81 protein-coding genes, 5 tRNA genes, 1 pseudogene and 1 riboswitch (1 of these 88 cut by a window edge) are annotated in these 92006 nt (G+C 66.1%); of the genes and pseudogenes, 57 read left to right on the top strand and 30 right to left on the bottom strand.

Annotation, left to right across the window (positions count from 1 at the left end; genetic code table 11):
- The 3 genes from J1902_RS03150 to J1902_RS03160 all read right to left on the bottom strand — a co-directional run.
- Positions 1-209 carry the beginning of a fumarylacetoacetate hydrolase family protein gene (locus J1902_RS03150; protein ID WP_207614798.1) on the bottom strand. It extends 640 nt beyond the left edge of the window, so 209 of the gene's 849 nt are visible here — the first part of the coding sequence; its start codon is at positions 207-209; the stop codon falls past the left edge of the window.
- 90 nt (positions 210-299) lie between these two features.
- A complete protein-coding gene (locus tag J1902_RS03155) occupies positions 300-893 on the bottom strand; it encodes a DM13 domain-containing protein (protein WP_207614799.1) in 594 nt (197 codons plus the stop codon).
- Positions 894-1020: 127 nt separating this feature from the next.
- Positions 1021-1692, bottom strand: a complete 672-nt coding sequence (locus tag J1902_RS03160) for a DUF1684 domain-containing protein (RefSeq protein ID WP_207614800.1) — start codon at positions 1690-1692, stop codon at positions 1021-1023.
- Between the two features lie 235 nt (positions 1693-1927).
- Here J1902_RS03160 and J1902_RS03165 point away from each other — a divergent pair, with 235 nt between their 5' ends.
- Positions 1928-2734 (top strand): transglutaminase-like domain-containing protein, encoded by an 807-nt coding sequence (locus J1902_RS03165; protein ID WP_207614801.1) that lies wholly within the window; start codon positions 1928-1930, stop codon positions 2732-2734.
- Positions 2735-2776: 42 nt separating this feature from the next.
- On the opposite strand, the gene J1902_RS03170 is transcribed toward J1902_RS03165, so the two are convergent.
- From J1902_RS03170 to J1902_RS19640, 11 genes are all read right to left on the bottom strand, one after another.
- The gene (locus tag J1902_RS03170; protein ID WP_207614802.1) at positions 2777-3238 is read right to left on the bottom strand and encodes a MarR family winged helix-turn-helix transcriptional regulator; all 462 of its coding nucleotides are present in this window, start codon (positions 3236-3238) and stop codon (positions 2777-2779) included.
- On the bottom strand, positions 3238-4356 hold the full coding sequence (locus J1902_RS03175) for an LLM class flavin-dependent oxidoreductase (protein ID WP_207614803.1): 1119 nt from the start codon (positions 4354-4356) through the stop codon (positions 3238-3240). Before J1902_RS03175 ends, J1902_RS03170 begins: the two co-directional genes overlap by 1 nt.
- Positions 4357-4479: 123 nt before the next feature.
- Positions 4480-7689: an efflux RND transporter permease subunit gene (locus J1902_RS03180; protein ID WP_207614804.1), complete on the bottom strand. Its 3210-nt coding sequence runs from the start codon at positions 7687-7689 to the stop codon at positions 4480-4482.
- A gap of 69 nt (positions 7690-7758) precedes the next feature.
- Positions 7759-9264, bottom strand: a complete 1506-nt coding sequence (locus J1902_RS03185; RefSeq protein ID WP_207614805.1) for a malate:quinone oxidoreductase — start codon at positions 9262-9264, stop codon at positions 7759-7761.
- Positions 9265-9343: 79 nt separating this feature from the next.
- Complete coding sequence (locus J1902_RS03190; RefSeq protein ID WP_372434332.1) at positions 9344-11008, bottom strand: ABC transporter substrate-binding protein; 1665 nt, start codon at positions 11006-11008, stop codon at positions 9344-9346.
- Positions 11009-11197: 189 nt separating this feature from the next.
- A tRNA-Leu gene (locus tag J1902_RS03195) sits at positions 11198-11279 on the bottom strand.
- Positions 11280-11384: 105 nt separating this feature from the next.
- Positions 11385-11858 carry a thioredoxin-dependent thiol peroxidase gene (gene bcp, locus J1902_RS03200; protein WP_207614806.1) on the bottom strand — a complete coding sequence of 158 codons (474 nt, stop codon included), beginning with the start codon at positions 11856-11858 and terminating at the stop codon, positions 11385-11387.
- Positions 11859-12016: 158 nt separating this feature from the next.
- A tRNA-Lys gene (locus tag J1902_RS03205) sits at positions 12017-12092 on the bottom strand.
- Positions 12093-12313: 221 nt separating this feature from the next.
- A tRNA-Lys gene (locus J1902_RS03210) sits at positions 12314-12389 on the bottom strand.
- Between the two features lie 123 nt (positions 12390-12512).
- On the bottom strand, positions 12513-13661 hold the full coding sequence (locus J1902_RS03215; protein WP_207614807.1) for a PQQ-dependent sugar dehydrogenase: 1149 nt from the start codon (positions 13659-13661) through the stop codon (positions 12513-12515).
- Positions 13662-13710: 49 nt separating this feature from the next.
- Positions 13711-14760: a sunset domain-containing protein gene (locus J1902_RS19640; RefSeq protein ID WP_207614808.1), complete on the bottom strand. Its 1050-nt coding sequence runs from the start codon at positions 14758-14760 to the stop codon at positions 13711-13713.
- Positions 14761-14911: 151 nt separating this feature from the next.
- Between J1902_RS19640 and J1902_RS03225 the strand changes: the two genes are divergently transcribed.
- The 15 genes from J1902_RS03225 (at position 14912) to J1902_RS03295 (ending at position 35733) form a co-directional block, all read left to right on the top strand.
- Positions 14912-15838, top strand: a complete 927-nt coding sequence (locus J1902_RS03225) for a LysR family transcriptional regulator (RefSeq protein WP_207614809.1) — start codon at positions 14912-14914, stop codon at positions 15836-15838.
- Between the two features lie 185 nt (positions 15839-16023).
- Positions 16024-17745 (top strand): dihydroxy-acid dehydratase, encoded by a 1722-nt coding sequence (ilvD, locus tag J1902_RS03230; RefSeq protein ID WP_207614810.1) that lies wholly within the window; start codon positions 16024-16026, stop codon positions 17743-17745.
- A gap of 414 nt (positions 17746-18159) precedes the next feature.
- The gene (locus J1902_RS03235; RefSeq protein ID WP_207614811.1) at positions 18160-20064 is read left to right on the top strand and encodes an acetolactate synthase large subunit; all 1905 of its coding nucleotides are present in this window, start codon (positions 18160-18162) and stop codon (positions 20062-20064) included.
- Between the two features lie 2 nt (positions 20065-20066).
- Entirely contained in the window at positions 20067-20579 is a 513-nt protein-coding gene (gene ilvN / locus J1902_RS03240; RefSeq protein WP_207614812.1) for an acetolactate synthase small subunit, read from the top strand.
- Between the two features lie 81 nt (positions 20580-20660).
- Positions 20661-21686: a ketol-acid reductoisomerase gene (gene ilvC / locus J1902_RS03245; protein ID WP_207614813.1), complete on the top strand. Its 1026-nt coding sequence runs from the start codon at positions 20661-20663 to the stop codon at positions 21684-21686.
- Positions 21687-21961: 275 nt separating this feature from the next.
- Positions 21962-23557 (top strand): phosphoglycerate dehydrogenase, encoded by a 1596-nt coding sequence (gene serA / locus J1902_RS03250; RefSeq protein ID WP_207614814.1) that lies wholly within the window; start codon positions 21962-21964, stop codon positions 23555-23557.
- Positions 23558-23864: 307 nt separating this feature from the next.
- A complete protein-coding gene (locus J1902_RS03255) occupies positions 23865-26675 on the top strand; it encodes an FtsX-like permease family protein (RefSeq protein WP_207614815.1) in 2811 nt (936 codons plus the stop codon).
- On the top strand, positions 26672-27430 hold the full coding sequence (locus J1902_RS03260) for an ABC transporter ATP-binding protein (RefSeq protein WP_207614816.1): 759 nt from the start codon (positions 26672-26674) through the stop codon (positions 27428-27430). Before J1902_RS03255 ends, J1902_RS03260 begins: the two co-directional genes overlap by 4 nt.
- A 17-nt stretch (positions 27431-27447) precedes the next feature.
- Positions 27448-29007, top strand: a complete 1560-nt coding sequence (metG, locus tag J1902_RS03265) for a methionine--tRNA ligase (RefSeq protein WP_207614817.1) — start codon at positions 27448-27450, stop codon at positions 29005-29007.
- 202 nt (positions 29008-29209) lie between these two features.
- The gene (locus tag J1902_RS03270; protein ID WP_207614818.1) at positions 29210-30262 is read left to right on the top strand and encodes a 3-isopropylmalate dehydrogenase; all 1053 of its coding nucleotides are present in this window, start codon (positions 29210-29212) and stop codon (positions 30260-30262) included.
- 134 nt (positions 30263-30396) lie between these two features.
- Positions 30397-31509 carry a branched-chain amino acid aminotransferase gene (locus J1902_RS03275; RefSeq protein ID WP_207614819.1) on the top strand — a complete coding sequence of 371 codons (1113 nt, stop codon included), beginning with the start codon at positions 30397-30399 and terminating at the stop codon, positions 31507-31509.
- 210 nt (positions 31510-31719) lie between these two features.
- Entirely contained in the window at positions 31720-32517 is a 798-nt protein-coding gene (locus tag J1902_RS03280) for an MBL fold metallo-hydrolase (protein WP_307794354.1), read from the top strand.
- Between the two features lie 37 nt (positions 32518-32554).
- Positions 32555-33331 carry a fumarylacetoacetate hydrolase family protein gene (locus J1902_RS03285; protein ID WP_207614820.1) on the top strand — a complete coding sequence of 259 codons (777 nt, stop codon included), beginning with the start codon at positions 32555-32557 and terminating at the stop codon, positions 33329-33331.
- 154 nt (positions 33332-33485) lie between these two features.
- Positions 33486-35000: a glutamate--tRNA ligase gene (gltX, locus tag J1902_RS03290; protein ID WP_207614821.1), complete on the top strand. Its 1515-nt coding sequence runs from the start codon at positions 33486-33488 to the stop codon at positions 34998-35000.
- Between the two features lie 19 nt (positions 35001-35019).
- A complete protein-coding gene (locus J1902_RS03295; protein ID WP_207614822.1) occupies positions 35020-35733 on the top strand; it encodes an HAD family hydrolase in 714 nt (237 codons plus the stop codon).
- Positions 35734-35767: 34 nt separating this feature from the next.
- On the opposite strand, the gene J1902_RS03300 is transcribed toward J1902_RS03295, so the two are convergent.
- Entirely contained in the window at positions 35768-37201 is a 1434-nt protein-coding gene (locus tag J1902_RS03300) for a hypothetical protein (protein WP_207614823.1), read from the bottom strand.
- A 347-nt stretch (positions 37202-37548) separates the two neighbouring features.
- Between J1902_RS03300 and J1902_RS03305 the strand changes: the two genes are divergently transcribed.
- The 4 genes from J1902_RS03305 to J1902_RS03320 all read left to right on the top strand — a co-directional run bounded on the left by J1902_RS03305 (position 37549) and on the right by J1902_RS03320 (position 41335).
- A tRNA-Gln gene (locus J1902_RS03305) sits at positions 37549-37620 on the top strand.
- A 128-nt stretch (positions 37621-37748) separates the two neighbouring features.
- Positions 37749-37821 (top strand) — tRNA-Glu (locus J1902_RS03310).
- 68 nt (positions 37822-37889) lie between these two features.
- Positions 37890-39719: a dynamin family protein gene (locus J1902_RS03315; protein WP_207614824.1), complete on the top strand. Its 1830-nt coding sequence runs from the start codon at positions 37890-37892 to the stop codon at positions 39717-39719.
- Entirely contained in the window at positions 39716-41335 is a 1620-nt protein-coding gene (locus J1902_RS03320; RefSeq protein ID WP_207614825.1) for a GTPase, read from the top strand. Before J1902_RS03315 ends, J1902_RS03320 begins: the two co-directional genes overlap by 4 nt.
- 18 nt (positions 41336-41353) lie before the next feature.
- On the opposite strand, the gene J1902_RS03325 is transcribed toward J1902_RS03320, so the two are convergent.
- Together J1902_RS03325 and J1902_RS03330 are read right to left on the bottom strand one after the other, a co-directional pair.
- Positions 41354-41890 (bottom strand): DUF1697 domain-containing protein, encoded by a 537-nt coding sequence (locus tag J1902_RS03325; protein WP_207614826.1) that lies wholly within the window; start codon positions 41888-41890, stop codon positions 41354-41356.
- A 93-nt stretch (positions 41891-41983) separates the two neighbouring features.
- Entirely contained in the window at positions 41984-42703 is a 720-nt protein-coding gene (locus J1902_RS03330) for an IclR family transcriptional regulator (RefSeq protein WP_207614827.1), read from the bottom strand.
- A 113-nt stretch (positions 42704-42816) separates the two neighbouring features.
- Here J1902_RS03330 and leuC point away from each other — a divergent pair, with 113 nt between their 5' ends.
- Positions 42817-44265: a 3-isopropylmalate dehydratase large subunit gene (leuC, locus tag J1902_RS03335; protein WP_207614828.1), complete on the top strand. Its 1449-nt coding sequence runs from the start codon at positions 42817-42819 to the stop codon at positions 44263-44265.
- Between the two features lie 9 nt (positions 44266-44274).
- On the top strand, positions 44275-44877 hold the full coding sequence (gene leuD / locus J1902_RS03340) for a 3-isopropylmalate dehydratase small subunit (protein WP_207614829.1): 603 nt from the start codon (positions 44275-44277) through the stop codon (positions 44875-44877).
- An 18-nt stretch (positions 44878-44895) separates the two neighbouring features.
- Here the strand turns inward: leuD and J1902_RS03345 are convergent, their stop codons facing one another.
- Positions 44896-45870, bottom strand: coding sequence for a hypothetical protein (locus J1902_RS03345; RefSeq protein WP_207614830.1), 975 nt, complete (start codon positions 45868-45870; stop codon positions 44896-44898).
- Between the two features lie 239 nt (positions 45871-46109).
- Between J1902_RS03345 and murA the strand changes: the two genes are divergently transcribed.
- From murA to J1902_RS03365, 4 genes are read left to right on the top strand one after another with little or no spacing between them, the layout of a single operon-like run.
- Positions 46110-47435: a UDP-N-acetylglucosamine 1-carboxyvinyltransferase gene (gene murA, locus J1902_RS03350; RefSeq protein WP_207614831.1), complete on the top strand. Its 1326-nt coding sequence runs from the start codon at positions 46110-46112 to the stop codon at positions 47433-47435.
- 12 nt (positions 47436-47447) lie between these two features.
- Positions 47448-48257, top strand: a complete 810-nt coding sequence (locus J1902_RS03355) for a lysophospholipid acyltransferase family protein (protein ID WP_207614832.1) — start codon at positions 47448-47450, stop codon at positions 48255-48257.
- Entirely contained in the window at positions 48254-49288 is a 1035-nt protein-coding gene (locus tag J1902_RS03360) for an NAD(P)H-dependent glycerol-3-phosphate dehydrogenase (RefSeq protein ID WP_207614833.1), read from the top strand. The genes J1902_RS03355 and J1902_RS03360 overlap by 4 nt, the downstream gene beginning before the upstream one ends.
- Positions 49285-50427: a D-alanine--D-alanine ligase family protein gene (locus tag J1902_RS03365; RefSeq protein WP_207614890.1), complete on the top strand. Its 1143-nt coding sequence runs from the start codon at positions 49285-49287 to the stop codon at positions 50425-50427. The genes J1902_RS03360 and J1902_RS03365 overlap by 4 nt, the downstream gene beginning before the upstream one ends.
- A gap of 64 nt (positions 50428-50491) precedes the next feature.
- On the opposite strand, the gene J1902_RS03370 is transcribed toward J1902_RS03365, so the two are convergent.
- On the bottom strand, positions 50492-50995 hold the full coding sequence (locus tag J1902_RS03370; protein WP_207614834.1) for a DUF3515 family protein: 504 nt from the start codon (positions 50993-50995) through the stop codon (positions 50492-50494).
- 213 nt (positions 50996-51208) lie between these two features.
- On the opposite strand from J1902_RS03370, the gene thiL reads away from it, so the two are divergent.
- From thiL to rsmD, 4 genes are all read left to right on the top strand, one after another.
- Entirely contained in the window at positions 51209-52222 is a 1014-nt protein-coding gene (gene thiL / locus J1902_RS03375) for a thiamine-phosphate kinase (RefSeq protein WP_207614835.1), read from the top strand.
- Positions 52223-52244: 22 nt separating this feature from the next.
- Positions 52245-53264, top strand: coding sequence for a DAK2 domain-containing protein (locus J1902_RS03380; RefSeq protein ID WP_207614891.1), 1020 nt, complete (start codon positions 52245-52247; stop codon positions 53262-53264).
- Entirely contained in the window at positions 53254-55509 is a 2256-nt protein-coding gene (locus tag J1902_RS03385) for an ATP-dependent DNA helicase RecG (RefSeq protein ID WP_207614836.1), read from the top strand. Before J1902_RS03380 ends, J1902_RS03385 begins: the two co-directional genes overlap by 11 nt.
- Before the next feature lie 75 nt (positions 55510-55584).
- Complete coding sequence (rsmD, locus tag J1902_RS03390; RefSeq protein WP_207614837.1) at positions 55585-56196, top strand: 16S rRNA (guanine(966)-N(2))-methyltransferase RsmD; 612 nt, start codon at positions 55585-55587, stop codon at positions 56194-56196.
- Here rsmD and J1902_RS03395 read toward each other — a convergent pair.
- Both J1902_RS03395 and J1902_RS03400 read right to left on the bottom strand, forming a co-directional pair.
- Complete coding sequence (locus J1902_RS03395; protein ID WP_207614892.1) at positions 56193-56987, bottom strand: spermidine synthase; 795 nt, start codon at positions 56985-56987, stop codon at positions 56193-56195. The genes rsmD and J1902_RS03395 overlap by 4 nt on opposite strands.
- On the bottom strand, positions 56984-58210 hold the full coding sequence (locus J1902_RS03400; protein ID WP_207614838.1) for an aminotransferase class I/II-fold pyridoxal phosphate-dependent enzyme: 1227 nt from the start codon (positions 58208-58210) through the stop codon (positions 56984-56986). The genes J1902_RS03395 and J1902_RS03400 overlap by 4 nt, the downstream gene beginning before the upstream one ends.
- 94 nt (positions 58211-58304) lie before the next feature.
- Between J1902_RS03400 and coaD the strand changes: the two genes are divergently transcribed.
- The 7 genes from coaD (at position 58305) to ftsY (ending at position 66402) form a co-directional block, all read left to right on the top strand.
- Entirely contained in the window at positions 58305-58805 is a 501-nt protein-coding gene (coaD, locus tag J1902_RS03405; RefSeq protein ID WP_207614839.1) for a pantetheine-phosphate adenylyltransferase, read from the top strand.
- Positions 58806-58971: 166 nt separating this feature from the next.
- Positions 58972-59499: a YceD family protein gene (locus J1902_RS03410; protein ID WP_207614840.1), complete on the top strand. Its 528-nt coding sequence runs from the start codon at positions 58972-58974 to the stop codon at positions 59497-59499.
- A 33-nt stretch (positions 59500-59532) separates the two neighbouring features.
- The gene (gene rpmF, locus J1902_RS03415; RefSeq protein ID WP_207614841.1) at positions 59533-59736 is read left to right on the top strand and encodes a 50S ribosomal protein L32; all 204 of its coding nucleotides are present in this window, start codon (positions 59533-59535) and stop codon (positions 59734-59736) included.
- Between the two features lie 23 nt (positions 59737-59759).
- Complete coding sequence (gene rnc / locus J1902_RS03420) at positions 59760-60485, top strand: ribonuclease III (RefSeq protein ID WP_207614842.1); 726 nt, start codon at positions 59760-59762, stop codon at positions 60483-60485.
- A 3-nt stretch (positions 60486-60488) separates the two neighbouring features.
- Positions 60489-61499, top strand: a complete 1011-nt coding sequence (gene mutM / locus J1902_RS03425) for a bifunctional DNA-formamidopyrimidine glycosylase/DNA-(apurinic or apyrimidinic site) lyase (RefSeq protein ID WP_207614843.1) — start codon at positions 60489-60491, stop codon at positions 61497-61499.
- A 57-nt stretch (positions 61500-61556) separates the two neighbouring features.
- Entirely contained in the window at positions 61557-65153 is a 3597-nt protein-coding gene (gene smc / locus J1902_RS03430; protein WP_207614844.1) for a chromosome segregation protein SMC, read from the top strand.
- Positions 65154-65187: 34 nt separating this feature from the next.
- Positions 65188-66402 (top strand): signal recognition particle-docking protein FtsY, encoded by a 1215-nt coding sequence (gene ftsY, locus J1902_RS03435; RefSeq protein WP_207614845.1) that lies wholly within the window; start codon positions 65188-65190, stop codon positions 66400-66402.
- 24 nt (positions 66403-66426) lie between these two features.
- Here ftsY and J1902_RS03440 read toward each other — a convergent pair whose 3' ends face one another.
- Positions 66427-67644: an MFS transporter gene (locus J1902_RS03440; RefSeq protein WP_207614846.1), complete on the bottom strand. Its 1218-nt coding sequence runs from the start codon at positions 67642-67644 to the stop codon at positions 66427-66429.
- A gap of 225 nt (positions 67645-67869) precedes the next feature.
- Here J1902_RS03440 and J1902_RS03445 point away from each other — a divergent pair, with 225 nt between their 5' ends.
- Together J1902_RS03445 and J1902_RS03450 are read left to right on the top strand one after the other, a co-directional pair.
- Positions 67870-69201, top strand: a complete 1332-nt coding sequence (locus tag J1902_RS03445; RefSeq protein WP_207614847.1) for an ammonium transporter — start codon at positions 67870-67872, stop codon at positions 69199-69201.
- On the top strand, positions 69198-69536 hold the full coding sequence (locus J1902_RS03450; protein ID WP_207614848.1) for a P-II family nitrogen regulator: 339 nt from the start codon (positions 69198-69200) through the stop codon (positions 69534-69536). The genes J1902_RS03445 and J1902_RS03450 overlap by 4 nt, the downstream gene beginning before the upstream one ends.
- 84 nt (positions 69537-69620) lie before the next feature.
- On the opposite strand, the gene J1902_RS03455 is transcribed toward J1902_RS03450, so the two are convergent.
- Positions 69621-71021, bottom strand: a complete 1401-nt coding sequence (locus J1902_RS03455) for a glucose-6-phosphate dehydrogenase (RefSeq protein WP_207614849.1) — start codon at positions 71019-71021, stop codon at positions 69621-69623.
- A gap of 150 nt (positions 71022-71171) precedes the next feature.
- Between J1902_RS03455 and ffh the strand changes: the two genes are divergently transcribed.
- Both ffh and J1902_RS03465 read left to right on the top strand, forming a co-directional pair.
- Positions 71172-72740, top strand: coding sequence for a signal recognition particle protein (gene ffh / locus J1902_RS03460; protein ID WP_207614850.1), 1569 nt, complete (start codon positions 71172-71174; stop codon positions 72738-72740).
- A 38-nt stretch (positions 72741-72778) separates the two neighbouring features.
- Complete coding sequence (locus J1902_RS03465) at positions 72779-73504, top strand: alpha/beta fold hydrolase (RefSeq protein ID WP_207614851.1); 726 nt, start codon at positions 72779-72781, stop codon at positions 73502-73504.
- Here the strand turns inward: J1902_RS03465 and thiC are convergent.
- On the bottom strand, positions 73487-75322 hold the full coding sequence (thiC, locus tag J1902_RS03470) for a phosphomethylpyrimidine synthase ThiC (protein WP_207614852.1): 1836 nt from the start codon (positions 75320-75322) through the stop codon (positions 73487-73489). The genes J1902_RS03465 and thiC overlap by 18 nt on opposite strands.
- Positions 75317-75424, bottom strand: a riboswitch (TPP riboswitch). (Overlaps the previous gene by 6 nt.)
- Before the next feature lie 73 nt (positions 75425-75497).
- Here thiC and J1902_RS03475 point away from each other — a divergent pair.
- From J1902_RS03475 to J1902_RS03550, 16 genes and pseudogenes are all read left to right on the top strand, one after another.
- On the top strand, positions 75498-76595 hold the full coding sequence (locus J1902_RS03475; RefSeq protein WP_207614853.1) for an amidohydrolase family protein: 1098 nt from the start codon (positions 75498-75500) through the stop codon (positions 76593-76595).
- Between the two features lie 78 nt (positions 76596-76673).
- Entirely contained in the window at positions 76674-77546 is an 873-nt protein-coding gene (locus J1902_RS03480; protein WP_207614854.1) for a VOC family protein, read from the top strand.
- A gap of 116 nt (positions 77547-77662) precedes the next feature.
- On the top strand, positions 77663-78115 hold the full coding sequence (locus J1902_RS03485; protein ID WP_242701518.1) for a hypothetical protein: 453 nt from the start codon (positions 77663-77665) through the stop codon (positions 78113-78115).
- Between the two features lie 224 nt (positions 78116-78339).
- Complete coding sequence (rpsP, locus tag J1902_RS03490) at positions 78340-78762, top strand: 30S ribosomal protein S16 (RefSeq protein WP_207614855.1); 423 nt, start codon at positions 78340-78342, stop codon at positions 78760-78762.
- Position 78763: 1 nt separating this feature from the next.
- Positions 78764-79006 (top strand): RNA-binding protein, encoded by a 243-nt coding sequence (locus tag J1902_RS03495; protein ID WP_207614856.1) that lies wholly within the window; start codon positions 78764-78766, stop codon positions 79004-79006.
- 148 nt (positions 79007-79154) lie between these two features.
- Positions 79155-79739, top strand: coding sequence for a ribosome maturation factor RimM (gene rimM / locus J1902_RS03500; RefSeq protein WP_207614857.1), 585 nt, complete (start codon positions 79155-79157; stop codon positions 79737-79739).
- Positions 79740-80579, top strand: a complete 840-nt coding sequence (gene trmD, locus J1902_RS03505; protein ID WP_207614858.1) for a tRNA (guanosine(37)-N1)-methyltransferase TrmD — start codon at positions 79740-79742, stop codon at positions 80577-80579. It abuts the gene before it with no gap.
- A gap of 224 nt (positions 80580-80803) precedes the next feature.
- Entirely contained in the window at positions 80804-81163 is a 360-nt protein-coding gene (rplS, locus tag J1902_RS03510) for a 50S ribosomal protein L19 (RefSeq protein ID WP_207614859.1), read from the top strand.
- A gap of 77 nt (positions 81164-81240) precedes the next feature.
- On the top strand, positions 81241-81918 hold the full coding sequence (lepB, locus tag J1902_RS03515) for a signal peptidase I (RefSeq protein WP_207614860.1): 678 nt from the start codon (positions 81241-81243) through the stop codon (positions 81916-81918).
- Positions 81919-82860, top strand: a complete 942-nt coding sequence (gene lepB, locus J1902_RS03520) for a signal peptidase I (RefSeq protein ID WP_242701519.1) — start codon at positions 81919-81921, stop codon at positions 82858-82860.
- Between the two features lie 11 nt (positions 82861-82871).
- Positions 82872-83567: a ribonuclease HII gene (gene rnhB / locus J1902_RS03525; RefSeq protein ID WP_207614895.1), complete on the top strand. Its 696-nt coding sequence runs from the start codon at positions 82872-82874 to the stop codon at positions 83565-83567.
- A 58-nt stretch (positions 83568-83625) separates the two neighbouring features.
- Positions 83626-83970, top strand: coding sequence for a DUF2469 domain-containing protein (locus tag J1902_RS03530; protein WP_207614861.1), 345 nt, complete (start codon positions 83626-83628; stop codon positions 83968-83970).
- Positions 83971-84115: 145 nt separating this feature from the next.
- Positions 84116-84472: a YraN family protein gene (locus J1902_RS03535; RefSeq protein WP_207614862.1), complete on the top strand. Its 357-nt coding sequence runs from the start codon at positions 84116-84118 to the stop codon at positions 84470-84472.
- Positions 84473-85447 (top strand): annotated as a pseudogene (locus J1902_RS03540) (YifB family Mg chelatase-like AAA ATPase); the annotation flags it as partial.
- A gap of 228 nt (positions 85448-85675) precedes the next feature.
- The gene (locus J1902_RS03545) at positions 85676-86584 is read left to right on the top strand and encodes a toll/interleukin-1 receptor domain-containing protein (RefSeq protein ID WP_207614863.1); all 909 of its coding nucleotides are present in this window, start codon (positions 85676-85678) and stop codon (positions 86582-86584) included.
- 222 nt (positions 86585-86806) lie between these two features.
- Complete coding sequence (locus J1902_RS03550) at positions 86807-87115, top strand: hypothetical protein (protein ID WP_207614864.1); 309 nt, start codon at positions 86807-86809, stop codon at positions 87113-87115.
- A 120-nt stretch (positions 87116-87235) separates the two neighbouring features.
- On the opposite strand, the gene J1902_RS03555 is transcribed toward J1902_RS03550, so the two are convergent.
- The 6 genes from J1902_RS03555 to J1902_RS03580 all read right to left on the bottom strand — a co-directional run.
- The gene (locus J1902_RS03555; protein ID WP_207614865.1) at positions 87236-88051 is read right to left on the bottom strand and encodes an ArdC-like ssDNA-binding domain-containing protein; all 816 of its coding nucleotides are present in this window, start codon (positions 88049-88051) and stop codon (positions 87236-87238) included.
- Positions 88052-88056: 5 nt separating this feature from the next.
- On the bottom strand, positions 88057-88548 hold the full coding sequence (locus J1902_RS03560) for a DUF3846 domain-containing protein (RefSeq protein WP_207614866.1): 492 nt from the start codon (positions 88546-88548) through the stop codon (positions 88057-88059).
- A 61-nt stretch (positions 88549-88609) separates the two neighbouring features.
- Positions 88610-88966, bottom strand: coding sequence for an HNH endonuclease signature motif containing protein (locus J1902_RS03565; RefSeq protein WP_207614867.1), 357 nt, complete (start codon positions 88964-88966; stop codon positions 88610-88612).
- Positions 88967-89959: 993 nt separating this feature from the next.
- On the bottom strand, positions 89960-90274 hold the full coding sequence (locus tag J1902_RS03570; protein WP_207614868.1) for a winged helix-turn-helix domain-containing protein: 315 nt from the start codon (positions 90272-90274) through the stop codon (positions 89960-89962).
- 507 nt (positions 90275-90781) lie between these two features.
- The gene (locus J1902_RS03575) at positions 90782-91441 is read right to left on the bottom strand and encodes a recombinase family protein (protein ID WP_207614869.1); all 660 of its coding nucleotides are present in this window, start codon (positions 91439-91441) and stop codon (positions 90782-90784) included.
- Positions 91442-91557: 116 nt separating this feature from the next.
- Positions 91558-92006: hypothetical protein (locus J1902_RS03580; RefSeq protein WP_207614870.1), on the bottom strand; the 449-nt coding region annotated here is incomplete at its 5' end.

The raw sequence follows: 92006 nt of genomic DNA on the forward strand, positions 1-92006 counted from the left end.
TCCACCACGGTGCCGGTCTCCCAGCCAGGCCGGGCCGGGCTGTTGGCGTTCGCGCGGGAGCCTGCGAAGGGGGAGTCGACGACCGTCCAGGCCCGGCCAGCCTCGGAGGCGAAGTCCGGGGCGTCGTTCGCCACGAAGAAGTGCTCATCGGGGGCAGCCGCGGAGAGCGGGCGGACACGGGCAATGCGGCGGGGGGCGCTGGCAGTCATGAAGACATCCTACGTCCTCCGCTGCGTTGTGAGGCCTCCTTTACGTTCCAAGAACCATCCCAAGGACGCAGAGCGGGCCTCACAAGTAGTTCAACGCAGCGCCGCGGAGCCGAACGCCACGCTGAAGCGGTCGCACCAGAGCACCACCGTGGTCAGCCCGGAGAGGTCAGTGCCGGGCGGCACGGCATAGTTCTGGTTGCCGTGCGTCGCCTTGATGAGGCCAAGATCCAGGTAACTGCCTGAGCGGTACTTGAACCAGTCCCCGCCCGCCTCCAGGCTGCTGAGCCAGATCTTCACGTCCGGCCCGTCGCTGCTGGCCAGGTTCTCGAGCCGTACCACGTGGCTGCCGTCGGGCAGCCTGAGCAGGCTCGCCGTGCCAGTGGTTGTGTGTTCCTGGGACTGGAAGGCCCCGCTGGAAAGGACCGTCGGGGTTTGGGCTGGGGTTTGCGTTGGTGCCGCCGCGCCTGGCTCGGGGACTGCTGGGCCGGATGATGCCGGCGCCGGCGCCGACGCCGTCGCGGACACGGCGCTGCCCGGCAAGGCTTCGTCAACCATGCTGCTGGTAAAGATTCTCCATGGCTGGAACAGTGCAGCGCCAACCACGAGTGCAACGAGCAGCAGGACGCCGATCGCCGCGCTGGTGAGCCTGTGCCTGCGGATGGCCGCTCCGATTCGGGACCTCATGGTTCAAGGCTAGGCGCGGGAGGCATCCCGTGGGGGCGTCAAAGATTACCGTCCGCTTACCGTTGCGGGGCCCGCTCTGCGTGCTTGGCATGACCGCATGGACGCAGAGCGGGCCTCACAACGCAAGCTACAACGCGGGGTACAGCTCACCCACGGGGATCTCCGCAGCGAGCCGGTTGTCCGGGCCAGCCAGGGGGCAGGCCCATGCTTCGTTGTAGGCGCAGGACGGGTTGTACGCAAAGTTGAAGTCCAGGATGAACTCCTGGGCGCCGTCGGATCCGCGGACGCCGTGGAAGGCGCCTTTGACGGTGTCCAGCAGGTACCGGCCGGCACCGTAGCTTCCACCCGCCCTACCGGCCGTGGCGTCCCGGAACGGGAGGAAAATGCCGCCGCCGTAACTGCGGAGCCGCCAGACGGCCAGCGGCCCCAGGCCGGGAAGCTCGAACGTGCCCAGCCGGACAAACGGCACCACGCCGTCGGTGCCGGTCTGGACGTTCATTTCCTGCCCGGATCCCTCGGCCGAGAGGACCGCGTGCAGCCTGAACGCCGGATCGTAGTCGGCCGTGCGCAGCCCAGAAAACTCCGCTTTCATGGCCGGTGTCAGGGCGGAGGCAGGATGCGTGGCGAACATGCGGTCCCGCTCCTGGCGCCAGTAAACATGGGCCTCGAAAGGGTCCGTCGCGGCGATCCGGCGGACGGCGTCGTAGAGGGCGAATGTCCGCAGCCGCCAGTCGATAATATCGACGGCGGAGATCCCCGCAACGCTGTACTCGTCCTCATCAAGATGATCGGGAGCCATGCTTCCAGCCTAGTCCCGGAAGCGGGCCGTGCCGGAGTAGGTCTCGGACGGGCAGACGGGTCTCCCGTCAGTGAAGGACGCGTTGGTACTGAGGTACGTCGAACAAAGCCCGGAATTCGCAAACGTCCAGCGGATGCTACTGTCTCTGAAGGTCAATCTGTAGTCAGCGGTTGACCGATCAAGAAGACAATGGCGACATCGGGGGCTGTCGTGCCGCACCACACCCCGGAGATCCATGGAACGCAACGTTTCTGCCAAGCTGCTATTCAAGACCGTCGCCGACACCAAAGTGGCCATGGCCATCGCAGTCGCGAGCAACCCGGGCTACGAATCACTGACTGAGACCCTGTCCATCACGGTGGACGGGCATGACGTTCCCTTCGCGGAACTCACGGACCACCATGGCGGGCGCTTCCAGTACATGGAGTTTGCCGAGCCCAGCGAAGTCACCGTGGACTACCAGGCAACGGTGGTGGGCTTTGGTGCCCCGGACGAATCCTCACGTATGGAACTCATCAGGTACGTGCGCCCCAGCCGCTATGCCGAATCGGACCGGCTGCTGCCCACGTCCTACGCCGAATTCGGCGGGCTGCGCGGCGAAGAGCTGCTCCAGGCAGTCCGCGACTGGGTCAACGGCGAACTCCGGTACGTCAGCGGTTCCTCACGCGGAACCGACGGCGCCGTGGAGACGCTGCTGCACCGCAGAGGCGTTTGCCGCGACTTCGCGCACCTGGCCATCGCGCTGCTGCGCTCCAAGGACGTCCCGGCGCGCCTCACCGCCGTCTACGCTCCCGGGCTGAGCCCCATGGACTTCCACGCCGTGGCCGAGGCACACATCAACGGCGCCTGGCACGTCATCGACCCCACCGGGCTTGCGCCCCGGGAGTCAATGCTCCGCATCACCGCCGGACGCGACTCCTCGGACACCGCCTTCCTGTCCACGGTGGGCGGAAGCCTGTCGCTCAAGACCCTGAAGGTTACCGCCGAGGTGGCCGGCGAACAGCCGGAAGAAGATCCGGCCAAGCTCGTCGTCCTGCACTAAATCCAGTACTGGGCCCGGCGGGCCCCCGCCCCGCCGCCGGCGTCAGTGGCCGCTGACCGAGGCCCGCAGCTTTTCCGTCAGGCGCAGCAATTCGCGCTGCTCGGCGGGCGTCAGGGCCGGCGCCACCAGCTCCGCGATGTCCCGGACGTGCTCGCGGCCGATCGTCTTCTGCAGCTCGAGGCCCGCCTCGGTGAGTTCGAGCAGGACCCCGCGGCCGTCGTCGGGAGCTACTCCCCGGGCCACCAGCCCGCGCTTCTCAAGGCGGTCCATCAGGCGGCTCAGGCTGGACTGGCTCAACAGGACCTTGTCGTTGATCTCGTTGAGGCGCAGCTTGCCGGACGGGCAGCGAGAGAGCGTGAAGAGGACGTCGTACTCCTTGGCCGGCATCTTCTTGAAGGCCGGTGCGGACTGTAGCCGGCGCATTACCGCCACCTGGGAACGGAATAGCGCTTCCCAGGTTTCGGCGGCGAGGCGCACGGTGGAGGAGGACGGCTGGCCGGACATCAGGCGTCACGCCCGGTGGTTTCGACCACGGAATCGACGCGCGCTGCCAGGGCTGCTGCGACGCGCGAGGCGTGCGTGGGGGCATCCGGCACGTGGGCGGGCTTGAGGGCGGCGTATTCCTTGCGCAGCACCGGGAGGACTTCATCGCCGAACAGGTCAAGCTGCTCCAGGACGGTCTTCAGCGGCAGGCCGGCGTGGTCCACCAGGAACAGCTGGCGCTGGTAGTCGCCGAAGTGCTCCCGGAAGGTGAGCGTCTTCTCGATGACTTCCTGGGGGCTGCCCACGGTCAGCGGCGTCTGCGAGGTGAAGTCCTCCAGGGACGGGCCGTGGCCGTAGACGGGCGCGTTGTCGAAGTACGGCCGGAATTCCTTGACGGCATCCTGGGAGTTCTTGCGCATGAAGAACTGCCCGCCCAGGCCCACGATCGCCTGGTCCGCCTTGCCGTGGCCGTAGTGCTCGTAGCGCTCACGGTACAGGCCGATCAGTTGCTGGTAGTGCTCCTTGGGCCAGAAGATGTTGTTGGCGAAGAAGCCGTCGCCGTAGTACGCGGCCAGTTCGGCGATCTGCGGGCTGCGGATGGAGCCGTGCCAGACGAAGGGAGCCACGCCGTCCAGCGGGCGCGGTGTGGAGGTGAAGTTCTGCAGCGGGGTGCGGTACTTGCCGCTCCAGTTGACGGTGTCCTCGTCCCAGAGGCGGCGCAGCAGCGAGTAGTTCTCGACGGCGAGTTCGATCCCGTCCTGGATGTTCTTGCCGAACCAGGGGTACACCGGGGCGGTGTTGCCGCGGCCCATGATGAGGTCCACGCGGCCGTCCGCCAGGTGCTGGAGCATGGCGAAATCCTCGGCGATCTTCACGGGGTCGTTCGTGGTGATCAGCGTGGTGGAGGTGGACAGCGTGATGCGTTCCGTCTGCGCAGCGATGTAGGCCAGGGTGGTGCTGGGGGACGAGGAGAAGAAGGGGCGGTTGTGGTGCTCGCCGATGGCGTAGACATCCATGCCGATCTCTTCGACCTTCTTGGCAATTGCCACGGAGGCCTTGATGCGCTCGTTCTCCGTGGGTGTGTGGCCCGTGGTGGGGTCAGTGGTGATGTCACTGACGCTGAAAATACCGATCTCCATGGTGTGCCTTCCTGCCTGCCCGCTTGTGCCGGGTTCTTCCAACAGTGTATCCCAGATAGATGCATTTGCATGTATCACTGCTTGCAACAGGGCTGCCGGGGGATTTGTTCCCGGTGGTGGCGGCTATTCGGCGGGGGCGGTGGCCGCGCGGCGGCCGGTAACCTTGGGAATCATCCCGGTGGTCCAGTCGAGATACTCTTCGTCCTCGTCGCCGCCGGGCATGACCTCCGGGAGCTCCTTCATCGAGCGCAGCAGGGCCCGCTTCTCGCGCCGGCCCTCCACCAGCTTGTAGAGCACCGGCACCAGCACCAGGGTCAGCGCGGTGGAGGACACCAGCCCGCCGATCACCACGATCGCCAGCGGCTGCGAAATGAAGCCGCCGCTGCCCGTCAGGCCCAGGGCCATGGGCGTCAGGGCAAAGACCGTGGCCAGCGCGGTCATGAGGATGGGCCGCAGGCGCTGGCGGGCGCCGTGCGTGATGGCCTCGGCCACGTCCATACCCGGCCGGCCGCCATGCGGTTTGCGGTACTGGTTGATGAGGTCGATCAGCACGATCGCATTGGTGACCACGATGCCCACCAGCATCAGCATGCCGATCAGCGACGGCAGGCCCAGCGGGATGCCGGTCAGGAGCAGCAGCCCCACGGCCCCGGTCGCCGCGAACGGCACGGACACGAGCAGGATGAGCGGCTGCACCAGGGACTTGAAGGCCGCCACCATGATGACGTACACAATGGCGATAGCAGCCAGCAGGGCGAGCCCCAGCTGCCGGAAGGATTCGGCCTGCTGCGTGGTGGCGCCGCCGATTGCGGCAGTCACGCCCGGTGGAAGCTCCACCGACTTCAGGCGCTCCTGCACGGCGGAGCTGACGGCCCCCAGATTCCCGCCCGACGGCGTCACGGTCACCTTGGCGGTCCGCTGGCCGTTGCTGCTGGTGATGGACACCGGAGTGTCCACCTGTTCGACGGCGGCGATGCTGTCCAGCGCCACCCCGCCGCCCGCCGTCGGGATCTTGAGCCCGCGCACCGCGGCGATGCTGGTGAAACGGGTTCCCTCGCCGATCTGCACGGGGAGATCGTTGGTGCTGATGCGGACGGTCCCGGCCGGGACGGGGCTGACCGTGGCGGCGAGGAATCCGGCCACCTGGTCCTCGCTGAGCCCGGCCGCGACCGCTTTCGCGCGGTCCACGCGGACCTGCACCACGGACTGGCTGGCCGCGAGGTTGCTGGAGACCTCGGTGCTGCCGGGGACGCCCTCCATGGCCTTGACCATGGTGTCGCTGGCGGTCTTCAGGTCCGCGGCGGTGGCGGCGTTGATGGTGATGTCCACGGTGGAGGACGTGCCGAAGCCGCCCTGCTGTGCGCCGACGGTGACCTTCCCGGCGGCGCCTTCCAGCCGGGAACGGACCTCGTCCTGGAGATTTTTCTGCTTGGCCTTCTCGTCCGTGACCACGGTGAAGTTCGAGTTGGAGCTTCCGGTGGACGTGAGCGCGGTGAAGCCGGTCTGGGCGTTGCCCGAGGTCACCTGCACGTTCTGGATGCCGTCGATGCCGCGCAGGATCTCTTCCACCTTGGTGGCCTCGGCGCTGGTGGCCTCCAGGCTGGTGCCGGCCGGCAGGACCTGCCGCACGGTCATGCTGTTCTCGCCCGAGCGGCCCAGCAGATCGGTCGCCAGCAACGGGGACAGGGCGGCCGTGCCGGCCAGGACCAGCGCGGCGGCCGTCAAGGTGATGACGGGGTGCTTCTGGGTGGTGGCGAGGACCGGAAGGTAGCCGCGCTGCAGCAGGCTGCGCTGCTCCGCCTCGTGGGCCTTCGCCTCGGTCTCCTTGGCAGTCTCCTTGGCGCCCTCAGTGGTGCCCGGCGCCGGCGACTTGAGGAACCAGTAGGCCAGGACCGGAACAATCGTCAGGGCAACCAGCAACGAGGACAGCAATGCAATGGTGACGGTCAGCGCGAAGGGTCGGAACAGCTCCCCGGCCAGGTCGCCCACGAAGGCGATGGGCAGGAAGACGGCCACCGTGGTGAGCGTGGAGGCAGTGATGGCGCCGGCCACTTCACGGATCGACGTGAGGATGGCCGTGAGCTTGTGCTCGCCGTAGCTGAGGTGGCGCTTGATGTTTTCGATGACCACGATCGAGTCGTCCACCACGCGGCCGATCGCGATGGTGAGCGCGCCGAGGGTCAGGATGTTGAGCGAATACCCGGTAGCCGAGATCCCGATGAACGTGATCAGCAGCGAGAGGGGGATCGAGACCGCCGTGACCAGGGTGGAGCGGACGGACAGCAGGAAGACCAGGATGACGGCAACGGCGAAGCCCAGGCCCAGGAGGCCCTCCGTGGTGAGGTCCTTGATGGATTTCTCGATGAAGGGGGCCTGGTCGAACACGGGGGTGAAGCGGGCGTTCGAGCCGAGTTCGGCTTCCATCTGCGCCATAGAGTCCTTGACCGCGTGCGAAATCGCCACGGTGTCGCCCTCGGGCTTCTTCGTCACGGACAGGGCAAGGGTGGGCTTGCCGTTGGTCCGGGTGATGGAGGTCTGCGCGTCGTCCTGGAGGCTGACATCGGCCACGGTCCCGATGGTGGCCGCGTCCTTGGCGCCGGCGAGGGGCAGGCCCTTGATGACGTCGAGCGAATCCACCGGGCTGCCCAGCTGCAGGGACAGGGACTTGCCTTGTTCCTTGATGGTGCCCACGGGGACCAGGGCGCCGTTGTTCTTCAGCGCGTTGCCGAGGGACTGAACGGTGGCGCCCTTGGCGGCCATGTCCGCAGGCCGGGGCTTGATGAGGATGTGCTGGCGGGCGCCGCCGGTCACATCGGCTCCCCGCACGCCGTCGATCTTCTGCAGCCGCGGCACGCTGAGGCGCAGCAGGTCCGCGTTCAGCTCGCTGAGCGGCTTGTCCGAGGAGACCGCCAGGAAGACGATCGGGAAGTCGCTGATGTTGCCGGCAATGGATTGGGGCTCGACGCCGGCTGGCAGGACTCGCTTGGCGTTGGAGATGGCCCGGTCAATCTGGTTGCGTGCACGGTCCAGGTTCGAACCGTAGGTAAAGACCATGGTGATCTGCGAAACGCCGCTGCGGGACGTGGACGTAGTGGACTCGAGGCCCTCGACGCCGTTGAGCGCGGTTTCCAGCGGGCGGCCCAGCTGCGCGTCCACCACCTCCGGCGATGCACCGGCCATGGCGGTCACCACGGTGATCTGCGGGAACTCGATCGAAGGGATGAGCTCCTGCTTGAGGGAGCTCATGGTGATCACGCCGAACACCGCCGCAAAGACGGTGATCAGCGCGATCAGGGCCCGGTTTGCCAGCGACAGTCGTGCCAGGCGGAACATTGCATCAGCTCCTGGGATCTATGGAATGTTTCGTATGACGGGAACCGGCCGGCGCCCCGGGAGAAAGGCCTAGCCCTGGACAGCGTCCGCGGTGTCCAGCTGCAGCGAGCGGGCAGTGCTGGCCTCGAGCTCCGCTGCGAGCTCCGGGTTGTCGTTCAGCTTGACGCCGTAGCCCGGCATCATGTCCTTGAGCTTGGACTGCCAGCCCTTGAAGTTCCTGGGGAAGGACTTCTGCAGCAGCTCGATCATGATCGGCACGGCCGTGGAGGCTCCCGGGGAAGCGCCAAGCAGGGCGCCGATGGAGCCGTCGCGGGACGCGATGACCTCGGTGCCGAACTGCAGGATGCCGCCCTTGCGGGGGTCCTTCTTGATGATCTGCACACGCTGGCCGGCCGTGATGAGTTCCCAGTCGCCGCCGGTGGCTTCCGGGTAGTATTCGCGCAGGGCCTCCACCTTGGCTTCGTGGCGCTTGGCTACTTCCTTGATGAGGTAGGCCGTCAGGTCCATGTTGTCCTTGGCGACGGCCAGCATCGGGATGATGTTGCCCGGACGGATGGATAGCGGAAGGTCCAGGTAGCTGGAGGTCTTCAGGAAGTTCGTGGAGAAGCCGGCATACGGGCCGAACAGCAGGGAGCGCTTGCCGTCAACGTAGCGGGTGTCCAGGTGCGGGACGGACATGGGCGGGGCGCCCACGGAGGCCTGGCCGTAGACCTTGGCGCTGTGCTGCGAGGTGATCGTGTCATCCGTGCAGCGGAAGAACTGGCCGGAGACGGGGAAGCCGCCGTAGCCCTTGCTTTCCGGGATGCCGGAGGCCTGCAGCAGGTGCAAGGCACCGCCGCCTGCACCAACGAAGACGAACTTCGCGTGGATGCGGCCGTGCTCGCCGGAAGCGGGATATTTCGTGGTGAGGTCCCAGCCGCCGTCGGCGGAGCGGCTGATGTTGGTGACGTCGTGGCCGTAGTTGATTTCGGCGCCGTTGTCCTGGAGGTAGCCGGTCAGCTCGCGCGTCAGGGCACCGAAGTCGACGTCGGTGCCTTCAGCCGCGCGAGTCGCGGCCACGCGCTGCCTGGCGTCGCGGCCCTTGACGATCAGGGGGGCCCACTTGGCGATCTGCGCCTGGTCCTCGGTGTATTCCATGCTCCGGAACAGTGCGTGCGGCTTGAGGGCCTCGAAGCGGTTTTTGAGGAAGTTCGAGTGGTCATCGCCGAGCACGAAGCTCATGTGCGGGACCGTGTTGATGAAGCCCTTCGGGGAGCCGATCAGCTGGTTGTCAACCAGGTGGGACCAGAACTGGCGGGACAGCTGGAACTGCTCGTTGATGTGGAGGGCCTTGCCCGGGTCCACGGTGCCGTCTTTGGCTGCGGGCGTGTAGTTAAGCTCACACAGGGCTGCGTGCCCCGTGCCGGCGTTGTTCCACGGGCCGGAGCTTTCCAGGCCGGCCTCATCCAGTCGCTCAAACAGCGAAATGGTCCAGGTGGGTTCAAGCTGCTTGATGAAGGCGCCGAGAGTGGCGCTCATGATTCCGCCGCCAATAAGGACGACGTCTGCGTGGGGGGTCTTGGAAATGAAGGTCACGATCAATCTCCGTTAGCGGCGGCACTGGCTGTCACAGAATATCCCCGCAGCATCCCATAACTGAAATTGCCGGGAATCGTCAAGGCTTTAGCCGGACGTTTGTGAAAACTTCGTTCAATACAGGCGAGGCGGGGTAGCTTTCCACCTTGTCGGACAGGGCCAGCGCGGAGATCGGGAAGGCGATCGGTACGGCCGGAACCGCGGCCGCGATCGACGCATTGATGCCTTGGTACTGGGTGCTGCGGGCATCGCCGTCGGGCAGTCCCCGCGCGCGTTCGATCCTGTGGAGGACGTCCGAGTCGGCGTAGCCGAACTCGCCCCGGCTTTCGCCGAACAGCGGCCCCAGGAAGTTGTCGGCGTCGGCGTAGGCGCCGTTCCAGCCGAGCATGTGCAGGGCGTGGTCGCCGGGGGACTGGACCCTCTGGAGGTAGCCGTCCTCCCAGTCAACCGGCACCGGCTTGATGTTCAGGCCCACCGCCACCAGCTGGCGGCTGATCTCGGCGTAGATCTTCTCCGGCGTCGGCATGTACGCGCGGGTGGCGTTGAGAGGGTAGTAGAACTTCAGTTCCTCGCCCTTGTATCCGGCCTTCTCCAGGAGCTCTTTGGCCTTCTTGGGGTCGTAGCCCAGCGCCGGCGCGTTGTTGTTGAAACCGCTCAGCTTGGGCGGCACGAACTGGGAGGCCTGGGCTGTGTTGTCGATGAAGAACTTCCGGATCAGCGTTTCCTTGTCGATGGCCAGCTCGATGGCCTGCCTGACTTCGAGCTTGTCCAGGGGCGCCACGGCCTGGTTGATGCCCACGTACATGACGGAGAACGGGTCCCTCTGGATGATCGGCAGGCCCTTCTTGACCAGTTCGTCGAAGGTGCCCGGGGTTACGAAGTCGTAAGCGTCGATCTTCCCGTCCAACAGCGCCTGCTGCCGGGTCTGGGCAAGGTCGTAGGGGATGAAGTTGATGGTGGCGATCTGCCCGCGGTTGCCCCAGTAGTCCTTGTTGCTGGACAGGATGACCTTGTCCTTGTCCCAGGACGTGAAGACATAGGGGCCGGTGCCCACGGGGTGGCCGGCATAGGCCGACATGGCCTGGCCGTTCCGGGGCTGGTCGAGCACATCGGCATTTTGCGCGGCCATTGCGGTTGGTGAGGACATGGCGAATGCCGGGAGGGTCAGGGCCTGCAGGAGTCCCGTGTACGGGCGGGTGAGGTTGATCCGGACATTGTCCGCCGAGACCACGGTGCAGTCCTTGAAGATCGAAAAGACCGGCTCGTCGGAGTACGCCTTGAAGATGCCCTTGAACGAGATGCCGGGGGCCTGCTGGCGCAGCGCTGCCGGGAAGGTGAACCAGCGGTTGAAGTTGGCGCACACGGCGGCCGCATCGAAGGGCGTGCCGTCGTGGAAGAGGACCTTGCTGCGCAAGGTGAAGTCGTAGTTCAGCCCGTTCTCGCTGTTCTTCCACTCCGTGGCAAGCAAGGGAGTGGGCTGGCCGGTGGAGCCGTCCACGCCTACCAGACCCTCCAGGACCTGGCGAGTAACGCGGTAGGACTCGGAATCGGAGGTCACGGCAGGGTCGAGTCCCAGGGGCATGGACGGTGTGCCGAAGTTGAAGGTGGCAGTTGGTTCGGCCGGTGCCGAGCTGGTGGCGGAAGTGGCGGGCGGATTCTGTGTTCCTGTGCAGGAGGTCAACGCCAGGGCCAGGAGTCCGGCCCCGATTCGCACCGCTGTCCGGCGCATCTTGCTGCTTGCCACTCTCGTCCCCTCAAGACCGTCGGATGGGCTGTGGCCGGCTGCAGCCGGACCGCATTCCAGTGTAGAGGAAGGCCCTGTGTCCTCCGGCGCGGTCCTCCGGCGCGCTCCAGTCCGGGGGGCCCGGCGGGGCCCGGACCCGGGGCCCGGACGCGGAATTGCCCCGGTCCTGGGACCGGGGCAATTCATGTGTGCGCAAGGGGGGACTTGAACCCCCACGCCCGAAGGCACAGGAACCTAAATCCTGCGTGTCTGCCAATTTCACCACTCGCGCATGGCCGGCGTCGGCCGCCGGTCCTTGTCCTGATGGAAAGGGTCCTGCTGGAAGGCCCGGCGCCTTATGCCGCGTCCAGTGTACCTGCTACTGGTCCGGCTTGAGCTACTTGTCCAGCTTGAGATCCCTGCGGAGCTTGGCCACATGGCCTGTCGCGCGGATGTTGTACTGGGCCACGGCCACCTTGCCGTCAGGGTCCACCACGATGGTGGAGCGGATCAGGCCCATGTAGGTCCTGCCGTAGTTCTTCTTCTCTCCCCAGGCGGCGTAGGCGTCAGCCACTGCGTGTCCTTCATCGGAGAGCAAAGGAAACGTCAGGGCCTCTTCCGCCACGAACTTTGCGAGGTCCTTGACCGGATCCGGGGAGATCCCCACCACTTCGTAACCGGCGGCCTGGAGAGATGCCAGTGAATCGCGGAAGTCGCAGGCCTGCTTGGCGCAGGCAGGGGTGGACGCTGCCGGATAGAAATAGACGATGGTGTTGCGTCCCCGGAAGTCGGAGAGGCTGACGTCCTTGCCTTCCGCGTTCTTCAGCGTGAAATCGGGGGCGACGGTTCCGGGGGTAAGGCGTTCAGCCAAAAGTGTGCTCCTTGCGTGCGTTCGCGACTCCCCAGCTTAGTGATGCGCCGGGCTGTTCACGAATCGACAGGCGCCGACGCGGCGGCCGCAGGCTATGCGCGAGATTGTTTAAACTTGGAAGGCCCTGAACGGCGTTTCCGCCATTCAGGGCCTTCCCTTGGTGCACCCCCCGGGACTTGAACCCGGAACCCATTGATTAAGAGTCAATTGCTCTGCCAATTGAGCTAGAGGTGCATCTGTTGAATCCGATCACTCCTGGGAATCAATACTCCCTTGTTGATCTCCGCAACGACAAATAACTCTACACCATGTTTCGGGGCCTTGTGGTCAACGTGGGCGCAACGTGATGGAAGCCATACGCGCAGTCATTCCTGGGCGGAACAGCGCCCCCGGCGGGCGGGAAGGGCGCGCGAAAAAGGCCCTGAATGGCGTTTCCGCCATTCAGGGCCTTTCCTTGGTGCACCCCCCGGGACTTGAACCCGGAACCCATTGATTAAGAGTCAATTGCTCTGCCAATTGAGCTAGAGGTGCATCTGTTGGATCTGATCAGCTCAAGGCTTTTCTTCCCTCGTTGATCTCCGCAACGACATGTAACTCTACACGAGTTCCTGCCAACTGTGAAATCGGCGGATCGGCTCCGGACGGCGCCTGGACTCAGGGGCGCAGAACCAGCGCAAAGTCGGGGTTTCTGTTGTTGCTTAGGACCCACATGGTGCCGTCAGGTGCCCGCGCAACGTCCCGCAGCCGCCCGTATTCGCCTGTGAAATAGGCCACCGGCGTCCCCGCCGAACCGCCTTCCAGCGGCACGGCCCACAGCCGCTGGCCCCGCAGTGCGCCGGCATAGGCAATACCGTCGATGATTTCCAGCCCGCTGGGCGAGGCGTCCGCAGTGGAGGGCCACACCACCTTGGCATCAAGGAATCCGGGCCGGCCCGGAGCCCCGGTGACCTCCGGCCAGCCGTAGTTCCCCCCGGGCTGGATGAGGTTGAGTTCGTCGTCCACGTCCGGGCCGAATTCGCTGGCCCACAGCCTGCCGGCGCTGTCCCACGCCAGCCCCTGCACATTGCGGTGGCCGTAGCTGTAGACGGGGTTGCCGTCGAAAGGATTCCCGGGGGCAGGTTTTCCATCCGGTGTGAGGCGCAGGATCTTGCCGCCCAAGGCGTTGGTGTCCTGGGGTTGCTGCCGTCGCTGCGAGTCTCCGGTCCCTACGTAGAGGAAGCCGTCGGGGCCGAAGCGGATGCGCCCGCCGTTGTGGGTCGAGGCCTTGGATATGCCGGAGAACACGACCTGGGGGGAACCAAGGGCGAGCCCGCCGCCGGCATCCTGGGCAAGGCGCATCCTGGCGATCCGGTTGTCGGTGGCCGAGGTGAAGTAGGCGTACAGCAGACGGTCGTCCGCGAACGTGGGGGAAAGGGCCAGGCCGAGAAGCCCGCCTTCACCGCCGGGCACGACGCCGGGCACCTCGCCCACCGTTGTGGCCTGCCCGTCGTGGATGGCCTTGATCAGCCGGGAGTCGCGCTCGGAAATGATGGCCGTGCCGTCGGCCAGGAAAACCACCGACCAGGGGATCTGCAGCCCGGCGTCGAGCTTGCGGAGCAGCTCGGGCTGGTCGGGTCCACCGCCGGCCGGCTGGCTGGCGGTGCCCGGGCCGGGGGTCGCCGCGGTGCCGGGGAATGAAGGGCTGCCGGTGCACGAGGTGAGCAGCAGGGCGGTGAGCAGCAGGGCGGTGCGCCACAGGGCGGTGAGCAACGGGGCATAGGCGAGGCAGGCCTTCGGGGCCCGTGCCGGCGTCGACCTGCTCATGCCACCCCACCCCCTTCAGTGCCTCTGTTCAGTGCCTCTGTTCAGTGCCTCAGCGCCGGCTCCGGCGCGGGGGCCGGAAGCCGGCGGCCTCCGCATGGGCGGCGGATTCAAACCAGACCCCGGCCGTGACGTCCGCATATTCGGGGCTGTCCTCGTCGTGATAGGTCATGGAACCGGCGTCGCCCTTGACCACATAACCCTCCGGACCGCTTCCATCGGCTGCAGCAGCCGCCGAGCCGGAACCGTACGGGTGTTCGGCGGCCAGATGGCCTCCGGGGGCGCTGGCCTCGGCATCCGGCGTTTCGGCGGCGGGGGCCTCAGCGTCTGGGCTTTCGCTGACAGGAGCCTCGCTGTCCGGGGTTCCAGCGGCCTCGAGTTGTTCCGCCGCGGCCGATTCCGCGCCGGGCAGGGTGGGGGCGTGTGGGCCCGTGTATTCGTTGTGGTGAGCGTGGCTGCTTTCCGGCTGTACCGCTGCGGATTCGGTGTCGGCGGCGGCGGCTGCGGGGGCGGCCAGCGGAGCGCCGGCGGCGTCGGTCCAGGATGCCTCCCATTCGGCCTTGTCGGCAGCCTCGGCTGCGGCTGCCTGGGCTGCGGCGGCGGTTTCAGCCTCGCTTGCTGCTGCCCCGTCGTCCGCCTGCTGGCCCGGTTCGCTGTCTCTTTCAGGCGCCGCGGTGTCGGTCGCCGCAGTGTCAACCGGCGCCGTATCGTCCGCAGCAGGGACCTCTTCCGGCTCTGCCACCTCGCTTGCAGCGGCGGGCGCAGGCGACTCCCAATCATCGACGTCGACGCCGCCGGCCTCGGTGGGCTGAGCCGTTGCGGGCTGATCGGCGTCGGGCGCTGCCGCGGTTGGCGCTGCCGCGGTTGGCGCTGCCGCGGTTGGCGCTGCCGTGGTTTCTGCGGGTGCGGGGGCGGCGGGTTCATCGGGTTCGGGAAGTCTCGCCGCGTGAGGCGCGGATCCGGTGAGTCCAGCTGATTCGGCATCCATGATGCGGGACGATGGCGAGGACGATGCCTGGCCGCCAGTGCCGCCGCGGCTCACGCGCCACCAGACAATCGCAACAACGAGCACGATGACAATGACCCAGAACAACAAGTCCATGGTGAGCCCTTCCGTTCACGCGGCACGGTTAATTGTGTTTCCGACGTTACGTGCCTGTCACGATGGCTGTCCAGCATTGTCAAACGATTCCCGCGTACGGAACAATTCAGGAAATCCCAAGCGATTCCGGCTCATCCCATAGTGTGGCTTCATGGACCTCAAAAGGCTGCGAATCCTCCGCGAGCTGGCCGACCGGCAGACTGTAGGGGCCACCGCCGATGCCATGAACGTGACGGCCTCGGCGGTTTCCCAGCAGCTCAAGACGCTCCAGGAGGAACTCGGCGTCGTCCTGGTGGAGAAGGCCGGCAGGGGAGTACGGCTGACGGAAGCCGGGTACGCCATGGCCGGGGCCGCGGCGGACGTTGCCACGGCCATGGCCAGGGCCGAGTCGACCATCGACACCTATCGCAAGGGCTGGCAGACCCACATCAATGCAGCGTTCTTTCCCAGCGCCGCGGAAATGCTGCTCCCGGGGCTGCTACACCGGGTTGCCGGCATAGCGGGACTTCGTTTTGAGGCACATTTCGAGGACCCGGGAACCGCCCATTTTGCCGGGCTGGCCGCGGACTACGATATCGTGCTGGCCCACAGCGTGGACGGTCCGGACGTGTTCGCCAGGCACGGCCTCGAAGTGTTCCCGCTCCTTGAAGAAGCGCTCGACGTCGCCATGCCGGCTGGCCACGCCTTGGCGGCCAAGGCGCGGCTCACCGCCCAGGACGTGGTCGGTTACCAGTGGATCGGTGTGCCGGAAGGCTTTCCCTTCGACACGGTGCTGCGCCAGATCGAGCTCCATGCCGGGCGCACTGCCGCCCGGAGCCAGCGCTATCCGGACCTGCGCGTCCTGGAAGCGCTCGTCAGCGCCGGCCATGGCATCTGCCTGCTGCCCCGCTACACTGCGCGGGCCAACGCCGGACGGGGACTGGTGCTGCGGCCCCTGGCCGGCGTCAAGGCCAGCCGCAGCATCGTGGCCCTGGCCCGTCCCGAGATCGCGGCCCGGACCACCATCAAGCAAGTGCTAGGCATACTGCAGGACGAGGCGGCGCACATCGCGAACGAGCTCCGGCTCCGCGAGCCATGATTGTACCCGCCCACGGTCCGTGACCCGCCCGGCGCCCGGGTGGGCCTCGGAAGGGCAGTGGCAGAATTCGAGTGCCTCAACATATGAGACGGATGTCCAGTATTTGATCGGAATATTTTCGAATTTCCGCTTAACCCACCCCAAGGGGTCGTGTGGCGCTTCGCTGGACACATAGACTTTGGGTCATGAGTGACCAGACGCAAATTGCGACAGATGCCAGGCCGGACATCAAACCCCGTAGCAGGGTCGTGACTGATGGAATTCATGCGGCTCCCGCGCGAGGCATGTTTCGTGCGGTTGGCATGGGCGATGACGACTTTGCCAAACCGCAGATTGGCGTCGCGAGCTCCTGGAACGAAATTACTCCCTGCAATCTTTCCCTGAACCGCCTGGCCCAGGGCGCCAAAGAAGGCGTCCACGCGGGCGGCGGCTTCCCCATGCAGTTCGGCACCATCTCCGTGTCCGACGGCATCTCCATGGGCCACGAGGGCATGCATTTCTCCCTGGTTTCCCGGGAAGTCATTGCCGATTCCGTGGAGACGGTCATGCAGGCCGAGCGCATCGACGGCTCTGTGCTCCTGGCAGGCTGTGACAAGTCCCTTCCGGGCATGCTCATGGCTGCCGCCCGCCTGGACCTCGCCAGCGTCTTCCTCTACGCCGGCTCCATCATGCCCGGATGGGTCAAGCTCGAGGACGGTTCCGAAAAGGAAGTCACCCTCATTGACGCCTTCGAGGCGGTCGGCGCCTGTGCCGCCGGCAAGATGAGCCTCGGTGACCTGGAGCGCATTGAAAAGGCCATCTGCCCGGGCGAAGGCGCCTGCGGCGGCATGTACACGGCCAACACCATGGCCTGCATCGGCGAGGCCCTGGGTATGTCCCTGCCCGGCTCCGCCGCGCCGCCCTCGGCAGACCGCCGTCGTGATGACTTCGCCCGCAAGTCCGGCGAAGCGGTGGTCAACCTGCTCCGCCTTGGCATCACTGCCCGCGACATCATGACCAAGAAGGCCTTCGAAAACGCCATTGCCGTGACCATGGCCTTCGGCGGCTCTACCAACGCCGTACTGCACCTGCTGGCCATCGCCCGCGAAGCCGAGGTCGAGCTCACGCTGGACGACTTCAACCGCATCGGCGACAAGATCCCGCACCTGGGCGACCTGAAGCCGTTCGGCCGTTATGTCATGACCGACGTCGACAAGATCGGCGGCGTGCCGGTCATCATGCGTGCACTGCTCGACGCCGGCCTGCTGCACGGCGACTGCCTCACCGTCACGGGCAAGACCGTCGCGGAAAACCTCGCGGCCATCAACCCGCCGGACCTCGACGGCAAGATCCTCCGCGCCATGGACAACCCGATCCACAAGACCGGCGGCATCACCATCCTGCACGGTTCCATGGCCCCGGAAGGGGCCGTCGTGAAAAGCGCCGGCTTCGACGCCGACGTGTTCGAAGGCACCGCCCGCGTGTTCGAGCGCGAGCAGGGCGCACTCGATGCCCTGGACAACGGCAAGATCCAGGCCGGCGACGTCGTCGTCATCCGCTACGAAGGCCCCAAGGGCGGTCCCGGCATGCGAGAAATGCTGGCCATCACCGGCGCCATCAAGGGTGCCGGCCTGGGCAAGGACGTCCTGCTGCTGACCGACGGCCGCTTCTCCGGCGGAACCACCGGCCTGTGCATCGGCCACGTTGCCCCGGAAGCCGTCGACGGCGGCCCCATCGCCTTCGTCAAGGACGGCGACCGCATCCGCGTGGACATCGCGGCCCGCTCCTTCGACCTCCTGGTCGACGAAGCCGAGCTCGAGTCCCGCAAGATCGGCTGGGAGCCCCTTCCTGCCAAGTTCACCAAGGGCGTCCTCGCCAAGTACGCCAAGCTGGTCCACAGCGCCTCCACGGGCGCTTATTGCGGCTAATAGAGTAGTACCAAAGCCTCCAGTGGCGGCACGACCGCTGGAGGCGGCAGGGCTTAATAAGGGCTGATCCGAGGGGCCCCGGGCGGACGGCGCTTGCGCCGGAAGCTTGGGGGAGGATCAACCCGGTGTTCAACAGGTGGACCTTAGGGTCCAAATAGTGAGATAGGCTTTGGTGTCGTTTGACACTCGTCTCACTAAGAGGGAACACTGAACGCATGATCACTTTCGTTACCGTCGGCTCCGTCGTCGTCCTTGCCAAGCGCGTGGCGTCTTAGCCCGACTGGTAACGAACCGTCACGCGCAACCCCTCGAAGAGCCGCAAGGCTGAGGGGTTTTTTTATTACCCCGCGACGAAGTGAAGCTTTACCGCACTAGCAATACCCACCTACTGAAGATCCACAAAGGAAGAGTCCGATGAGCAAAGGATCGCCGATCAGCCCCTCGCTGATGGCTGCAAAGTCCGCTGGAGCCACCAAGGCTCCGGAAAAGGTCGACCGTCCGGCTGACGCCGCCGTCGTCGACGCTGCTGCAACTCTCTCTCCTGTACTTGGGCCGAACAACGTTGTACCCCCAACGGTGATGACCGGCTCGCAAGCTATTGTCCGCTCGCTCGAAGAACTCGGCGTCGACGATATTTTCGGTTTGCCCGGTGGCGCGATCCTGCCCACCTATGACCCCTTGATGGCATCCAAGATGAATCACATCCTGGTCCGTCACGAACAGGGAGCCGGCCACGCCGCCCAAGGCTACGCCATGGTTACCGGACGGGTTGGCGTGTGCATCGCCACCTCGGGCCCCGGTGCCACCAATCTCGTCACCCCCATCATGGATGCCCATATGGACTCCGTTCCGATGGTGGCCATCACCGGCCAGGTGTCCAGCGGTGTCATCGGCACTGACGCCTTCCAGGAAGCGGACATTGTCGGCATCACCATGCCGATCACCAAGCACTCTTTCCTGGTGACCGACCCCAACGACATCCCGCACGTCATGGCCGAGGCCTTCCACCTGGCATCCAGCGGCCGTCCCGGCCCGGTGCTGGTGGACATCGCCAAGGACGCCCAGCAGGGCAGCATGACGTTCTCCTGGCCGCCCAAGATCGACCTCCCGGGTTACCGCCCCGTGGTCCGCGGCCACAACAAGCAGGTCCGTGAAGCCGCCAAGCTGATCGCCGCTGCCAGCAAGCCCGTGCTGTACGTGGGCGGTGGCGTCGTGAAGGCGCACGCCGCTGCGGAGCTCATGGCCCTGGCCGAGGCCACCGGCGCACCGGTCGTCACCACCTTGATGGCCCGCGGGGTCTTCCCGGATTCGCACCCGCAGCACGTCGGCATGCCCGGCATGCACGGCACCGTCTCCGCGGTGACCGCGCTGCAGCAGTCCGATCTGCTCATCACCCTCGGCGCACGCTTCGACGACCGCGTCACGGGCGTGCTCAAGACCTTTGCGCCCTTCGCCAAGGTCATCCACGCGGACATCGACCCCGCGGAAATCTCCAAGAACCGCACGGCCGACGTTCCCATCGTGGGCTCGGTCAAGGAGATCATCCCGGAACTGACCGAAGCCGTGAAGGCACAGTTCGAACAGACCGGCACCCCGGACCTGGAGAGCTGGTGGGCGTTCCTTAACAACCTCAAGGAAACCTACCCGCTGGGCTGGACCGAGCCCGAAGACGGCCTCAGCGCACCCCAGCGCGTCATCGAGCGCATCGGCGCACTGACCGGCCCGGAAGGCATCTACGTGGCGGGCGTTGGCCAGCACCAGATGTGGGCCGCGCAGTTCATCAAGTACGAGCGCCCCCACGCCTGGCTCAACTCGGGCGGTGCGGGCACCATGGGTTACGCCGTTCCGGCTGCCATGGGTGCCAAGGTGGGCGAACCGGACCGCGTGGTCTGGGCGATCGACGGCGACGGCTGCTTCCAGATGACCAACCAGGAACTGGCCACCTGCGCCTTGAACAACATCCCCATCAAGGTGGCGATCATCAACAACTCCTCGCTGGGCATGGTGCGCCAGTGGCAGACCCTCTTCTACGAGGGCCGCTACTCCAACACCGACCTGAACACCGGCCACGAAACCGTCCGCATCCCGGACTTCGTCAAGCTGGCAGACGCCTACGGCTGCGCCGCGCTCCGCTGCGAACGCGACGAGGACATCGACGCCACCATCCAGAAGGCCCTGGAAATCAACGACCGCCCCGTGGTCATTGACTTCGTGGTCAGCCCCGACTCGATGGTGTGGCCTATGGTGCCCGCCGGCGTCAGCAACGACCAGATCCAGGTTGCCCGCAACATGACCCCGGAATGGGAAGAGGAGGACTAAGCATGAGCCGCCACACACTGTCCGTTCTGGTGGAAGACAAGCCCGGTGTGCTGACCCGCGTGGCCAGCCTGTTCGCCCGGCGTGCCTTCAACATCAACTCCCTCGCCGTCGGACCCACCGAGGTCCCCGGCATGTCCCGCATGACGGTAGTCGTCGACGCCGACGGCGACCTGATCGAGCAGGTCACCAAGCAGCTCAACAAGCTGATCAACGTGATTAAGATTGTTGAACTGACTTCCGAATCTTCCGTACAGCGTGACCACATCCTGGTCAAGGTACGTGCGGATGCCGCAACACGTCTGCAGGTTACCCAGGCTGCAGACCTGTTCCGCGCCTCAGTGGTCGACGTGTCTACAGACTCGGTGGTCATTGAAGCAACCGGTACCCCCGAGAAGCTCGCTGCATTGCTTTCAGTGCTCGAGCCGTTCGGCATCCGTGAAATTGTGCAGTCCGGCACCTTGGCCGTTGGGCGGGGATCCCGCTCCATGAGTGACAGGGCACTGCGTTCGGCATAGCTCCGGCTGGCAGGACGCGGTTCCCTTTACCGCAGCACCACAGACTACATCTCCAAAAACCACTCAAGAGGAGTTACGCAAGTGACTGAAATGTTCTACGACGACGACGCAGACCTGTCGATCATCCAGGGTCGCAAGGTTGCCATTGTCGGCTACGGTTCCCAGGGCCACGCCCACGCGCTGAACCTGCGCGACTCCGGCGTCGAGGTTGTCATCGCCCTCAAGGAGGGCTCGACGTCGATCGCCAAGGCCGAAGAAGCCGGCTTCAAGGCCCTGAACGTCGCCGACGCCGCCGAATGGGCCGACGTCATCATGATCCTGGCGCCGGACCAGCACCAGCGCTCGATCTACAACGACTCCATCAAGGACAAGCTGACCCCCGGCAAGGCCCTGGCCTTCGCCCACGGCTTCAACATCCGCTTCGGCTACATCGAGGCACCGGAGGGCGTTGACGTCATCCTGGTCGCCCCGAAGGCTCCCGGCCACACCGTGCGCCGCGAATTCGAAGCCGGCCGAGGCATCCCGGACATCATCGCCGTGGAGCAGGACGCCACCGGTGCCGCTTGGGACCTGGCCAAGTCCTACGCCAAGGCCATCGGCGGAACCCGCGCCGGCGTCATCAAGACCACCTTCACCGAAGAGACCGAAACCGACCTCTTCGGCGAGCAGGCTGTCCTCTGCGGCGGCGTGTCCCAGCTGGTCCAGTACGGCTTCGAGACCCTGACCGAAGCCGGCTACCAGCCGCAGATCGCCTACTTCGAGGTGCTCCACGAGCTCAAGCTCATCGTTGACCTCATGTGGGAAGGCGGCATCGCCAAGCAGCGCTGGAGCGTTTCCGACACCGCAGAGTACGGCGACTACGTCTCCGGCCCGCGCGTCATCACCCCCGCCGTCAAGGAAAACATGCAGGCTGTCCTCGCCGACATCCAGTCCGGTGCCTTCGCCAAGCGCTTCATTGACGACCAGGACAACGGCGGCGCCGAGTTCAAGGAGCTGCGTGCCAAGGCAGAGCAGCACCCCATCGAGGCTGTTGGCCGCGAACTGCGCTCCCTGTTCTCTTGGCAGCAGCAGGACCAGGACTACGTAGAAGGCTCCGCAGCCCGCTAGTCCCCACGCCCTCCTGGGCGTGTGGGCCCAGCGGCTCACGTCTTCATGATGCCCGCCCGGCGAATCAGCCGGGCGGGCATCGTCGTCCCACGGCGGTGGGCCGCGCCCGGAACACGTTGTGAATTTCTTCACAACCGGCCTGCGGCCGCCGTAACATCGTCTTTCGGCACGGGAATCCCCGCACGGGGACGATATTCTGGGCTGGTCCCGGCACTGTGTCCGGGCCACGCATCCGCTCCTTGTCCATAGTTCTGTCCAAAGTAAGGTGCCACCCCGTGTCAGCCACCAAACCCGTCGTCCTCCTTGCCGAGGAACTTTCGCCCGCCACTGTTGCGGCCCTTGGCCCGGACTTTGAAATCCGGCAGACCGACGGCGCCGACCGCTCCCAACTGCTCTCCGCCATCGCCGACGTCGACGCAATCCTGGTGCGCTCCGCTACCCAGGTGGACGCAGAGGCCATCGCCGCTGCCAAGAACCTGAAGGTCATCGCCCGCGCAGGCGTGGGCCTGGACAACGTTGACATCAAGGCCGCCACCCAGGCCGGCGTCATGGTGGTCAACGCCCCGACGTCGAACATCGTCTCCGCCGCCGAGCTCACGGTCGGGCACATCCTCAGCCTCGCCCGCCACATTCCGCAGGCCAGTGCCGCGCTGAAGGACGGCGAGTGGAAGCGCTCCAAGTACACGGGCATCGAGCTCTTCGAGAAGAAGATCGGCATCATCGGCCTGGGCCGCATCGGCGCCCTCGTCGCAGCCCGCCTCCAGGGCTTCGAGACCGAGATCCTCGCGTACGACCCGTACATCACGGCTGCCCGCGCAGCGCAGCTCGGCGTCAAGCTGGTCACCCTCGATGAACTGCTGGAAAACGCGGACTTCATCACCATCCACATGCCCAAGACGCCGGAAACCGTCGGCATGCTCGGCGAGGACGCCTTCCGCAAGATGAAGGAGACGGCCTATGTCGTCAACGTCGCCCGCGGTGGCCTGGTGGACGAGGAAGCCCTCTACATCGCACTGAAGGAAGGCCAGATCGCCGGAGCCGGCGTCGACGTCTTCGTCAAGGAACCCAGCACCGACCTGCCGTTCTTCGAACTGGACAACGTCGTAGTGACCCCGCACCTGGGCGCCTCCACCGACGAAGCCCAGGAGAAGGCCGGCGTTTCGGTCGCCAAGTCCGTCCGCCTCGCCCTCGCCGGCGAACTTGTGCCGGATGCCGTGAACGTGGCCGGCGGCGTCATCGCCGAGGACGTGCGACCCGGCATCGCGCTGATCGAGAAGCTGGGCCGCATCTTCACCGCGCTGACGCACGCGTCCCTGACCCAGATCGACGTCGAGGTGGCGGGCGAGATCGCAGCACTGGACGTCAAAGTCCTGGAGCTCGCAGCCCTCAAGGGCGTCTTCGCCGACGTCGTGACCGAGCAGGTCTCCTACGTCAACGCGCCCGTCATTGCCGAGCAGCGCGGCATCAACGTCCGCCTCATCACCACCCCGGAGGCAGAGGACTACCGCAATGTACTGACCCTCCGCGGCGCGCTCAGCGACGGCTCGCAGATCTCGGTTGCCGGTACCCTCACTGGCCCCAAGCAGGTCGAGAAGCTCGTGGGCGTCAACGGCTACGACATTGAAATCCCCATCAGCGAGCACCTCGTTGTGGTGTCCTACGCGGACCGCCCCGGTGTCATCGGCACCATCGGCCACATCCTGGGCATGAACAACATCAACATCGGCGGCATGCAGGTTGCCCGCCAGTCCGAAGGCGGCCAGGTGCTCGCGCTCCTGACCATCGACACCTCCGTGCCGCAGCAGGTCCTGGAAGCCATCAGGGCCGGAATCGGTGCAGACATGGTCCGTGAAGTGGACTTGGAAGACTAACTTGCGAGGGGCCCCAGCCGTGGGCCCACACCGGCGAGGGACCCGAACCGAGCGAAGCGAGGTTTGGGAGCCGGTGGGGACGCAGCGAGGTTGGGGAGCAAGTTAGTCGCTAGGACTGAATAGTGTGTGCGCCGACGGCAAGCTGCGGCGCGTATGATTGGCCGGTCTGCATACAATGGCTGGGTCCGAATTTCGGAACCGGCGGCAGGCCGGCCAATACTTTTGCACACACGCCCAGGGACCCCTTTTGTCGTCATCGGGAACCTGGCGCCCGTGTGCGCCCGCAATCAAGGTCTCAGGGAGCCCAATGAACGCCGTCCAGAGGTTCATCAGAAGCCGTGTGCTGCTGCTGACCGCGGCCATTTTGATCGTCGCCATGTGTTTGTCCGTCCTCGTCCAGAGCCAGTCCCAGGCGGCGCTGAACCGCACCGTGGACGAAAACTCGCGGGGACTCTATGACATCCTGGTCCAGGCCAGGCTGGAGCAGTCCAAGGACGGCGACGGTGGTGCCCTGATCCAGCCGGAAATCGCCACCGGCCAGGGCGGCATCAGCTTCGAGCAGCTCGACAAGATTCGGGCCATGGGGCACACCGGCGTTGCCGCCCCCATCAGCCTCGTCTCCCGGGTCACCCAGAACCTCGAGGCACCCAGGCTCAGCGCCATGGACTACCTCGGCTTCAACTCCGGCCTGGCCGGTACCGTAACGGCCGGGGACCCCTCCGCGCTGGACCCCGCCAAATGGCCGGCCGCCGAATCCGTGCTGTCCGCCGCTCCCAAGAACTACCGACTGACCGCCACCGCAGTCAGCTCCGACGGCGTCAACGAACAGACCCTGTTCAAGACCAGCGCCGAAGGCACCCTGGGCAAGGGCCGCCTTGTGGAGGAACAGACCGCGGGCGGCAAGAGCATCCGCATCGCCGGGGCCGAGGGCGAGACCGGCATCAAGTTCCCGGCACCGGCCGGAGGCTCCGAACACAACCTCTTCAACCTCTCCGTGGCACTGCCCCTGGCGCCCGAAGTGACCGAGTCCGTGGTCGCCGTCGACCCTTCCGCCGAGCGCGCCCTGCTGGGCTCCGCGGGCGACTTCCTGGCCCCGCTGGAGAAGGCCCCGCCGGCTGATGCCCGCGACGCCGGCGCCATCGGCCGCCACTTCGAAAGCCTCTTCACCAACGGCATCGGCATGGACGAGCTCACCGAAGGCCCGGATTTCCTGGGCGTCAAGCTGAAGCACTGGGCACCCCTGATGACCCAGTACCAGCAGGCCAAGCGTGACGGCAAGCTCACCGCCGACTCGCAGGCCATTCCGCTGATCGTGCGCTCGGGCACCTCCCTGGACCTGAAGTACTCGGTCAAGATCGAGGAAATCGACGCCAGCGGCAAGGTGGTCAAGGACGTCGGAACCGTCACCCGCTCGCTGGACAAGGACTACCTTCCCTTCGTCTCCAATTCCCCGTTCGCCCTCGAATGGCCCGGCTCCACCGACCACAGCAAGGTGGTGGGCGCCACCGGAAGCTTCAGCCAGGGCCTCTACAACCCGGCCACCTGGAGTGCTGCCTTCGCCGCGGCACCGCGGTACCAGGACGAGGAAACGGCGGCCAACGGCGCCGTCGGCAAGACTGCTACTCCCGGCGACTGGGTAACCGTCAACCGTCTGCCCGAGAAGTCGGCCCTCGGCGCCCCGGTGGACCAGACGCAGCGCAAGCCCGTGGACGAACGCTCCTACCGCGAGGACCTCGAGACCGGCAAGAAGCCCGCCGCACCACTGCCTATGGTCTACGGCACCTTTGACCCCACCGAGGTCCTGGCTGCCGCCGGCGACGTCAACCGTCTGCCCTTGGGCGGCTACGACCCCGCCCCGCTGACCCTGGGCAAGGACGCCGAAGGCAAGGACACCGACGCCACGGTGCTTAAACCGTCGCTGAGCGCCACGGGACTGGTCAGCCAGTCGGCCGGTGCCATCACCGACTACTACGGCCTTGCCGCAGCCCGCGGCTACGACGCCAACGCCAACGTCATCGACGCCATCCGCGTGCGCGCCAACGCCGCCGGCACCTGGAAGCATGCTCAGCCGGAGGTTGAAAAGCTCGCCGCGGAAATCCGCGAGCTCGGCCTCGAAGCCACCGTGGTGGCCGGTTCCGCCCGCGAGGACACCAGCATCTTCGTCCCCGGCTACTCCAAGGACGACGCCGGCAAGGAAGCCGCGCTGGGCACCGTCCAGCAGTCGTGGGTGCGCCAGGACGCAGCGGACGCCGTTTCCGGATCGCTGACCGGCACTAACGTCACCCTGCTGTTCCTGACCCTGCTGGGCGCCACCCTGCTGACCGGTGCCTCCACCGTGAGCTACATCCGCCAGCGCCGGCGCGAGGCAGGCACCCTGCGAGCCATGGGCTGGACCCAGAAGCGGATCCGCTCCTGGGTGCTTGAGGAATTCGCGGTCGGTGCGGCGGCCCTCGCGGCCGCCGGGATCCTGCTGAGCCTGCTCAGCTGGAACCTTGCCACCGTGATGGTGTCCGTCTCGATGCTGGCGATCTACGCCGGCGCCGCCTACCTTGCGGCCCGCCAACTGCGCCACCGCGTGGTAGTGGACCAGGAGCCGCAGCACGACGACCGTCTGGTCATGGTGGACTCGCCGCTGACCTTCGCCAACCGCCAGCTCACCACGAACCGCTTCAACTCCGCCTCGCTCGCCGTCGCCGTCGGTGTCTTCGGTGCGGCCGTCGGTGCGCTGATCGCGCTGCTGATCGACATCCCGCGGGCCGCCGGGGCAAGTGCCCTCAGCGGCCTGGCCGCCGCAAGCATCACCTTCCCCAGCGTGCTGCTGGCGGTCTTCGGTGTGCTCGTGGGCCTGCTGCTGACCCTGGTCACCGGACGATTCGAGCTGCACGCCAAGCGCGAGTACATCGGCACCCTGCGGGCCATGGGCTGGAACCCGGACATGCTGGGCCAGGTCCGGTTCTTCGAAAACGCACTCGTCGGCACCGTAGCCCTGCCCCTGGGCGTCCTCGGTGCCCTCGGGCTCGGGCTGCTGCTGGCCCCCTATGCCGCACTCTGGGCCGGACTGGCCGGGCTGCTGGCCGTACTTTGCTGGATTCCCATTGCAACGAAAGTGGTCAAATGACTGACAACCTCCACCCCGAGCTGACGGCGACCCCGGAATCCACCGACGAGTCGTTTCAGACGCGCGCCAACACCATCGTGAAGGCCGCCGACCACGCGACCCCGCTCGCACTGAGCCGGATCACCATCCACTACGGCGACGACAGGGCCGGCGGCGCCGAGCCGGTCGACGTCGTCGACGACTTCGACCTGACGCTCCACGCCGGCGAGATGCACTGCATCGCCGGCCGCAGCGGCTCCGGCAAGACCAGCATCCTGACGGTGAGCGCTGGACTGACGCTCCCGACGTCGGGCCGGGTCTTCTGGGAGGGCACCTCGCTGGAGAAGATGGGCGACGACGAGATCGCCGACCGCCGCCGTGCCCTGATCGGTTACGTGGACCAGGGCGGCGCCTTGATCGACGGCATGAGCGCCCTCGAGAACGTCCTGCTGCCGGCCGTGCCCGACGGCGAAGTGGAGCAGCGTACGGAGATGGCCAAGGACCTCCTGGACCTGGTGGGCCTGGGCCGGCGCATGCGACACCGCCCCGCGCAGCTCTCCGGCGGTGAGCGCCAGCGTGTGGCCATCGCCCGGGCGCTGATCCTCGGCACCCGCGTGCTGGTGGTGGACGAACCCACGGCCAGCCTGGACCGTGCCGCTGCCAACCGCATCATCGGCATCCTGAAGGACACCACCAGCGACGGCATCGCCGTGCTGGTGGCCTCGCACGACCACGAGCTCGTCCGGCTCAGCGACACGCTGACCGAACTCAACTAGAAAGGTAACTTCTTAGAGTGACGTCCGCAGAGAAACCCCCGTTCTACATCTCCACTGCCATCAGCTACCCCAACGGGGAGCCGCACATCGGCCACGCCTATGAGTTTGTCGCCGCCGACGCCCTGGCCCGCTTCAAGCGCCTGGACGGCTTCGACGTCTTCTACATGTCCGGCACCGACGAACATGGCTTGAAGGTACAGCAGACGGCGGACAAAGAGGGCTTGACCGCCCAGGAACTCGTGGACCGCAATTCTGCGGCCTTCCGTGAAGTCCATGACCTGGTGGACAGCTCCTACGACCGCTTCATCCGCACCACCGACGCCGACCACTACGCCGCGTGCCAGGCCATCTGGAAGAAGATGGAATCCAACGGCGACATCTACCTCTCCAAGTACGAGGGCTGGTACTCCGTCCGTGACGAGGCCTACTACGGCGAAGACGACACTGTGGTGAAATCGGACGGCGTCCGCTACTCGAAGGAGACAGACACCGAGGTCACCTGGACGGCCGAGGAGAGCTACTTCTTCCGGCTCTCGGCATACCAGGACAAGCTGCTGGCCCTGTACGAAGCCCAGCCGGAGTTCGGCGCACCGCAGTACCGCTTCAACGAGGTCATCAGCTTCGTCAAGCGCGGCCTCGAGGATCTCTCGATCAGCCGCACCACTTTCGACTGGGGCGTACCGGTTCCCGGCGATCCCAAGCACGTCATGTACGTGTGGGTGGATGCACTCACCAACTACCTGACCGGTGCCGGCTACCCCGACGTCGACTCGGAATCGTTCCGGAAGTTCTGGCCGGCCGACGTCCATGTCATCGGCAAGGACATCTCCCGCTTCCACGCCATCTACTGGCCCGCGTTCCTCATGAGCGCCGGCCTGGAACTGCCCAAGCGCGTCATGATCCACGGCTTCCTGCAGAACAACGGCGTGAAAATGTCCAAGTCCCTCGGCAATGTGGTGGCCCCGCGCGACTTCGTGGACCAGTACGGCCTGGACCAGGTGCGCTTCTTCTTCCTGCGTGAAGTGCCCTTCGGTGCGGACGGCAGCTACAACCACGAGGCCATCGTGGGCCGCATGAACGCGGACCTGGCCAACAACTTCGGCAACCTGGCGCAGCGTTCTCTGTCCATGGTGGCCAAGAACTGCGAAGGTCGCGTGCCGGTACCCGGCGCCTTCACCGACGCCGACAAGGCCCTGCTGGCCCAGGCCAACGAACTGCTCGCCACAGCACGCGCCGCGTTCGACAAGCAGGAATTCAGCCGTGCCCTCGAGGCGATCTGGGGCGTGCTGGGCGACACCAACGCCTACTTTGCGGACCAGGCCCCGTGGGTGCTGCGCAAGACCGACGTCGAGCGCATGAACACGGTCCTGTACGTCACCCTCGAGGTGGTCCGCATCGTTGCAATCCTTGCCCAGCCGGTCATGCCGGCGGCCTCCGCCAAGCTGCTCGACGTTCTGGGGCAGCCGGAGGGCGACGCCCGCCAGTTCGCCGCCATCGCGACGCCGATCGTGGCCGGCACCGAGCTGCCCGCCCCGGCACCGGTGTTCCCCCGGTACGAGGAACCCGCCGAAGCCTAGGGCGCCCGGCTCCCGGCTCCGGCCAGACGCTCTCTCACCTTTGGCGGGTTTTTGGCAATCGCTCTCTCACTTCCAATCCGGAGGTGAGAGAGCGTTTGTGTTTGGGGCCCAAAGGTGAGAGAGCGTCTGTGCTCCCTTCCCTCGTGTTCGAATGGTGAGACGTTTTTGACCAACATGTGGATGCCTTGGCTACATTGGATCCATGAGCGCATCGTCCATCAATCTGGCTGTCATCCCCGGTGACGGCATTGGCCCCGAGGTCATCGCCGAAGCCATCAAGGTTCTCGAAAAGGCTGTCGCCGCCGAAGGCGTCACCCTGGAGCAGACCCACTACAGGCTTGGTGCACAGCACTGGCTCGAGACGGGCGAGACCCTCCCGGACGAAGTCCTTGCAGACCTGCGCACGCGCGACGCCATCCTATTCGGCGCCGTCGGGGCAGCCCCGGGCGATACGCGCATCCCCTCCGGCATCATTGAACGCGAGATGCTGCTCAAGCTCCGCTTCAGCCTGGACCACTTCGTCAATCTGCGGCCCTCGCGCCTCTACGGCACGGTCGGCAGCCCGCTGGCCAACCCGGGCACGATCGACTTCATCGTGGTCCGCGAAGGCACCGAAGGCCCGTACGTCGGCAACGGCGGCAGCCTGCGCACCGGCACCCCGCACGAGATCGCCACGGAGGTCTCGCTCAACACGGCCCACGGCGTGGAGCGCGTGGTCCGCGATGCCTTCCGCCGCGCCAGCGAGCGCCCCCGCAAGCACGTCACCCTCGTCCACAAGCACAACGTGCTGGTCTACGCCGGCCACCTGTGGAAGCGGATCGTGGAGGAAGTGGCCCAGGACTTCCCCGAGGTCACCCACGACTACCTGCACATCGACGCCGCCACGATCTTCATGGTTACGGACCCCGCGCGCTTCGATGTCATCGTCACCGACAACCTGTTCGGCGACATCCTGACCGACCTCGCCGCGGCCGTCACCGGCGGCATCGGCCTGGCAGCCTCCGGCAACATCAACATGGACCGCACCGCTCCGTCCATGTTCGAACCCGTCCACGGCTCGGCCCCGGACATCGCCGGCCAGCAGAAGGCCGACCCCACCGCGGCCATCCTGTCCGCCGTGCTCCTGCTGGACCACCTCGGCTTCACCGCCGCGGCCCGCAGGATCGAAGCCGCCGTGGTGGCCGACGTCGAAGGCCGCACCGGCGAGCCGCGCAGCACAGCTGCCATCGGCGACGCTATCGCGGCACGACTCTAGGGGCCTGCCCGCGGGCGTAAGCTTGACGTGAATTACTTATATGCTGCCGTGGTCCGCCGCTGAACCATGTCCTCTGAGAGACGTATCCTCTGAGGCAAGGTTCGCGCCGCCACGCAGCCGACTGTGGAGGAACAATGACCCAGACTGCCCACGGCGTCGAATTCAACAAGCACCTGTCAGCCACGCCGAAGTCTGTTGAGGAACGGGAAGCCATCCTGGCGAACCCGGGATTCGGTGACTACTTCACCGACAACACCGCCATTGTCGACTTCAAGGTTGACGCCGACGGCAACGGCGGCTGGCACAATGCCCGGGTCGAAGCCTATGGACCTATCTCCCTGGATCCCTCGGCAGCAGTCCTGCACTATGGCCAGGAGATCTTTGAGGGCCTCAAGGCGTACCGCCACGCAGATGGTTCCGTCTGGACCTTCCGGCCGGAAGCAAACGCTGCCCGCCTGAACAAGTCGGCCCGTCGCCTGGCCCTGCCGGAACTGCCCGAGGACTACTTCCTGGGCGCCATCCGCGAGCTCGTGGCTGCGGACCAGGACTGGGTTCCTTCCGGCGACGGCGAAGCCCTATACCTGCGCCCGTTCATGATCGCCACTGAGGCCTTCCTGGGTGTCCGTGCCGCCCGTGAGGTGTCCTTCCGCGTCATCGCCTCGCCTGCCGGCAACTACTTCGGCGGCGAACTGAAGCCTGTTTCCATTTGGATCTCCCGCGAATACGCCCGTGCAGGCCGCGGCGGCACCGGTGCGGCCAAGTGCGGCGGCAACTACGCTGCCTCCCTGATCGCCCAGCAGGAAGCTGAGGCCAACGGCTGCAAGCAGGTTCTGTTCCTGGACCACTTCAACGACGACGCCGTTGAAGAGCTGGGCGGCATGAACGTCTTCTTTGTCTTCAAGGACGGCTCGCTCGCCACCCCGGCGCTCACAGGCACCATCCTGGAAGGCGTCACCCGCTCCTCGGTCATGCAGGTGGCCCGCGACATGGGCCGCGAGGTCTCCGAGCGCAAGATCACCCTCGCCGAATGGCGCGACGGCGTGGCTTCCGGCGAGATCACCGAGGTCTTCGCCTGCGGTACGGCTGCCGTCATCACCCCCATCGGCGTCCTCAAGGACGAGACCGAGTTCATCGGCTCCGAGGATGCCAAGACCGGCGACGTCACCATGGCCATCCGCGAACAGTTGCTCGGCATCCAGACCGGCACCGTCGAGGACACCCACGGCTGGCTGACCCGCCTGGTCTAGCCTCCTGGTTCTGAATTAGCGGCCTTGAATTAGCGCCCGACGGCGGTCGGTCCACTGCGATGGGCAGGCCGCCGTCGGCGTTCCCCCACCCCAACGCTCTCTCACCTTTGATGGGTTTTCCCCTGACGCTCTATCACTTGCCTAAGACAAGTGATAGAGGGTTGGCCGATCCGGCGCTAAAGGTGAGAGAGCGTTTGGCATGATGGAACCGTGAATACGGTCAACGATGCCTCCTTCCAGCACGCCGATTTCCAGCAGAGCAGCCCGCTGACGCGCTTCCGCCTGGCACCCAACCCCGGGCCGATGAGCCTTGACGGCACCAACTCCTACGTGATCGGCGTTCCGGGGTCCGGGCACGTCGCGGTGGTCGATCCAGGGCCCCTGGACGCGGGGCACCTGGCTGCGCTGGCGGCGGCCGGCACCGTGGACCTCGTCCTCATCACGCACCGGCACGCCGACCACACCGAGGCCTCGGCGCGCTTCCATGAACTCACGGGCGCACCCGTCCGGGCCGCGGCCCCGGAACACTGCCATGGCGGGGAGCCCCTGCGGGACGGCGAGGTGCTCCTGGCCGGCGGCGTCGAGATCCGCGTGCTCGCCACCCCCGGCCACACCTCGGACTCGCTGTGCTTCCACCTGCCCGACGACGGCCCCGCCGGGTCCGTGCTGACCGGGGACACCATCCTGGGCCGCGGCACCACAGTCCTTGACTACCCGGACGGCCGCCTCGGAGACTACCTGGGCAGCCTGGACCGCCTCGAAGCCCTGGGCGCCGCAACACTGCTGCCGGCCCACGGGCCGGTGCTTCCCGCCCTTGACGAGAAATGCCGCGAGTACCGTGCCCACCGCCAGGAGCGCCTGGAGCAGATCCGCGCGGCGCTGGCGGAGTTGGGCGAGGACGCGGAGATACCGGCCGTCACCGATGCTGTCTATCCCGACGTCGCGCCCAACGTCCGCTGGGCGGCCGAAACGTCCGTGGCGGCGCAGCTGGACTACCTGCGCTCCTGAGCAGAGGAGGGCCGGGGCGGACGGTAGGCTTGAACCCATGCGTATCGCCCGGTTTGTAGTTGATTCTGATCCTCTTTACGGCGTTGTTGAAGGCGAGCCCGGCAGTGAGGAAGTCACTGTCATCCACGGCGACCCCTTCTTCAGCGGCGTGGAACGTACCCACGTCAAGCACAAGCTCGAGGACGTCCGGCTCCTCGCGCCCATCATTCCCCGCAGCAAGGTGATCGGCGTGGGCCGCAACTTCGCCGAGCACGCCGCCGAGCTTGGCAACGAGGTCCCGCAGCAGCCGCTGCTGTTCCTGAAGCCGAACACCTCTGTGATCGGCCCCAATGACCCCATCGTGCTGCCGGAATTCTCGGAGGAGGTCTCCTACGAGGCCGAGCTGTGCGTGGTCATCGGCCGCATCTGCAAGGACGTCCCGGAGGACCGTGCCGACGACGTCATCTTCGGCTACACCTGCGGCAACGACCTCACGGCACGCGACGTGCAGCAGACCGACCTGCAGTGGGCCCGCGCCAAGGGCTTCGACACCTCGGCCCCGCTGGGCCCCTGGATCGAGACTGAACTGGACACCGAGGACCTGGCCATCAAGGGCTGGCTCAACGGCGAACTGCGCCAGGACGGCAACACCAGCCAGATGGTCCGCGGCGTCCGCGAAATCGTCTCCATCGTCTCGCAGGCCTTCACCCTGCTCCCGGGCGACGTCATCATGACCGGCACCCCGGCCGGCGTCGACCTCGTCTCGGCCGGCGACCGCTACGAGATCGAGATCGAAGGCATCGGCCGCCTGTCCAACCCGGTGGTCCGCCGCTAAGCGGGCCGCCACCGCTGAACCCAGCCACCGCTGGACCGCCGACGGCGGCACCCACCCGGGTGCCGCCGTCGAGCCCTGCTTGGGCGAACCTGCTGGGGCAAACCCAGCCCCCGCGAAATCCGGGCAGGCCGCAGGCGGTAAAGTTGGAACCACTATGACTACTGCTTCCGCGTCGAACTCTGCCGCCATCCCCGCCGTCACCGCCGAGACCCCCGTCCGCGTCCGGTTCTGCCCGTCGCCCACGGGCACGCCGCACGTGGGCTTGATCCGCACCGCCCTGTTCAACTGGGCGTACGCGCGGCACACCGGCGGCAAGATGATCTTCCGCATCGAGGACACCGACTCCGCCCGCGACAGTGAGGAAAGCTACCACCAGCTGCTGGAGGCGCTGAAGTGGCTCGGCATCAACTGGGACGAGGGCGTAGAGGTGGGCGGCCCGCACGAGCCCTACCGCCAGTCCCAGCGCGGGGACATCTACCAGGACGTCATCGCCAAGCTAAAGGCCGGCGGACACGTCTACGAGTCCTACTCCACTCCGGATGAAATCGAAGCCCGCCACAAGGCAGCGGGCCGCGACCCCAAGCTGGGCTACGACGGTTTCGACCGCCACGTCACGGAGGAGCAGCTCGCCCAGTACAAGGCAGAAGGCCGCGAAGCCGTGCTCCGCCTGCGCATGCCGGACGAGGACCTCACGTTCAACGACCTCGTCCGCGGCGAAATCACGTTCAAGGCCGGTTCCGTGCCGGACTTCGCCGTGGTCCGTGCCAACGGCGCACCCCTCTACACCCTGGTCAATCCGGTGGACGACGCCCTCATGGGCATCACCCACATTCTCCGCGGCGAGGACCTGCTCAGCTCCACCCCTCGCCAGATCGCCCTCTACCGCGCCCTGTACGCCATCGGCGTGGCCGAGTACATGCCGGAGTTCGGCCACCTTCCCTACGTCATGGGCCAGGGCAACAAGAAACTCTCCAAGCGCGATCCCGAGTCGAGCCTGTTCCTGCACCGCGAGCGCGGCTTCATCCCCGAGGGCCTGCTGAACTACCTGTCCCTGCTGGGCTGGTCCCTGAGCGCCGACGAGGACATCTTCACCGTGGAGCAGCTCGTGGCCAACTTCGACATCCACGACGTCCTGGCCAACCCGGCACGCTTCGACATCAAGAAGGCCGAGGCCATCAACGGCACGCACGTGCGCCTCCTGGCGCCGGAGGTCTTCCGCGAACGCCTCGTCCCGTACCTGCGGGCCGCTGGTTTTGTGGGTGAGATCCTCACGGACCGCCAGGAAGAGATCCTCACCGAGGCCGCTCCGCTGGTCCAGGAACGCATCATCCTGCTGGGCGAGGCCCCGGAGATGCTCGCTTTCCTCTTCAAGGCCGACGACGCGATCGACGTCGCGGACGACGCCCGCAAGGGGCTCCCGGAGAACTTGGGCGAAATGCTCGACGCCGCCCTGGCCGCCCTTTCGCCGCTTGAGGAGTGGAACGCGGAGAACATCCAGACGGCCCTGAAGCAGGCGCTGGTGGAGGACCTCGGCATCAAGCCGCGGCTCGCCTTCGGCCCCGTGCGCACCGGCATCTCCGGACGCCGCATCTCGCCGCCGCTGTTCGAGTCGATGGTCATCCTGGGCAAGGACTCCTCCCTCGCCCGTCTCCGCGCGTTCCGCGGCTAGGCACCCGAGGCGCAGCGACATGGCAATTGACGGTTCCTTCGGCCGCATCCGGGGTGTCCTGTTCGACATCGACGACACCCTGGTGGACCTTGAGTTCTCCATGACCACGGCGCTGCGCGATGTCAGCGAACATCTCCTGCCCGGCCTTGATCCGGCCGGGTGGGAAAAGTTCGGGCGCATCTTCACCCACGAAACCACGCACTACTATGACCGCTACCTTGCCGGCGAACTGACGTTCAACGAGCAGAGGCTGCTGCGGGGGCGTGCGGCGCTGGGCCACTTCGGCGTCGACCTGGGCGACGGCGAACTGTCCCACCTCTGGCTCAGCGAGTACTCCCGCCTGCAGCCCAGTTACGTCCGCGCCTTCGAGGACGTTGCCCCTGTGCTGGACGCCCTGGACGCCGCCGGCATCCCCTACGGCGCAGTCAGCAACAACGTCCACGACTACCAGCGGGCCAAGCTGGACAGCGCCGGGCTCTCGCGCATCACCGTACTGGTGGGCACCGACACCGTGGGGGTGCCCAAACCGGACCCCGCCATCTATCTGGAGGGCGTCCGCCGCCTGGGCACCGCACCCGGTGACACGCTCTACATCGGTGACAACCGACTGCTCGACGCCGACGGCTCCACGGCGGCCGGCCTCTTGGGCGTCTGGCTCAACCGCACCGGCGAAACCGCCGAGGGCTTCGCAGGCCGCGAAGTCGACTCCCTCGCGCGGCTGCTCGCCGCCTAGCTTCCGGGGCTTCGCCGCCGCGACCAGCGCAGCTTTATGCCGCGCCCAACGCCAGGCGCCGCTTGCGCAGGAACACGAACGCGCCCACGGATCCCGCACCGAGGACCCCCACGAGTCCCACCGCCGTACCGGCGTCGGACTTTTCCGCCATGCTCGACGGCGACACAGCCGCCGCGCCCTGGTGCAGCTCTTCGGTGCCGGCCGCGATCCTGGCGTTGCCGTCCGCGAGTTTTTCCGCGCCGCCGGCCAGTTCCCCGGAGCCGGACGCGAGCTTGGCCGTTCCGTCGGAGAGCTGCGCGGCGCCTGCCGCCACGGCCTTGGACCCGTCCAGCAGGCCGGGGGAGGCGGGGTCGGAGGGGCTGCCCTTGATGCCGGCATTCAGGGACAGGGTGCCCTCGGCCAGGCGGGCCGTTCCGCTGGTCATCCTGGCCGTCGCCGCCAGCAGGCCCGGTCGTTCCGGATCGCCCGGTACGCCGTCCATGCCCGTGCGGATCTTGGCCGTGCCCTCGGCGAGCAGCTGCGTTCCCAGCACCACACCCGGGGCAGCGGGATCCTGGCTGTTCAGCTTCAGGGAGAGGGTCTGGAAGCCCGCGGTGAGCCGGCCCGTTCCGTCCTGCAGCCGGGCGGTGCCGTCACGGAGCTGGAGGCTTCCGTTCTGGAGTTCCGTGGCGCCGCCCTGCAGCTGTGCCGCCCCTGCGTCCAGCTTGGCGGCACCGGCTGCCAGCAGGGCGATCTTGTCCTTCAGGAGAGCCAGCGGAGCCAGCCGCTGGAGGGGGTCGTTGGCTGCTGCTTCCAGCTGCGCCAGTGCCTGGGCCAGGGCTGCTGTCCCCGTGCCTTTGCTCGGGTCATTCCCCGCACCGGCGTAGCCCCTGAGCTGCACTGTCCCCGCAGCAAGCCGGGCCGTGCCGTCGGCGAGACGGCCGGCTCCTGCATGGAGCTGCACGGCGCCGCTGTTGAGCTGCCCGGCGCCGTCGGCGAGGTTATTCTCGGCGTTGCCCGCCGCCGTCGGCGTCAGCGCAGCAGAGAGTTGGACGGCCCCGGCTGCGAGCCGCTGGGCGCCGTCGTCCACCTTGTAGACGCCCGGGGCCAGCTTGGCGTTGACGTCGTTCTCGATCTTCAGGGCACCGCTCGCCAGGGTTTCGGCCCCGGCCTGGAGCTTGTCCGCGCCGGGTGCCAGTTTGCCCAGCACACCCTGGTGCACCTTTTCGGCACCGTCTGCGAGTTTCGCTGCCCCGCTGTCTGCCTGCGAGGCCCCGCCCGCCAGCTTCGCTGCTCCTTCCTTGAGCTGCCCCGCGCCGGTAGAGGCCTGCCCGGCGCCTTCCCTAAGCTGGGCGGATCCGGCGGTGATCTTCCCTGTCACCACTGTGTAAAAGCCCAGCAGTGCGATGAGCAGCAATACCAGGACAGCAATGGCGATGACCTGGGTCCGGGTTCTTGTCCTCATGGCACTGGCACGGTTCTGTGTCACGGGTAATTCCTCTCGATGATTTCCCGACGGCGACGCTGCCGGCGGTCGATCCCCCATGTGACGCAGCTAACAGCCTGAGTTGGCCGCAGCTGTGCCGGTAAAGCGAATGAAAGTGACTGGCTACCGATCGGTAACTTACCGAGAGTAAACTTATGAATCCTTGAAATGCAAGGGTTTTTGCCCGCGCAGGCGCCTTGATGGTGATCGGGAAGGGGCCGTGAGAGTCCGCATTCGGGCCGATTTGTGCAGTCCCAAAGTGTCGGGTAGAGTAATTACTCGTGCTGAGGGGCACGGAGGGAAAAGCCAAGGCAAAGCCGAGGCGGTGAACTCCGGTCCGAAAGTCACTTTGGGATATGGTGTAATTGGCAACACAACGGTTTCTGGTACCGTCATTCTAGGTTCGAGTCCTGGTATCCCAGCTCTGAAATTCCGTGGAACTCCGCGGAAAATTCGGAAGTTTTGAGTCGGTTTTCCGATTTGGAACAAGGCTGAATATGTGAAAGAATCATTCAGCTTGAATGCCGGAAACGGCAATCAAAAAGTGCAAGGCCCCATCGTATAGCGGCCTAGTACGCCGCCCTCTCACGGCGGTAACGCGGGTTCGAATCCCGCTGGGGTCACAGATGAATCCCCCGGAACCGCAGGTTCCGGGGGATTTTCTTTTGCCCGGAATGTCGGGGTTACAGGAATGCCACTTACTTTCACCCCCGAAGCGTGGACAGGCTGGCATGATGATGCTGTGACCGCAAACGAACAGCCGACGGCTGCAGACAGACAGCCGGAACGGGGGCCGGCCGCGGCCGTCGGGCTCCTGGAGGCCACCCGCGAGGCATTGGCAGCCGCCTCCTTGCCGCTGGCGCTTCCCGAGGCCGAGGACGCGCGGCGCCGGATCCGTGAGTCGCTCGCCCAACTGGACGACTACATCCTTCCGCGGTACCGCAACCTCGACGCCCCGCTGCTGGCCGTCGTCGGCGGTTCCACCGGGGCCGGCAAGTCCACCCTGGTCAATGCCCTGGTGGGGCATCCCGTCACCCGGGCCGGGGCCATCCGCCCCACCACCCGGCAGCCCATCCTGCTGCACAACCCCGCCGACGACGCCTGGTTCCAGGACCAGCGCATCCTGCCAAACCTCAGCCGCATCCAAGGGACCGTCACGGCTGCCCCGGTGCCGGCGAACCAGGCAGGCGCGACGCCGGACGCCGCCGCCATCACCTCGCTGGTCCTGGTGGGACACCAAGGTGTTCCCGGCGGCATCGCGCTGCTGGACGCCCCCGACGTCGACTCCATTTCGGACGACAACCGCCGGCTTGCCGGGCAGCTCCTGGCCGCTGCGGACCTGTGGATCTTCGTCACCACCGCCAACCGCTACGCCGACGCCGTGCCGTGGAAACTGCTCCTCGACGCTGCCTCCCGCGACATCACCGTGGCCGTGGTGCTGGACCGTGTGCCGCCCGCCGCCGAACAGGAGGTCGCCACGGACCTCGCGGCCATGCTTGGGCGCGAAGGGCTGGGCCAAGCCAGGCTTTTCACCGTGCTTGAGGCGGCCCTGGATAAGTTCGGCATGCTGCCGGCAGCCGCCGTCACACCGCTCGGCCTCTGGCTCAAGGAACTGGCTGCCGACGCCGCCGGCCGGGCCGAACTCGCCCGGCGCACGCTCAACGGCGCCGTGAAGGCCCTGGGCGGCCATGTGGAGGCCGCTTCGCAGGCCGTCAGGGCCCAGGACGAGGCCTCGGATGGGCTGCGTGCCGCCGTCGACGAGGAATACCGGCAGGCCCTCGAACGCATCGTGGCCGCCACCCGGGACGGTGCGCTTCTGCGCGGCGAGGTCCTGGCGCGCTGGCAGGACTTCGTGGGCACGGGCGAGTTCTTCCGGGCTCTCGAACAAAACATCGGCCGCGTGCGCGACCGCATCGGGGCCTTCTTCCGGGGCGAGCCGACGCCGGCCGTCAAGGTGGAGACCGCCATCGAGACCGGATTGCAGGCAGTCATTCTCGACGAGGCAGCCAATGCCGCCGAGGACGTGGACCGGCGCTGGCGCTCGGACCCGGCCGGGCGGCAACTGCTGGGCAGCGACGACTTCTCCGGCACCAGCCCCGGATTCGAGCAAAGGGCCGCCGCTGCCATCCGCGGCTGGCAGGAAGGGCTCATGAACATGATCCGGACCCAGGGCCAGGGAAAGCGCAGCCAGGCCCGGTGGATGTCCTTCGGCGTCAACGGGCTCGGCGCGGCACTGATGATCGTGGTCTTTTCCATGACGGCGGGACTCACCGGACTGGAGATCGGCATCGCAGGCGGCACCGCCGTCGTCGGCCAGAAACTGCTGGAGGCGGTCTTCGGGGAAGAAGCGGTGCGCAAACTCGCCCAGCAAGCCAGGGACGACCTCCAGACCCAGTGCCGCAGCCTGCTGGAGGCCGAGAAGGAAAGGTTCCTGTCCCGGCTCAGCAGCGACGCCGCCGGCTCCGCGGAGTCCCTTGCCCGCAACGCACTGGCCCTCCGGCGGCTGGCGGAATCCGCATGAGCCGCCACAGCCAGGTCCGTGAAGCCTCAGCGCTGCAAGCCCGCCTCGAGGCACTGAACACGGCCCGGGAACTCGCCGAAGGCGTCCTGCCGGAACCGGTCCTCGACTCGGTGTACGGGGTCCTGGAGCGCGCCAGTTCCCGGCGTTCACTGTCCGCCGAGCACACCGTTGTTGGGTTCTTCGGCGCCACCGGTAGCGGCAAGTCCTCCCTGTTCAACGCCATCGCGGCTACCAACATTGCCACGGCTGCGGTACGCCGGCCCACTACCTCCGAGCCCCTTGCCGGCATCTGGGGAAGCGACGGCAGCGGGCCATTGCTGGACTGGCTCGATGTACGGCAACGGCACACGTTCGGCGAGGTGCCCGGCCTCGCCGCAGAGGACACCGGGCTGATCCTCCTGGACCTGCCCGACTTTGATTCCACACGCGCCGAGAACCGGCAGATTGTCCAGCGCATGGTGGGGATGGTGGACGTCCTGGTGTGGGTGCTCGATCCGCAGAAGTACGCCGACGCCGCTGTCCACAATGACTTCCTCCGGCCCCTGGCGTCCCACGGGGCCGTGACGCTCGTGGTGCTGAACCAGATCGACAAGCTCACCGCGGCAGACGCCGCTGCCGTCCTGGAATCGCTGCGCGGCATCCTGGCCCGCGACGGCCTGGGACAGGTGCAGATACTGGGCGCCTCCGCACTGGAAGGCACCGGCGTCGATGCCGTGCGGGCAGCCGTCCGCCGCGTGGTGGTGCAGCATGAAGCCGTGACGCAGCGCCTGGCCGCCGATGTGGCCAAGGCCGCGGAGGAACTGGGCGGTGCCTCGGGGGAGGGGGGCGCCAGCGGTGCCAGCCCTGCAGCGAGGGCGCGGCTCACCAAGGAACTTGCGACGGCGGCCAACGTCCACGTGGTGGTCGAGGCCGTGGGGCGCTCTTACAAGCGGGAGTCCGTGCGCCGCACGGGCTGGCCGTTGACGCGCTGGCTGCTGCGTTTCCGGCCGGATCCGCTGCGCCGCCTGAACCTTGGCCGGGACGATACGAAGGCCGAACTCAACCGGACCTCGCTGCCGCCTGCGGGAGCCCCCGAGCGGGCCCGTACGGATGCCGCCGTCCGTGATTTTGCCGACGCCGCCTCGCAGGGCGCCCCGGGTCCCTGGCGGGCCAGCATCCGCGGCGTTGCCCGAGACGGCCGTGACCAACTGCCCGATGCCCTGGACCAGGCCATCGCGGGCACGGACCTCAAAGCGGGCAGACGGTCATGGTGGTGGCCGGTGTTCAACACGGTGCAGTGGCTCTCGCTGCTGCTTGCCCTGGGTGGGGTCGGCTGGCTGGGCTTCCTTGCCGTGCTGGGCTACCTGCAGATGCCCGTGCCGGAGGTGCCCCGCGTGGAAGGCTGGCCGGTGCCGACGCTCATGATCGCCGGGGGAGTGCTGCTGGGAATTGTCCTGGCCATCGTGGGCCGGCTGATAGCAGGTGCCGCGGCCAGGATGCGCGCGGCGCAGGCCGGCAAGAGGCTCAGGGCTGCGGTGGCCCAGGTGGCCGACAGCCGCATCGTGGAGCCGGTGGAACTGGAGGTCAGCCGCCTGGCCTCGTTCAACGCTGCGCTGAAGGCGGCGCGGGCGAAGTAGGCGCGGCGAAATAGCTGCTTACGGTGCCGCGGCGGCGTCCCGGACCTTGATCATCGTGCGGAGATTCCGAGTGGTGGTGCTGGCCTTGTACCGGGCCTTGGAGGACAGCTTGCTGAACGGGCTGTCCAGGGTTCCTCCGGCGGGGGCGAGCCACGCCGAAGCCTCGGGCCCCAGCCGGAGCTGCTCCACGCCGCCCAAGGCTTCGCCGGCCTCGAACAGTTCATCCAGCACGGCAGTGTCCGAGGTGAGCGTGACGTAGCTGTGGGTGGACTTGTCGTCGGCGGGGTAGGGGCAGGCCTCCACGAGCTCGGCCACGCGGGAACCACTGAGCACCACCACCCAGGCGTCGTAGCCGAACGCATCGCGGAGGCATTTCTCGAACTGGGCCTTCACGTCCCCGGCACCAAGATCGCTCTGCAGCACCACATTGCCGCTGGCCAGAAGTGTCTTGACCCCGGTGAACGGATACGCCTTCAGGGCATCCTTGAGATCGGCCATCTTGATGTTGATCCCGCCCACGTTGATTCCGCGCAGGAAGACGGCATAGCTGTCCATGGGCCCACCCTACAGCGGGGGCCCGACGCCGGAATGGGCCCACGCCGCCAGGGTTCCCTGGACGAGCGCAGCGAGGTTAGGGGGCGGTGGGGATTACTCGTTGTTCTTGCGGAGCGCTTCGGTCAGCACGCGGGCGGCGTTGCAGACGACTTCGGCGTGCAGCCGGCCCGGCTGGCGCGTCAGGCGCTCGATGGGGCCGGAAATGGAGACGGCGGCAATCACGCGGCCGGACGGTCCGCGCACCGGTGCCGAAACGGAGGCGACACCCGGCTCGCGCTCGCCGAGGCTCTGGCCCCAGCCCCGGCGTCGTACTCCTGCCAGGACGGTGGGCGTAAAGCGCGCGTTCTGCAGGCCGTCCAGGAGGCGGTCGTGGTCTTCCCAGGCGAGGAGGACCTGGGCGGCGGAGCCGGCCTTCATGGACAACTGGGTGCCGACCGGGATGGTGTCGCGCAGGCCGATGGGGCGCTCGGCCGAGGCAACGCACACGCGCCAGTCGCCCTGACGGCGGAAGATCTGGGCGCTCTCGCCGGTGGCGTCGCGCAACTGGATGAGCACGGGGCCCGCCGAAGCGATCAGGCGGTCCTCGCCGGCGGCCGAGGCGAGCTCCACCAGCCGGCTGCCCAGGACGAAGCGGCCCTGGATGTCGCGGCTGACCAGGCGGTGGTGGACCAAGGCCAAGGCAAGCCTGTGCACGGTGGGCCGGGCGAGGCCCGTGGCTGCCACGAGCTGCGCGAGGGTGGTAGGCCCGGCCTCGAGTGCATCGAGCACCTGGGCCGCTTTATCGATGACGCCGACTCCACTAGAATTGTCCATGTAATGATATTGCCGTCTCATTATCTGAGATGCAAGTTGTTTCGCTGGCCTATTCCACGGCCGTGCTGGTTCAGTGGAAGCAGAACATCCAACCGCAGTGAAGGGAGCAGGCCGTGGGAAAGACACTGGCCGAGAAAGTCTGGGACGCACACGTGGTGCGCAAGGGTGAAGGCGAAGGAGCCAATGCCCAGCCCGACCTTCTCTTCATCGACCTGCACCTCGTCCATGAAGTGACATCCCCGCAGGCATTCGAAGGCCTGCGCCTGGCCGGCCGCCAGCTGCGCCGCCCGGACCTCACCATTGCCACCGAGGACCACAACACGCCCACGCTGGAGATCGACAAGCCGATCGCGGACCTCACCAGCCGCACGCAGATCGAGACCCTGCGCAACAACTGCAAGGAGTTCGGCGTCCGCCTGCACTCCCTGGGCGACGCCGAGCAGGGCATCGTGCACGTTGTGGGCCCGCAGCTGGGGCTGACCCAGCCCGGCATGACCGTGGTCTGCGGCGACTCGCACACCTCCACCCACGGCGCCTTCGGTGCCCTGGCAATGGGCATCGGCACGTCCGAGGTGGAGCACGTCATGGCCACCCAGACGCTCTCGCTCAAGCCCTTCAAGACCATGGCCATCAACGTTGAAGGCACGCTGCGTCCTGGGGTGACCGCCAAGGACATCATCCTGGCCGTCATCGCCAAGATCGGCACCGGCGGCGGCCAGGGCTATGTCCTGGAATACCGCGGCTCGGCCATCCGTGCCCTGTCCATGGACGCCCGCATGACCATCTGCAACATGTCCATCGAGGCAGGTGCCCGCGCCGGACTGGTTGCCCCGGACCAGATCACGTACGACTACATGTACGGCCGCCCCCACGCGCCGGAAGGCGCCGACTGGGATGCCGCCGTCGAGTACTGGAACACCCTGCACACCGACGCCGACGCCACCTTCGACGTCGAAGTGGACCTCGACGCCGACACCTTGGAGCCGTTCGTCACCTGGGGCACCAACCCCGGCCAGGGCGTCTCCCTGTCCGCCAAGGTTCCCTCCCCGGAGGACTTCGGCGACGAGAACGCCAAGGCTGCCGCCGAACGCGCCCTGCAGTACATGGGCCTCGAAGCCGGCACGCCCATGAAGGACATCCGCGTGGACACGGTCTTCCTGGGCTCCTGCACCAACTCCCGCATGGAGGACCTCCGCGCCGCGGCGGACATCGTCCGGGGCCGCACCAAGGACCCCAACATCCGCATGCTGGTGGTGCCGGGCTCGGCCCGCGTCCGTCTGGAAGCCGAGGCCGAGGGCCTGGACCAGGTCTTCAAGGACTTCGGCGCCGAGTGGCGCTTCGCCGGCTGCTCCATGTGCCTGGGCATGAACCCGGACCAGCTGGACGTGGGGGAACGCTGCGCCTCCACCTCGAACCGCAACTTTGAAGGCCGCCAGGGCAAGGGTGGCCGTACGCACTTGGTCTCACCCGTCGTCGCTGCTGCCACTGCCGTCCGCGGCACGCTCAGCTCGCCGTCGGACCTGGACCCCGCCCCCGCCGCCACCCTGACCGACGCCGCCTAGGAGGATCCCATGGAAAAATTCACCACCCACACCGGAATCGGCGTCCCGCTGCGCCAGAGCAACGTGGACACGGACCAGATCATCCCGGCCGTCTACCTCAAGCGCATCACCCGCACGGGCTTCGAAGACGCCCTGTTCGCTGCCTGGCGCAAGGACGAAACCTTCATCCTGAACCAGGAGCCGTTCAAGTCCGGCTCAGTGCTGGTGGCCGGCCCCGATTTCGGCACCGGCTCCTCGCGTGAACACGCCGTCTGGGCACTGAAGGACTACGGCTTCAAGACCGTGCTGTCCTCCCGCTTCGCCGACATCTTCCGCGGCAACTCCGGCAAGCAGGGCCTCCTCGCCGCCGAAGTCGCCCAGGACGACATCGAGCTCATCTGGAAGGTCCTGGAGAACGCCCCGGGCACCGAAGTCAAGGTTGACCTGGTCTCCAAGACGGTCGAATGCGGCAACGTGGTTGCGCCCTTCGAGATCGACGACTACACCCGCTGGCGCCTCCTGGAGGGCCTGGACGACATCGGGCTGACCCTGCAGCACGAGGAAGACATCACCGCCTACGAGGCCACCCGGCCCTCCTTCAAGCCGCTGACGCTTCCCGCCAAGACGCAGTAGGTTCGGGGCTGCCCCGTTTCAGAATTGCACCCGGTAAGGAACAACGCCCCCGCTTGACGGGGTGCACCGTTCCTCACCGGGTGCACTTTTGTTTCCGTGGCTGCGCGTGGGACGGAGCCCGGCCTCGCGGAGCTTCGTGCACAAGGCGGCGGCATTCCTTGCTTCCTGCCACATCCAGCGGACCACCCGCAGCCCGGTGGCGCGGAGCCTGTCTTCCCTGATCTTCTCGGCCCTGAGCACGTCTTCCGGCAGCCTGCCCTGCAGATATTTGCCCCGGCTGTACTTGGCCCAGCCATCGAATTCTCCGACCAGCCCGTGCTCCGGCCAGTAGTAGTGCGTGTAGCCGATCAGTCCCCGCCGGTCGGTGAACCTGGCCTGCAGCTCAGGTACCGGAAAGCCGGCCTGGATCATCACGGCACGGCTCAGGGACTCGCCCGGGGAACCCGAACGGGCGTCGGCTGCGGCCAGAACGCGCCGGACCCTGGCCTGCTTGGTGGCGCTGAGCTCATCCAGGCACCCGAGCAACCGTCCCCGGAGTTCTGCTTGTGACGCGATGCCATGGCCGAGGTACGCGGCATTTCCGGCCCGGTCCAGGGTGGCATCGAACGCGGGCAGTGCGTGCGCGAGGGGCAACCTCGCGGCCAGATCGCGCAGGGTTTCAGTGACCGGCGTGGTCTGCAGACCGTCGACGGTCACGATATTTGCGGACCCTGGGTCGCCGAACCGCCGGCGCACTCCGTTCTTGGAGCGTCCGCCGCCAGTGGTCCGTCGCACCAGCGTCTCTACTTCACGAGGAGTGTCGATCAGCGGCAGCCCCAGGATGACGGCGCCGGACTGTCCGCAGAATACCGGCGCGATCTTGGCCGTGGCCTGTACCGCGTGGATACGGACCGCGAATTGCTCCCACTCCTTCATCGAGTTCCAGCCGCCCGAAGGCAAGTAGAGGCCGCGCCGGATCTGGACCAGTTCCTTGCGCTTTGCCTGCCTGGCCACGGTCCGGGCGCCGTGGTCGTCATCGGGATCGCTATGCGGCGTGATCCACTCCGGGACGGAAAGGGCAGCCCGCGGTTCCTGACCGGTCGACTCGGCCCAGCCTGGCAGATCTCGCGGACCGCACGTCCCGCAACTCCACCCCGAACCCCCGTCATTTCGGATCAGTTCCGCGAGCTTCTATGCTTAGCTGGAGCCTTTGTAAGTATGGGGGGCGAGTATTCGTGAGGAAACCGGTATAGATGAGTAGTGTTCTGACAATCCGCGGTGGCGTCCCGTTGACCGGGCGCGTAACCGTTCGCGGTGCCAAGAACCTTGTACCAAAAGCGATGGTGGCGGCGCTGCTGGGCAGCGAGCCGTCCGTGCTGCGGAACGTGCCGGAAATCAAGGACGTGGAGGTTGTCACCAGCCTCCTGCAGCTCCACGGCGTGACCGTGGTGAAGGACCCCGTCACGGGGGATCTCACCCTGGATCCCAAGGACGCCAAGACGGCCTCCAGCACGGCCATCGACGCCCATGCCGGTGACTCCCGCATCCCCATCCTGCTCTGCGGCCCGCTTATCCACGCGATCGGCGAAGCCTTCATTCCGGACCTCGGCGGCTGCAAGATCGGCGACCGCCCCATTGATTACCACCTGAACGTGCTGCGCCAGTTCGGCGCCGTCGTGGAGAAACGCCCCGGCGGCATCCACATTTCGGCGCCGCACGGCCTGCAGGGCGCCAAGATCTCGCTGCCGTACCCGTCTGTCGGGGCCACGGAGCAGGTCCTGCTGAGCGCCACGCGTGCAGAGGGCATTACGGAACTCTCCGGCGCCGCCACGGAGCCGGAAATCATTGACCTCATCGCCGTGCTTCAGAAGATGGGCGCCATCATCAGCGTCCAGACGGACCGCACCATTCGGATCGAAGGCGTCAAGGACCTGGGCGGCTATGACCACCGTGCCCTGTCCGACCGCAACGAATCGGCGTCGTGGGCGTCGGCCGCGCTGGTGACCCGCGGCGACATTTTCGTCGAGGGTGCCTCGCAGCGCGACATGATGACGTTCCTGAACACCTACCGCAAGGTGGGCGGTGGCATGGACATCCGCGAGGACGGCATCCGTTTCTACCACCCCGGCGGCAAGCTGAGCCCGCTGGTCCTCGAGACCGATGTGCACCCCGGTTTCATGACCGACTGGCAGCAGCCCCTGGTGGTTGCCCTGACCCAGGCCGAGGGCGTCTCGATCGTGCACGAAACCGTGTACGAGAACCGCTTCGGCTTCACTGAGGCGCTGACGCGCATGGGTGCCAGCATCCAGGTCCACCGCGAATGCCTCGGCAGCGTGCCGTGCCGCTTCGGCCAGCGGAACTTCCTGCACTCGGCCGTCATCTCCGGCCCCACCCCGCTGCAGGGCACGGACATCGACATCCCGGACCTCCGCGGTGGCTTCAGCCACCTCATCGCAGCCCTCGCCGCCACCGGAACCTCACGGGTCACGGGCATCGACATCATCAACCGCGGCTACGAGCGCTTCACCGACAAACTGGCCGGCCTCGGCGCAGATTTCGACATCACCTCAGCCAAGTAACGGGGGACCTCCTTGAAGGAATCGGCCAAGAGCCGTGCCATGTTCGCGCTGCTCGCAGGGCTCGCGCGTCCGCTGATGAACGTCCTTATGGCCAAGAAGTGGGAAGGCACTGACAAGCTTCCCGCCGGAGGCTTCATCGCGGCGCCGAACCACTGCACGGAGATCGACCCCGTGGTGGTGGGGCACATGCTGTACAACATGAAGCGTCCGCCGCACTTCCTCGCCAAGGCGGGTCTCTTCAAGGCCCCCGTCCTGGGCACCTTGCTGCGCGCCACCAACCAGATCCCGGTGGAACGCTCGACGGCGGGAGCGAACCGCTCGCTGCAAGCGGCCCGGGACGTGGTGGACGCCGGCGGGGCCATCATCATCTACCCGGAAGGCACGCTCACCCGGGATCCGGGTTTGTGGCCGATGAAGGGGCACACCGGTGCGGCGCGCCTGGCCCTTCAGACCGGAATACCCGTGGTCCCGATCGCGCACTGGGGCGCCCACGAGGTCTTTCCCCGGTACGCTAAACGCTTCCACATTTTCCCGCGCAAGACCTCACGCATCCTGGTGGGTGAACCCGTGGACCTCAGCGCCTTTGCGGGCAGGCCCCTGGACCGGGCCACGCTGACCGAAGCCACGGACGTGATCATGGATGCCATCACCGCCCTCCTGGCCACCCTGCGCGGCGAGGATCCCCCGGCGGAGCGCTGGGATCCCTCGGCCCATAACCAGGCCAAGCACGGACGCTTCATGGAGCGCGGCGCCGCAAGCAGCGCCGCCCCGGACGACGCCCCAGCAACGGACCCCGAGCCCGGTCAGGACGGCCCCAAATGACACACAGCCAATCAGTCATTGCCGTGCTCGGCGCGGGGTCCTGGGGCACCACCTTCGCGAAGGTCCTTGCCGACGCCGCCGCCGCAGCCGGCAGTGAACGGAGCATCCGGATCTGGGGCCGCCGCGCCGAAGTGGTGGAGCAGATCAACACCAAGCACCGCAACGAGCAGTACCTCAAGGACACCGAGCTGCCGACCTGCATCACCGCCTCCACCGATGTCGCCGAGGTCCTCGACGGCGCGGGCATCGTCATACTCGCCGTCCCGGCCCAGTCCCTGCGCCCCCAGCTGCGCGAGTGGAAGCCGCTGCTTGCGCCCGGCGTCGTGGTTGTTTCCCTGATGAAGGGGCTCGAGCTCGGCACGGACGCCCGCATGAGTGAAGTGATTGCCGAGGAGTTCGACATCCCGGCGGCGCGGGTCGCCGTCGTCTCCGGCCCCAACCTGGCGATGGAAATCGCCCGGGAGGAACCGACGGCATCCGTGGTCGCCTGCAGCGACGAGGCCACGGCCGTGTCGATCGCCGTCTGCTGCACCGCCCCGTACTTCCGCCCCTACACGAGCACCGATGTGGTGGGCGTGGAAATCGGCGGCATCGTCAAGAACGTCATCGCCCTCGCGGTGGGCATCTGCGAAGGCCGCCAGATGGGCGACAACACCAAGGCCTCCGTCATCACGCGCGGCCTGGCCGAAACCTCGCGCCTGGCCCTGGCACTGGGCGGGCAGGCGCACACCATGGCCGGCCTCGCGGGCCTGGGCGACCTCGTGGCCACCTGCTCCTCGCCGTTGTCCCGCAACCACACCGCGGGCCGTCTGCTGGGCGAAGGCCTCACCCTGGAACAGGTCACCGAGCGCATGACGCAGACCGCCGAAGGCATCAAGTCCGGCCACGCCGTCCACGAGCTGGCCGGCAAGCTGGGCGTCGAGATGCCCATTACGGCAGCCGTGGTGGCTGTCCTCGAAGGCAAAATGTCCGTTGATGATCTCGGGCCGCGCTTGCTGGCCCGGGCCCTGAAGTCCGAAGGCGATTACTGACCGTGACCGAAGAAACCACCCCCGACGCCGTCCGCCGCCCCCGCGTGGCCGTGCTGTTTGGCGGCCGCTCCAGCGAGCACGCCGTCAGCTGCGTGACTGCCGCCGGCGTCATGGGCGCCATCGACAAGAGCAAGTACGACGTCGTTCCGATCGGGATCGCCAAGTCCGGCCAGTGGGTGCTCGCCTCGGGCGACACCAGCCAGTGGTCACTGAGCGCTGCCTCGCTGCCGGAAGTGGCGCCGTCGGACAAGACCGTCACTCTGGCCGAAATCGGCGGGGCACACCAGTTGATCGTCACGGAGCCCAACGCGGTGCCGCAGGAGCTCGGCCCGGTGGACGTGGTCTTCCCGCTGCTGCACGGTCCTTGGGGCGAGGACGGCACCATCCAGGGGCTGCTGGAGCTCTCGGACACCCGTTACGTGGGTGCCGGCGTGCTGGCTTCCGCGGTGGGCATGGACAAGCACTTCATGAAGGTCGTTTTCGAGGCCGCCGGCCTGGTGGTGGGGCCGTATATCGCCGTGACGGACCGTGAGTGGAGCAACGACGCCGAGGCCGTGCGCAAGCGCGTGGACCGGCTGGGCTTCCCCGTCTTCGTCAAGCCGGCGCGTGCGGGCTCGTCGATGGGCATCTCCAAGGTGGACTCCCTGGCCGGCCTCGACGCGGCCATCGAAGAGGCCCGCCGGCACGACCTCAAACTGGTCATCGAGGCCGGAATTGTGGGCCGCGAGATCGAGTGCGCCGTGCTGGAAGGCCGGGGCACCGATGCACCCCGCACGTCCATGCCGGGCGAGATCGCAGTCGCGGCAGGAGAGCACGAGTTCTACGATTTCAATGCCAAGTACGTCGAGGACGGCGCCGCGGCACTGAGCTGCCCGGCGGACATGCCGGAGGAGGCCATTGCCCGGGTCCGCGAGCTTGCCGCACAGGCGTTTGACGCCGTCGGCGCCGAGGGACTGAGCCGGGTGGACTTCTTCTACACGCCCGACGGCGAACTCATCATCAACGAGATCAACACGATGCCCGGCTTCACGCCCAAGAGCATGTACCCGCAGATGTGGGCCGCCTCGGGCCTGCCCTACGCCGGGCTGATCGACGAACTGATCTACCTTGCGCTGAACCGGAAGACCGGCCTGCGCTGACGGCCGGGCGGTGACAGCCCGACGGCGGTGGCCGCCGTGCGCTGTCCCCCGGGAGGCGCTCCGGCTACTTGCTGGTCGGCAGGTTCTGGACCTCTTCCTGGCCAACGCAGTTTCTGGTGGCCTTGATCTTGCCCGCCGACGCGGAGAGATCGGCCAGCACGGTCGCCGAACTGATCTTGTCCGGGTCCATCAGGATTTCCGTGGCCGGTTCGCGGCCGTAGGTGGTCAGCGTCCAGAACGGCTCGCCTTCCTTGATGACCCAGTCGATGTCATTGACGCTCACGCAGCGGTCCGTGGTGGGGCCGGGAACGTTGACGCCGCAGCGCAGGATGACCCGCGAGGGGTCGCCCCAAGCCGCTGTTGCCTGGCTGTTGGTCTTCCGCAGGGCAGCGTCGCCGATCGCGTCCGGGAGCGCCACCATCATGGGGGCACAGGCCGGATTCGCAGCGTCGCCGGCGGCGGCGACATCCACTGCGGGGGAGCAGCCGCTGAGAACGAGGAGCGATGCAGCCGCGGCTGATACAGAACAAAGGGCGCGGATGTGCACGGCGGGTCTCGTTTGTCGCATGTGTCCAGCCTATCGTGGAGTTCGGAACCAGGTTTTCGGAACCGGGTTCAGGGATCACCCGGACCGCTCGTGCCTGGCAACGGACGATCCCCACGCCTGGGGGGCATTGGAAGGAAGAAACGTTGGGTCGGGAACGCGAACGCGCTGCCGACGAATTCGAGCCGCAGCCGGCACGGATGCTTCAATGTCGGCGCCAAGCGATAGCGTAGACGCGTGCCCAATGAACAGTTGACCGTTGCCGAACTCTCGGAGTCCGAGCTCCTCGCCCGGATCTTCCCGCGCCTGGACCACAGCCCCGGCATCCTGCTGGGCCCGGGGGACGATGCCGCGCTGGTGGCCGCCCCGGACGGCCGGACGCTGATTTCGATTGACACCCAGACCCAGGACCAGGACTTCCGCCTCGAGTGGAACAACGGCTACCGGACCACCGGGTACGACGTCGGCTGGAAGTCCGCGGCGCAGAACCTCAGCGATATCAATGCCATGGGCGGCCGCGCCACATCCATGGTGGTCAGCCTGACCATGCCGCCGGGCACCCCCGTCGAATGGGTCGAAGGCTTCGCCGACGGGCTAACCGCAGGCATCATCGGCCTCGGCGCCGCAGACTGCTCCGTCGCAGGCGGTGACCTGGGGCGCGGCCGCGAGATCGCGGTGACGGTCGCCGTCGTCGGGACCCTGGACGGCCTCCCACCAGTGCTGCGCTCCGGCGCCCGGCCCGGGGACACGCTCGCCCTGGCGGGAACCGTCGGACGGGCCGCGGCAGGGCTTGCCCTGCTCGAGAGCGACATTCCGGCAGGCTCGCTCACCGCGGAACAGCGGCAGCTCATGGACGGCCAGTGCCGGCCGGTGCCGCCCCTCGCGGCTGGTCCGTCCGCCGCACGGGCAGGTGCCACCGCGATGATGGACGTCTCCGACGGCCTGGTGCGCGACGGCGGCCGTCTCGCCGCCGCCAGCGGCGTGGGGCTAGACCTTGACCCCGCTGCCCTGAAACCCCTTGCCGAGGCGCTGCGCGCAGCCTCGGACCTCCTCGCAGCGGACCCCATGACCTGGGTGCTCGGCGGGGGAGAGGACCACGGCCTCCTGGCCACGTTCCCGGCCGGAATTCAGCTGCCGCAGGGCTTCACTGCGATAGGCTCGGTGCAGGCCGTTGCCGAGGGCGGACGCACTGGCGTCACCATGGCGGGGCTGGCCGCAAACACCGTGGGATGGGATCACTTTGCAGACTAAGATTGCCGCCAACGCGCAGGCGATGAAGCGCTGGCTGGGCAAGGCGGAGACCACGCTCGGCAACCACAGCGACCGCCTCAACGCCATCAACATCTTCCCCGTGGCCGACGGCGACACCGGTACCAACCTGTACCTCACCGTCCGTGCGGCCCGGCTTGCGCTCGCCGGCGACACCACCGAAGGCACCGAGGGCGGCACCGACATCGGGGCGGTCCTCGCAAAGGCCGGCCAGGCCGCGATGGAGCAGGCCCGGGGGAACTCCGGCACCCTGTTCGCCGTCTTCCTGTGCGCGGTTGCGGAACCCCTCGCGGGCAAGTCACGGCTGAGTGCCTCCGTGCTGGCCACGGCCCTGGACCGCGCCCAGATCCGCGCCTGGTCCGCGTTGAGCGATCCCGTGCCCGGCACCATGCTGTCCGTCCTCGAATCCGCGGCCCGGGCCGCCGGAACCATGGACACCGCGCAAAACGGCGACGACAGCAACTACGCCCTGGCCCTGGCCCTGGACGCCGTGGTGGACGCCGCCCTGGCGGCCGTCATCCGCACCGAAGACGAACTCGCGCCCCTGCACGCCGCCCACGTGGTGGACTCCGGCGGCGTGGGCATGCTGCTGGTCCTGGACTGCCTGCGCTCCGCCGTGCTCGGCGAGGAACTGGAGGACGAACTCCTGGAGGGGCTGCACGGATACAAACTGCAGGATCCGCACATCCACGCCCAGATGCCACCCGACGACGGCGTCGAAGTCATGTGCACCATCAACCTTTCGCCCCTGTCAGCCGCCACCCTCCGGCAGCGGCTGGACGAGATGGGCGATTCCGTCATCATGAGCCAAGTGGGCAGCTCCGCCGGCCACGATGACGACGATTCCACGGCCGAGACCAGCTACCGCTGGCGGGTCCACGTCCACGTCCGCGATCCCGAACCGGCAGTTGCGCTGATCCGTTCCCTCGGCGAACCCGCCGGCATCGAGATCAGCCAGCTTGCCGCGGCCCGTGAACCCGCAGCCCCCGGCGCCTCCGCAGGCCGGCACCGGCATGAACTCTGAGCTGGATCTGCCCCTCGAACGCAAGATCGGCAAGCGCTCCGCCTCCGTCATTGAAAAGCACCTGGGGCTGAAGACAGCAGGCTCCCTGCTGAACTACTTCCCGCGCCGGTACCTCAGCCGCGGGGAACTGACGCCCATCAGCAACATCCCGCTTGACGAGGAAGTCACCCTGATCGCCCGGGTGCTGTCCAACTCCACCCGCCAGATGCGCGCCCGCCGAGGTTCCCTGACCGACGTCGTGGTCACCGACGACGCCGGCGGAAGCCACGTGCCCGGAACGCTCAAGCTCAGCTTCTTCAACGGCTTCCGCGCCAAGGCCGAACTGCAGCCCGGTCGGCGTGCCATGTTCTCCGGCAAGGTAACCCGCTACGGCGGATCCCTGGGCCTGACCAACCCGGACTTCATGCTGCTGGACGAGGACCCGGAGCTCACAGGGTCGCTGGATCCCGAGAAGCTGGCGGCCATGCCCATCCCGGTCTATCCGGCCACGGCCAAGCTCACCAGCTGGTCCATCCACAAGGTCATCAGCTCCTTGCTGCAGACCCTCGACCTCGACGCCCTCGAAGACCCGCTGCCGCAGTCCATCGCCGGCCGGGACGGCCTGCTGACCGTGGCCGATGCCTACCGCCTCATTCATTCGCCGGAGACCGCCGGGGACTGGCGGCGGGCGCAGCAACGCTTCCGTTACCAGGAAGCGCTGGTCCTGCAGACCGCGCTGGCCCGCCGCCGCGCCCAGTTGGCAGCCGAGGAAGCGACCGCCCGGCGGCCCCGCGCCGAGGGCCTCCTGTCCTGTTTCGACCGGCAGTTGCCGTTCACCCTCACGGCCGGCCAGACCGCCGTCGGGAAGACCCTCGCGGAGGAGCTCGCCCAGGACACCCCCATGAACCGCCTGCTGCAGGGCGAGGTGGGCTCCGGCAAGACCATCGTTGCCCTGCGCGCGATGCTCCAGGTGGTCGACGCCGGCGGGCAGGCCGCCCTGCTGGCCCCCACCGAGGTCCTCGCGGCCCAGCACTTCGACTCCATCCGCCGCACCCTGGGCCCTCTGGCCGGCGACGGGATCTTCGGCGGGACCGGGATGCTGGGCGGCGACGCCGGCCCGGACACCGTGCAGCTGACCCTGCTGACCGGTTCCCTGCCCACGGCCGCCAGGAAGCAGGCCATGCTGGACGCGGCCTCCGGGAACGCCGGCATCGTGATCGGCACCCACGCCCTTCTGAGCGACAAGACCAGCTTCCAGGACCTGGGCCTGATCGTGGTGGACGAGCAGCACCGCTTCGGCGTCGAACAGCGCGACGCCCTCCGCGCGAAAGCCAACCGCCCGCCGCACCTGCTGGTCATGACCGCCACGCCCATTCCCCGCACGGTGGCCATGACCGTGTTCGGCGACCTCGAAACCTCCGTGCTGGATGAGCTGCCCGCCGGCCGCGCACCCATCTCCACGCATGTGGTGGGGCTCGCCGAAAACCCCGGCTGGGCGGAGCGGATCTGGAAACGCTCGCGTGAGGAGATCGACGCCGGCCACCAGGTCTATGTGGTGTGCCCCAAGATCGGCACCGACGACGACGGCGACTTCACCCCCGGCGAAGCCGAGCCGAGCGACGCCGACCTGGCGGAGGATGCCTCCGCCCGCGAACTCGCCTCCGTGACGACGGTGCTGGAGAGCCTGCGCCAGGAAGCAGTGCTGGACGGCGTCCGTGTGGAGCCGCTGCACGGCCGCCAGGACCCCGCGCTCAAGACCGAGACCATGGCCTCCTTCGCCGCCAACGAAACCAAGCTGCTCGTGTCCACCACGGTGATCGAGGTGGGCGTGGACGTCCACAACGCCACGCTCATGGTGATCCTGGACGCAGACCGCTTCGGCATCTCGCAGCTGCACCAGCTGCGCGGACGCGTGGGCCGCGGCGGGCTGCCCGGAACCTGCCTGCTGGTGACCACGTTGGAGCCGGGCCACCCGAGCCGCCGGCGCCTGGACGCCGTGGCGGCAACCACCGACGGCTTCGAGCTCTCCCAGGAAGACCTCAAGCTCCGCCGCGAAGGCGACATTCTGGGCGCCTCGCAGTCCGGCGGCCGCTCCACCCTGAAGCTACTGCGCGTGCTGGAGCACGAGGACATCATCGCCCGGGCCAGGGCCGACGCCCAGCGGCTCGTGGCCGAGGACCCCGGGCTGCAGAACCACCAGACGCTGGCCGCGGCCATCGACGACTACTTGAACCCCGAGAAGGAGGCGTTCCTTGAACGCGGCTAAGGAATCCATGCAGCATCAGACGCAGACCGGTCCTGCCGCGGGTCATGTGGCCGCTCCTGTGGACGGGGTTCGCCGATGAGCCGGGTCATTGCCGGGGTGGCCGGAGGCAACCCCCTGATCAGCGTGCCCGGCAACGCCACGCGGCCCACCACGGATCGCGTCAAGGAGGCACTGTTCTCACGGCTGGACGCGTTCGACGTCGTGGACGGCACCCGGGTGCTGGACCTCTACGCCGGCTCCGGATCGCTGGGCATCGAGAGCGCCAGCCGCGGCGCCGCCACGGTGGAGCTCGTTGAGTTCGATGCCCGCGCCAGCGAGGTCTGCCAGCGCAACGCGGACATGGTCAACCAGGTCCTGGGCGGCAAGAGAGTCTCCGTGCACCGCGCCCGGGTGGAGTCGTTCCTGGAGCGCGCCGCCGAGGACGTGCGTTGGGACCTCGTGTTCCTGGACCCGCCCTACCCGCTCGACGAGCTGGCACTGAACGCCGTCCTGAGCAAGCTCGCGCCGCATCTGGAGGAGGCCGCCGTCGTGGTGGTGGAGCGCTCGGCCCGGACGGCGGAACCGGACTGGCCCGCATCCATGGAGCGCTTTGCCGAGAAGAAATACGGCGAGACGCGGCTCTGGTTCGCGGAACCCACGGTGGACATTGTCCCTGAGCCGTCGTCGGAAGATACCCCAAGGGACTAGTCCGAGATCCGATCCAGTTCCACGCCGCTCAGAACCGCGGCGGGGTGCGGGCCGCGCGCCAGGAGCTCTGCGGTCCAGGTGGCGGGCCACGGCCAGGGCGTGCCTACCAGGATGATGTTGCCCGGGTACCGGCCGGCGAACATGCCGCTTTCGGCGAACGCGCCAACATCGGGCATGGCCCGGCGCATGGCCGCGACCTGGCTGCGCACCAGTGTCAGCCCCGGCTCGTCGCCCACGTTGACGATGAGTACGCCGTCGGGCCGGAGCCGGGCGGCAGCCGCCGCATAGAACTCCGTGCACGCGATGTGCTCCGGCGCCTCGGGTCCGGAGAAGATGTCAAGGATCACGACGTCGAAGCGGAGTTCCGCAGGCAGCTCGGCGAGGGCGTCGCGGGCGTCGCCGATGTGTGTGTGCAGCCGGGTACCGTCGGGCATCGGCAGTTTCTGGAGGACGAAGTCCAGCAGTTCGCGCTCGAGCTCCACGGCGTACTGTTCGGAGCCGGGACGCGTGGCCTGGATGTACCGGGCCAGGGTCAGTGCGCCGGCGCCCAGGTGCAGGGCGGCGATGGGGGCACCCGCGGGTGCGGCGAGATCCACCACGTGGCCGATCCGGCGCAGGTACTCGTAGAAGATCTCGGCTGGCTCCCCGACATTCACGTGCGACTGCTGTGCGCCGCCGATGCTCAGGATGTAGGCGCCGTCGATCAGGGAGTCGGCTTCGATGGCCGCGTGCTGGCCGGTGGTCCGCAGGAAGCGGGAGGCCTCGTGGCCGCCGGGGCTGGTACGGCTCAGAGCTTGTCCCGCAGGGTGGCGAGCCGGGAGGCTGCCTCCTCGAGGACCTCGGTTTTCTTGCAGAAGGCGAAGCGGAGCAGGCTGCGCGTGCGCTCGGCGCCCTCGGGGTGGCAGAAGACGGGGACGGGGATGGCGGCCACGCCCACCAGCCCGGGGAGCCGCCGGGCCAGGTCCACCGAGTCGGTGATGCCCAGCGGGGCCGTGTCCACATTGATGAAGTAGGTGCCTTTGGGGCTGTAGACGCCGAAGCCGGCCGCGGTGAGCCCTTCGGCCAGGATGTCTCGCTTGTGCTGCAGGGTGCTGGCGATGCCCGTGTAGAAATCGTCCGGCAGGCCCAGTCCCACGGCGATGGCCCCCTGGAACGGCGTGCCCGAGCTGTACGTCAGGAACTGCTTCACGGTGCGGACAGCCGCCACCAGCTGCTGCGGACCGCTGAGCCAGCCGATCTTCCAACCGGTGAAGGAAAAGGTCTTGCCGGCGGAGGAAATCGTGATGGTACGTTCGGCGGCACCCGGGATGGTGGCCACGGGAAGGTGCTTGACGCCGAAGGTCAGGTGCTCGTAGACCTCGTCGCTGATGATCAGGGCGCCGTACTTCGTGGCGAGTTCTACGATGCGGCTGAGGACCTCGCGGGGGAAGACCGCGCCGGTGGGGTTGTGCGGATTGTTCAGCAGCACCGCTTTGGTGCGGGAACTGAAGGCCGACTCGAGGGCGTCCAGGTCCGGCATGAAGTCGGGGGCGAGCAGCGGGGCGGTGACGTGCCTGCCGCCGGCCATGCCGATGATGGCGCCGTACGAGTCATAGAAGGGCTCGAAGGTCAGGACCTCGTCCCCGGGTTCGATGAACGCCAGCAGGGCAGCTGCGATGCCCTCGGTGGCGCCCGTGGTGACGATGACTTCCGTCTCGGGATCCGGCGTCAGGCCGTAGAAGCGCTGCTGGTGGGCCGCGACAGCCTCGCGCAGGACAGCCAAGCCCTTGCCCGGGGCGTACTGGTTGACCCCGGCGGCGATCGCGGCCTGCGCGGCCGCCTTGATTTCCGCGGGGCCGTCCTCATCCGGGAAGCCCTGGCCGAGGTTGATGGCACCGGCCGACAGGGCGAGCATGGTCATCTCCTCGAAGATGGTCACGCCGAGGCCGCCGTTCGGGGAGAGCAGGTTGGCGCCCGTTGCGGCGCGTTGCCACGGGGCTGGAGAAGTCTCGGATGATGTGGCCGGGCTCGTCACTGTCTGTGTTGCCTTCCTGCACGGCGGATCCGGCCAGTCCGGTCCGCCATTCCAGCCATGGTATCCCGCCCGCCGAATGGGGTAGGTTCAGATCATGAGACGTGCGGTATGCCCTGGATCCTTTGACCCCATCCACAACGGACATCTCGAAGTCATCGCCCGGGCAGCAGGGCTGTTCGACGAAGTCATCGTCGCCGTGTCCACCAACTATGCGAAGAAATACCGCTTCGGCCTGGAAGAGCGCATGGACATGGCGCGGGAAACCCTGGCCTCCCTGCGCGGCATCATCGTCGAACCCATGGGCGAGGGCCTCCTCGCCGAATACTGCAAGCACCGCGGGATCTCCGCCATCGTCAAGGGCCTGCGTTCGTCCTCCGATTTCGACTACGAGCTGCCCATGGCCACCATGAACCGCCAGCTCAGCGGCGTCGAGACCGTCTTCCTGCCCGCGGAATCGCACTACCTGCACCTGTCCTCCACGCTCATCAAAGAGGTCAACGCCCTGGGCGGGGACATCTCCGACTTCGTGCCCAAATCCGTGCTGAAGCGCCTCCTCGCCGGCGAGCCTCCAGCAGAGCAGCCCCGCAAAGGGTAGGCTGTACCGGTACCTCTCCGCCGCACACGCGGTGCTCGATGCGGATCCATTCGGGAATCACCTTCCCAGCGGCCCCGGTTTGAGTCCTTTCGCGTGATCGGGCTAAGATGGTACGTCGGTCATATGTTCTACAGGAGTTCTCATCAAGCGAGATGCAAGTTCGCCCTTGGCGCTGGTAGTCAAGGACCTTGGACGCAGTCCAGGGACCATGCGGACACTCAACGAACATGTACCTGCACCAAGTGACCTTGGTGTGGCACTCATTGGCGTGAAGGAAGGCTCGGACATCGAGCTGGACCTCAGGCTTGAGGCCGTACACGAAGGAATTCTGGTATCCGGATCCGTAAGCGTCGAAGTTTCCGGCGAATGCGGTCGATGCCTGGATCCCCTTGCGTATGACCTTGAGGTCAATGTGCAAGAACTTTTCTTCTACGAAGGCATCGAGCTTTCCGATGAAGAAGACGATGAAGAGCAACGTCGAGTCGAGCACGATCTGATCGATCTTGAGCCGGTGTTGCGGGACGCAGTGGTTACCATGCTGCCGTTCCAGCCGGTGTGCCGGGAAGACTGCCAGGGCCTTTGCTCCGAATGCGGAGTACGCCTGGAAGACGAGCCGGGGCACCACCACGAGGTCATTGATCCTCGCTGGGCTGCCCTAGCTGACCTGGCTAAGACTGACCGGCAAACTGATTAGTAAGTGTTCGACTAAGAGAGAAATGAGATAGCCGTGGCTGTTCCCAAGCGGAAAATGTCTCGCGCAAACACACGCGCCCGCCGTGCCCAGTGGAAGGCAACTGCCCCCGCCCTGGTCAAGACCATCGAAAACGGCCAGGTTGTTTACAGCCTGCCGCACCAGGCAAAGGTCGTTACCGACTCCGCCGGCACTGCGCTGTTCCTTGAATACAAGGGACGCAAGGTCGCAGACGCCTAATCTGCCGCACAGGCTGACAAAGGATGTCTTCAACTGAAGAGCTTCTGAAGCGTCTCGGTGTCTCTATTGACGCCGAGACGCTTCGTCTTGCTCTGACACATCGCTCATACGCGTATGAGAACGGCGGGATTCCCACCAACGAGCGCCTCGAGTTCCTCGGCGACTCCATCCTGGGCTTCTCCGTGACCGACTCGCTGTACCGTGACAACCCCGGACTGCCCGAAGGCGACCTCGCCAAGCGGCGCTCCGCCGTCGTCAGCACCAGGGCCCTTGCCGGCATCGGCCGGGAACTGGGCATCGGCGAGTACATCTACCTCGGGCAGGGCGAAAGGCTCACTGACGGCAAAAACAAGGCCTCCATCCTGGCCGACACCATGGAAGCGCTGATCGGGGCCACCTACCTCTCGAACGACATCGAGACCGCACGCCAACTGGTCATGCGCCTGGTGGGCCCGCTTCTCCTGGACGCCGCAGCCCTTGGCGCGGGAACGGACTGGAAGACCAGCATCCAGGAACTGGCCGCAAGCCGGCAGCTCGGCTCCGTGCAGTACGCCGTGAATGGCTCCGGCCCGGACCACGCCCGCACCTTCGTGGCGGAACTCCTGATCGGCGGCACGTCCTACGGCAACGGCTCCGGGCATTCCAAGAAGGAAGCCGAACAGGAAGCCGCTGCGGACGCCTGGCGCACGCTCACGGCCCAGGACAAGACGGCCCAGGACAGTGCCGCGGCCGGTCCTGCCTCCGCCTGAGCCATGCCCGAACTTCCCGAAGTCGAAGTGGTGCGCCGCGGCCTGGCCCGCTGGGTGCGCGGCCGCACCATCACCTCCGTGGACGTCCTGGACCCCCGGTCCATTAGGCGCCACGGCCTGGGCGCCGAAGACTTCATCGGCAACCTCGAACGCGCCACAGTCCTGGACGTTGTCCGCCGCGGAAAATTCCTCTGGATGCCGCTCGCCATGGAAGTTTCCGACGGCGAAGGCTCCGACGGCGTCGAACCGTCCGGCGGGAGCGACGGCGGCGGGCCGCTTCCCGACGTCATTCTTCCCGGCGTCGCGCTCATGGCGCATCTGGGCATGAGCGGACAGCTGCTCATGCAGGATCCTCACGTTCCCGACGAGAAACATCTCAAGGTCAGGATCCGGCTGAGCGCCGCTGAGGGCATGCCCGAACAGCTGCGCTTCGTGGACCAACGGATCTTCGGCGGACTCTTCGTCACTGCATTGGTTCCAACCCCCGACGGCGGCCCTGGCGGACTGGGCGAAACGCCCCTCCCGGAGATTGCCGAGGAAGCCGCCCACATCGCACGGGATCCGCTCGATCCGTATTTCTCCTTCGAGGACTTCTACCGCAAGGTGAAGTCCCGCAAGACCGGGCTGAAGCGGGTGCTGCTGGACCAGTCAGTCATTTCCGGCATCGGGAACATTTACGCCGATGAAGCCCTGTGGCGGGCCGGGCTCCACTACGCCAGGCCAACGGATACGCTGCGGCGGGCCGATGCCGAACGCCTGGTGGAATCCGCCCGGGACGTCATGACGGACGCCCTGGCCGCCGGCGGCACCAGCTTCGACTCCCTGTACGTCAACGTCAACGGTGATTCCGGCTACTTCGCCCGGTCCCTGAACGCCTACGGGCGCACCGGCGAACCGTGCAGCCGCTGTGCCGCCGCCGGACTCGTCAGCATCATCAAACGCGAACAGTTCATGAACCGTTCCTCCCACACCTGCCCGGTGTGCCAGCCCCGGCCGCGGAACGGGCGCTGGTAGCCGCAGCGTGCGCATCAGATTTGAACGGGACCGGCCACTCAGGAGAACCGAAGCACCTTGCATCTGAAAAGTTTGACCGTCCGCGGATTCAAGTCGTTTGCGTCAGCCACGACCTTCGACTTCGAGCCCGGCATCACCGCCGTCGTCGGCCCTAACGGCTCGGGCAAGTCCAATGTGGTGGACGCCCTCGCCTGGGTCATGGGCGAGCAGGGCGCCAAGACCCTGCGCGGCGGCAAGATGGAAGACGTCATTTTCGCCGGAACCTCCGAACGCCCGCCCCTGGGCCGTGCCCACGTCTCGCTGACCATCGACAACACGGACGGTGCCCTGCCGATCGACTACAGCGAAGTGACCATTTCCCGCACGCTGTTCCGCGCCGGCGGCTCTGAATACGCCATCAACGGCGCCGCCTGCCGCTTGCTGGACATCCAGGAACTGCTCTCCGACTCCGGGCTGGGCCGGGAAATGCACGTGATCGTGGGCCAGGGACAGCTGGACCGGGTCCTGCACGCCACCCCGGAGGACCGCCGCGGCTTCATCGAGGAAGCCGCCGGGATCCTCAAGCACCGGCGCCGCAAGGAAAAAACGGTCCGGAAGCTTGAAGCCATGCAAGCCAATCTTGCTAGGTTGGGGGACCTGACCACCGAGATCCGCCGCCAGCTGACACCCCTCGGCAAGCAGGCGGAGATCGCCCGCCGCGCCCAGACCGTCCAGTTCGACGTCCGGGATGCCAAGGCCCGGCTGCTGGCCGACGATCTCGTCAGCCTCAGCAGTGCACTGGCCCAGGACGACGCCGACGAGACAGCCCTCAAGGAGCGCCGCACCGCCGTCGAAACCGGACTCGGTACCGGACGCCGGCGCCAGGCCGAGCTGGAACAGCACGCCGGCGAGGCAACCCCCCTGCTCAATGCCGCCCGCGACAACTGGTACCAGCTCTCCGCGGGCCGCGAACGGCTGCGTTCCCTGGGCTCGCTCGCGGCCGAGCGCCGCCGCCTGCTCGGCTCCTCCGAGGCCGCCCCGGACAGCGGCCGCGACCCCCAACATCGCGACCCCCAACACCTCGACCGCCAGGCTGCGAAGGCACGCCAGGAACAGGCCGCCCTCGAACACGACATCCTCGCCAAGCGCGCCGCGCTTCTGGAGGCCACGGTGGCCAAGCAGGAAGCGGAACGCCTTGCCGCGGAGGAGGACAAGCGCCTCACCGCCATGCTGCGCGCTGCCGCCGACCGCCGGGAGGGCCTCGCGCGGCTTGCCGGGCAACTCGGGGCCGCCCGCTCCCGCGCCGAGGCGGCGGAATCCGAACGCGGCCGGCTTCGGGAATCCCTGGCTGCAGGCGAGGAACGCCGGCGCCAGGCGCAGAGTGAATTCACGGCCCTCGAGTCGGATGTGGCCGGGGCCGAAGACGGCGAAGAGAGCCTGGACGCGGAATACGAGGAAGCAACCGCACTCCTGGCCGGGATGGACGCGGAGATCGAGGCCCTCAAGGCGGCCGAGCGGCAGGATCTGCGCCAACTCGATTCCCTCACGGCCCGCCGCGATGCCCTGCAGCTGGGCCTGAGCCGGAAGGACGGTTCGGAACGCCTCCTGGCATCCGCGCACCCCGGTGTCCTGGGGCCTCTCGCCTCCCTCCTTGCCGTGGAGCCGGGCTACGAAACCGCCGTGGCGGCCGCCCTCGGCGGCGCCTCCGATGCCGTGGTCGTGGCGGACGGCGACGGCGCCATCGCGGCCGTGCAGCTCCTGAAGGATGACGACGCCGGCCGTGCCGCCCTGCTGCTGGCCGAAGCGCCGGGACACACCCACGACCCGGCGGGAGCGCCCGAACTGCCCGACGGCGCCCGCTGGGCCAGCGAACTCGTCACCCCCTCCGGAACCGGCGCCTGGGGCGCCGTCGCGCTCCTGGCCCGCACCGCCGTCGTCGACGACCTCGGCGCCGCAGCCCGGCTCATCGCAGGGCTTCCGCGTCTGACCGCCGTGACGCGCGCGGGCGACGTGTTCACGGCACTGACCGTCAGCGGCGGTTCCGCCACCGCACCCTCGCTGCTGGAAATCCAGGCGGCAGTGGACGACGCCGGCGCCCGGCTTGCGGAAGTGGCCGCAGGGCTTGAACGGGGACGCTTCGCCCTGGCCGGCGCCGAAGCCCGCCGCGCCGAAGCTCGGGAACGCGCCGAAGCGGCCCTGGGGAAACTGCACGACTCCGATGCCCGCCTGGCCGCCGTCGCCGAACGGCTGGGGCACCTGAACTCCCTGCTCCGCAACGCCGTGGGTGAAAGCGAGCGCCTCGCGGCTTCGCTGGCCCGTGCCGAGGCCAACATTGCCGAGGCCCAACTCGCCCTGGACGTGGCAGCCGAACGGCTCAGCGCCGCGCAGGAAGCCCCCGACGACGAGCCCTCCACCGAGGAACGGGACGCCCTGGCCGCCGCCGCTGCCGCTGCCCGCTCCCAGGAGATGGAGGCCCGGCTCGCCCTCCGCACGGCAGAGGAACAACTGGGTGCCATCGGCAGCAGGGCCGCTTCACTGGAGCGCGCAGCCGACGCCGAACGCCGCGCACGCGAGGAAGCCGCCCGTCGGGCCAGGATCCGGCGAGCCCAGGCCGAACGCGCCGCCGCCGTGGCCTCCGCCGTGGAACAAGCCATCCGTTTCATCGATGTGTCCGTGGACCTCGCCGGCCAGGAACGGGACCGGGCGGAGCAGGAACGCGAGCTGCGCGAAGCGGAACTCACCGCGGTCCGCGCCGGCAACGACGCCCTGGCACGGGAACTGGCCGAACTGACGGACTCCGTGCACCGCGATGAACTGGCCCGCGCCCAACAGCGCCTCCGGATCGAGGCCCTTGAGAACCGCGCCGTGGAGGAACTCGGGCTCTCCGCCGGGCAGCTCATTGCCGACTACGGCCCCCAGCAGCCGGTTCCGGTTCCGGCCGGCGCCGGCGACAAATGGGCCGAACTCCACGCACCGGTGGACGAGGACGGTGTTCCGCTGCCGCAGGGGATCCCGTTCGTCCGGGAAGAACAGGAACGCCGGCTCAGGAAGGCCGAGCGCGATCTGGCCGCCCTCGGAAAGGTCAACCCGCTGGCCCTGGAAGAGTTCGCGGCCCTCGAGGAACGCCACCAGTTCCTGAGCACCCAACTCGAAGACCTCAAGTCCAGCCGCAAGGACCTCCTGGACATCATCAAGGAGGTGGACAACCGGGTCCAGCAGGTCTTCGCCGAAGCCTTCGCGGACACCTCCAAGCAGTTCGACCATGTCTTCGCGCGGCTTTTCCCCGGCGGCGAAGGCAAGCTTGTGTTGACCGACCCGGAAGACATGCTCACCACCGGCATCGAGGTGGAGGCGCGCCCCGCCGGCAAGAGAATCAAGCGGCTGTCCCTGCTGTCCGGCGGCGAACGGTCCCTCACCGCCGTCGCCCTGCTGGTGGCCATCTTCAAGGCGCGGCCCTCGCCGTTCTACGTCATGGACGAGGTCGAGGCCGCCCTTGACGACACCAACCTGGGCCGGCTCATCACGATCTTCGAGGAACTGCAGGAGTCCAGCCAACTGATCGTGATCACGCACCAGAAGCGCACCATGGAGGTCGCCGACGCCCTGTACGGGGTCACCATGCGCGGCGACGGCGTCTCCACGGTCATCAGCCAGCGGCTGGGCAACAGGGAGTAGAAAGCCGGGCACGGCTTTGTGAGAAGCTAGGGGAGTGAACGATCTCCTCCCCATTATCTTGTCCATTGCTGCTGCCCTCGTGGTGCTCGGCGGGCTCGTCCCGGTCCTGCTCAAGGCGCGGAAATCCGCCGCCAAGTACCCCGGAACACGCGACGCCAACGACCTCGCGACGCCGACCATAGCAGGCGGCGGGACCCTCGTGGAGGACGCCCCGGCAGCGGCCCCGGAGCGCGCGGCCCCCGCCGGCGTCGACGTCCTGGAGCCCGCCACGGCCGACGTCGAGGACGACGCCGCCGGGCTCGAAACCATCGCGGTGGAGACCCCCGCGCCGGTGGAAGGCCGGCTAACCCGGCTCCGCGCCCGCCTGCTCAAGTCCAACACCATCTTCGGCAAGGGCCTGCTGGCGCTGCTCGCGAGCGACAAGATCGACGAAAACGTCTGGGACGAAATCGAGGAGACCCTCCTCCTGGCCGACCTCGGCACGGAGCCCACCCTGCAGCTGGTGGACGCCCTGCGTGAACGCGTCAAGGTCCTGGGCACGCGCAGCCCCGAGGACGTCAAGGCGATGCTGCGTGAAGAGCTCATCAAGCTCGTGGACCCCACCATGGACCGCACCCTGCACGTGGAGCGCCACGCCGGCCGTCCCGCCGTCGTCCTCGTGGTCGGCGTCAACGGCGTCGGCAAGACCACCACCGTGGGCAAGCTCGCGCGCGTGCTCGTGGCAGAAGACAAGGACGTCCTGCTGGGCGCTGCCGACACTTTCCGTGCCGCCGCTGCGGAGCAGCTCGCCACCTGGGGCCAGCGCGTGGGCGTGCCCACCGTGAAGTCCGACATCGACGGCGCCGACCCCGCCTCCGTCGCCTACGAGGCCGTCAAAGCCGGCATCGAGCAGGAAGTCGACGTGGTCATGGTGGACACTGCCGGGCGCCTGCAGAACAAGACCGGCCTGATGGACGAACTCGGCAAGGTCAAGCGCGTCATCGAGAAGCTGGCCGAAGTGGACGAGGTCCTGCTGGTCCTCGACGCCACCACCGGCCAGAACGGCCTCAACCAGGCCCGCGTCTTCGCCGAGGTGGTCAACATCACCGGCATCGTCCTGACCAAGCTGGACGGCACGGCCAAGGGCGGCATCGTGGTCGCCATCCAGAAGGCCCTCGATGTTCCGGTCAAGCTCATCGGCCTGGGCGAAGGCCCGGACGACCTCGCACCGTTCGACGCCGAAGGCTTCGTGGACGCCCTGCTGAACTAGGTCCCCGGAGGTGGCGGGCTGCCATCAGCGCTGCAGCGGCTCCCGGGCCACGGACCAGCCTGCGGCGCACAGCACCAGCAGCGCGCCCGTTGCGGCGAACGCCCAGCCGTAGCCCAGCCCGTCGGCCAGCAGGCCCACCAGCACCGGGCCGATGATGGCTCCCGTGTCGGCCGCCATCTGGAACACCGCCAGGACCTTGCCGCCTGAGCGTCCCCTGCCGATGACATCGGCGACGGCGGCCTGCTGGGCCGGGCCCAGCACACCGGAACCGAAGCCGGCCACGGCCGAGGCCACGAAAAAGGCCGTCAGGTCCGTGGACAGGCCGATCACGCCCGTGGCCAGGCCGGTGATGATGAGGCCCGCAATCATGAGGGGCTTGCGCCCCAGGGAATCGGCCAGGCGGCCGGAGAAAGCCAAAGCCACGGCATTCCCGGCGGCGAAGATCGCCAGCGCCCACGCTGCCGTCTCCGGCCTGGCGTCCAGCACGGCCACGGCAAAGAGTGGGATGGTCGCCATGCGGACGCCGAAGGTGGCCCAGCCGTTCCCGAAGCTGGAGAACAGCGCCGCCCGGTACGCCGAGTCGCCCAGGGCCTCCTTGAAGCCCATGGCCGGCGCCGCGGCCGCCGTCCCCTCGGCCGTCCCGTCACCCCCGCGCAGCAAAGTCCGCACTACAACGGCTGCCATGACCAGTGCCGCGGCGTACGCGAGGAACGGGACCCGCAGCCCGAACCCGGCGAGCAGGCCGCCCACCACCGGGCCCAGGACGCTGCCGCTCAGGAACGCCGAGGCGTAGGCGCCGGAGACCCGGCCGCGGCGTTCCGGCGGGGCAAGGCGGATCAGCAGGCCCATGGCAGCCACGGTGAACATGACCGATCCCGCGCCGCCGAGGCCGCGGAAGATGAGCAGCTGCCAGTAGTCCTGCGCGAAGGCACACGCCGCCGTCGACGCCGCCACAATCAGCAGCCCGGAGACATAGACGTTCCGCTCGCCGAACCGTCCGATCAACACGCCGCCCGCGGGGGCGAAGAGCAGCCGCATGAACGCGAAAATGCTCACGATCACCGCGGCCGCCGTCGCACCGACGTCGAAGGTGGTGGCGAACTGGGGCAGCACCGGCGCCACCAGGCCGAAACCGAGGGCAATGAGGAACGCCGCGGCCAACATCACCTTGATATCGCGGGGCAGGGCTTCCTTTACGGGCCGGATCCCTTGGATTGCACTGGACCGGGGGCTTTGCGTCATGGAACGGGGATCCTTCAAAACTAAGCGGTCCCGTGGGATGTGGGACTCGTGAAACATATCCGTAACAAGCAAGATATGCACCATTTACTTCCGGGAGGTTGTTGTAACAGCCCGGCAATCTAATTCCCCCGCGGGTGAAACACTGCGGCACAAAACTCTTAAGCAGGACGCAAACGGCGTCAGGACAGCGGATGTACCGCAGCAGAAGCAAGGAGGACGTGCACTATGGAACTTACCGCAGCTCACGTATGGGTCATGGTAGCGGCGGCGCTGGTGCTGTTCATGACACCTGGTCTGGCATTTTTCTACGGCGGCATGACACGCGCCAAGGCAGCACTGAACATGATGATGATGAGCTTCATCTCCATCGGCATCGTGGGTGTGGTCTGGGTGCTCTGGGGCGCGTCGATGAGCTCCGGTGAAGGCTTCATGCAGATCGTGGGCAACCCCTTCGCCACGTTCGGCCTGGAGGGCATCACCACCCCGGACGGCCTGATCAGGGTCGGCTACGCGGCAACCTTCGCCATCATCACGGTCGCCCTCATCAGCGGCGCCATCGCCGACCGCGCCAAGTTCGGTGCCTGGAGCCTGTTTGTCCCGGTCTGGGTCACGCTGGTCTACTGCCCGCTGGCCTACATGGTCTGGGGCGGCGGGCTGTTCGGCCCGGAAGGCGCCATCGGCAAGGCCCTTGGCCCCGCGATCGACTTCGCCGGCGGCACCGTGGTCCACATCAACGCAGGTGTGGCGGCACTGATCCTCGTCCTGATCATCGGCAACCGCAAGGGCTTCGGCAAGGACCCCAACCACCGCCCGCACAACGTCCCGTTCGTCATGCTCGGTGCGGCCATCCTCTGGTTCGGCTGGTTCGGATTCAACGGCGGCGCAGCCACCACGGCTGAACAGGGCGGCCTGATCTGGGTCAACACCCTCGCCGCTCCGGCAGCAGCAATGCTCGGCTGGCTCATCACCGAACGCATCCGCGACGGCCACCCGACCTCCCTCGGTGCCGCCTCCGGCGTCGTGGCCGGCCTGGTCGCCATCACCCCGGCCTGCGCCAACGTCAGCCCCGTCGGCGCCCTCGCCCTCGGCCTGGTGGCCGGCATCGCCTCGGCCCTGGCGGTCGGCATCAAGTTCCGCTTCGGCTTCGATGACTCCCTGGACGTCGTCGGCGTCCACCTCGTCTCCGGCATCATCGGCACCGTGGCCCTGGGCTTCATCGCCCTCCCCACCGACGGCGTGGGCGGCGGCCTCTTCTACGGCGGCGGCCTCGCCCAGCTCTGGGCACAGCTCGCAGCAGCCGGCATCGCGATCGCCTACTCGGCCATCCTGACCCTCGTCATCGCCCTGATCATCCACAAGACCATGGGCTTCCGGGTCTCCCAGGAGCAGGAAGCAGTGGGCGTGGACCTCAGCCTGCACGCAGAGACTGCCTACGAGTTCGGCGTCGGCGGCCACGGCGGCAGCTTCCAGCCGCTGCACGACCTCATCACCGGCAAGCCCTCGGCTGACGCCAAGACGGCAGAGACCACAGAAGACAAGGAACGTGTCCAGGCATGAAGCTCATCACCGCGATTATCCGGCCGGAAAAGCTCGAAGCAGTCCGTGAAGGACTCGAAGCCTACGGAGTCCAGGGCCTGACCGTCAGCGCGGCCAGCGGCTACGGCCGGCAGCGCGGCTACACCGAGGTGTACCGCGGCGCCGAGTACAACGTGGACCTGCTCCCGAAGATCCGCGTCGAGGTCCTCGCTACGGACGAGCAGGCGGACGACATCCTGGATGTCCTCATCGCCTCCTCGAACACCGGCCGGGCCGGCGACGGCAAGGTCTGGACCGTGGACATCTTCGAGGCAGTCCGCGTCCGCACCGGCGAACGTGGCGCAGCAGCCATCTAGCTCCTGGCACGACAGCGGGCCGGGTACCTGGAAAGGTACCCGGCCCGCTTTGCTGTATCCGAAAGTTTGCTGTGTCCGGCGTGCTCAGCCCCCGACGGCGGTGGGCCAGTCCGCGGGACCGGCACTGCCGGCGTCGTACTCCTCCAGGGGGACCGAACCGCGCTGCCAGGCGTTCAGCACGGGCTCCACGATCCGCCAGCAGTCCTCCGCGGTGTCGCCGCGGACGGAAAGCAGGGGATCGCCCGTGATGACGCCTTCCAGGACTTCACCGTAGGGGAGCATGCCGGGCGCGTTGAGCTGGGCTACCAGGGTGGCGCGGTCGAGGGTGAAGATGTCCCCGGGGCCGTTCACATCGACGTCGAGCTGGAGCGTGTCCGGGCCGAAGCCGATGCGCAGCTGGTTGGGGGAGTCCACCCCGGAGAAGCCCGTGGGCAGGTGCGGCACGGGCCGGAACGTGACCACGGCCTCCTTGCGCCTGCGGCCCAGCGCCTTGCCGGAGCGCAGGATGAACGGCACGTCCTGCCAGCGCCAGTTGTCGATCTCCACACGGACCTCGGCCAGGGTCTCGGTGCTGCGGGCCGGGTCCACGCCCTCCTCGGAGGCGTAGTCCGGGACGGCGCGCTCGCCGACGGCGCCGGCGGTGTAGCGGGCCCGCCTGGTCGAGGCCCGGTAGGGTGCGGCGACGCTGCTGGCCCGCAGCACGGTGGCGATGGCGTCGCGGAGGTCGCGCTCGCCGATGGTGGCCGGGGCGTCGATGGCCAGCAGGGCCATGATGTGGAGCAGGTGGCTCTGGACCATGTCGCGCAGGGCGCCCGCGCCGTCGTAGTAGCGGGCCCTGCCCTCGAGGGCGAGGTCCTCGTCGAAGATGATCTCCACCTTCTCGATGTGGTCCCGGTTCCACACGGGCTCCAGGAACCGGTTGGCGAAGCGCAGGCCCAGGATGTTCAGCACGGTGGCCTTGCCCAGGAAATGGTCCACCCGGTGGATGTGGTCCTCCGGGACCAGTGCGGCCAGGGTCCGGTTGAGCTCGGAGGCCGATTCCGATCCGGAACCGAAGGGCTTTTCCATGACCAGCCGCGTGCCCGGAGGCAGCTGCTCGCGCCGAAGCACCTCGCAGGCCTTCTGGCTGACGTGCGGCGGCAAGGCGAAGTACACGGCCACCGGCGCCTCCAGGCCGGCCAGCAGGGAAGCCAGCGGGCCCTCGGCGGTGACGTCGAGCTGATGGTAGGCGGTGCCCGCGGCGACGCCGGCCAGGGCCTCCTTGCCGGCAGGAGCGGCGCCGTCGGTGGCCGCGGCAAAGGCGCCGCTTACGCGCTCGTGCCATTGTTCGGCGGTCCAGGGGTCCGAGCCCGCCCCCACGAGCTTCAGGCCCGCCGCGCGGCCTGTGGCGAGGAGCCCGGCGAGGCCCGGGAGCAGCAGCCTGCCCGTTAGATCGCCTGATGCGCCGAGGATGAGCAACGTTTTCACGGTAGTTTTGCTGGTCACCGTGCCAGCATGCCATCTTGAAGGTCAGGCTTGGTACCCTAGATAGTCGAGTCCCCGTAGTTGAGAAAATTTGTTGGGGCAGGAATCGTCAAGACTCAGGTGTGCCGTTTCGGCCGCCGTTCGTAGACCATCGAAAGAAGTGCACGGCGCGTGTTCAATTCACTCTCTGACCGGTTGACAGCAACCTTCAAGAATCTCCGTGGCAAAGGCCGCCTCTCCGAGGCCGACGTCGATGCCACCGTCCGGGAGATCCGCCGCGCCTTGCTGGACGCGGACGTTGCCGTGCCTGTGGTCCGCGAGTTCACCGGCCGCATCCGGGAGCGCTCCCTCGGCGCCGAGGTTTCCGGTGCACTGAACCCGAGCCAGCAGATCGTCAAGATCGTCAACGAGGAACTGGTCGAGATCCTCGGCGGCGAGACCCGGCGCATCCGGCTGGCGAAGACCGGCCCCACCATCATCATGCTTGCCGGCCTGCAGGGCGCCGGCAAGACCACCCTCGCGGGCAAGCTCGCGAAGTGGCTCAAGGCACAGGGCCACAGCCCCGTTCTCGTTGCCGCCGACCTTCAGCGTCCCAACGCCGTGACCCAGCTCCAGATCGTCGGCGAGCGCGCGGGAGTCCCCGTCTACGCCCCGCACCCGGGCACCACCGTGGACCTCGACGTCCCCGCCGGCGACCCGGTCGCCGTCGCACGCGGCGGCGTCGACGAAGCCCGCCAGAAGCTGCACGACGTCGTGATCGTGGACACCGCCGGCCGTCTCGGCGTCGACGCAGGAATGATGGACCAGGCCCGCCGGATCCGGCAGGCCATCATCCCGAACGAAGTGCTGTTCGTGATCGACTCCATGATCGGCCAGGACGCCGTGAACACGGCTATGGCCTTCGATGAAGGCGTCAACTTCACAGGCATCGTGCTGTCCAAGCTCGACGGCGACGCCCGCGGCGGCGCCGCCCTCTCCGTCGCGTCGGTCACCGGCAAGCCGGTCATGTTTGCGTCCACCGGTGAAAGCCTGGACGACTTCGAGCTCTTCCACCCGGACCGCATGGCCTCCCGCATCCTGGACATGGGCGACGTCCTCACGCTGATCGAGCAGGCCGAGAAGAACTGGGACAAGGACGAAGCAGCCCGGATGGCGAAGAAGTTCGCCGACCAGGAAGACTTCACCCTGGACGACTTCCTGGCCCAGATGCAGCAGATCCGCAACATGGGCTCCATGAAGAAGATGCTCATGATGATGCCGGGTGCGCAGAACATCCGCCAGCAGCTGGAGAACTTCGACGAACGCGAGATCGACCGCGTCGAGGCGATCGTCCGCTCCATGACCCCGCACGAGCGCGTGGCACCGAAGATCATCAACGGCTCCCGACGCGCGCGCATCGCCAAGGGTTCCGGCGTCACCGTCTCCGAGGTCAACGGCCTGCTGGAGCGTTTCGCGCAGGCCCAGAAGATGATGAAGAAGCTGGCCCAGGGCGGCGGCATGCCGGGCATGCCCGGACTGGGTGGTCCCGGCGGCCGCAAGGGCGGCAAGAACGCACCGAAGAAGAAGGCACGCTCCGGCAATCCGGCCAAGGCAGCCCAGGAACTGCGCGAGGCCGAGGCCAAGCGCACCGCAGCCGCCGCGGCAGCGCCCAGTGGTGCCGCCTTTGGCCAGGGCGCAGCGGACTTCGACCCCTCCACACTGAACCTGCCCAAGGGCTTCGACAAGTTCCTCGGCAAGTAGGCCGGACCGGTGCCGGGGCCGTGCCATAGGGTGAAACCATGCAAAAGCAGCGCGTAGTCTTTGTGCACGGCGCCGGCAGTTTCGGTGCCGCCGCCTGGCCCAGGCAGCACGGAATGGCACTGGCCTACGACGCCCTGTTCCTGCGGCGCCACGGCTTCGACCCGGCTGCCGAGCCGGTGGAGTCTGATGTTGCCAGGGACATCTCCATCGTGATCGGCGCCATCGCGGACAACCCCGCCGGCGGGCACGTTGTGGCCCACGCCGAGGGCGCAATCTCCGCCATGCTCGCCGCCATGGCCCGGCCGGACCTGGTCCGCTCCCTCACCCTGGTGGAGCCGGCCTGCCTGTCCTTGACGGCGGAGCTGCCCGCCACCGCCGCCTACCGGGCCCTCATGGAACCGCTGTTCAACGTCCGGCACCAGCTCAACGATGACGACTACCAGCGCGATTACGTCCGCCGCGCCTTCTCCACGGAGCCGGGCGGGCTCGACACTCCGGAGGCCCGGCGCACCGCACGCCGGCTCCGGCTCCAGGCCCCGCCGTGGGAGGCCCCGCTGCACATCGTCCCGGGCGTCCCTACCCTCGTCCTCACCGGCGGCTGGGAGCCGTTGTACGAGGAAATCGCCGGCTACCTGCAGGAAACCGGTGCCCTCCGCCGCGTTGCAGCAGGAGGACACCGGCCCCAGGATTCACTCGAAGGAGACCGGATCATCCGCTCCTTCCTGGCTGATGTCAGCCGTTCCCTCTCAGCTCAGGCTTCCTGACTTGCCCCCGCTTGACGCCGCAGCCGGGGCCGGAAGCTGCAGCTCCGGCAGGTAGACCTTGCCGCCGGAGGCCAGGAATTCCTGGCTCTTTTCCCGCATGCCGCTGTACAGCTCGGCGATGGCAGCCTGGGATTCGGCGGAACCGTACTCGTCGCGGATGTCCTGGCTGATGCGCATCGAGCAGAACTTCGGTCCGCACATGGAGCAGAAGTGCGCCGTCTTGGCAGGCTCGGCCGGGAGCGTCTCGTCGTGGAAGGCCTCGGCGGTGACCGGGTCCAGGGACAGCGCGAACTGGTCGCGCCAGCGGAATTCGAAACGTGCCTTGGACAGGGCGTCGTCGCGTTCGTTGGCTCCCGGGTGTCCCTTGGCAAGGTCGGCGGCGTGGGCGGCGATCTTGTAGGTGATCACGCCGGTCTTGACGTCGTCCTTGTTCGGCAGGCCCAGGTGTTCCTTGGGCGTGACGTAGCAGAGCATGGCCGTGCCGTAGCGGGCGATTTCCGTGGCGCCGATGGCGGAGGTGATGTGGTCGTAGCCGGGGGCCACGTCCGTGACCAGCGGGCCCAGCGTGTAGAACGGGGCGCCCTTGCAGAGTTCCTGCTGGCGTTCCACGTTCTCCCGGACCAGGTGGAACGGGACGTGGCCCGGACCTTCCACCATGACCTGGACGTCGAATTCCCAGGCCCGCTGCGTGAGCTCCGCCAGGGTGTCCAGCTCGGCGAACTGGGCGGCATCGTTGGCATCCGCCGTCGCGCCCGGCCGCAGGCCGTCGCCGAGGGAGAACGCGACGTCGTACTTGGCGAAGATCTCGCACAGTTCATCGAAGTGCGTGTAGAGGAAGTTCTCCTCGTGGTGAGCCAGGCACCAGCCGGCCATGATGGACCCGCCGCGGGAGACGATGCCGGTGACGCGGTTGGCCGTGAGCGGCACGTAGCGCAGCAGCACGCCGGCGTGGATGGTCATGTAGTCCACGCCCTGCTCGCACTGCTCGATCACCGTGTCGCGGAAGATTTCCCAGGTGAGCTTGTTGGCCTCGCCGTTGACCTTCTCCAGGGCCTGGTAGATGGGCACGGTGCCGATCGGCACGGGGGAGTTGCGGATGATCCATTCGCGGGTGGTGTGGATGTCATCGCCGGTGGACAGGTCCATGACGGTGTCCGCGCCCCACTGCGTGGCCCACTGCAGCTTGTCCACTTCCTCGGCAATGGAGCTGGTCACGGCGGAGTTGCCGATGTTGGCGTTGATCTTCACCAGGAAGGCCTTGCCGATGATCATCGGCTCGGATTCCGGGTGGTTGATGTTGTTCGGGATGATGGCGCGGCCGGCAGCCACCTCGCTGCGGACCAGCTCAACATCGCAGTTTTCGCGCAGTGCCACGAACTGCATTTCGGGCGTCACCACGCCCTGCCTGGCGTAGTGCATCTGCGTGACGGTCTTGCCCTCGACAGCGCGGCGGGGCACCGGCTGCGCGCCCTTCCACTCCGCCGAGGCGGCGCCGCGGCGCACGGCCGACTTGCCGTCGTCGAGCAGGTTCCGTTCCCGGCCGGAATAGACCTCCGTGTCCCCGCGCGATTCGATCCAGGCCGAGCGGAACGGCTCCAGGCCCACCACGGGATCGCTGCCCGGACCGGCGGTGCGGTACACCTGCAACGGCGCGTTGGCTTCCCCGTTGGGGGAGGGCTCCAGGGCGATCTCCGTGACGGGAACCCGGATGCCGTTCTCCGGGTCCTCAAGGTACGCCAGGGAGTGCGACTTCAGCGACTGGGTGACGTTGCCGGTTTCGTTTTGGATAGGGCTGTGCTGTGTTTCTGTGGTGCTCAAGGATTACTCACTTCCTTCGCCGGCATTACCCGGACAGGTTCAACGGTCGCAGGCAGCGTTAGCCTGATCTCAGCCCATGCATGGGCCCCCGTGTGGTCGTAGACGAAGCTACCACAGGCAGGGACCGGCATGCGCTGGATCACAGTCGTATTGCGTGCGGATTAGGATTTTGCCCATGGGCAGCATCATCGAATTCAGTGGGACCGTTCTTACCGCGGTGGACCAGGAGCAGCGCGGGCTTTGGTCCGTGGACGGGCTGCTGACCTTCGAACGGCCTGCGGCGGCTCCCGACGCGGTACTGGACGGCTGGGTGTTGCCCGGCTTCGTTGACGCGCACTGCCATGTGGGCCTCGGCAAGGGCGGCGCGGTCGACCAGGAGACCGCGCTGGCGCAGGCCACGGCAGACCGCGACGCCGGGACCCTGCTGATCCGCGACGCCGGCTCGGCCAGCGACACGCGCTGGATCCAGCAGCGGCCGGAGCTTCCCCGGCTCATCAGGGCGGGGCGCCATATTGCCAGGAGCCGCCGCTACATCCGGGGACTGGGCGAGGAAGTGGAACCGGCGGACCTCGTTGAGACCGTCCGCAAGCAGGCCCGTGCCGGCGATGGCTGGGTCAAGCTGGTGGGCGACTGGATCGACCGGGGGACCGGGGACCTCGCGGCCTGCTTCCCTGCGGCGACAGTCAAGGATGCCATTGCCGCCGCACATGACGAGGGTGCACGGGCCACGGCGCACTGCTTCGCGGAGGACACCATCGATGACATGCTCGACGCCGGGATCGACTGCATCGAGCACGCCACGGGCCTGCTCCCGCGGCACATTCCGCGGCTGATCGGGCAGGGCGTGCCGATCGTCCCCACCCTGGTCAACATCGCAACATTCCCGGACATCGCCGCCCAGGCCGCCGGAAAGTTCCCCGTCTACGCGGAGCACATGACCAGGCTGTGGGAGCGCCGCAAGGAGCGCGTGCTGGAAGCTTTCGAAGCCGGCGTTGCGATCCGCGCGGGGACGGACGCCGGCAGCGTCCTCCGGCATGGCCGGATTGCCGATGAGATCCTGGCACTGCACGACGCCGGCCTCCCGGCTGCCGCTGCCCTCGACGCCGCTTGCTGGGGAGCGCGGGACTGGCTCGGTGCCCAAGGTATCAGCGAAGGTGCCAGCGCCGACGTCGTGCTCTGCGCGGACGACCCCCGCTTGAATCTGGCCACGGTGCGCGGCCTCAGGCACATCGTGCTGCGCGGGAACATCATCCGGGCGGATTCCGCCGGTTAGGAATAAATTGAAGCTTCAAGTAATTTAGATAGGTAGAGGATGCCGAACGTCGGCACCAACAGGACCCGGGAGCTTCGCATGACCACACCATCCAGCCAGGACCTTCTACCTGCCGAACTCACCATGGGCACCGTCATGCTCAAGGTCGGCGACATGAAGCTCATGAGCGCCTACTACCAGGACGCGCTGGGCCTGGATGTCGTGGCCGAGCAGGACGGCGGCGTCTACTTCGGCCGCGTCGGCAAGCCGCTGGTGCACCTTTCCCCGGCGGCCGGGCTCCACATCCCCGGACGGGGCGAAGCGGGACTGTTCCACACCGCCCTGCTGTTCGAAGACCAGGCCGCGCTCGCCGCCACGGTTGCCACCGCCGCGCAGTTCGCGCCGCAGGCCTTCGCCGGCAGCGCCGACCACCTGGTCAGCGAGGCCTTCTACTTCACCGACCCGGAGGGCAACGGCATCGAGCTCTACTATGACAAGCCCCGCGAGGGCTGGCAGTGGAACGGTGGCACGGTTGTCATGGACAGCCTCCCGCTGCCCCCGCAGCGCTACCTCCAGCAGCACCTGAGCGAAGACGCGGTGAGCGGCCAGCGCGTGACGAACGCCGGCGTCGGGCATGTCCACCTCCAGGTAGGCGACGTGCAGACCGCGCAGAACTTCTACGTGGACACCCTCGGCTTCGAAAAGACCGCCGGTTGGCACGGGCAGGCGCTGTTTGTTTCTGCCGGCGGCTACCACCATCACATGGCCATGAACGTCTGGAACAGTCGCGGAGCTGGTCCCCGCAAGGACACCCTGGGCCTCGGGGAAGTCGTGATCGAGGTTCCCTCGGGCGACGACGTCGGCGCCCTGGCCGACCGCCTCGCGGTCGCCGGCATCGCGAGCCACCACACCGGGCTGGAACTGCGCTTCGAGGATCCGTGGCGCAACCGGCTCCGGGTGGCCGTCCGCTAAGGGGCTCCACGGCTGCACCGTGCTGGTTGTGAGGCTAGGCTGGGCTGTGACGGTGCGGCGCCATCCGGCTGCCGTGCCGGCACCCTGCCAGCATCACGGTCCGTCAGCATGAAGGAATGAGAGTACTTTCCATGGGTTTTGCCGAAATCTTTGTTGCCACCCACGCTGAAGCACTCAAGCGGGCGTCAGCCCTGGAAAAGGGCGCGGCCGCCACAGGCGCCGCCGTCAGGATCCAGGGAATCAGCGACTTCGAAGTGGAGCAGCTGGGTGACCTTGCGGGCAAGGCGGTCCATGCCGCCGGCGCCGACTACGAACTCGCCCTGGTGGACGTCACCAGCGACGCCCTGCTCGGCGTCCCCGATGCCATGGTCCGGGCCCTCGCCGAGCTCCTGAGCTATGAAAACGAAGGCGAAGGCAACGTACTGGAGGAGGTTGCCGATGGCTGGGCCGGCCAGGACGACATGCCGTTCGGCGCCGAGGAATCGCGCCGGTATGTCCAGCAGCTCGCAAAGCTGGCAGTCGAGGTGGAATCCGCCGACCGTGCGGGCCTCTACGTCTGGTCCGAATAGCCTTTTTTCGCCGTCCGGGGAGCCGCCGGCGAACCGCTGGAGACCCGTCGGGGTGGCGCGGCTCGAAATAGTTCCTGTCATCTGGCACAATGGACAGGTACTTGATCGGCGCGGCCCCTCTCTCCGTGCCTAAATCTTGTCCTTCGAACCCTCTAGTATGGCCCGCCCCACGGGTGCAGAATGCTGGGCTCAACCCCGTTTCAGAAACAGGAGTGACCACAAAAGTGGCCGTAAAGATTCGCCTTAAGCGCTTCGGTAAGATGCGCGCACCGTACTACCGCATCGTCGTCATGGACTCCCGCGCAAAGCGCGATGGCCGTGCGATCGAAGAGATCGGCAAGTACCACCCGACCGAAGAGCCGTCGTACATCGAGGTCGTTTCCGACCGCGCCCAGTACTGGCTGTCCGTCGGCGCCCAGCCGACCGAGCAGGTTTCCGCGATCCTCAAGATCACCGGTGACTGGCAGAAGTTCAAGGGCCTCCCGGGCCAGGAAGGCACCCTGAAGACCAAGGCTCCGAAGGCTGCCTTCGTTGCACCGGAGAAGGGTTCCGTCATCATCCCGGAAGCCATCACCAAGAAGGCAAAGCAGTCGGACGCCGCCGAGGCTCCCGCTGACGCTGAAGCAGAGACCACCGAGGCTGAGTAAGTTGCTGGCAGAAGCGCTCGAGCACCTGGTCCGCGGGATCGTTGACAGCCCTGAGGATGTCAAGGTCAGTGCCAAGAACAACCGCCGCGGGGAATCCCTCGAGGTGCGCGTTCACCAGGACGACCTCGGACGGGTGATCGGCCGCCAGGGACGCACCGCACGTGCACTGCGCACTGTGGTTGCCGCACTGGCCGGTGGCGAGCAGGTCAGGGTCGACGTCGTCGACACCGACCGCCGCCGGTAGCGCGCCCAGCACGACTTGTCTTAGATCCGGCCCCTTCACCGAATACGGTGGAGGGGCCGGACTGCTTTACCCCAAACCCCGCAGTCCGCACCCCGCCGACGGCACTCCGCCCGGCGGGACACGGCACATCCAGAAAACAGAGGAATCCATGCAGCTCCAGGTGGCCCGAATCGGCAAACCCCACGGCATCCGCGGCGAAGTTACCGTCCAGGTGCTCACCGACGCGCCCGGCGAGCGGTTTGTCCCCGGCACGGAGTTTGTTGTGGAGCCGGCCTCCGCCGGACCCCTCACCGTCATCAGTGCCCGCTGGAACAAGGACATCCTGCTGCTCGGCTTCGAAGAAATCGCGGACCGCAACGCCGCCGAAGCAATCCGGGGCGCCAAGCTCTTCATCGAAACCGAAGACATCGACGACGAAGACGACGACGAAGGCTGGTACGAGCACGAGCTTGTCGGCCTCGAGGCCCGCGTCGGCTCGCAGGTGGTCGGCAAGGTGTCCGCGCTGAACACGATGCCGGTCCAGGACCTCCTGGTGGTCGAAGGCGCCGATGGCAAGGAAATCCTCATCCCGTTCGTCGATGAGATCGTCCCCGAGGTGAACATAGAGGAAGGCTACATCCTCCTCACGCCGCCGGCAGGACTTTTTGAGCTCAATGACGAGGCCGCGGGCGACGACGAATCCGGCGAAGAAGCCGACGACGCTGACGACGCCGACGCCGGGAAAGGCGCCTAGATGAGGATCGACGTCGTCAGTATCTTCCCGGAGTACCTCGCGCCGCTGGAGCTCTCGCTCATCGGCAAGGCGCGCCAGGACGGGCTGCTGGAACTGAAGGTCCACGACCTGCGGACGTTCACCACCGACAAGCACCGGACCGTGGACGACACGCCGTACGGCGGCGGAGCCGGAATGGTCATGAAGCCCGAGCCCTGGGCCCAGGCCCTGGAGTCCGTGGCCGGCGCCGGCGCTGCTGAAGGTGCCAGCGCTGCTTCGGGTGACAGCGCAAGTGAAGGCTCCCGCAAGCCGGTGCTGATCGTGCCCTCGCCCGCCGGGGAGCGCTTCAACCAGGCCCTCGCCTACGAGCTCGCCGAAGAAGAACAGTTGGTCTTCGCCTGCGGCCGCTACGAGGGAATCGACGAACGCGTCATCGAATGGGCCGAGGAACACTTCACGGTCCGCCCGGTCAGCCTAGGCGACTATGTGCTCAACGGCGGCGAGGTGGCCGTTCTGGCCATGGTGGAAGCCATCGGCCGGCTGCTGCCCGGCGTGGTGGGCAATCCGGAGTCCCTCATCGAGGAATCGCACTCCGACGGACTGCTCGAATACCCAGTCTTCACCAAGCCCTCGTCCTGGCGCGAACGCGACGTCCCGGCGGTGCTCCTGAGCGGCAACCATGGCAAGATCGCCCAGTGGCGCCGCCACGAGCAGTTCCGCCGGACGGCGGACCGCCGGCCGGACCTGCTCGCGGAGTTCGACGCCGGCTCGCTGAGCCGCGCGGACCGCAACGTCTTCGATGAACTCGGATACGACGTCGTCGACGGCCGCCTGCGGCTGCGCGGCGGGCAAGAGGACTGATTGGCTGGATGCCACCGCGTGTGGCAGAATTAACGCTTGTGTCTACTGGGCTCGCACCTGCCACAGGGGGAGTGTAGCCAACAGCATGACAACCCGGCTCTACCAATCAGTGGCGGAACCGGACTTTGAAAACTTCGGCGGGAATTTCCGGCTGGCCTCCGGGCCCGGGCTTGCCCGCCGTGACCCAAAGTGAATGACCTGTGGCGTTCACCAGGAGTGGATTAATGCATATCCTCGATAGCGTAGATGCAGCCTCGCTGCGTAACGATGTTCCTGAGTTCCGCGCGGGTGACACCCTCAAGGTTCACGTCAACATCATCGAAGGCAAGAACACCCGTGTCCAGGTATTCCAGGGCTTCGTCCTGGGCCGCCAGGGTGACGGCGTTCGCGAAACCTTCACCGTCCGCAAGGTTTCCTTCGGTGTCGGCGTAGAGCGTACCTTCCCGGTACACTCCCCGATCATCGAGAAGATCGAGGTCGTCACCAAGGGTGACGTCCGTCGCGCCAAGCTGTACTACATGCGCGCACTGCGCGGCAAGGCTGCGAAGATCAAGGAAAAGCGCGACTTCAACACCGCCAAGTAGGTCTTTCCGACCAACGCAGCGGGTCCTGGATTCGTATCCGGCCATACCGGAGCGCCGTAACGCAACAGGAACGAATCATGGACCACACAGAACGCCAGCCCCGGAAACAGGGCTGGCGTTTTGCGTTGCTGGCGCTGGTCCTTGCCATCGCCATCAGTGGACTGGTCCGGTCCCTGTGGCTGGACGTGTACTTCATTCCGTCCGAATCCATGGAACCGCTGCTCGGCACCGGCGACCGGATACTGGTCTCGCGCACCGACTACACGGCTGAGCCGGTCCGCCGCGGCGACGTGGTGGTCTTTGACGGGCGAGGCTCCTTTGCCCCGTTGAACAGCGGCAAGGGGCCGTTGGTGGATGCGGCGTCCGCAGCGAGCCAGTGGCTGGGCCTGAGCGGCAGCGACACCACGTACGTCAAACGCGTCATCGGGACGCCGGGGGACCAAGTGGTGTGCTGCGACGCCAACGGGCAACTCACAGTCAGCGGTCACGTGCTTCAGGAACCATACTTGTACCCGGGCGACGTGCCCAGCGCCCAGAAATTCGATGTGGTTGTTCCGCCCGGGCGCCTGTGGCTCATGGGCGACCACCGTTCCCGCTCGGCCGATTCCCGGGGACTCCTCGGCGCACCGGGCGGCGGCATGGTCCCGCTTGAGCGTGTCATCGGACGGCCGGTCCAGATCATCTGGCCCCTTGATAGATTTGCACAAATGCCTCGCCCCGCGCAGGCCGCACCAACTTCGAAGAACGGACAGTAGATGCCGGAGACAACGCCCGGGACACCCGAGCGGCACGACGACGTCCGGCAAAGGGAAGGGACTCCCGCCACGGAGTCGCCGCGCCGCGCCGCACGCAAGGCTGCGCTGGCCGCCGACAGGCAGGCCGCCGAACGGCCCGGCCTGGAGGGTCCCGGCGACAGTGCTGGGGCGCGCGACGAACCAGGGGCCTCCGGTGGCGCGGAGGGGGCTGCGGAAGACACCGGGGAAGGCGCAGGCAAGAACACCAAGTCCGGCAACCCCTTGCTGCTGTGGCTGAAGGAAATCGCCACGGTGGTGGTCATCGCCGTCGTCCTGTCTTTCCTCATCAAGACGTTCCTTTTCAGGGCCTTCTACATCCCCTCCGAATCCATGGTCAACACCCTGGACATCAACGACCGCATCTTCATCAACCTGCTGGTGCCGGAGCCCTTTGCCCTCCAAAGGGGCGACGTGGTGGTCTTCAGGGACGCCCAGGGCTGGCTGCCTGCCGCCGCGCAGAAGCCTGCGGGCCCCTTCACCTGGGTCCAGGACGGCCTGGAATTCGTGGGTCTGCTGCCCGACGACAGCGAACAGCACCTCGTGAAGCGTGTGGTTGGCCTGCCAGGTGACCGGGTGAGCTGCTGCGACGCCAGCGGACGTGTCAGCGTCAACGGCGTCCCGCTGGATGAAAGCTATGTGAACCCTGCCGAGATCCCCTCGCCGATGTCCTTTGACGTGGTTGTTCCCGCAGGCAAGGTCTGGGTCATGGGGGACAACCGCAACCACTCGGCCGATTCGCGCCTCCACCAGCAGGTCAATGGCGGCTTCGTGAACATTTCCGATGTGGAGGGCAAGGCCACCGTCATTGCCTGGCCGGTCAACCGCTGGAACGTCCTGGACAACCACCCGGACGTCTTCCGCAACGTCCCGGCGGGCGCCGCCGCCGGTTCCGACGGCAAGTAGGGCGGGTGACCATGGCCACGGCAGCCACCAAGGAAAGGAAAACCCCGAAGTTTCCCAGCCTGGACGTTGAGCGGACGTTCCTGGCGCCCGGGATCCGCCTGCTGGCCGGCGTCGACGAGGTCGGCCGCGGTGCCCTGGCGGGACCGGTGAGTGTCGGCATTGCCGTTGTCGACCTGGAGAACCTGGCACCCCTGGCCGAGGTCCGGGACAGCAAGCTGCTCAAGCCCGGGGACCGGGACCGTCTGGAACCCCTTGTACGGGAATGGGCCGCAGCGTCCGCGGTGGGCCACGCCAGCGCCCAGGAGATCGACGAGCTCGGCATCGTGGGGGCCTTGCGGCTTGCCGGGACCCGCGCCTGGCTGGACATCCTGGCAGGCGGGGTGAGCCCCGACGTCGTGCTGCTTGACGGCAGCCACAACTGGCTCTCGCCCGTGGTCCAGGCGTCCCTGTTCGACACCGGTCCGGCGGGCCCGGCGTGCGAGGCGCCTGTGCACACCCGCGTGAAGGCGGACATGAGCTGCCTCAGCGTCGCCGCCGCCAGCGTGCTGGCCAAGGTGGCCCGCGACCGCCTGATGCTTGAGCTTCACGGGGAACTTCCGGTCTTCGGCTGGAACGAAAACAAGGGTTATGGCACTGCCGCGCACCGTGACGCCATCCGGGCCGCGGGACCCAGCGCCTACCACCGGACCAGCTGGAACCTGCTGTAGCCCAGCCGTAGGCCTGCCTCATGGCGCTGGCGGCCGGTGGATGGTGCAAGATGGAACCATGAGCGCCGAGGACCTTGAGAACTATGAAACCGACATGGAGCTGCAGCTCTACCGCGAATACCGGGACGTCGTCGGTTTGTTCAGTTACGTTGTCGAGACTGAACGCCGGTTCTACCTGGCCAACCACGTTGACCTGCAGGCTCGCAGCGCCGACGGCGAGGTCTACTTCGACCTGACGCTGCAGGACGCCTGGGTATGGGATGTGTACCGTTCCGCGCGCTTCGTGAAGAACGTCCGCGTCATCACCTTCAAGGACGTGAACGTCGAGGAACTGCCCCGCAACGAGGACCTCGCCCTGCCCAAGGACGGCGGACTCGGCGACCTGGGCGATCTCGGCAGCTGAGCCGCCCCGCCCGGCGTCCGATTGCCGTCCTGGCCGGGGGGCCGACTGTTCCTCCACACGCCTGCTTTGACCGGGTTTCCCACATAGCCGCATAGACCCCTGCCGCAGCCTTCCTTCCGCCGTCAGGCTGGTAGCGGAGGTGGACATGAGAGCCAAAGACTTGCTCGGCCAGCACGGCGAAATGCTGGCGGCCGGGTTCCTGGAAACACAGGGCATGCGCATTGTGGACCGGAACTGGCGCTGTTCCGACGGCGAAATCGACATCGTGGCGCTGGATGGCGATACCTTGGTGGTGGCTGAGGTGAAGACGCGCCGCAGCACGGCCTACGGCCATCCTTTTGAGGCGGTCGGAGCCGCGAAACTGGCCCGCCTGCACCGGCTCGCGTCATGGTGGTGCCGGGAGCACGAGCTGCGTGTGCCGTACCGCCGGGTGGACGTCGTCTCGGTCATCGACGACGGCGTGGGCGAACCACAGCTCGAACACCTGCGGGGTGTGGGCTAGATGGGCGTCGGACGGAGCTACTCCGTGGCCCTGCTCGGCCTCAACGGCTACATCGTGGAGGTCGAGGCCGACATTGGACAAACCCTCCCCAACTTCGTCATTCTCGGCCTTCCCGACGCCGCCTTGAATGAAGCCAAGGAACGGATCCGCTCGGCGGCCCAGAACTCGGGGATTCCCCTGAGCCGGCGAAAGATCACCGCCAACCTCATCCCGGCCTCGTTGCCCAAGCGCGGCTCCGGCTTCGACCTCGCCATCACCATGGCCGTGCTCCGGGCAGCGGGCGACATCCGCTCCACGGCGAAGACGGTCTTCATTGCCGAACTCGGCCTGGACGGCAGGCTCAGGCCCGTCCGTGGAATCCTTCCCGCCGTCATGGCCGCTGTCCAGGCAGGCTATCCCGAGGTGGTCGTGGCACAGTCGAACGAGGCCGAGGCATGCCTGGTTCCGGGAGCGAAAGTACGCGGATACCGGACCTTGGCCCGGCTTGCCTTTGACTTCGGTGCCGATCCGCAAGACCTGGCCCTCGACTATGATCCCGAGGACAGTCAGCCGGCCGATGAAGAGACGCCGGAGGGGCCGGCCCCGGACCTCAGCGATGTTTCCGGCCAGGGCGAGGCCCGCCGGGCACTCGAAGTGGCAGCCGCGGGCGCCCATCATGTGCTCCTGACCGGGCCTCCCGGTGCCGGCAAGACCATGCTGGCGGAAAGACTCCCGGGACTGCTCCCAGATCTCGCGGACCGGGAGGCCATGGAGGTCACGGCGATCCACTCCTTGTCCGCCGTGCAGGCCTCGGCTGTTTCGTTGGTTCGCCGGCCGCCGTTCGAGAACCCCCACCACAGTGCCACCGCGGCGGCGATCATCGGCGGCGGCTCGGGCCTTCCCCGGCCCGGAGCCGCCTCGCGGGCGCATCGGGGTGTCCTGTTCCTCGACGAGGCGTCAAATCTAGGACATACCTCACGTTTTCGTCAACCTCTACGCGTGCCGAAGGCCCGAAACTGGCTGCCAAAGCCGATAATGGCAGCGTGCTAGGAGAACAAGAGGCCAATGAGCCAGTGGACGGTGGGGCATCGTCAGCAGAGAGCTGGGGGAGCGAACCACTGTGCACGTTCGACCCGGAAACGGGTTTTGCCATGAATCCGAAGGCGTTGGATGAGCTGCGTTGGTACGCTTACCTGAGCAATCCAGATGACGATGAGGTAGGTCTTGAAGGTCTTTATTAGTTGGTCGGGTGAGAAGTCCAAGGACTTCGCGAATGCACTCCGAGACTGGCTCCCATACGTCATTCAAGATCTCTTGCCATGGGTCAGCGACAGAGATATCGACTCGGGCGCCATGTCTATGGCGGAGATTCATCAGCAGCTCGCAGAAGTCACGTACGGGATCATCTGTACTACCAGCGAGAACCAGGCCAGACCTTGGATTAACTACGAGGCCGGGGCGCTCTGGAAGTCCCTTGATAACCAGAGTCGTGTCGTGCCATTGCTGATCGACATTGAACGGGAAGACATCACCAGCCCGCTCGGGAATTTTCAGTCACGTCTACTAACCCGCGCCAGCAATCGCAAGGATGAGTTCTGGCGGCTAATCCGTTCCCTCAACGAGGCGCGTCACCTACCCATCGCAGAAGCCATCATTCAAGATGCGTTTGAACGACAGTGGCACAGGATGGACTATGCCATTACTCATATCGAAAAGAACAGTTATGCCTACACGTCCGTCATGCGCCCCACGGATAAGAAGCTAGAAGACATTCACCAAACACTTCTGAAGTTGGAGCAGGCTCAAAGGCGATCTGCTCAGACTACACTGGATAGCCTTGACGAAATTCTCGAACGAAAGGGCAATATCGGGTTCGGCACATTATCGCAGGAGATGAGCGGCCGTCAAACTTTCTTCGAAAGAACCATTAACGAGAGTCTTATAGCTAGGCAGATACACGACGAGGCGCATGTTCAGCGTGTCGATAAGCATCTATATAATGTGTATACGGTCAACAGGCTCCCTGAGGAGATCAAAAGGTCACTCAGTGCGGCTACGAAGAAGTTTCCAGAGAAGATTGATTTTGAGTATCTCTTGACCATGACCGATGATCCGGGGCCGGACGATCTCTAGCGGATCAATGCCGATACGGCAGACAGCGTCCCTTTATCTGAGAGCTTCAAAGGCAGTCCACTCGCCTGAGTGGACTTCTTTAGATAGTTGATTAGGTCAAACTCGTTCATTCGCTTCTATTATAGCAATTCTCTTATTGACAATAAATAGCATTCACTCATAATGACGGCAGATGTGATCGCAACCCGTGATTGCAGTTGCACATGAGAGAAGGTGAAAGTCGTGGCCTACGTATCAAAGCGTGTGAGCGATCTGACCGGCGTTGAGGCGTCCGACGATAAGTTCGTTGAACTAGTCGTTCGTTCTGCCCCTGGCCTCAAGCATCCCGTAAAGCTCGATGTCCTCCCTGAGGAGATCAAGGGGCTGAAGAGCGCCGGTGAGATCGTGGTTCTCGAAGTCAAAAACGGAGAGACCGAGCAACTCATCGTGTCATTGGCGGAGTGGAAGAAGCTCTCGCCAAAGATAGACGAGATCGTTGCCAATGCACCAGGGCTGAAAGGCCGGCGTCCAGGGTTTCGTCCGGGTTCCTGACTAGGAGGTGATCTCCATCTACAAGTGGTTGAGGGTTGAGCATATTATCGGCTCCCCTCAACCACTTTTTAAATTGCAATTGAAAAAGCCCCTGTCCTAAGACTGGGGCTCCTCCACGATTCATGCTGCAACATGGTTGGCGACTTCGCTTTGTTCGGCTTGTTCCACCTCCTCTGGCATGCCTGCTCTCACGATCCGATCGGCAGTAGCAAATACGCGGCGAACACTCTTCTCATCTGGCTCCTGATTACTCAGCCAGTGTTGAATGTACGCCCGGCTCTCAGCAGAGTCGAACTGATCCACGGAACCAAGCTCATTCATGATCAGATACGCAGATCCCTCGGCCTCGAACTCTTTGATGCCTCGGTGGGTTCGGTACTCGGCCAACTCTTCGACACTGGTATGACCGGCGACGATATGGCTGAGTTCATGTTGAAGCGTCTTGAACGGGTAGACCGCCAGGGGGTTCACGGCGAACTGTCGCCCAACCGAGTACCCCTGGGTGTTGCCGTCTATCAGCTCGTAACCGATCTGTGTAATCCCGAGCTTGTCTAGCGCCCGTTCCTTGCTCCAGTGAGGCGGCTCGTACTCTGGAAGGTCTTCACCCTCAGTCTCAGAGACGCCGAACATTGAAGCCACCAACTTGAAGCCGGTTAGCCTCCGCTCGTCCTGGCCATCCTCGTCCTTCTCCTTGCGGAACATCGGAACGTAGATGACTTTGGCCTTGCAGCCACGCCTTACCTGTCGGTCCAGCGTGAGCCATCCCTTATAGGTGTTCACAGGCTCCATGACACCCTGAATCATCAGTAGTGCCTGGTTGCCCAGTGAGAGCCTTCTAAAGCGGCTGTACGTGTTGCCGGCCTGCCCTGGTAGCTCAAGAGCTGTCCGAAGCAGATCAGACCAGTGTGGGGGCGTTGTTAGCCTCTCGCCGGTCACTGGAATCAATCCTCGGCCGCGACGACACGAACACGTTGAACCGCCGACCACGACTCAGCTTTGCCAAGTGCATAGTTGACCGCTTCAAAGTAGCCCTCGAAGCGGCGCAGATTGCCGTTGAACCTGTTGGCATCGTCGTACGTCTGGAACTCGGCCTTGTAAGACTTCGTTTCAAACAGGAGCTTCACCAGATCCTCCGGCACGTCAGTTGAATCGCCGTTGTTATCCGGTTGACCTACCATCAGTGCTTCGCCAACGATGACATCCATGTGTCGGGCGCTCGGAAAGAGCAGCCACCAGATGAGCGTTGCTCGTCGGTTGATGGGCTTCTTCTCGATCTTGCCTTCCTCGTTCACGAAGAACGTGGCACCAAGTGGGCCAAGGTCGATTACCTCAATGAGGCCACCAACCGCAGCTTGCATGTCTTTGAGGTTGTTCACCTCTAGCTTGTAAAAGGGCTGATCCTCGTCTTGCGGGATCAAAATGGCCTGAACCATCTTGCACATCCTTATCGTGGGTGTTTTGCACAGCCGGTTAGCTGCACATTCACACCCGCGATCAGGCTTTCTTGGTCCAGTGCAGTCGATCTGTCTCCTGGATGTGATGAGGCCGGCACAGGTAGCGGAGGTTCTTCACGTCGAACTTCAGACCAGGGTTAGACCCGCGCTTCTTGATGTGATCGACGTCGAGCCTGGTTGTTACGTTGCAACCCTTGAGGCTACATACGTGGCCATACTTGTTGTCCAGGTAGGGGATAGCCACTTTGTCTCTGAACGTCTCCCACATCCGCGCCTGTTTGCCGCGCTGAGGGATTGGTTTCGAGTTTTTGATAGTGCAGTCGCGGCACTTGTTCTGAATGGTTGTGTAGACGAGTATCTTCTTTCCACATACCTTGCAGCTTCTTTCAACAGGCACATCACCTCCTTAATAATTTTTAGGTTCGCTCGCCGCCGTCGGGTTTCGCAGCCTCTACCACTAAGGAAGAGAGCTACTACAAAAGGGTTCGATGCTGCCAACCTCAACCTTTACGTGGCAGTAGCGACGAGCTGGGTTTGAACGTACGACTCTCGGGTGAGGTGAACTCATACGCCCATCACTGCCGACAAGGTTCATGCCGCATCTCAAAGGGGCACGAGTTGGCTTGTAGGCGGTGATGGTGAGTTGTACATTTGCATGGCTGCCAGTAGCAAGAGGAGTAATCAAAGACACTCAAAGTTTTTAAGTAATTTGCAGCTTACTACTAGCTGGTCTATGTAAGCCGCTGTTGTTCGTATTTCAGGAACCTGCGATGACTAGCATCTTTGAAAGCTTGTTTAAACGTCCACAACCCTCAAGGGGATAACGTCACTTACATAGCCATGAGGTGCACATAAACTCACATCTGCGTTGCCATACCCTCGGAGAAGCTCAACCGGTGCGCTTGCTGCTCGTAAATAGGTCGGTGGTATTGTTCATGTGCCCATGTAAATGCACAACTGATTTTTAAAGTTCAGCGACAGGGTTGCCGTAGTTGTATCTACACGGTCTAGGCGAGCAACGCTTCCTTATCGGTTCTGTTGATCTTGCTCGTCAGGGACGAAAGTCATGAGTATTACGACGAGCACTGTGGCGATCGCCATCGATCCGAGCAACAAGTACGCTACGTAGTCCATTTCAATCCTCCTGTTCCTATGAGCGTTATTACTAGTGTGATTGCTTCCTGTGAAAGTCTTCTGACCCGTTTCAGTTCAGTGAGGCGGCGACTTCTATTTCGTTGCGCTATGCCTTTGAAGAAGTTTGGGTCTTCAGTCTTCTCGAAGTAAATCTTTTGTCCGTAGATATCTGAATGTGTCATGTATCTCCTGTGCCTAGACTATGAGCCAAAGCTATTAAATAGTCAAGGGTATTTTTCGGGAGACTGTGGATAAGTTAGGCCTCCGAAGGGACCCCGACTACGTAACCGAATCCGCGACGTGTCATGATCACAGCCTGCGGATTAGCTCGATCGAGCTTGTTTCGGATGTACTTGACGTAAACCTCGGCGGTGTTGGTCTTCGAGATCTTCGGGAATACGTTGTCGATCAACTCTGACTTCGATACTGGTCGCCCAGGGTCGGCTGCGAGATAGCTGAGCACATCAAACTCCCGACGCGTCAGCTCGATCTGACGAGCCTGATAATGCACCGTTAAGTACTTGCGATTGATCGTGAGGTCTCCAACCACCAGCTCATCTATGTTGTTCATGAATTCTTCTCCTATTTAGTTATTGATGGGCCGCAGCCCCAGCTCAGCACCGCCTGTAAGACAAAACCACTTAGTGCGCTTGGCGCATGTAAGTTATTTGAACGATGCTGAGCTTGAACGACGGCTAGACGAGTCCTGTGTTTACCCGCGCCAGATTGCAGCTGCGACATACGTATTGAAGATCGTAGATCGTCGCGCCCTCATACTTTGTGTGGTGAATCTCGCAGGACTTGTTCTGTGGCTCCTGGCAGATGTCACAGAAGAAAGGTTCTTTCCCAAGCATCGCGAGACAGGCGACGACGTAACGACGAGTGGCTGGATCTAGGTGATGCTCTATGCTGTTTCGCGACGGGCCGACGCGTCCTACGTGCTTCCTGGCGATGTTTCCGACTTGGTCTTTCGTTATGTCAAGGCCGAGACGCTCTTTGACCTTGCGCGCTGACAATCCGGCCCTGGTCAGTTTGACAATATCGGCGTCTCGTTGGCTGAGTGTCTTTACTGCCTGTTTCATACAGATTTAGTACCTAAAATTGAAACGGGCGTTTTGCCTTGTAGTTTTTGGCGAAGTTCGTTGTCCGCGATGTAGCGCTGCATGGTCGGACGGCTGACGTTGAACACGCGAGCTAGAGCTGCAACACCAACTCGCTTTTCAAGCAACTCCATGATCTCGTCGTCTTTTCCGTGAAGCTTGTAGTGCTTATGCTGGAATGAACCAGCAGGCCGGCCCAGGATGACGCCTTCAGACTTTTTACGGGCAAGGGCTTCTTTCGTGCGTTGGCTGATGAGGTCGCGTTCGATCTCAGCTGCAAGCCCGAAGGCGAAAGCGATGACCTTTGAGTTGATGTCATCAGCGAAGACGTAGTTTTGCTTCACCGCGATGACTGTGACGCCTCTATCAATGAAGTACTGGATCGTTGCGAATATTTCACTCAGTCGGCGAGATATGCGGCTGGCCTCACTAACGATGAGTGTGTCTCCGCGTTCAAGCTCAGTCATCAGCTGACCGAGCTTTCGTTCGCTGACATCTCGTCTGCCTGAGACTGTCTCTTCTACGAACTGGTCAAAAGCCAGGTTCGTGCGAGTCAGGTACCGCTCGATCTCGAACCGCTGATTCTCTGCGTCTTGCTTGTCAGTGCTGACGCGCGCGTATGCGATGACTCGCGGCATAACTGGGTGTTCCTTGCGCACCTGGCGCGTTATTCATTTATGTTGCCTAGGGCGCAGGCTGGCGACATAGACTCTCTGGTCTTCGTATGCCGGCACTGTGCCGCTCCTGGGGATCGCTAGGCTTCTTTGACTTCTATCTTTGCCACCACCTTGAGTCCGTCTTCAAGGGGCAGGCCTAGCACTTGGTTACAAAGACTCACAGCGTGCTTTGAAAATGCGTTGTCTGCTGGCATATCGCCTTCATGGATGTTCAGGAACCACTGCTCGCCAGGATTGTGTGTGCCCTTTGTGTAGTACGGGATCGTGCTACATACGTTGGCGACGCTTGTCTCTTTGCCCTTGGCTAATGATCCAACGAGGCATGCGCAGTCACCTTCGTACTGTGATCCATCGACTTCACCGGCAAGTAGCTTCTCTTTGAGGAACGGAACTTCCGCTTTGAGATGCTCCATGATGAAGAGGATGTCGCGGCTGCAAGCCTCGATGAACGCTCGCGGTAGTTTGTCGAGCGTTTGACCGTACAGGTCGGCTCCGTACAGGTCGGCTCCGTACAGGTCGGCTCCGT

Origin of the sequence: Arthrobacter cavernae, assembly GCF_017368795.1 — a bacterium.
GTDB classification, from domain to species: domain Bacteria; phylum Actinomycetota; class Actinomycetes; order Actinomycetales; family Micrococcaceae; genus Arthrobacter; species Arthrobacter cavernae.

What these genes read in the sequence shown, in the direction of transcription:
- ilvN (WP_207614812.1), top strand. Translation starts at nt 20,067, where the DNA reads ATGAGCCGCCACACACTGTCCGTTCTGGTGGAAGACAAGCCCGGTGTG.
- J1902_RS03160 (WP_207614800.1), bottom strand. Translation starts at nt 1,692, where the DNA reads ATGGCTCCCGATCATCTTGATGAGGACGAGTACAGCGTTGCGGGGATC.
- J1902_RS03320 (WP_207614825.1), top strand. Translation starts at nt 39,716, where the DNA reads ATGAGCCGCCACAGCCAGGTCCGTGAAGCCTCAGCGCTGCAAGCCCGC.
- J1902_RS03285 (WP_207614820.1), top strand. Translation starts at nt 32,555, where the DNA reads ATGCGTATCGCCCGGTTTGTAGTTGATTCTGATCCTCTTTACGGCGTT.
- J1902_RS03315 (WP_207614824.1), top strand. Translation starts at nt 37,890, where the DNA reads ATGCCACTTACTTTCACCCCCGAAGCGTGGACAGGCTGGCATGATGAT.
- J1902_RS03380 (WP_207614891.1), top strand. Translation starts at nt 52,245, where the DNA reads ATGAAGCGCTGGCTGGGCAAGGCGGAGACCACGCTCGGCAACCACAGC.
- J1902_RS03480 (WP_207614854.1), top strand. Translation starts at nt 76,674, where the DNA reads ATGACCACACCATCCAGCCAGGACCTTCTACCTGCCGAACTCACCATG.
- rsmD (WP_207614837.1), top strand. Translation starts at nt 55,585, where the DNA reads ATGAGCCGGGTCATTGCCGGGGTGGCCGGAGGCAACCCCCTGATCAGC.
- coaD (WP_207614839.1), top strand. Translation starts at nt 58,305, where the DNA reads ATGAGACGTGCGGTATGCCCTGGATCCTTTGACCCCATCCACAACGGA.
- trmD (WP_207614858.1), top strand. Translation starts at nt 79,740, where the DNA reads ATGAGGATCGACGTCGTCAGTATCTTCCCGGAGTACCTCGCGCCGCTG.
- ilvD (WP_207614810.1), top strand. Translation starts at nt 16,024, where the DNA reads ATGAGTGACCAGACGCAAATTGCGACAGATGCCAGGCCGGACATCAAA.
- J1902_RS03225 (WP_207614809.1), top strand. Translation starts at nt 14,912, where the DNA reads ATGGACCTCAAAAGGCTGCGAATCCTCCGCGAGCTGGCCGACCGGCAG.
- J1902_RS03560 (WP_207614866.1), bottom strand. Translation starts at nt 88,548, where the DNA reads ATGGTTCAGGCCATTTTGATCCCGCAAGACGAGGATCAGCCCTTTTAC.
- J1902_RS03370 (WP_207614834.1), bottom strand. Translation starts at nt 50,995, where the DNA reads ATGCGACAAACGAGACCCGCCGTGCACATCCGCGCCCTTTGTTCTGTA.
- J1902_RS03385 (WP_207614836.1), top strand. Translation starts at nt 53,254, where the DNA reads ATGAACTCTGAGCTGGATCTGCCCCTCGAACGCAAGATCGGCAAGCGC.
- J1902_RS03260 (WP_207614816.1), top strand. Translation starts at nt 26,672, where the DNA reads ATGACTGACAACCTCCACCCCGAGCTGACGGCGACCCCGGAATCCACC.
- J1902_RS03475 (WP_207614853.1), top strand. Translation starts at nt 75,498, where the DNA reads ATGGGCAGCATCATCGAATTCAGTGGGACCGTTCTTACCGCGGTGGAC.
- lepB (WP_207614860.1), top strand. Translation starts at nt 81,241, where the DNA reads ATGGACCACACAGAACGCCAGCCCCGGAAACAGGGCTGGCGTTTTGCG.
- J1902_RS03255 (WP_207614815.1), top strand. Translation starts at nt 23,865, where the DNA reads ATGAACGCCGTCCAGAGGTTCATCAGAAGCCGTGTGCTGCTGCTGACC.
- J1902_RS03295 (WP_207614822.1), top strand. Translation starts at nt 35,020, where the DNA reads ATGGCAATTGACGGTTCCTTCGGCCGCATCCGGGGTGTCCTGTTCGAC.
- gltX (WP_207614821.1), top strand. Translation starts at nt 33,486, where the DNA reads ATGACTACTGCTTCCGCGTCGAACTCTGCCGCCATCCCCGCCGTCACC.
- J1902_RS03270 (WP_207614818.1), top strand. Translation starts at nt 29,210, where the DNA reads ATGAGCGCATCGTCCATCAATCTGGCTGTCATCCCCGGTGACGGCATT.
- J1902_RS03465 (WP_207614851.1), top strand. Translation starts at nt 72,779, where the DNA reads ATGCAAAAGCAGCGCGTAGTCTTTGTGCACGGCGCCGGCAGTTTCGGT.
- J1902_RS03180 (WP_207614804.1), bottom strand. Translation starts at nt 7,689, where the DNA reads ATGTTCCGCCTGGCACGACTGTCGCTGGCAAACCGGGCCCTGATCGCG.
- J1902_RS03360 (WP_207614833.1), top strand. Translation starts at nt 48,254, where the DNA reads ATGACACACAGCCAATCAGTCATTGCCGTGCTCGGCGCGGGGTCCTGG.
- murA (WP_207614831.1), top strand. Translation starts at nt 46,110, where the DNA reads ATGAGTAGTGTTCTGACAATCCGCGGTGGCGTCCCGTTGACCGGGCGC.
- J1902_RS03275 (WP_207614819.1), top strand. Translation starts at nt 30,397, where the DNA reads ATGACCCAGACTGCCCACGGCGTCGAATTCAACAAGCACCTGTCAGCC.
- J1902_RS03235 (WP_207614811.1), top strand. Translation starts at nt 18,160, where the DNA reads ATGAGCAAAGGATCGCCGATCAGCCCCTCGCTGATGGCTGCAAAGTCC.
- J1902_RS03530 (WP_207614861.1), top strand. Translation starts at nt 83,626, where the DNA reads ATGAGCGCCGAGGACCTTGAGAACTATGAAACCGACATGGAGCTGCAG.
- J1902_RS03450 (WP_207614848.1), top strand. Translation starts at nt 69,198, where the DNA reads ATGAAGCTCATCACCGCGATTATCCGGCCGGAAAAGCTCGAAGCAGTC.
- rnc (WP_207614842.1), top strand. Translation starts at nt 59,760, where the DNA reads ATGTCTTCAACTGAAGAGCTTCTGAAGCGTCTCGGTGTCTCTATTGAC.
- rimM (WP_207614857.1), top strand. Translation starts at nt 79,155, where the DNA reads ATGCAGCTCCAGGTGGCCCGAATCGGCAAACCCCACGGCATCCGCGGC.
- J1902_RS03570 (WP_207614868.1), bottom strand. Translation starts at nt 90,274, where the DNA reads ATGAACAACATAGATGAGCTGGTGGTTGGAGACCTCACGATCAATCGC.
- J1902_RS03325 (WP_207614826.1), bottom strand. Translation starts at nt 41,890, where the DNA reads ATGGACAGCTATGCCGTCTTCCTGCGCGGAATCAACGTGGGCGGGATC.
- J1902_RS19640 (WP_207614808.1), bottom strand. Translation starts at nt 14,760, where the DNA reads ATGGACTTGTTGTTCTGGGTCATTGTCATCGTGCTCGTTGTTGCGATT.
- J1902_RS03445 (WP_207614847.1), top strand. Translation starts at nt 67,870, where the DNA reads ATGGAACTTACCGCAGCTCACGTATGGGTCATGGTAGCGGCGGCGCTG.
- J1902_RS03330 (WP_207614827.1), bottom strand. Translation starts at nt 42,703, where the DNA reads ATGGACAATTCTAGTGGAGTCGGCGTCATCGATAAAGCGGCCCAGGTG.
- J1902_RS03165 (WP_207614801.1), top strand. Translation starts at nt 1,928, where the DNA reads ATGGAACGCAACGTTTCTGCCAAGCTGCTATTCAAGACCGTCGCCGAC.
- J1902_RS03535 (WP_207614862.1), top strand. Translation starts at nt 84,116, where the DNA reads ATGAGAGCCAAAGACTTGCTCGGCCAGCACGGCGAAATGCTGGCGGCC.
- J1902_RS03215 (WP_207614807.1), bottom strand. Translation starts at nt 13,661, where the DNA reads ATGAGCAGGTCGACGCCGGCACGGGCCCCGAAGGCCTGCCTCGCCTAT.
- rplS (WP_207614859.1), top strand. Translation starts at nt 80,804, where the DNA reads ATGCATATCCTCGATAGCGTAGATGCAGCCTCGCTGCGTAACGATGTT.
- J1902_RS03155 (WP_207614799.1), bottom strand. Translation starts at nt 893, where the DNA reads ATGAGGTCCCGAATCGGAGCGGCCATCCGCAGGCACAGGCTCACCAGC.
- mutM (WP_207614843.1), top strand. Translation starts at nt 60,489, where the DNA reads ATGCCCGAACTTCCCGAAGTCGAAGTGGTGCGCCGCGGCCTGGCCCGC.
- leuD (WP_207614829.1), top strand. Translation starts at nt 44,275, where the DNA reads ATGGAAAAATTCACCACCCACACCGGAATCGGCGTCCCGCTGCGCCAG.
- lepB (WP_242701519.1), top strand. Translation starts at nt 81,919, where the DNA reads ATGCCGGAGACAACGCCCGGGACACCCGAGCGGCACGACGACGTCCGG.
- rnhB (WP_207614895.1), top strand. Translation starts at nt 82,872, where the DNA reads ATGGCCACGGCAGCCACCAAGGAAAGGAAAACCCCGAAGTTTCCCAGC.
- J1902_RS03170 (WP_207614802.1), bottom strand. Translation starts at nt 3,238, where the DNA reads ATGTCCGGCCAGCCGTCCTCCTCCACCGTGCGCCTCGCCGCCGAAACC.
- J1902_RS03575 (WP_207614869.1), bottom strand. Translation starts at nt 91,441, where the DNA reads ATGCCGCGAGTCATCGCATACGCGCGCGTCAGCACTGACAAGCAAGAC.
- J1902_RS03485 (WP_242701518.1), top strand. Translation starts at nt 77,663, where the DNA reads ATGAGAGTACTTTCCATGGGTTTTGCCGAAATCTTTGTTGCCACCCAC.
- J1902_RS03175 (WP_207614803.1), bottom strand. Translation starts at nt 4,356, where the DNA reads ATGGAGATCGGTATTTTCAGCGTCAGTGACATCACCACTGACCCCACC.
- J1902_RS03440 (WP_207614846.1), bottom strand. Translation starts at nt 67,644, where the DNA reads ATGACGCAAAGCCCCCGGTCCAGTGCAATCCAAGGGATCCGGCCCGTA.